Raw genomic sequence first — 112,895 nt, 5'->3', positions numbered from 1 at the left:
CTCGGGCTTCGACCTGACCGAGGCCGGGACGAAGAAGGGGCTCGCCGTCTACGTCGTCCGCGACCCCGACGACGTGCCCGGCGTGGCCTCGCTCGGCCCCGACCCGCTGGACGACGCGTTCACCGTCGAGGCGCTCGCCGGGATCGTCGGAGGGAAGCGCAACCAGATCAAGGGCCTGCTGCGCGACCAGAAGGTGATCGCCGGCATCGGCAACGCCTACTCCGACGAGGTCCTGCACGTGGCGAAGATGTCGCCGTTCAAGATGGCGTCGTCGCTCACCGGGGAGGACGTCGCCGTCCTGCACGAGGCGATCGTCACCACGCTGCGGGACGCGGTCGAGCGCTCGCGCGGCCTGGAGGCGCAGGACCTCAAGGGCGAGAAGAAGACCGGCCTGCGGGTGCACGGGAAGGCCGGCCAGAAATGCCCGGTCTGCGGCGACACGATCCGCGAGGTGTCGTTCGCCGACTCGGCGCTCCAGTACTGCCCCACCTGCCAGACGGGCGGCAAGCCGCTCGCCGACCGCCGCATGTCCCGCCTGCTCAAGTAGCCCGCCCGCCGGCCCGCCCCGGCATTCCGCGCGAAGGCCCCATGCCGGGAGAGAACGGCGGCGTATCGTGGCGCGAGACGATCACGCCTCTCGCCGTCCCAGGAGCCGCCCATGGGCTACCCGCCCCACCCCGCGCAGCCGGGCCCGGGTGGGCCGTACGCCCCTGGCCACCCGTCCCCTCCCGCCGCCCCCGCGCACCCCTACGCGCCCAGCGCGCCGCCGCCCGCGTACGGGTATCCGCCCGGCGGCCACCCCCAGCAGGGCGGATACCCCCACCAGGGCGGCTACCCGGCACCGCAGGCGCCGCCCGCGCATCCCGGGCCGCCGATGCCCCCGCAGCAGCCCGCCGACCTGTACGGCTCGCCCATCCTCGTCTACGACCAGCCGGCGCAGTTCTTCTCGACCGAGGCGAACTACACGATCTGGAGCCCGCAGGGGCAGCCCGCCGCCTACGTCCGCGAAGAGGGCGTGAGCGGCGCCAAGAAGGCGCTGCGCGTGATGAGCCAGGGCAACCAGAACAAGGCCGAGCGGAAGCTGTCGGTCTTCCGTGCGGACGGCATGCCGTACTTCGCCTTCTACAAGCCGTACGGGTTCATGGGGACGCCCATGATGCAGGTGCTCACGCCGCACGGCGGCCTCTTCGGGCACCTGCGCAAGCGGGCGATGCGCGGGTGGGAGATCCTCGACCCGCACGAGCGGCAGATCGGGTACTACGAGCTGCTCAGCGGCCGGATCACCGACTGGCAGCAGCGGGAGCTGGCCCGCATCCAGCGCGGTTTCGCGGGCATGGGCGAGTACCTGTCGCAGGTGTTCACGGGAGCGGACCGGTACGTCCTGCGCATGCACGTCCAGCTCCAGGAGCCGATGCGGACGCTCGTGCTGGCGTGCCCGCTCGCGTTCGACACGGCCGTCTCCCAGAACCGCAGCATCGGCGGCCTGTTCTAGAACGACCGGTTCGAGAACGGATCAGGGCCCGGCCGGACGGCCGGACCCTGATCGTTCGTGAACGAGACCGGAACGGGGATGGCTCGTTCGGCGGATGTGTGGTGTCAGCGCACCTTCGGCACGCTGCCGAAGAGCGGGCCGACCTCGGTCCAGCGGTGCAGCTGGCAGCCGTCGGCGCGGGTGAACTGGGTGTCGATCTCCTTCCCCTGCCAGGTGCCCTTGACCGTGGCGATCTCCGGACCGCCGTAGATCTTGGTGCACATCTGGTTCTCGGGGACGGGCTTGAAGGGTTCCTTGACCTTGGTGAGGGCCGCGCAGGCGTCGGCGGCCTTGGGATGGGTGCCACCCGGTGGGTCGCAGGTCAGCTTCCAGGTCTTGGCGGGTGCCTCCTTCGAGGCCTTGACCTCCACGGTGAGTGTGTCCGCCGGCGTGCCGGACGGCTGCACGGACGTCGTGCCCGAAGGCTTGTCGGCGGGGTTTCCGTTGGCCTGTTCGTCGCCGCAGGCGGCCAGAGACAGGAGCGTGGCCAGCCCGGGCGCCGCGAAAAGGAGCGTCCGATACCGCATGCGTGATTCGACGCAGGGGGGCTTCGCGCGGTTCCATGGGGGTGTGATGAATTTCGGGGAAGACGTGCCGGCCGTGGTCGCCGCCGACGTCCCGCAGGACGGTTACCTCGTGGACGTGCGTGAACAGGACGAATGGGACGCTGGTCACGCGCCCGAGGCGGTCCACATCCCCATGGGGCAGCTCGGCGATCGCGCCGGGGAGATCCCGCGCGACCGGGAGGTCTACGTGATCTGCCGCTCCGGCGCGCGGTCCGCGCAGGTCACGGTCGCGCTGAATCAGGCGGGCTGGCTGGCCAGGAACGTCGACGGGGGCATGAAGGGCTGGGCCGAGGCGGGCCGCCCGATGGAGGGCTCCGGGAACGGCCAGCCGTACGTCGCCTGATCCGCGGCGCCCGAGCCGGGTCGCGCGATTAAAGCCCTATGCACTCTTTTGGGCGGTTGTTGGGGGTTGTACGATCGGGGCCGACCGAAACCCGCGGGAGCTCGGGCCACAGCCGGGCTGAGAGGGCGGCCTTCCAGGCGTCGCCGACCGCATGAACCTGTCCGGGTAATGCCGGCGTAGGGAGTGTGTGCCGTGACGTCCGACGTCGAGAAGCGCTCCGATGGCGCGCGTCCGCAGAACGAGGTCCCCTACACCCTCGACGAACCCGCACCGAAGGTCCTCGGATTCTGGGACCAGAGTGCCTTCTGGGCCAACCTCGGCGTCAGCCTCCTGGCCTTCTCCGGCGCCTACACCGTCCTCGCGCCGGACGCCGGCGGCCGTCCCACCATCTCGATCATGGCGGGCATCGTCGCGATGGCCGCCGGCACGATCCTCGGCGGGCTGATGCTCGGCCTCGCCGCCGTCCCGGGCACCCGCACCGGCCAGCCCGCGATGGTGCTGCTGCGCGGCCTGTTCGGCGCGAAGCTGTCGTACGCGCCGACCGTCCTCAACATCGCCCAGCTGGTCGGCTGGGGGACGTTCGAGCTGATCGTCATCGCGGACGCGGCCCGCGAGCTGTGGGACGGGGTGCCCCGCTGGGGCTACGTCGTCGCCGCCGGCGCGATCACGACGGTGCTGACGGTGTGGCCGCTCGGCTCGGTGCGGCTGCTGCGCCGGTACGTGACGGTCGCCGTGGCGGTCGCGCTCGTCTACTTCTACGTCCAGCTCCTCCGCGAGCCGATCCCCGACCTGACGCAGGGGTCGTGGGGCGGCTTCTGGATCGGCGCGGACGCCGCGCTGGCGGTGTCGATCTCCTGGGTGCCGGTCGCCGCCGACTACACCCGGCACGCCAAGACCGAGCGCGGGGCGTTCGGCGCCGCGGCCGTCGGCTACTCCGTCACGCAGATCGTCGCCTATGTCCTGGGCCTGCTCGCGCTGGCCCTGGTCGCGGGCGACTCCAGCAAGGTGTTCGACCCGTTCCTGGGCGCCACGCTCGGGGTGGTGTTCTTCGCGGTGTTCGTGCTGCGCGAGGCGGACCAGTCGTTCGCCGACACCTACTCCACGGCCGTGTCGATCCAGAACCTGTTCCCGCGCGCGGACCGCCGGGTGCTGAGCGTCGGGCTCGGCGCCGGGATCACCGTCCTCGCGCTCGCCCTGGACATCGGCGACTACGCGGGCTTCCTGTCGCTGATCGGGTCGGTGTTCGTGCCGATGCTCGGCGTCCTCGCCGCCGACTTCTTCCTCGGCCGCCGGGCGCGGGGCGGCTGGGACGTCTCGCGCACGGCGCCGTCCCGCTGGGGCATGATCGCCGCTTGGGCGGCCGGGTTCGTCGTCTACCAGCTCATCAACCCCGGCACGGTCGAGCGCTGGGCCGGCCTCTGGCGGGACGTCCAGGAGGCGCTGCACTTCACGCCGCAGAGCTGGATGAGCGCTTCCCTGCTGTCGTTCCTGGTCGCCGGGCTCGCGGCCCTTCTCATCGGCAGGCTTACCAAACGGTAAGGTTTGCGTGTGTGGAGGGGCGCCGAAGAAACTTTCGGCGCAAGTTGCCCGGCGTCGGGCCGGAGTCCGGTGGCACGATGACAGACGTGTACGAGCACGTCCACGATCCCATCGCGCGCGCGGTCATCGAGAGCGCCGCCGACGCGATCGTAGCCGTGGACCGGCGGCACCGCGTCACGGTGTGGAACCCGGCCGCCGAGCGCATGTTCGGCTGGAGCGCCGCGGACATGGTCGGGCGCGTCCCGCCGATCGTCCCGGACGAGCTGAAGGCCGAGCACAACGCCGTCCAGGAACGGCTCCTCACCCGCCGGGCCGGCGACGGCGGGCAGATCTCGATCGCGACCCGCCGGTTCCACCGCGACGGGCGCCTCATCGACGTGCGCATCGACACCAGCCTGCTGAAAGACCCGGACGGGACGCTGCTCGGCTGGGTCGGGGTGTACCACCCGGTCGAGGACGACGAGATCGTCCAGCACCGCATGACCGAGCGGGCGCGGCTGGTCCGGCGGCTCAACGACATCGTCGCCGACCTCAACGCCGAGCTCGACCTCGGCATCGTGCTCGACCGGATCACCGCCGCGCTGATCGAGCTGACCGGGGCCGACGCGGGCGGGTTCGTCCGGATCGAGGGCGACCGGCTGCGGCTGGTCAGCATGTCCGGGCTGCCGGAGCGGATGCGCGGGCGGTCCGCCGAGCTGCGGCCGAGCCTCGTCGGGGAGCTGCTGCGGTCGGGCAAGACCGTCAAGCTGGCGACGGGCGAGCGGCGCCTCGGCGACCTGATCTGGTCGGAGCTGCCCGGCCTGCACACGATCGCGCTCGGGCTCTCCTACCTGCAGAACCGGCCCTACGGCGCGCTGTACGCGCTGTTCTCCGGGCGCAAGGTCGGGCACACCGAGCTGGAGCTGCTGGAACTGCTCGCCGGGCACGCCGGGGTCGCGGTCGGCAACGCCGTCGCCTACGCGGAGGTCGTCCGGCAGCGGGCGCACGAGCGCGCGGTGATCGACTCCAGCGCGGACGGCATCGCCGTGCTCGACCACGACCTCGTCGTCCGGCACTGGAACCCCGCCGCGCACACCCTGACCGGCATCCCGCCGGAGGAGGCGATCGGGCGCCCGCTGCCGTTCGACATGCCGGCCCTCGGCGAGATGCTGACGTTCCGGCTGGAGTCGGGCACCTGGCTGAACGTGCTGGCCGCCGAGATCGAGGAGACCGGCGAGCTGGTCGTCGACTTCCGTGACGTGTCCGAGGCCAAGGCGCTGGAGGAGGCGAAGGACCTGTTCCTCGCCACCACCAGCCACGAGCTGCGCACCCCGATCACGGTCGTGCAGGGGTTCGCGTCCACGCTGGTCAACCGGTGGGACGAGATGGCCGACGGCGACCGCCGCGCCGCCGTCGCCACCATCGCCGAGCGCGCCCAGTCCCTCGGGCGCCTGGTCGAGCATCTCCTGCTCGGCTCCCGCGCGGGCGCCGACGAGCTGGCCGTGACGATCGAGGCGTTCGACCTGACCCGGGTGCTGGAGGGCGTGGTGGCCGGGTTCCGGTCCCTGTCGCCGCTGCACCGGGTCGAGCTGGACGTCGAGCCGGGCCTGCCGCCCTGCCGGGGGGACGCGATGGCGACCGACATCGTCCTCGGGCAGCTGCTGGAGAACGCGTTCAAGTACTCCCCGGACGGCGGGACGGTCAGCGTCCGCGCCCGCCGCGAGGGCTCCCGCATCGTCGTCACCGTGACCGACGAGGGGATCGGCATCCCGGACGGCGACCACGAGCGGATCTTCGAGCGGTTCGTCCAGGGGGACGCGGGGGACCGCCGCCGGTTCGGCGGGATCGGGCTCGGGCTGTACATCGTCCGGCGGCTGACGGAGGCGCAGGGCGGCACGATCTCCGCCCATCCGGCCGGACGTGAGGCATCTCACACTGAATCCGGGCACGGCGCGATCAACGGGACGGGCGGCGCCGAGCCGCCCGAATTGGACCGCGCCACCCGGCTGCTCCCGGTCACGGAGCGGCGTGGACCCGCAGGTGGCGCGCGTGCGGGCGAGGGCACGTGCATGCGCCTCGTCCTGCGCGCCGCGGGGTGAGCGGCGGTTACTTACCGTAAGGACACTCCGTCCCGGGCGGCCCGGTGAGACCGGCGTGACCAGGGCTTTCGGCGGTCTCGGCGGATGGCAGGCTGGCCTGGTGCGGGAAAGTGCGGTGTCTTCGGGGTGTGACGGACGAAACGTGTGCGTGAGGAGTAAGTCCGCCGTTGGCTGGATAGATCCATGGATGGTTGCCGTTGGTGACGAAGGTCCGATCCGGGGGTGATCACCGTGACCGGATGGCCGGTGACTCGTTGTGCAGGTGGTGAGCCGAGGCGCCCGGGTTTCCGGACAGGGCCAACAGGGCATTTCGGTCGTATCGGGAGAGCGACGACGGGCCGCGTCCGAGTGAACGGAACCACGGGGAGGTGAGGGCATCGAGCGTCGTACTGCTGCCGCACGCGCCGTCCAGCGTCGCGGTCGCCCGTAAGCGCCTCAGCTCGGAGCTGGCCGACTCGGGGGTCTACGAGTCCATCGTCGACGACGCCAGCGTCATCGTCAGCGAGCTGATCAGCAATGCCCTCCGGCACGCCCGCCCGCTGCCGTCCGGCCAGGTCAGGGTCTGCTGGCTGCGCCGCGGTGACCTGCTCGAACTGGAGGTCAGCGACGGCGGCGCGATGACCGAGCCGCGCCGGGGTCCGGGCACCCTGTCCTCGCTCGGCGGGCGCGGTCTCGGCATTGTCGAGGCCCTGTCCGAAGGGTGGGGGGTGCGTCACGAGGACGGCTCCACCACGGTCTGGGCCGTGCTGCGGGCCCCGAGGTCGCCGGACGCGCACGGTGTGTCCGCCGCCCCCGCGGGCAGCCACTCCGCCATGCCCGATCTCTCCGCTTTCCCGGATCTCCTGGACGACCCGAACGACGACCTCGGCACCGATTCGAGGAATGAAGTAGCTCCAAGTAGGGCATATCCGGCATAGAGCGACCCTGCCTGGAAGGAACCCCGCCCGACCTTGTATGGTCCTCACCAACGCTCGCGGCGCTGTCGTGCCCCCGTCGACACCGCCCCGGCGTTGAGTGGTTCTTTCCGGTGTGCGATGCCCTGCGGCTCGCACACCGGGAAGAACGCAAAGCCCCCTTCGCCCCCGGTCAGGCCGGTGTGTCGCGGAGGATCGGGCACGACATGCAGCGCGGACCGCCCCTCCCGGTACCCAGCTCGCTGCCGCTGATCCTGATGACCTCGATACCGGACGCCTCCAGTTGGGCGTTCGTCTCGATGTTGCGTTCGTAGGCGACGCACAGGCGGGGAGCGACGGCGAGGGTGTTGTTGCCGTCGTCCCATTGCTCGCGCTCGGCGGTCACGGGGTCCAGGCCCGTGTCGATGACCTTCAGGCGGTCCAGGCCCATCGCCTCCGCCGCGGCGTCCAGGAAGGGACGCGGCTCGGTCACGCGCAGGTCGCCGTCCATCAGGGTGACCGTGTGGGCCGTCAGGGAGTGCGCCACCGGCGGGTACATGACGACCGTGTCCACGTCGACCATCGTGCAGACGGTGTCGAGGTGCATGGTGGCGCGCTCCTGCGCGATCGGCACCGCCAGGACGGTGTGGGCGAGACCGGCGCCGATCACCTGGCGGGCCAGCCGCTCCACGCCCGCCGGCGTCGTGCGCTCCCCGGTGCCCACGGCGATCACCCCCGGACAGAGGAGCAGGACGTCCCCGCCCTCCAGATGTTCGAGGGACGGCGTGTACACCGGCTCCACCCCCGCGAACCGCGGATGGTGCGCGTAGACGAGGCCGGTCAGGGCCGACTCGCGCCGGCGGGCCTCCATCGCGAGGCTCGTCACCGCCACGCGGTCGCCGATCCAGGTGCTGTTGTCGCGCGTGAACAGCAGGCCCGGCAGCGGGTCGATGATGAAGTCCTGCGTGTCCATCAGCCGGTAGACCAGGCCGTGCCCGGCCTTCAGCTCCTCGTGCGCGAGCCCGGCGATCAGCGTGTGCGCGAGGTCCTCCGGGTCGAGGCCGCGCAGGTGGTCCGCGACGACGCGGCGGAGCTGGTCGCCGAGGCGCAGGTCGACGACGGCGTCCGCGATCGCCTGCTCCCGGGCGGCCCCGTACTCCAGCGCGTCCTGCAGCAGCTCCGTCACGTACAGGACCTCGACGCCGCGCGACCGCAGCGCCTCGGCGAACGCGTCGTGCTCCTCCTGCGCGCGGCCCGCCCACGGGATCGCGTCGAACAGCAGCTTGTCGCTGTTGCGCGGAGTGAGCCGCTTCAGCTCCGCGCCCGGACGATGCAGCAGGACGGTCCGCAACCGTCCGACCTCGCTGGTGACCCGGTGCTCGTGCGTCTTCGCTGCCGTCACCTTCCGAAGTCTAGGCGGCGAGCGCCCGCACCCGCTGTGCCACCATGCCTAGGTGATCGGCAGATCCGCGGCCCTGCCGCTCCACCTCACGTCGGCCACGATGCTGCGCGTGTCCGCGGAGGGCGTCGCGACCGCGCTGGTCCTGACCGTCGAGGCGCGGACCGGGAACGCCGCCACCGCCGGCTACCTGCAGACCGCGATGACGCTGCCGTACGTCCTCAGCGGCCCGGTCATCGGCGACGCGCTGGACCGGGTGGGGCGGCCCCGCCGCGCCGCCGTCGCCCTCGCCGCCTGCTACGCCGTCGCGACCGCCGCCTTGCTGCTGACGGCGGGCCGGTCGCCGCTCGCCCTGGCGCTGCTGATCGCCGCCGTGATCGGCTGCACCGAGCCGATCGTCGTCGCGCTCACCAGCCTGCTGCCCCGGTTCGTCCCGGCCGGACGGCTCTCGCGCGCCTACGGCCTGGAGGCGTCCAGCTACAACCTCGCCGGGATCGCGGGTCCGGGGCTGGCCGCCGGGGTGGCCGCGCTGGCCGGAGGCGAGTACGCCGGCACCGCGGTCGTGGCCGTCGGCCTCCTCGGCCTCCTGACCCTCCCGCTGCTCCCGTTCCCGGGCCCCTCCGCGGGCGCGGCCGGCGCCCTCCCGGCCGAGGCCACCGCCGCCACGGGCGCCGCGGCCGTCGGCGCCAAGGCCGGGCCGCGCGCGGCGGGGACGCTCTCGGTGATCACGGGCGGGCTGGTGGTGCTGGCCGGGGGCCGGGTGCTGCGGGCGCTGACGGTGGCGACGACGCTCGCGTGGATGGGCTTCGGCGGGGTCGCGGTCACGGCGGTGCTGCTGGCCGAGCACATCGGCGGCCCGCCCAGCGCGGGCGGCCGGCTGCTGGTGGCGATGGCGGTCGGCTCGCTGATCGGGTCGCTCGCGTCCAGCCGCTGGCTCACCCCGAAGCACGCCGAACCGGTCATGATCGCCGGGCTCGTCGCGTTCGGCGCGTCCCTGGCCGCCCTCGCCGTGACGCCGTCCCTGCCCTGGGCGACCGCGGCGTTCGTCGCGGCGGGCGTCTCCGAGGGACCGGTGTTCGCGGCCACGCTCATGCTCCGCCAGCGCGAGTCCCCGCCCGACCGGCTCGGCCAGGTCAACACGACGGGCGGCAGCCTCAAGATCGGCGCGTCCGCCCTCGGCGCCGCCCTCACCGCCGCGTTCGCCGACGCGGTCGGCCCCATCGGCCTGGTGCTCGGCATAGCCGCCTTCCAGTTCGCAGGCGCCCTCGCCGGCCTGCTCCTCCTCCGCGTCCCCGCAGGCGAGAAGCCCGCCGAGGACCCGTAAAGCCGACGGACCCACGAGCGCCCGGCCGGACAGGAGGAGGTGACACGCCCACAACCGAGAGGCCACCCCATGCCGCCCCCAACCGCTCCTCGCCCGGCCACGCGAAGAGCCCCGCCGCCTCGCAAGCCTGACGGGGCTCGCGCATCGCGGTGGGCGAGGCCGGGCGGCGCTTGCCCGGTGTCCGCGCATCGCCCAGACCTACGGCGTAGCGCACGCCACTGCGGCGCGTGCCGTCCAGGAACTCACGGCGCGCGGTGCAGTGGTCGCGGTACCCGGACGCGGGACGTTCGTGGCGGACGCGGACGAAGGCAAGTAGCCCCGCACTACGGGCCCCAGACACACGAGAGGGCCCAGGCCGTAGCGCGGTCGGCCCGTGCTCGGCGTTGGCTCCGATCGACCGGCTCTACCTCGGCGCTCTGCTCGACCTTCTCGCGGGCCAGGGCGAGGGCGACCGGCTGTGGGAGGCGGCGTCCGACCTGATCGACCGCTTCCTGGGCACCCGCACCGTCATCGCCGGCACGGCCACCCGCCGGGCCCGCCGTTGACCACGACCCAGTCCAGCGCCCTGCTGCGCACCGCGATCGTCGACCGGGCGCTCCGGCACGGCCCGGAGGCGACCCCGTCCAGCTGCTGACCGGACGGAAAATCGGTCGACTTCCACCGGGGGCGACCGTAATGTCCGAGGCATGTTCCTCGCAGCCGGCACCCGGACGCTCGCAGGCCACGGCCTGCTGAGCGCGGTGCCGGCTGCCCTCTCGGCGGCGGCAGCGAACGCGGCCTTCGACGGCCTGCGAAGCTGACCCCTCTCCGTCCCACCCTCCGGAGAACCAGCGGAGGGGGGTGGTCCAGCGGTTCTCACCGGATCCACCAGTGAGGACAAGACCATGGCCAAGCAGCTGTACGAGCGCGACAAGCCCCACCTCAACATCGGCACGATGGGGCACGTCGACCACGGCAAGACGACGCTGACCGCCGCGATCACGAAGGTGCTCGCGGAGCGCGGGCTGGCGTCCGCGGTGCCGTTCGAGCGGATCGACCGCGCCCCGGAGGAGCGCGACCGAGGCATCACGATCAACGTCGCGCACGTCCAGTACGCGACCGCGACCCGGCACTACGCGCACGTCGACATGCCCGGCCATGCCGACTACGTGAAGAACATGATCTCCGGTGCCGCGCAGGTGGACGGGGCCGTCCTCGTGGTGTCCGCGCAGGACGGGGCGATGCCGCAGACGCGGGAGCACATCGTCCTCGCGCGGCAGGTCGGCGTCGGGCACGTCGTGGTGGCGCTGAACAAGGCCGACATGGTCGAGGACACCGAACTCCTCGACCTCGTCGAGCTGGAGGTGCGGGACCTGCTCTCGGAGTACGGGTTCCCCGGCGACGAGATCCCGATCGTCCGCGTGTCCGGGCTCCGGGCGCTGGAGGGCGACCCGTACTGGACGGCCCGCATCGTCGACCTGCTCGACGCGATCGACGCCTACGTGCCCGTTCCGGCGCGGGTGCTCGACCGGCCCTTCCTGATGCCGGTCGAGAGCGTCCTGACGATCACCGGGCGCGGCACCGTCGTGACCGGGGTCGTCGCGCAGGGCTCGATCCGGCTCGGGGAGGCCGTCGAGGTCGTCGGGCTCGGCGAGACCTTCGGCACCGTCGCGACCGGGCTGGAGACGTTCGGCCGCACGATGGACCACGCGGAGGCCGGCGACAACACCGCCATGCTGCTGCGCGGCGTCAAGCGGGACCAGGTCCGGCGCGGCCAGGTGATCAGCGCGCCGGGCGCGATCCGGCCGCACCTGCGGTTCCGGGCGCGGGTCCGGGTGCTGACCGCCGCCGAGGGCGGGCGGTCCAGGCCGTTCTTCCACGGGTACCGGCCGCAGTTCCACTTCCGCACCACGGACGTGGTCGGCGGCATCGACCTCGGCGACGGCGGCATGGCGCTGCCCGGCGACTCCGTCGAGATGGCGGTCGAGCTGGGCAAGCCGGTCGCGATGACCGAGGGGCTCGGCTTCGCCATCCGCGAGGGCGGCCGGACGGTCGGCGCCGGCACGGTCACGGCGCTGCTCGACTAGCGAGGAGGGCCCGGCGGGATCACCCGCCGGGCCCTTCCGCCGGTCCCGGGTAAATTCTTCCGGCCGCGGTGACCGAGCGGTCGCGAACGGCTGGCGGAAGCGATCTTGATGTGGTGGGATTCCGGCATCACCCCCGCAGATCCCCCATTTCTGGAGAACGTGTGCGATCTCCCCGCGCCCTGATTCCCCTGCTCTCGGTCTGTGCGGCCGCCGCGGTCGTGACCGCCGCCGCCACCGGCGCCAGCATCGAGGGCCTTCCGGGCGGCGGTGGAGGTCCCGCCCACGCCGACGGGGCCGCCCCCCGCCCCGCCGCCGTGACGATCACCGCGATGAGCTGGAACGTCTGCGGCGGGCCCGGCTGCCCGTCCGGCGCCGCGCCCGCCGGGGCCGCGAAGGACATCGTCCAGCGGATGCGGGCGACCGAGGTCGGCGGACGGAAGGTCAGGACGAACGCCGTCCTCCTCCAGGAGGTCTGCGAAGGGCAGCTCCGCACCGTCAAGAAGGCCGTGTCCGGCTGGAGCTGGGCGTTCGCCCCGTCGCCCGGCGGCGGGACGTGCGCGGACGGGCAGGGCGACGTGGGCCTCGCCATCGGCACCGACGCGGAGCTCACCGAGCACGGGCAGACCAAGCTCCCCGCGCCCGCCGGCCACTCCCGCATCGCGCTCTGCGGCGAGGTCCCGTCCTGGAAGACCCGCGTCTGCGTCACCCAGCTCGGCACGTCCGAGGACGCCCAGTGGCGCCGCAAGGAGGCCGGAACCCTGGCCACGCTCGCGGGCAAGGGCCGCGTCCTGATCGGCGGCGACTTCGCCGACGCCCCCGACAGCCCCGCCCTCGACCCCCTGTACGCCGCCTACGCCGAATGCGACCAGACCGGCTCTTCCCGGACGGGCGCCAAGACCCGGCAGAACTGGCAGGGCACCGCGGTCGAGAAGACCGACTACCTCTTCATCGGCAAGTCGGCCTCGGTCTCCTGCACCGTCCCCACCGCCGACACCAAGTCCTCCGACCACCGCCCCCTCTCAGCAGTAATCCGCTACCCCTGACGCACCCACCAGAAATTGGGCAGGCGGGGGCGCACTGACCCCAGCCATCGCCTCAGCCGTGAACGACCCCAAGTGTCGCGATCGCGTCCGAAGGCAGATTCGAGCGAAGCGAGAATCTGATCGCGCAGCGAGCCGCAAGGCGAGCCGGAGCGATGCCGGCGATCGCACGTTTGTGGGGGTCGCGGCGCCCCCGGGCGCCGCGACCCCACAAAAACGAAACTAAACAGCCCGGTCCCGGCCCTGCCAGTAGGGGGCGCGGAGGTCGCGCTTGAGGATCTTGCCGGTGGGGTTGCGGGGGATCTCGGTGCGGCGCTCGACCGAGGTGGGGCACGTCACCTTCTCGGCCGTGAACGACCGAGCTTGGAGGCTCGGTGATCACGCCTCGTCGCGCTCCCCGTCGCCGCTGGGTGTGATGCCGGGGGCGCATCACCCCGGTCCCGGCCGGAGGGCTCGGGATCGGGGTCGGGCATGGTGACAAATGCCCACGCCGTGCGCGCCCGCTGGCGGACGTTCACGGCGGCGATGTCGTCGGCCGGGCCAGCGAGCCCGCACGCGACGCACAGGAATCGGCCCCGGGTGGGGCGGTTCTTGCGGGAGACGTGCCCGCACCACGGGTTAGGGCACATCTGCGAGGTGTAGTGCGCGTCCACCTGCAGGTACGGCACTCCGGCCCGGCGGGCCTTGTACTCCAGGAAGGTGCCGAGCTGGTGGAACGGCCAGGACGACAGCGTGGCCCGCTGGTGCCGCTTGAGCCGGACCCGGTCGCGGATGCCGTCGAGTTGCTCGACGGCGATGCCGCGTCCGGTGCGTTGGGCATCGGCCACGATACTTTTGCTGATCTTGTGGTTCTCGCCGGTGGCGTGCCGGGCCTCCCGCTGTCTGCGTTTGGCCAGCCGCCGCGCGGCCGACCTGGATCCGGCCGCCTTCTTCTTCTGGAGTTCGGCCCGCCGGCGCGCCTGGGCCCGCCGGTACCGCTTCAGCGCCTGCCCCTGATGGTTGTTCCCATCACTAGTGGTGGCCAGGTTCTCGATGCCCCGGTCCACGCCGATCCAATCGGCCGGTTCGTACTGCTCGGTCTCTTTGATCTCGCAGGTGGCATAAAGGAACCATGTGCCGTCCCGGTGGACCAGATCCGATTCGCCCTTGCGGTGCTCGGCCAGGGTCTTCAGGTGGGACGGCTTGCCAGTGAAGCAGATGCCCTTCAACCGGCCCGCCGCGGTCCAGATCGATACCGTCCGGGCGTCGTACTGCCAACTGAGACAGCGATCGTCGAATGGGTGGGCGGCGTCCGGGCGGAACCCGATCGGCTTGGAGGTGGCCCTGCGCCGCCGCCTGGAGCGTTCCGGGCCGAGTAACCCGGCGTCGATCAGGGCGTGCAGCGTGGTGTAGGCGTCGGCGGTTTTCCGGATCACATGCAAGGCCGGCTGCGCCGACAAGCCCGACGCCTTCAGTTCGGCGTAGACGAGCTTTTGCAGCCCGGCGCGGGAGAAGACCTTCTGCTGGTACGCCTGGGCCGATACCCGATTCGCGGCCGCGTTGCAGATGTGCAGGGTCGCTGCCAGCGCAGTCGCCTGCACGGGCGACGGCAGCAACTTCACCTGTACGACCAACTTCACAATCCGTGACTATAGCATTACCCTGCATGAGGGCATCCGAACCTGGCGTGGCGGGAGCCCAGCCCCGATGCGCGGATGACGCGCCGGAATCGAGGTTCGCAATGGCGTCCCCGCCGCAGGCGCCGAGGCGTCGGACCACCACGTCCTGTCAGTGGTGGTCCGGTCCCGTGACGTAGGCGTTGGCTAGTGGACGCTGCGGTTCTGGTCCTTCCAGTAGGGCTCGCGGAGCTGGCGCTTAAGGATCTTGCCGGTGGGGTTGCGCGGGATAGTGTCGCGGCGTTCGACAGACGCCGGGCACTTGAAGTGGGCCAGCCGCTCGCGGCAGTAGTCGATGATCTCCTGGTCGGAGAGGTCGCCGGACACCACGACGATCGCCTTCGGGGTCTCGCCCCACTTGTCGTCGGGGACGCCGATGACGGCGCAGTCGGTGATGTCGGGGTGGCCCATCAGGACGTTCTCGACCTCGGCGGGGTAGATGTTCTCCCCACCGGAGATGATCATGTCCTTGACGCGGTCGTGGATGTAGAGGTAGCCGTCCTCGTCGAGGTAGCCGGCGTCGCCCGTCCGGAACCAGTTGTCCTCGGAGAGGGCGGTCGCGGTGGCGTCCGGCATGCCCCAGTAGCCCTTCATGTTCTGCGGCGTCCGGCAGAGGATCTCGCCGACCTGCCCCGGGGGCAGCTCCTCCTGCGTGGCCGGGTCGACGATCTTGAGGGTGGTGGTGGCGTTGGGGAGGCCGGCGCTGCGCAGCCGGTGCGCGTCCGGGCCGCCCGGGTCGTGGTCCTCGGGCGGCAGCATCGTGATCGCCCCGGTGACCTCCGTCAGCCCGTACACCTGCATGAACCGGGTCCCCGGCAGCATCGCCATGGAGCCGCGCAGGACGTCCTCGCTGATCGGGGACGCGCCGTACAGCATGAGCTTCAGGCTGGACAGGTCGCAGGCGGCCACCTCCGGGATCAGCTGCATGAACTGCAGCAGCACCGGAACCAGGAAGATGTGCGTCACGCCGTGCCGCTCGATGCCCTGCGCGATCAGGGTCGGGTCGGGTTCGCGGGCGATGACGCCCGTGAGGCCGTTGTAGACGGTGGAGACGGTGAGCACGTTGCCGGCCACGTGGTACATCGGCATCGCGACCATGAGCACGGACGACTCGTCGATGTCCCACACGTCGGTGGTCACCGCGAGCGCCGCCAGGAAGTTGTCGTGCGTGAGCATGACGCCCTTGGGCAGGCCCGTGGTGCCGGACGAGTAGAGCTGGACGAACACGTCCGCGGTGTCGGGCTCGTGCTCGGGCACGGTCTCGGGGGCCGTGTCGATCCAGGCGGCGTAGTCCTTGTGGGCGTCGGATCCGCCGATGACGACGGTGTGGGCGGTGTGCTCCAGCTTGCCGGCGATCGCGTCCAGGACTGGGACGAACTCGGGCCCGACGATGAAGACCTTCGCCTGCGCGTTGTTGACGATGTAGGCGACCTCGTCGGGCGCGAGCCGGTAGTTCACCGGGACCTGCACGGCGCCGATCCGGGCGGCGCCGAAGAGCTGCTCGGCGTATTCCAGGGAGTTCTTGTCCAGAATGGCGACCCGGTCGCCGGTGCCGACACCCGCGGCGGCCAGCGCGGCGGCGACCCGGTCGACGCGCCGGTCGAAGTCGCCGTAGGTGATCTCGGTGTCGCCCGCGATGTAGGCGACGCGATCGGGATGGGCGAGCGCGCGTTCGCGCAGCACTCCGTCAAGACCTGGCACGGTGGGCCCCTTTGCTGGATGACCGCCTGGTTGTTCCGGCATCATGCGGTGACCGGCGACACCGCGGCAAGGGGATCGGGCCGCTTACCTAGTGGCTTTTGGACATCTTGGACACGGCGGTCACGGCGAGTACCACCACGACGGCGATGAGTCCGATGAAGAAGAAGAACTTCAGCATCGAGAGGATCGCGCCGACGACGGTGAAAAGCAGCCAGACCGCGAGAATGACGCCCACGATGGTCAGAATCGTCTTACCCATGACTCCACCGTAAGCGTTCCTCGCGCGGCGGTCATCACCCTCGGGAACGACCTAGGCCCCACCGTGCGGCGGAGTCCATCCCGGAGGCGCACCAGGGGCGGAACCCTGACCCGGCCCCGGCTGGTACGGCGGCGCTGGAGGCTGTCCCGGGAAGGGCCGATGACCGGGGCCCGGCTGCGGGAAGGGCGCGCGGGCGGGCCCGGTGCCGCCGGCGACCATCGCGACCCGCAGCCCGGCGACGGCACCGGCCACCAGCGGCGCCAGCAGGTCCCACGCGTGGAAGCGCGGTTTCAGCACCGCGGTGATGTAGCCGCCGCTGAAGGAGGCGTTGTGGGTCGCCCCATAGAGAAAGACGCCGAGCCGGGTGCCGACGTAGAGCGCGACGAGCGCGGAGACGGCCGCGACGATCGGGGCGGCCGGGCCGCGGGGGCGGGTGAGGACGAGCCCGGCGGCCGTGAGGACCCCGACGACGACGCAGTGCAGCGCGTAGTAGGCGGTAGACGTTCGGAACTCCGCCAGGAACGGAGACTGGTAGATGCCGGCGAACGTCAGGATCACGCCGATGCCCGTGGCGACCGCGCCGCCCACGAGGACAAGGGCGATGGTTCCGGCGACGGGGGTCGCGGGACGCGTCTGAGACATCGGGCCATTAAACCGGTGATCGGGTGCTCACGCAGGTCAGCAGGTCAGAGCGGCCCACGGGGCATTCCTTACAGGGTGGTGACGGAATGGGCGGGGCGGGGGGCGGCGCCTTAGCGTGAAGGGGTGAACTCCGTGTCCCATGCCGGCCGCGTCCTGGTGGTCGACGACGACCCGACGGTGGCCGAGGTCGTCGCCCGGTACCTGGCCCGCGACGGGCACGAGGTCGTCTGCGTCGCCGACGGCCGGACCGCCCTGCGCAAGGCCGTCGACCAGCAGCCGGACCTCGTCGTCCTCGACCTGATGCTGCCGGGGATGGACGGCCTGGAGGTGTGCCGGCGGCTCCGCGAGACCTCGACCGTCCCGATCGTGATGCTCACCGCCCTCGGCACGGAGACCGACCGGCTCGTCGGGCTGGAGACCGGCGCCGACGACTACGTGACCAAGCCGTTCAGCCCGCGCGAGCTGGCGCTGCGGGTCCGGTCGGTGCTGCGCCGGGCGCGCGGGGCGCTCGTCCCGACCGGCCCGTCCGGGCCGCTGCACGACGGCGACCTCCTCGTGGACGTCAGCGCCCACGAGGCGCTGCTGCGCGGCGACCGGCTCGCGCTCACGTCCCGCGAGTTCGACCTGCTGGCGTTCCTGATGCGCCACCCGCGGCAGGCGTTCACCCGCGACGAGCTGCTCGAACGCGTGTGGGACTGGACGTTCGGCGACTCGTCCACGGTCACCGTCCACGTCCGCCGGCTCCGCGAGAAGATCGAGGACGACCCGACCACGCCGCGCCGCATCGTCACCGTCTGGGGCGTCGGCTACCGGTACGAGCCCGCGGAGCCCGGAGGCGACCGATGATCCCGTTCGAGGACCTCCTCTGGGTGATCTTCTACGCGGCGGTGGCCGCCCTCGTCGTCGCGGGGCTGGCGCTCGGCGTGCTGTACGCGCTGCGCGGACACTCGGTCGCCACGCAGCTGATCGTGGTCGGCGCCGCGACCGTGCTGGCGACCATCTCCGGCATCCTCGTGATCTCCTTCATGATGCTGCTGAACGATCACGACCGGTCGGTGGTGCTCGCCGTCGTGACGTCCGCCGGGCTGGTCGCGATGGCGGTGTCGGTGCTGCTCGGACGCCGCCTGGTCGCCGCGAACCGCGTGCTGGTCGAGGCCGTCCGCGCCGGCCGGTTCCGGCGGCCGGCCGCCCACCTCCCGGCCGAGCTGGCCGAGCTGTCCCGCGAGCTGGAGGCCGCCTACGACCGGCTGGCCGCCGCGCACGAACGCGAGCAGGCCCTCGAAGCGAGCCGCCGCGAGCTGGTCGCGTGGGTGAGCCACGACTTGCGCACCCCGCTGGCCGGGCTGCGCGCGATGGCCGAGGCCCTGGAGGACGAGGTCGTCGCCGACCAGCGGACCATCAACCGCTACCACGGCCGCATCCGCGTCGAGGTGGAGCGGCTGACCGAGATGGTGGACGACCTGTTCGAGCTGTCCCGCATCCACGCGGGGGCGCTGCGCCTGTCCCGCCGCCGCGTCGGCCTCGCCGACCTGGTCGCCGAGGCGGTCGCCGGCGCCGAGGCGCTGGCCCGCGCGAAGGGCGTCCGGCTGCACGGCGACGTCCGCGCGGGCCTGCCCGTCCAGGTCGACGCGGGCGAGCTGGGCCGCGCCCTGCGCAACCTCGTCGTCAACGCGATCCGGCACACCCCGAGCGACGGCGCGGTCGAGATCCTCGGCGAGGTCCGCGGCGGCGAGGCCCGGGTGACGGTGGCCGACGCCTGCGGCGGCATCCCGGAGGACGACCTGCCGCGCGTGTTCGACGTCGCCTTCCGCGGCGAGGCGGCCCGCACTCCCGGCGGCGGCGCCGGCCTCGGCCTCGCCATCGCCCGCGGCATCGTCGAGGCCCACGCGGGCGAGATCGGCGTCGCCAACGAGGGCCCCGGCTGCCGCTTCGAAGTCCGCCTCCCCCTGACCGTCTGAGGAACGGCGGAGCGAGGCGGCGCCGGATCAGTGGTCGAGGGCTTCGGAGATGGCTCGGTAGGTGGGGCAGGGCCAGCGGGACATGCAGGCGCGGCAGCGGCGGATGGGGCGGTCGGGGTCGCTGGTGATGCCGCCGGCCTCCTGCGGGCGGTGCAGGTCGATGAGGCGCAGGCCGAGGTCGGCGAACGCGATGACCTCCTCGCGGGCCCCGGAGAGGAAGGCGAGGTCCTCGCGCGACAGGCGCGTGCGGACCGGGACGAAGCCGTTCTTGTTCACCAGGCGCGAGAGGACCTGCGTGGACGTCCGCCACGTGCTGGACTTCGCCGAGCGCGCCCGGATCGTCTCCAGGCGTTCGCGGAGTTGGACATGCCGCTGTTGCACCCGCTCAGCCTCTCCTACTCCGGACGTCCGCGCGAGGCGAACCCGCGAGTTCGGCCGAACCGGGGATCACGGCATCACGGTGGGTAGTTCTCAAAGCGTACGGGGCTGGCAAGGCGGCGACACGCCCCGGAATCGCCCACGGGGCAGGGGACTTGGCGAACCGTCTGGCCCCGTGGCCGTGAGCGAGATAGTGTGCCGGACGTGGAGCTAAACGTTTCGACCGCATCTCAGGGAGGTCACGCCGTCGTCACGGCGACCGGTGAACTCGACCTGTACACCGCGCCCAAACTGCAGGCGGCCCTCGCGGCCCTGCTGCGCGAGGAGATCGACCGCATCGTGGTCGACATGAGCGGCGTCGAGTTCTGCGACTCGACCGGCATGAACGTGCTGCTCGCCGCCATGAAGCGGCTCAAGGAGCAGGGCGGCTCGCTGGAGCTCGCCGCGCCGCGCCCGGCCGTGAAGCGCATCCTGCAGGTCACCGGGCTCGACACCGTCTTCACCGTGACCGACGCCGCGCCCGTCCTGGACGCCGGCTGACCCGCGGCCGCCCCGGCGGGTGAACGCCGGGGTTCGCCGCGCGATCCCGCGGGGAAACGGCCCGGATCGTTCCGGGTGCCGTGCGGCATCGCGCGCCCGTCCCCGACTACGATCGCGGATATGCAGGACGTAGCGGTATGCATCCCGGCCAAGGACGAAGCCGACCGCATCGCGGCCACGGTCAAGGCCGCCCAGGAACTGCCCGGAGCCGACCTCGTCGTGGTGATCGACGACGGCTCGTCCGACGGCACCGGGCGGGTGGCGCGCGAGGCTGGCGCCCGGGTCGTGCGGCACAGCCGCAACCGCGGCAAGGGCGCCGCGATGGAGACCGGCGCCGAGGCCGTCCGGCTCCTGGACGAGGGCCGCGACCAGCCCCGCCACCTGCTGTTCCTGGACGCCGACCTCGCCGAGACCGCCGGCGGGGCGGCGCCGCTCGTCGAACCCGTCCGGGCCGGTGAGGCCGACATGACGATCGCGGTGTTCACCACGACGGTGAAGCTCGGCGGGCACGGGTTCGTCGTCCGGCTGTCCCGCGACGGGATCCGCCGCGCCACCGGCTGGGAGGCCACCGCCCCGCTGAACGGGCAGCGCTGCCTGACCCGGGCCGCGTTCGACGCCGCGCTCCCGCTCGCCGCCGGCTTCGGCGTGGAGACCGCGCTGACCGTCGACCTGCTGCGCAAGGGCTTCAGGGTGGCGGAGGTGGAGGTCCCGCTCGCGCACCGCGCCACCGGCACCGACTGGCGCTCCCAGCTGCACCGCGCCCGGCAGTTCCGGGACGTGGCCAGAGCGCTCGCCGTGCGCGAACCGGCGGTGGCCAGGAGGCTGGACCGCCTGCGCGGCAGCCGCCGGTGACCCGTCTCGGAACGGGCGGGCTGTGCGGGCTCGGAACCGGCGTCGCGTGCTTCGCCGTCACCGCCCTGCTCGGCCCGTCGGTGTTCCAGCCCGAGCTCGAGGGCCCCCGCCGCGAGCCGCCGTACGCGCTGGACGTCCACCCGTCCCCGTACCTGGTGATCGGCCTCGTCGTCGCGGGCATCGTGGCGAGCACGGTGGGGCTCGGCCTGTGCTTCGCCGCCGTCCGCCGGGGCTGGCGCGTGCGGCCGCTGCCGCTGGTGCTGGCCGGGATCGCGGCGGCGGTCGCGTTCATGGTCATGCCGCCGGTCGGGTCCACCGACCATCTGAACTACGCCTCGTACGGGCGGATGGCGGCGACCGGCCACGACCCCTACCGGACGAGCGCCGACGACCTGCCGAAGGACCCGGTCGCCGGGGCGCCCGAGGAGTGGCGGACGACGCCGTCGGTGTACGGGCCCATCGCCACGGGCGGGCAGGCGTTCGCCGCGTGGCTCGGCAGCGGCTCGGTGCGGCTGACCGTGTTCGTCCTGTCGGTGCTGAACACGGTCGCGTTCGCGGCGACCTCGCTGATCCTCTACCGGACGTCCAGGAGCGAGGAGCGGCGGCTCCGCACGGCGCTGCTGTGGACGTGCAACCCGCTCGTGCTGTTCCACCTGATCGCGGGCGCGCACAACGACGTCCTCGCCATCGCGCCGATGGTGGCCGCGCTCGCCGTCGCCGGCGGCCGGACGAGCTGGGCGCGCGGTCTCGCGGCCGGCGCGCTGGCCGGCATCGGCACGGCGATCAAGCTGCCCGCCGCGCTCGTCGCGGGCGGCCCCGCCTGGGCGCTGCTCCGCGAGACCTGGACCGAGCGCCGGTGGCGCCCGATCGGGGCGCTGGTCGCGCTCGTGGCGGGCGGCGTGGCCGTCACGGCGCTGTCGTACGTGCTCGCCGGACCGCACGCCCTCGACCAGGTCCGCGAGGCGAGCAACATGGTGTCGTTCGCGACGCCCTGGCATTTGGTGGACGAGTCGCTCGGCCGCGGCTCGCAGCGCGACGTCATCAAGCTAGGCGCGATGCTCCTCGGCCTGGCGCTGTTCCTGCTGCTGTTCCGCGCCCTGCCGAAGGACGACCTGTCGCCGGACGCGGGGGCGACGGCGCAGGACGCCGAGAACCGCCGCGTCGCCGTCGCGATCGTCCTCGCGTGGCTCCTCGCCGCCCCCTACGCGCTGCCCTGGTACGACGGGTTCGGCTGGGCGCTGCTGGCGCTGCTGCCGTGGACGCGGATCGACTGGATCCTGCTCGCGCACACCGCCGCGCTCAGCCTCGCCTACCTGCCCGCCCGCGCGCCCGCCCGGATCCGGCTGCCGGACGACCTGGAGTGGCTGTTCACCGTCGTTCGGCCGACCGTCGTTCCGTGGACGCTGCTGGCGATCCTGACGGCCCTGGTGGCGGCGTGTCTGCGTTCCTCAGGTCGATCTCCAGCGACCGGAGCCCGGCCGCGAGCATCAGCGGGGTCGCCAGGCTGAACGACACCGACAGGATCACCACGCCGGAGTCGTTCACCAGCGTGCCGATGACCCCGACGGTGAGCGCGCAGATCAGCGCCGGGCGCATCGTCAGGCTGTGCTCGTAGGCGCCCTGCAGCAGCGACACCCGCCACCGCGTCGGCCGCGCCAGGACGAAGAACAGGAACACCACCGCGGCGGCGAGCGCCAGCGTGTACGGCCAGTACCCGAGGCTGTTCAGCATCGCGTCGAACTTGCGGGTGACGACGCCCCAGGCGTCCCCGTCCATGAGGTCCTGCCAGAACCGGCCGAGGTGCGTCGGGTTGTCGCTGCGCGCGTTCAGGTAGGAGATGAACAGCACCAGGACCGCGCCGGCCACGAAGAAGACGCCGAGCCGGGGCGCCGAGACGCGCTTGCCGGCGACCATCAGGCCGAGCATCGCGAACGCGGGGACCATGGCCAGCACGCCGCCGAAGTCGCTGCCGAACGCCGGGAGCCCGTCCACCGCGACGGCGAACGCGCCGATCACGGCGACGATCCCGACCGCGACGGCCTTGCGCTCCTTGCGCAGCGGGTACTCCGTCAGCCACGCCGCCGTCAGGATCGAGGCGACGGCGAACAGCGAGAACGCCTGGTTGCCGAAGCCGTAGAACCGTCCGGCGACGAGGGCGGTGTAGCCCATCAGCGTGTTGAGCTGGAGGGACGAGCCCGTCATCACGTCCAGCGCGAGGACCAGCGCCGTCACCCCGGTGATCACCAGCCCGGGGACGACCGCGGAACGGCGCCACGGGCCCGCGAGCGCCACGCCGGTCAGCAGCCCGGCGAAGCCGAGGACGGTGCAGATCAGCACGGGCGTCGGCGCCTCGGCCCGCCACCACGGCAGCAGCCCGGCGAGGAACGACGCGCCCGGCGCCGCCCCGCCCAGCAGCGCTATCACCCGGGTACCGCCCAGTATCCGCGCCCGCGAGCGGCGGTCGCCGCCGAGGCGGCGCAGCGCGATCACCGCGACCCCGTACAGGACGAGCTGCGTCGCGAACAGCACCCAGTAGAACGACGTCTGGACGGTCCGGATCGCCTGCGCCGCGACGTCCTCGTCCATGAGCGCGTCGACCCGCTCGTGCGTGGACGCCTCCGACGGCTGCGACCGCCACGCCGACCCGACGGCCTGCTTCGGCTGCTTCACCCCGAGCAGCTTCAGCGTCGTCGCGGTGAGGTCGGTCAGCGTGACCAGGCCGTCCTGGCGGGTGGCGCCAGAGGTCATGTAGCCGGGCTCGAAGCCGGGCCCCGTGGCGATCGCGACGCGCAGGTGCGGGTCCACGCCGATGTCGGACAGGCCCGCGACGAGGACGTTCGTGCCTTCGGGGAGCCCGGTCACGACCTGGGCGACGCGGCGGTCCGCGGCGGCCGCCGCGGCGGCGCGCTTGCGGTCCGACAGCGGGACCTGGTCGCCCTTGGGGTCGACGCCGGCGTTGATGTAGGCGCGGAACAGGTCGTCGACGTCGACGGCGGCGAGCGGGCACCGCGCCCAGTCGGCCGCGGTGACCTTGCCCGGGGACTCGACGTAGCGGTCCACGCGCCCGCCGCCGTTGCCGGCGCCGAACACCGCGCCGGGCCCGACCGCCGTCGTGCAGCCGCCCGCCTCGTGCACCTCGTCGCCGAGCAGCCCGATCTGGGCGTGGTAGTTCGTGCCCGCGTTGTCGCTCTTGATCGCCGGCCAGCCGGCGGCGATGGCGCCGCCCGGCGGCGGGGCGCCGGTGGGGGAGTCCTGGCCCGGCAGGATCGGCGCGGACGGCAGCGCGCAGTCGCCGTGCGGCAGCCGGGACCGCTGCCCGGCCGACAGCGTCAGCCAGCCGTCCGTCGGGCACGTGTTCACCCGCGTCGTGCGGACGCTGAGGCCCGCACCCGCCCCCTGCGCCGTCAGGCCCCACAGCGCCGGGGTGTTCTCCCGGGTGACGTCGCTCCACATCAGCCCCGGCACCCCGATGATCACCACGCGCCCGGTGGGCGCGGAGCCGGCCTCCGCGTGGGCCGCGGCAGGCCAGATCGCGCCGGTCAGGACGGTGACGAGGGTCGCGAGGAACATTGCGATCTTCGTTCCCCGGGGTGTCATGGCGTTCAGGTTACAAGAGCCCCACCATCGGGTAGGGGTCATATCCTGCGTGCTGTGGACGGTCTCATGGCGCGCGATGCCGGCGAAACCCGCGGCGAGGCCGCCCCCGCCGCCCCCCGGCGGGGCCCGCTCGATCTGATCATTGTCCTGGCCGGCGTCGTGGTGGCCGTGGCCGCCGTCACGCCGATCGTGGTGCGCTGGCTCGGCAATCCGCCCGACCAGCGGCTCGTCGACCTGGAGGTCTACCGGGAGGGCGGCCGGGCGGTCCTGCGCGGCGCGCCGCTGTACGACTTCCTGACGCAGCCCCCGCAGCTGCTGCCGTTCACCTACCCGCCGATCGCAGCCGTCCTCGCCGTCCCGTTCACCCTGCTGCCCTGGCGTGCCGCGCAGTGGGCGTGGACGGGGCTGATCTACGTGGCCCTCGCGATCGTCGTCTGGTACGCCTTCCGCGACCTCATCCGCCGGACGGGACGCTGGGCGCCGCTCACCGCCGGCGTGCTCTTCGCGGCGATGGCGTGGCTCGACCCCGTCCGCGACCAGGTCCGGTTCGGGCAGGTCGGGCTGTTCCTGCTCGCCATGTGCCTGGCCGACTGCTGCGCCCGCACGGCCCGCTGGCCGCGCGGGGCGCTGGTCGGGCTGGCGCTGGCGATCAAGCTGGTGCCGGGCGTCTTCCTCGTCTACTTCCTGATCACCGGCCGGCGGGAGGCGCTGGCCAACGCGGTGCTCACGGCGGCCGCGGCCACGCTCGCCGGGTTCGCACTGCTGCCGTCCGACTCGTCCGGCTTCTGGTTCGGCGCGCTGTTGCAGGGCGGTGACCGGACGGGCGCGGTCGACGGCACCACCAACCAGGCGATCCACGGGATCGTCGCCCGGATCCTGGACGAGGGGCCGGCCCGGACGTTCGTGTGGCTGTCGTTCGCCCTGGTCGTCGCCTGCTTCGGGTTCGCGTGGGCCCGCCGCGCGACCCTCGCCGCCGATGCCGCGACCGGGACGGACTCCGCCAGCCTGCTGCTCGCCGGGGTCGCGATCGTCGGGCTGCTGTCCGTTGTCCTGTCCCCTGTGGGGTGGATTCACCACCTTGTCTGGATGATCGCGGTGGTCGGCGCTCTGGCCGGTGATGGGCGGGACACGCGAAGATGTCTGTTCGCGTGCGGGCTCTGGCTCCTCTTCCTGTTCCCGATCCCTTGGTGGGCGCGCGCGCTGATCGGCCCGGACCACTCCATGGTCTCGGTCTTCGCGGGCTCGGTCCTGCGCGACACGTTCGGCATCGCCGCGCTCGTGTCCATCCTGGCGCTCGGCACCTGGCTCGTGAAACGGCTCGATCCGGTCACCAAGCCCGAGGATCCTTCGCAACAGCAGGTCGGGATGGGTACGCTCAGCTCGTGATGCTTGTCGCGGTGGCCGTCGCGGGCCTGGTCGCCGGGGTCGCGGGGCTGTCCATCGCAGTTGTCGCGCACAACCGGGTCAACCAGGTCGTCGACGAGTGCGGGGAAATGCTGAGGCGCCAGCTCCAGGTGGCGAGCGGGTCGGTCGACGAGCGCGCGCTGCGCGATCTCGCCATCGTCCACTACGACGCCCTCAAGGAGATGTCGGGACACCGCTCGTTCTCGCTCGCCCTGATCAACGCGGTCGGGGACGGGGTCATCGTCAGCTCCATCAACGGGCGGACCGAGACGCGCACCTACGCCAAGGCCGTCCAGGCGGGGCACGCCGTCGAGACCCTCTCCCCCGAGGAGAACCAGGTCCTGCGCGCGGCCCGGCTCGGAAAGGGCCCGGTCGTCTCGATGGACGACCCGCTGCCCGACTTCGGCAACGGCGACCGCACCCCCACGGCCCGCGCCTGACCCGCGGCCGAGTACTGGGCTTTACGGACCGGGAAGTAAACTCGGCCATCTCGCGAAACACACCACCCGGGGGACTCCGTGACCGCAGACGGCAGGACAGCGCGCTACGCCTACCTGGGTCCGCGGGGCACCTTTACCGAGGCCGCGCTCCACACCCTCCCGGGCGCCGCGGACGCCGAGCACGTCCCGTGCGCGACCGTTCCGGCCGTCCTCGAAGCCCTCCGCAACGGGGAGGCCGACACCGCGGTCGTCGCGCTGGAGAACTCCGTCGAGGGCTCGGTCCCGACGACCCTCGACGAGCTCGCCACCGGCGAGCCCCTGCAGATCGTCGGCGAGATCCACCTGCCGGTCTCGTTCGCGCTGCTCGTCCGTCCGGGCACCGCGCTGGACGACATCAAGACCGTCGCGTCCCACCCGATCGCGCAGCCGCAGTGCCGCCGCTGGCTGCTGGAGAACGTCCCGGACGCCGAGTGGCGCGCCGCGACGTCCAACGCCGAGGCCGCCCAGCACGTCGCCGACGGCCACTACGACGCCGCCCTCGCCGGCGCGTTCGCGGCCCCCCGCTACGGGCTGTCGATCCTCGCCGAGGACATCCACGACGTCGCCGACGCGGTCACCCGGTTCGTCGTCCTGCACCGCCCCTGCACCCCGCCGCGGCCCACCGGCATGGACAAGACGACCGTCGTCGCGTTCATCGGCGAGGACCACCCGGGCGCGCTGCTGGAGATCCTCACCGAGTTCTCCGTCCGCGGCATCAACCTGACGCTGATCCAGTCCCGCCCCACCGGCGCGGGCCTCGGCTCGTACCTGTTCTGGATGGACTTCGAGGGCCACGTCGCCGACGCCCGCGTCGGGGAGGCCCTGATGGGCCTGCGCCGCGTCTGCTCCGACGTCCGCTTCGTCGGCTCCTACGCCCGCGCCGACCAGGTCCGCCCGGAGATCCGCCGCGGCACCCACGACACCGACTTCACCGAGGCCGCCGCCTGGGTCGACGCCATCCGCACCGGCCACGCCTGAGCCGCCGGAAACAGCCGCCGGAAATCAGACGGCACGGACGCTTGTTGCACGGAGCACGTCCCGAGAAAGGTGTTCCCGTGCGCGTTGAGATCTGGTCCGACGTCGTGTGCCCCTGGTGCTACCTCGGCAAGCGCCACTTCGAGCGGGCGCTGGAGGGTTTCGAGCACCGCGACCGGGTCGAGGTGATCCACCGGTCCTTCCAGCTCGACCCGTCGTTCCCGCACGGCGAGACCGTGGACGTGGCCGACATGCTGGCGGACAAGTACGGCATGACCCGCGACCGCGCGGTCGAGATGAACCGGCAGATGGAGGAGCGCGCCGCGGCGGCCGGCCTGGAGTACAACCTGGAGGGCGGCCGCGCGGGCAACACCGCCGACGCACACCGGCTGATCCACCTCGCGGGCGAGCGCGGCGTGCAGGACGCGGTCGTGGAGGCCCTCTTCAAGGCCCACTTCACCGACCGGCGCTCGGTGTTCGACCACGACTCGCTGGTGGAGATCGTGACCGAGGCGGGCCTGGACGCCGCGGAGGCGCGCGAGGTGCTGACGTCCGGGAAGTTCGCCGAGGAGGTGGACGCCGAGTACCGCGCTGCGCGCGATATCGGAGCGACGGGTGTGCCCTTCTTCGTCGTCGACCGCCGCTACGGCGTCTCGGGCGCCCAGCCCACCGAGACCTTCACGCAGGTCCTGGACCAGGCCTGGGCGGAAGCGAACCCGACCCCGATCATGGTCGGCGACCAGGCCGAAACCTGCACCGACGACACCTGCGCGGTCCCCCCGCCCAACCGGTAAGCCCCTGGGTTACGCTGCGCCGATGGACTTCGATCTCTACGAGCGGGAGTTGTGGGCCGGGCGGGCGCCCGCGTATGAGCGGGGGTTCGCGCACGTCACGCGGTACATGGTCGAGCCGCTGCTGGACGCGGCCGGGGTGGCGGGCGGCACGCGGTTCCTCGACGTGGGGACGGGCCCGGGGTTCGTGTCGCGGGAGGCGGTCCGGCGCGGCGCCGAGGTGTCGGCGCTGGACGCCGAGCCGGGCATGGCGGAGACGGCGGCCAGGAACGTGCCCGGGCTGGACGTGCGGGTCGCCGTCCTGCCGGAGGTGCCGTTCGGCGACGGGACGTTCGACGCGGTCGCCGGCAACTTCGTGATCAACCATGTGGGGGATCCCGGTGCGGCGCTCGGTGCGCTGCGGCGGGTCCTGCGCGAGGGCGGGCGGCTGGCGCTGACCTGCTGGGTGATGCCGGGCAGGGGCGCGCTCGCGATCGTCCGGGAGGCGATCGAGGCGGCCGGGGTGCCGTGGCCGGACGACATTCCGGAGCCGCCGTTCCTGCGGTACGGGGAGCCGGCGGCGTTCCGGCGGCTGGTCACCGAGGCGGGGTTCGCCGAGGTCGCCGTCGAGGAGGTGACCTGGGAGCACGTCGTCGACCCCGAGGAGTGGTGGGAGACGGGCGCGCTGTCCCGGGTCGGCACCAACGGCGTCATCGTCGGGCGGCAGGACGCGGCGACCGTCGCCCGCATCAAGACCGAGTACGACCGGATCGTCTCCGCCTACGCGGTGCGGGACGGCGAGGTCGCGCTGCCCGCGCACGCGCTGCTGGCCAGCGGGGTCCGCTGAGACAGCGGATATACGCGCGCGGACGAGGTTCCGGCCCGGTAGCCTCGGGTCTGTGATTGACCTGCGAGCTCTTCGAGAGGATCCCGAGCGGCTGCGCGCCTCGCAGCGCGCCCGCGGTGAGGATGACGCCGTCGTCGGCAAGCTGATCGACCTGGACGGGAGGCGCCGTTCGGCGCTGACGTCGTTCGAGCGGCTGCGCGCGGAGCAGAAGAGTTTCGGCAAGTCCGTGTCCAAGGCGCAGGGCGACGAGCGGCAGGCGCTGCTGACCCGCGCGAAGGAGCTCGCGCAGCAGGTGAAGGAGCGCGAGGCGGAGGCCGACCGGCTCGGCGAGGAGCTGGACGCGCTGCTGAAGAGCGTCCCCAACCTGATCGAGGACGGCGCCCCGCCCGGCGGCGAGCAGGACTTCGTCGTCCTGGAGCACGTCGGCGAGCCGACCACGTTCGACTTCGAGCCCAAAGACCACCTGGAGCTGGGCGAGAGCCTCGGCGCGATCGACATGGAGCGCGGCGCGAAGGTGTCGGGCGCGCGGTTCTACTACCTGACGGGCGTGGGCGCGCGGCTCCAGTACGCGCTGCTGAACCTCGCCATGGAGCAGGCCGTCGCGAGCGGGTTCGTGCCGATGTACCCGCCGGTGCTGGTGAAGCCGGAGGCGATGGAGGGCACCGGGTTCCTCGGCGCGCACGCGGCGGAGGTGTACCACCTGCCGCAGGACGAGCTGTACCTGGTGGGCACGTCGGAGGTCCCGCTCGCCGCGTACCACATGAACGAGATCATCGACGAGCTGCCGCGGCGGTACGTCGCCTGGTCGTCGTGCTTCCGCCGGGAGGCCGGCTCCTACGGCAAGGACACGCGCGGCATCATCCGCGTCCACCAGTTCGACAAGGTGGAGATGTTCTCCTACTGCGACCCGGCCGACGCGCACGCCGAGCACCTGCGGCTGCTGGAGTGGGAGAAGGAGATGCTCGCCAAGGTCGAGATCCCGTACCGGGTGATCGACGTGGCGGCCGGCGACCTCGGCTCCAGCGCGGCCCGCAAGTACGACTGCGAGGCGTGGGTGCCGACGCAGAACACCTACCGCGAGGTCACCTCGACGTCCAACTGCACCGAGTTCCAGGCGCGCCGCCTGGCGGTCCGGCACCGCGACGCGGACGGCCGGAACCAGCCGGTCGCGACGCTGAACGGGACGCTCGCGACGACCCGGTGGATGGTCGCGATCCTGGAGAACCACCAGCGGGCCGACGGGTCGGTGCGGGTGCCGGAGGCGCTGCGCAAGTTCCTCGGGCAGGACGTGCTGGAGCCGGTCAAGCGCTGACCCGCGGGCGGGCGGTCCGCGCGGTGTCGCCTAGGGTGTGTCCCATCTGCCCAGGAAGGTGACATGACCAAGTCCGCACCGCGCGTGATCGCCACCGACCTCGACGGGACGATCGTCCGCTCCGACGGGACGATCTCCGCACGGACCGTCTCCGCCCTCTCCCGCGTCGAGCGCGCCGGCTCGATGCTGGTCATGGTCACCGGCCGGCCGCCGCGCTGGATGACCGACATCGCCGCGGCCGTCGGCCATCGCGGTGTCGCGATCTGCGCGAACGGGGCCGTCCTGTACGACCTGCACACCGAGGCCGTCCTGCGGGCCGACGAGATCCCGCCGGACGTGCTGGCGGAGACGATCGGGCGGCTGCGCGGCATCTCGCCGGAGCTGCGGTTCTCGGTGGAGTACCCGGACGAGTTCGTGTACGAGGCGCGCTACGAGATGGGGCGCTGGGACGCCCGGAAGTTCGGCGGCCGGCCCGTCGACGACGGGGAGCTGGTGAGCCGCGCCGGCACCAAGCTGCTCGCGTTCCACCCGGACGCCGACCCGGACACGCTGTCGGAGAAGGCGACCCAGGCGGTCGGCGACCTCGTGACCGTCACGCACTCGTCGGGGCGCGGGCTGCTGGAGATGAGCGCGATGGGCGTCACCAAGGCCAGCGCCCTCGCGGCCCTGTGCACCGAGCAGGGCATCGCGGCGTCGGACGTCACCGCGTTCGGCGACATGGTCAACGACCTGCCGATGCTGAGCTGGGCGGGCACCTCCTACGCCGTCGCGAACGCGCATCCGCTCGTGCTGGCGGCGGTGACGCACCGGACGTCCCGCAACGACGACGACGGCGTGGCCGAGGTCCTGGAACGCCTCTTCCCATGACGACGGCCGCACCCCCGTTCGCGGGGTGCGGCCGGGGGACGTGTCACAGGTAGGGGCCGGACGACCGAGGGCCGGGCTTCTGCTGCTCCTCCTCGCCGCCGGGCATCATCCCGGCGGGCAGGGCGCGGCGCATCTGCTCCAGCTGCGCGCGGGCCGCCATCTGCTGGGCGAACAGCGTCGTCTGGATGCCGTGGAAGAGGCCTTCCAGCCAGCCGACGAGCTGCGCCTGCGCGATCCGCAGCTCCGACTCGCTCGGCACCGTGCCCTCGGTGAACGGCAGCGACAGCCGTTCCAGCTCCTCGACCAGCTCGGGCGCGAGGCCGTCCTCCAGCTCCTTGATGGACGACTTGTGGATCTCCCGCAGCCGGGCCCGGCTCGCCTCGTCCAGCGGGGCGGCCTTGACCTCCTCCAGGAGCTGGCGGATCATCCCGCCGATCCGCATGACCTTCGCCGGCTGCTCGACCATGTCGGTCACCGACTTGCCCTCGGACTCGCCCTCACCGCCGCCCTCGACGGCGATGCCGTTCGGGCCGAGCACGAGCACCTGCGGTTCCTGTCCAGACTTGTTCTTCGAAGGCTCGCTCATAATCCCCCCATACTCACACGGTCAGCAGGATCTTGCCGACGTGACCGCTCTCTTCGAGCAGCCGGTGCGCGCGGGCCGCGTCCGCGATCGGGATCCGCCGGTCGACGACCGGGCGGATCGTCCCGGACTCCAGCAGCGGCCACACGTGCTCCCGGACGCCCGCGACGATCTCCGCCTTCTCCTCCGGCGGACGGGCCCGCAGCGTCGTCGCGTGCACCAGCGCCCGCTTGCGCAGCAGCTTGCCGAGGTCAAGCTCGCCCTTCGCGCCGCCTTGGAGGCCGATCACCATGAGCCGCCCGCCGGTGGCGAGCGCCTCCACGTTCCGCTCCAGGTACTTGGCGCCGACCAGATCGAGGATGACGTCGTAGGGGCCGCTCTCGACGAAGTCCTCCTCGCGGTAGTTGACGGCGACGTCGGCGCCGAGCTCCCGGCACCTCTCCGCCTTCTCCGCGCTGCCCACCGTCGTCACCACCCGGGCGCCGCGGGCCTTCGCGAGCTGGATGGCGAACGTCCCGATGCCGCTGCCGCCGCCGTGCGCGAGGAACGTCTCGCCCTCGCGGAGGCCGCCGAGCATGATCACGTTCGAGAACACCGTGCACGCGACCTCCGGAAGCCCGGCCGCGTCGACGACGTCCACGCCGCGCGGCACCGGGAGGACCTGGCCGGCGGGCACCGTGACCCGTTCGGCGTAGCCGCCGCCGCTGAGCAGCGCGCACACCTCGTCGCCGACGGCCAGGCCGGTCACGTCCGCGCCCAACTCGGCGATACGGCCGGACACCTCCAGGCCCGGATACGGGGGAGCGCCCGGCGGCGGCGGATAGAAGCCCATCCGCTGCATGACGTCCGCGCGGTTGACGGCGCTCGCCGCCACCTCGATCAGTACCTCGCCCGGCTTCGGCGCCGGGTCCGGTACCGGCGTCCATGCGAGGACGTCCGCGTCTCCCGGCTCCCGGATCACGATGGCATGCATACCGATCACGCTACCGGGCGCGTCCAAGGCGCCCGGAACCTCGAACTTCTTCGCGGCAATGGCGATCTACTCGTGGGATGCGTGGTATTGGCGCACAGGTATCCTGCGTGGGGGCCAATTTGCCCACCTGCTCCGTGTAATCAACAGAGGCGTGCCCTAGGGGGAAGAACGGTGGCGAGGAACGAGCACGACGGGCGGTCCCTGGAGGAGCGGCTGGCCTCACTGGACGCGATGAGCGGAGAGACGACCGGGCCGTCCCCCGTCCCCGAGGCGGAGAAGGCCTCGGAGGAGAACACCGGCGAGCAGGAGAACGCCCCGCCCCCCGCCGAGCCGCCGGCCGAGCAGGCCGAGCAGACCGATCCGAACAGCAGCCCCTGGCTCGCCGCGCCCCCCACGTTCCAGGGTCAGCCGGGTGATGACGCGTTCGGGCCCCCGATGCCTCCGCCGTACGACGGCGGCCCGATGCCGCAGCCGTTCGACGGCGGGATGCTCCCGCCGCCGTACGCGGGCATGGGCGGCTACCAGGGCTACGGGCAGGGCCAGCCGGGCGAGCAGGGGCAGCAGCCGTCGCCGTACGAGGTCAACGGCAACGCGACCCCGCCCCTCGACCAGCTTCCGCCGTACCCGTCCGAGCAGGCCCCGCCGCAGGACGCCGCCGGCCAGCCCTACCAGCCGCCCGTCGACCCCGCCACGGGCCAGCCGTTTCCCCAGGACACGGACGCCTCGGGCCAGCCGTACGTGCCGATCGACCCGAACACGGGCCGTCCCATGCCACCGGACCCGAACGCGCAGCCCTTCCCGCCCGCCGACCCGGCGGCGGCCGGCCGGCGGTTCACGCCCATGGAGCAGCAGCCGTTCCCGTCCGTGGACCCCGTGACGGGTCAGCCGTGGCAGCCCGACCCCAACGCCGGCGCCCAGCCGTACCCGCCCGCCGACCCCTCGACGGGCCAGATGTACCAGCAGGACCCCGGCGCGGTCCCTCAGCCGTACCCGCCGATGGACCCGAACATGGGCCGCCCGTACCCGCCCCCGCCGCCCCCCGGCGCCCAGCCCTACCCACCGGTCGACCCCAACACGGGCCAGCCGTACCCGCCGGTCGACCCCAACACCGGCCAGCCCTATCCGCCGGTCGATCCGAACACCGGCCAGCCGTACCCGCCCGTCGATCCCAACACGGGCCAGCCGTACCCGCCCGTTGACCCGAACACCGGCCAGCCGTACCCGCCGGTCGACCCGAACACCGGCCAGCCCTATCCGCCCGTCGATCCCAACACCGGCCAGCCGTACCCGCCGGTGGATCCGAACACGGGCCAGCCGTACCCGCCCGTTGACCCCAACACCGGGCAGCCGTACCCGCAGCCGGGCTACGGGTACCCCGGCGGGTCTCCGCAGGACCAGTCGCAGTACCCGCACACGCTCAACCAGATGATGCAGCCGGACCAGTCCGTCCAGCAGCACCAGTCCGGACCGCAGAGCACCGAGAACCTCAGCTCCGAGAACCTGCTCGGCGAGCGCAAGATCGCGCCGTCCTCCGGCTGGCGGCGCGCGGTCTACAAGGCGACCGCCGGCAACATCCACCCCGGCGAGTCGCAGAACGACCTGCGCCGCAAGGACCTCGTCGCGCGGGCGCGCACCCCCGTGACGGGCGGGCACCACCGGGTGGCGGTGATGTCGCTGAAGGGCGGCGTCGGCAAGACGACCACGACGACCGGCCTCGGCTCGATGCTGGGGTCGCTGCGCGGCGACCGGGTCATCGCGGTGGACGCCAACCCCGACCGCGGGACCCTGTCGGACAAGGTCCGGCTGGAGACCGCCGCGACCGTCCGCGACCTGCTGAACAACCGCGAGCAGATCCACCGGTACGCCGACGTCCGCGCGTTCACCTCGCAGAACGAGGCGCGCCTGGAGATCCTCGCGTCCGACCGCGACCCGGCGGTCAGCGAGGCGTTCAGCGCCGACGACTACGCCGCCGTCGCCGTCGTCCTGGAGCAGTACTACTCGGTCTGCATCACCGACTGCGGCACCGGCCTGCTGCACTCGGCGATGGCGGGCGTGCTGAGCCTGGCCGACCAGCTCGTCCTGGTCAGCTCCCCGTCGGTGGACGGTGCCCGCTCCGCGAGCGCGACCCTCGACTGGCTGGAGGCGCACGACCACGGCCACCTCGTCCGCAACGGCGTCGTCGTGCTGTCGATGGTCCGCAACCGCACCCGCAGCCAGGTCGACCTGGACAAGCTCCAGTCCCACTTCGAGAGCCGCTGCCGCGCCGTCGTCCGCATCCCCTACGACGACCACCTGGAAGAGGGCGCCGAGGTCGAGCTGGAGCAGCTCGCCCCCGGGACCCGCGAGGCCTACCTGACCCTCGCCGCCGTGGTCGGCGACGGCTTCGCCTACCAGCGCCCGCAGACCTGACCGTCCCGCCACGACCGGTACCGGTCTCCGGTTCTGCGTCCTTTTCCCACGTCCGCGTGCCGGATGGGTGGAAAAGTGGTCGGCCGCAGACGCTGCGTGGTCGAGGGGTGGCGGATTGGACGATCAGGAGTTGAAGGCGGCCCAGTCGAGGGTCGCGACGTTCACGGATCCGGCGGTCCGCGACCGCGTGTCCCTCGACCGGGAGCCGGACGGCGCCGAGATGGAGTACGCCGAGGGCCTCAAGGCCGTCGAGGTGCGCCGCCGCCTGCGCGCCCGGTTCGAGGAGGCGCCCGACCTGACCCGGATCATCCTCGTCCGGGACGGCCGGCGGGTCGCGGTCGCCCCCCGCGAGAAGGTGCTCGCCGCGCCCGCGACCGCCGGGACGCCCGCCGCCGGCCTCGGCGAGTCCGACCGGGCGGGGCTTCCGGGACGCTCCACCCGGTACCGGCTCCTGGTCTACGGCTGCACGCGGCCCGGATGCGGGGAGCGCGCCCACCGGTCCTTCCACGACGAGCGCTTCCCGCCGGAGTGCGCGAGCGGCCACGGCCCGATGGCGTTCACCGGGGCGGTCCGGTGAAGCTCGACGCGGTTCTCAAGGCGCCGTCGGACTCCGGGTTCGGCCGGCGGTTCGTCCTGATCGGCTACTTCCCGGTGTACGCGGCGGCGCTCTGGCTGCTGACGCTGGTGTGGGCGGGCGCGTGGGGGCCGCTGGAGTTCGGCGCGGCGTGGCGGACGGCGGCCGGGCTGGGCCTCGGCGAGGTGGTCCTGCTGGTCCTCGCCCTGACGATCGTGGCCGTCGTCCTCCAGCCGTTCCAGCTCGCGATGATGAGGATGCTCGAAGGCACGGGACCGTGGCTTCCCTTCTCGTCGCTGCTGCTGCGAGGCCAGAAGAGGCGGCGGAACCGCCTTCGCGAGGACGCGGCGCCGTCCGGCCCGGCGCCGGCGCAGGAGGAGATCCAGCGGGCCGGGGAGAAGGGCCACGAGCTGCGCCGCCGCTTCCCGGCACCGGACCACCTCCTGCGGCCGACCGCGCTCGGCAACGCGCTCACCGCCATGGAGGACGGCGCCGGACGCCACTACGGCGTCGACGCGGTCGTGGCGTGGCCGCGGCTGTACCCGCTGCTCGGGGAGCGGGTCCGCGAGCTGGTCGACGACCGCCGCGACGGCCTCGACCTCGCCGCCCGGATGGCGGTGACCCTGGCGGTCACGGCGGTCGCGACGGGCGTCCTGCTACTGGGCTCGGGCTGGTGGTGGCCGCTGGCGCTCGTCCCGGCGGCGCTGGCCTGGCTGTCCTACCGGGGCGCCGTGCACGCCGCCCTCGCCTACGCCGAGACCGTCTCGGTGGCGTTCGACCTGCACCGTGCGGAACTGTTCGGCGCGTTGCGCGTGAAACTCCCGAAGGACCTGAAGGAGGAGCGCGCCCTGAACGAGGACTGGTGCGACCACTGGCGGCAGGGCGTCCCGCTCGACGAGGCCATGGAGTTCGCCGGCAACCCGAACGAGAGCTACATCGTCCACAAGGAACAGAAGTGACCGATCCGGATCCCGCGTCCACAGTCCTGCCGTACTCGATGATCGTCGGCCAGGAGGAGCTGCGCTCGGCCCTGGAGATCGCCTACGTCGCGGACGCCGTCGGCGGCGTGCTGGCGACCGGGCAGCGCGGCACCGCCAAGACCACCACGGTCCGCGCGTTCACGCTGATGCTGACCGGCGAGCTCCCGGTCACGCTGCCGATCGGCGCCACCGACGACCGGGTGCTCGGCGGCTGGAAGATCGACAAGCTGATGAAGGGGGACCCGGAGCCGCAGGACGGGCTGCTTCTGGAGGCGTCCAGGTCCGAGGCCGGCATCCTCTACATCGACGAGGTCAACCTGCTCGACGACTACCTGGTGAACATCATCCTGGACGTCGTCTCCACGGGCGTGCTCAACGTCGAGCGCGACAACCTCGCGGCGAAGGCCGTTCCCGCGCGGTTCACGCTGGTCGGCACGATGAACCCGGACGAGGGCAGCCTGCGCCCCCAGCTGCTCGACCGGTTCGGGCTGGTCGCCGAGGTGCGGCCGGAGAACGACGCGGACCGCCGCGCCGAGATCATGGACGCGGTGCTGACCTTCCAGGACGACCCGGATTCCGCGCGAGTGGCGGAGGCGAGGCAGCGTGACCTGGAGACGCGGGCCGCGCTGGACGCGGCGAAGCGGCGGGTCGGGAAGGTCCGCTTCGCCGCTGGGGTGCTCGCGGGCTGCGCGCGGGTCGCGAAGGAGTTCGGGCTCGCCGGGCACCGCGGCGAGCTGGTGCTGGCCCGCGCGGCGCGCGCCCGCGCGGCCCTCGACGGCGCGCCGGAGGTCACCGCCGGGCATGTCGCGGAGGTCGCCCGGCCCGCGCTGGTGCACCGCAGGTCGAGCGACCATTCCGGGCGGCTGCCGGACTGGGGCCCGGAGGAGGCCGGCCGGGTCGTGGCACGGCTCCGGGGGGCGTGAGGGTGGCCGCGCTCGACCGGGTGCGCACGCTGCTGAGCTGTCTGGCGGCGGACCCCCGGCTGGGCGGTGTGCTGTTCTACGACCTCGACCCCTTCCTGCTGGCCCCGCTCGCGCGGCTGCTCACCGGAGTCCTGCCGGGGTCCCCGGCGACGGTGGTGCTCGGCCCGGGGTCCGCGGACGAGGGCCTGTGGGTCCGGATGCGGCCGGACGGGGACGCGCTGCGCCTCGCGCCGGGGCCGCTCGCAGCCGCCGACGGCGCGGTGGTGCTCGTTCCCGACCTCGGGCAGGCCGACCCGGCGGTGGCGCGGATCGCGGTGACGCTGGCCGGGGCCGACGCCGCCGCGGTGGAGATGCGCGGGTACAGCCGCCGGTGGCGGCCCCGGACGTGGTGGCTCGCCGCCGCGTCCCGCGCCGAGGTCGCGACCGTGTCGCCGCACCTGCTGGACCGGTTCCCTATCCGGGTGGAGGCGGGACGGCTGCTCGCGGAGTGGACGCGGGCGGCGGACGCGGTGCGCCGGACGACCCGGGCGGACGAGGAGTCGGCGCTGTTGCACGCGGTCCCGCCGCTGGAGGCCGCCCCGGACGGTCCGCCGCTCGCGGAGGACGCGCTGCGGCGGGTCCCCGTCCTGCTGCCGCCCGGCCCCGGCAGGCGGCGCGACCTGGCGCTCGCCCGGATCGCGCGGACGGTCGCGGGCTTCGCGGGAGCGGCGCGGACCGGAGCGGCGCACGTCGACGAGGCGGCGGCGCTGCTCGGCATCGCCGTGCCGGGCGGCGGGTCCGGCACCCCTCCGGTCCCGGAGCCGCCGCCGGACGGGCCGGGACCCCTCGCGCCCCGCCGCCCGGAACGGGAACCGACGGGGGCGCGGGCCCGCTCGGAGACGGTCGCGCCCGGGGCCGGCCGGCGGGTGGCGACGCGGACCGGGGAGCCCGTCACGCTGCCGGACGCCGCGGCGGCCGGCCCGTGGCCGTATCCGGAGGACGATCCCGGCGCCCTGCCCCGGCTCGGCGCGCTCCGGCCGCCGCCCGGCCGCCGTACCCGGGCGGGCCGGCTGCGCGGCCGTCCGGTCGGCGTGCGCCCGGCGTCCGGGCCCCGCGACCTCGCGATCGTCGCGACCGTGGTGGAGGCGGCGAAGTTCCAGGCGGTCCGGCGGGCGCACCGGCCGGACGCGCCGCCGGGGCTGCTGATCAGCCCGGCCGACCTGCGGCGCCCGCGGCGCGCCGCCGAGCCGGGGGCGGCGCTCGTCCTCGTCCTCGACCACTCCTGCTGGCGGCACTTCGACCGCGGGCCCGGCCTCGCCGCGTTCCTGCGCGCGGCCCACCGCGACGACGCCGCCGTCACCGTGATCGAGTTCGGCCACCGGGACACGCCCGGGGAACTGGCCGCCGTCCGCTACCGGGCGCGGACGCTGCTGGACCCGCGGCTGCCCGTGTCGCTGCGGCGGCGCCCCGGCCGCGCCACCCCGCTCGCGCACGGGCTGGACCTCGCGGTCGCCGAGCTGCGCCGGCTGCTGCGCCGCGGCCCGGTGCCGGTGTCGCTGGTGGTGGCGACGGACGGCCGGGGCAACGTCCCGCTGGACGGCAGCCTGCTCGGCGAGGTCCGCGGCCCCGTCGGGGATCGCGGCGTGCGGGACGCGCTGCGGGCGGCGGCGCCGGTGCGGTCGCTGCCCGGTGTCCGCACCGCCGTCCTCGCCCCGGACGAAGGCCGCTACGGCAGCCTGCCGTTCGAGCTCGCGGACGCCCTGGGCGGGTCGGTGATCATCGCTCCGCCGCGGGACGGGGGCACGTGACGATGCGGGAGTTCCTGGGCGCCGACGGCGGCCGCCCGCCCGAGCCGAGCCCCCGTCCGGACGCGTCCGGCGCCGCGGACGTGCCCGCCGCGAACGTGCTGGGCGAGCGGACCGGGGCGTTCGGCGCCCGGCGGGTGCCGCTCGACCACGAACTCTCGCCCGACGTCGCGCTGCTGTGCGTCAAGGCGAACGCCTACGGCCCGCGCAGCTTCGAGTTGCACTTCCACCACGGGGGCGAGGTGCGGAGCGCCAACGGCCGCGACGCGCTGGACAAGCAGCAGGCCCACCCGGAGCTCGCGCTGAGCAGGCTGAAGGCCGACGTCCCCGACGAGGAGTGGAAGCGGCTCTTCCACTGGATCGGGGAATGGTCGGGCTACCAGTTCGCCCTGAACTGCTGGCTGCGCGACCTGTTGATGAACGCCGGGGCGCAGCTCATCGTGTTTGATGTGACGGGTTACGAGATCCCGTGGGAGCTGTTCCGGTACGAGCCGCCGCCCGGCGCGGCGGGGCCGGACGGCTGGCTCGGCGCGCTCGTCCCCGTCAGCCGCTGGACGAGCCTGCCGCACGACACGCAGGAGTGGCATCTCGGCGCGGCGCCGCGGGAGATGAACGGCGGCCTCCTGATGATGGAGGACGCGGCGATGCGCACGGACGTCGACGTGTACGCCGACTTCGAGGTCGCCGGCCGGGAGCAGGCGATCAAGGACCTGGTCCGGCGGCTGGAGGTGGAGGAGGAGCTGCTCGCCTTCTCCCTGCTCATGATCCGCTGCCACGGGGAGTGGGCGCCGGGCGAGCGCCTCACTTTGAACGGCGTCGTGCTGGAGGAGCTCATCGAGAGGCGGCTGCCCGTGCTGCGGCGCAACGGGGCGGTCGTCCTGCTCAACGCGTGCATCTCCGGCCGTCCGATCACCGACGACCGGGAGCATCTGCGGGCGCCCACCCGCGGCTTCGCGCAGAAGTTCCTCCGGGAGGGCGCGAGCGCCGTCATCGCGACGCTCGGAGATGTCGACCTCGACCACTCGCACGAGTTCGCGGTGGAGTTCGTCGCGGACGCGGCGGCGAGGGACCAGAACCTGGCCCGCTACCTCCGCGATTACCGGGCGGACGTCGCGCGGCGCATGCGGCCGGAGCCCGGCCGGCCGGACACCCGTACTCCGGACGACTACAGGATGTTCTTCTGGAGCTTCATGTACGTCTACTACGGGCATCCGGACACCACCCTCCGGCTGATTCGGGCGGCTTCGCCATGACGGACGCCCCCGCGGTCAGGCTCCGGCCCGTGGTGAGCTGGCCCGCGCGCGTCGAGCCGGGCGGCAGCTACCGCGTGAGCGTCGACCTGGAGACCGAGGGGCCGCCGGACGAGTGGCCGTACCCCGAGGAGGAGTACGCCGTCGGGTGCATGCTCGACGGCGGCACGGGGTTCGCGGTGGAATCGGCCGGCGACACCACCCTCGTGGTGCACCGCTTCGGCGGCACGTACGGTCCGGTGACGTTCGTCGCGCACGCGCTGGACGCGCAGGGCGACGAGCTGTGCCTCACCCTCGTCACCCAGGGCGGGGTCCCCTTCCGCACCATCCCGCTGAACGTCGACCGCTCCGTCCTCATGGACACCGGGGGCGGGTCCGGGGCCGCCGAGCCCGCGCCTCCCTACTCGCTCGTCCCGTACCCGCCGGAGCCCGAGGAGATCGCGGACCCGTGGAGCCTGCCGCTGAGCAGGGTGCTCGCGGCGGCCAGCCGGTCCATCCCCTTCACCGGACGCGAGGACGAGCTGCTCAGGCTCCGGTCGTGGCGCGACGGGGACGCGGGAACCGTGCTGCTGCTGCACGGGCCGGGCGGGCAGGGCAAGACGAGGCTGGCCGCCGAGTTCGCCCGGCGGTCACGGCAGGACGGCTGGCAGGTGCTCGCGGCCCGGCACGGCGAGCGGTCCGCGCCGGGCGGCGCTCCGCACGCCGCGCCGCCCGGCGAGCCCGATGCCGCGGGCCTGCTGCTCGTCGTGGACTACGCGGAGACGTGGCCGATCGAGGACCTGCTGGACATGCTCGGCGAGAGCGCGTCGGGCAGGTGGGGGACGGTGCGCGTCCTCCTCATCGCCCGTCCCGCGGGCGCCTGGTGGGTGGCGCTGGCGAGCCGGCTCGGGCACGGCGGCGTCGAGACCGCCACGATGGAGCTGGAGTCCCTGCTGGGGGACGGGCGGATGCGGCGCGAGGGGTTCCTGACGGCGGTCGCCTGGTTCGCGGACCTCTTCGGCCGTCCGGACGTCGCGGTGGGCGCCTTCACGCATCCGCTCGCCGACGATCCGGCGTTCGAGCAGGTCCTCGCCGTCCAGATGGCCGCCCTGAGCGCCGTGCTGAATCCCCGCGTGTCCTGGGGAGGGCGGAATCGCCGCTCCGCGGTCCCGGCCACGCTGCTGCGGGCGGAGGAGCGCGACTACTGGGAACGGGAGCTGGCCGACGGCACCATCGGCACCACGGCGAACGTGATGGAGCGGGTCATGTGCGTCGCCTCGCTGATCGGCCCGGTGCCGGAGGACGAGGCCGAGCGCCTGCTCCGGGAGCTGGGGGTTCGCGAGCCCAGTACCGCCCTGCGGGACCACCGGCACTGCTACCCGCCCGCCCGGCCGCACACCGTCCTGCAGCCCGTCTCCCCCGACCGCCTCGCCGAGGACTACCTCGCCCTCATGATCCAGGACGACGTTTGGATGACCGGCGCGCTGCGCACGCTGCTGCACGGCCGCTGGGGCGCCGCCGCGGTCGGCGTGCTGGTGGAGACCGCGCGGCGCTGGCCGTTGATGGCCCGCGTCCTCAACGTCCACCTGCGGGAGAGGCCCGACCCGGCGGTCGAGGCGGGCGGCGCGGTGCTGCTCCGGCTCGCCGAGGCGCCGGACACCGACCCGGCCGTCCTCGCGGCGATCGAGGAGCGGCTGCCGCGCGAGCGCCGCATCGACCTCGACATCGCGGGCGCCGTGCTCGCCGAGCGGCTGTTCGCGGACCGGCTCGCCGCGGCGGCCGGCGACGCGGCGCGGCAGGCGGCCCTGTACGAGCGGCTCAGCGAGCGGCGCGCCAACGTCGGCATGTACGAGGAGGCGCAGCGGGCGTCGGCGTCGGCGGTGGCGCTGCGCCGGACGCTGTCGGCCGAGCGCGGCGACGCCGGCACGGCGGACGCGCTGGCGGAGTCGCTGACCATCTCCTCCGGCCATCTCGGGCGGATGGGCCGGCACGAGGAGGGCCTGCGGCAGCTCGTCGAGAGCGTCGAGGTGCTGCGCGGGCGCGCCGCCGACCATCCGGAGGCGTTCGGGGCCCAGCTCGCGTCCGGGCTGAACGCGCAGGCGCTCGCGCTGGCGGAGCTCGGCCGACGCCAGGAGAGCCTGGCCGCCGTCGAGGAGGCGGTGGCGCTCTACCGGGAGCGTCCGGGCGCCTACCGCGCCGAGCTCGCGTCCGCGCTGAACAACCTGTCCGCGCGGCTCGCCGCGCTCGGCCGGCTGGAGGAGGGCCTCGCCGCGGTGGCGGAGGCGGTGGCGATCCACCGGGAGTTGGACGCCGAGGAGCCGGACGCGCACCTGCCGGCGTTGGCCGCCGGGCTGCACAACCTGTCGCTCCGGCAGGCGGAGCTGGGCCTGGCTGAGCAGGCCGCCGAGTCCGCCATGGAGGCCGTGCGGATGCAGCGGCGGCTGACCGCGACCGTGCCCGGCGCGTACGAGGCCAGCCTCGCGGGGGCGCTGGACAACCTGTCCACGCGGCTCGGCGAGCTCGGCCGGTGGGACGAGGCGGCGGCCGCCATCGAGGAGGCCGTCGCCTCCTACCGGACGCTGGCGGAGCAGCGCCCCGAGACCTACCGGGCCGACCTCGCCGCGGCCCTGAACAACTACTCGGTCGAGCTGGGCGAGCTGGGTCGTTCGCGCGAGTCGCTGGCTGCGGTACAGGAGGCGGTGGCCGCCTACCGGTTGCTGGCCGATCAGCGTCCGGACGCCTACCGCCCCGACCTCGCGGCGGCGCTGAACAACCTGTCCGTGCGGCTGGCCGAGCTGGGCGACCACGAGGGCGGACTGGACGTGATCAGGGAGGCCGTCGGGATCCGCCGCCGGCTCGCGGCGGACGACCCGGCGGCGTTCGCGGCGGACCTCGCGATGTCGCTCGCGAACCTGGGAGACCGGCTCAACCAGCTGGGCCGGTTCAGCGAGTCGGTGCGGGTCGTCGAGGAGGCCGTGGCGATCTACCGGGGACTGGCGGAGGACCGTCCGGACGCGTTCCTGTCCGCGCTCGCGGGCAGCCTGGGCAAGTCCGCGATCACGCGCGGGCTGACGGGCGAGATGCCGGGGGCGATCGCCGTCTCCGCCGAGGCCGTCTCGATCTACCGGTGGCTCTGCCGGAAACAGCCGACCGCCTTCCTGGCGCTGCTCGCGCGGAGCCTGCACAACCACTCGACGTTCCTGGGCAACCAGAGCCGGTTCGAGGAGGGCTTGGTGGCCGCGCACGAGGCGGCGAGCATCTACCGGAGTCTGGTCCAGGGCCGTCCCGGCGTGTTCAGCGGTCCCCTGGCCCGGAGCCTTCTCAACCTCGCCAGGCATCAAGCCGTCACCGGGAGGCGAACCGAAGCGGCGGTGAGCGCACGCGACGCCGTGCTCGGTTTCCGTGAGCTGGTCTCCGGGGGGCTGGAGAACCACGAGGAGAACCTCGCGCAGGGCCTGCACTTCCTCGGGGCCTTGCTTTCCGGGAGCGACGAGGGGCTCGCAGCCGTCCAAGAGGCTGTGCAGATCTATAGCGGGCTCAGCGGACGCCGCCTGTCCGCCCCCGCCGGTCCGGCGGCGGCGCTGGAGGATCTCGCCCGCCGCCTCGGCGACCGCGGCCGGCTGGACGAGGCGGCCGAGCGCGCTCGTGCGGCGGTGGCCCTGTACCGCGGGCTCGAAGAAGGGCCGCCGCGCGAGTACGCGGTGCCGCTGGCGAGTTGCCTGGTGGACCTCGCCCGTTTCCTGGAGCTGAGCGGCCGGGCGCCGGAGGCGAGGGAGGCCGCGACCGAGGCCGCCGGGCTCGCACGCGTCCACCGGACCGGGCCGATGGCGGACCTGCGCGCCGCCGCGGAGGAGATGCTGGACCGGCTGGACGGCGCGTACGGTGGAAGCGCCGAGGAGGGCGGGAGCTGATCATGGACGCACTGGCCGCGACGCTGGGCAGGGCCCTGCTCGACGCCATGACCATGGACGTCTGGCACCAGGTGCTCCGCGTCTTCGCCGAGTCCCTGGCCGAGGACGATCCCGAGGCCGCCGCGGCGCTGAAGGCCGACCTGCGTGCGACGCAGAGGCGGCTGAGGGAAGACCCCGACTATGGCGCGCCGCACGTCGAGACCGAGTACCTGGAGGCCGTGACCGCCCGGGTGCGCGGGCTGCTCGGCGAGAAGCCCGAGCTGGAACCGGTGCTGACACGCATCCTCGACCGGGGGATCTTCTCCGAGTCGCCGACCGGGAACCCGATGCGGGGCGAGAGCAGCGGGATCACCATCGGCTTCGCCGATGTCGCCGGGCAGGTCGTCACCGGCGGGATGACGCAGAACATCAACCGCGACCAGGTCCGCGACGCCTGACTCGGCCGCCCGGCCGGTCAGAAGATGAGGAAGAGCACGAGGATCACCACGGCCGCGATGAGGCACACGGCCACGGCGACGCCTCCCCCTCCGCTCGACTTCGCCGGTGTCCCGCCCACCGTGTATCCGTGCCGCAGATGTTCCCCGGTGTCGTCCGCGAGCGGATCGACCGGCAGGGGGGTCGCCTCCGGCTCCTGGACCGGGCTCTCCGCGGCCGGACGTCCCGCGCCGTGCTCAATGCCGTGCTCAACGCCGTGCTCTGTGGCGGGCCCGCCCGGGGCGGCGGTGCCGGGAACGTCCTGGAACACCGGTGTCCCGTCCGCCGCGGTGACGTCCGGAGAGGCCGGCGTCCACGGCACCTGCTGCCCGGCGGTCCGCATCCACACCGGGAGCCCGGCCACCCTCGGCACCGGACCGGCGAGGTCCAGCGGGCTGAGGGACGGGATGAGCTCGGGGTCGGTCGTGAGGTCCCGCAGCAGCTGCGCGGTCTCCGCGCGGACCCACGGGTCGCCGCTGCCGCGCAGCAGGCGGAGCGCCTCGGACCGTTCCGGCTCGGCGAAGTCGGTGTTCCGCAGGATCAGGTACTCGCCGTCGGTCTCGTGCAGGCGGTCCCACAGCCCCGGGTCGGCGGCGACCGCGCGGATCCCGAGCCGGATGACCCGGGCGGAGAACCGGTCGGCGGCCGGGCCGAAGTAGCCGCGCTCTCCCCGGTCCGGCGGCTGGTAGTGCGGCACGCCGCACTCCGGCATCCGGAACCCCTTCAGCGCCGGGACGTACATGCCGTCGTAGTCGACGAGCCGGATCCGGTCGCCCGCGACGACGATGATGTTGCCGTGCTGGAGGTCGCCGTGCGCGATCCCCGCCCGCTCCAGCGACCCGATCACGTTCGTGAACTCCAACGCCATCCGCCGCAGCGCCGCGGCGTCCCCGAGCCTGTCCTCCAGCCAGGGGATCAGCCGGGTCCCGTTGACCCAGGTCATCTTCAGCACCGGCACCCACCGGTTCTCCGGCAGGTGGAACAGCCCCTCCGGGTCGTAGCCGAACCCGACCTTCCAGTAGTCGCCGACGTCCGCGAGCCGCGCCTCGATCGCCCGGTACCGGTCGGACAGCTCCGCCGTCGGGCGCAGGAAGCACTTGACCGCCCAGCTCTTGCGGCCGTCCGCAGAGACGACCCGGAAGACGCTGGCGAACCCGCCGCCGTCCATCGGCCGCAGCGGGCCGCCGTGCGGGCGCTCCACCCGTCCCGCCCGCAGCTCCGGGTCGCGCAGGTACCGCTCCGGCTTCTGGAACGACGCGATGTACGACGTCGCGCTGAAGAATGAGTCGCCGTTCATCGGTCTACTTCAGGACCAGCCGGATCACGCTGACGTCGTCGTCGCGCATGGCGCCCGCCGTGCGCCGCTCCGCCACCCACCGCGCGAACTCGCCCGCGTCGGCGTCCCCCGCGTCGACCGCCTCGTCGAGTTCCCGCCACGGGTCGCCGTGGCGGGCGTGCCGCTGGAGCGCCCACTCGGCGAGCGCGTCGGAGGCCAGGAAGAACCGGTCGCCGGACCTCCACGACCCTTGGTGCAGCCGGATGTTCCGCCGCACGGTCGCCCAGTCGGTGTCGGCGCTCGCGACCGTCGGGGGAGCCGAGTCGAAGCCGTCGGCGTCGTCCAGCGGGAACGCACGGGCGGCGCGGCCGTCGCGGCTCACGTGGAAGACGCACGTGTCGCCCAGCGCCGCCGCGGTCCACACTCCGTCGCCGCAGACGCAGACGACGAGGACGGTGGCCGCCGAACCGGCCCGCAGCTTCCGCTTCTCCCACCACGGCAGGCGGCGCCCCTCCCGCTCGTCCCGCACGTAGCCGCGCAGCCGCGGCGCCCACGCCGCGCACTGCCGCCGCAGCACCTCGGCGAACTCGGCGGGATCGGTGGTGGCGCGCAGCGGGGCGCGCGTCCCGAACGCCCGGACGAGGTCGCGCGCCCACGGCCCCGGCCGGTAGCTGTCGGACACCCCGTCGGCGAGGGCGAGCCGCACGACCGGGCCCGCCGCGGACACCGGCTCCGGCGGCCAGCACGCGTCCTCGATGCCCTCCGCGTCCCGGGCGCCCTTCGCGACGCCGAGGACGGACACCCGTCCCTCGACGGCGGTGACCGTGCCGGTCACGCCGCGCCGTTCCGGTGGTAGACGGGCCGCGTCCCGACGTCCAGGAAATGGATGATGGACGCGATGTCGGCGTTGTAGACGAACCCGCGGCTGCCCTGGCTGACCTCCAGGCCGAGCTCGGCGTCGGCGTACAGCCGCATCCGCTCCGGCAGCCTGCTCGACATCCCGAACAGGCGGCGCCCGCTCTTCGGGAGGCCGCCGTCGGCGGCGGGGAACCGCACCGGGTCGAGCTCCTTCGACGAGATGTGCAGGTTGAACAGCAGCGCGCCGCCGTCGTGGGTGGTGAGGGAGCGGATCCGCTCGCCCGCCCGGGCCGGGTCCCCGTCCGTCGCCTCCCCGTCGGTCATGTTGAGGACGATCGGCGGGTAGCTGCGCGGATTCTCGTCCACCCACGCCTTCAGCAGGTCGTGGGTCTGCTCCAGCGCCCGCGTCATCGGCGTCAGGCCCTCCGCCGCCGCGTCCACCCAGATGGGCACCTCCTCGTCGTACTCGTAGAAGCCGCCCCCGTTGCCCGGCCTGCGGATCCGCCGGTTCTCCACCCGCAGCGGATGGTGGGCCAGCTCGCTGGAGGTGACGAGCCGGCCGCCGCCGAGCGCGCCGCCGAGCGCGGGCCCGACCGTCCGCCCGTAGGAGATCACCCCGATGTGGAAGAAGTCGTAGATGTCGCCCTGCCGGACGCAGCGGTTGATCAGCTCGCCGAGCAGATGGTTGAGCGAGTCCGCGACGACCTGCTGCTTCGCCTCGGAGCCCCCGCCGATCCGCGCCTTCATCGAGGCGGACTGATCGAGCAGGAACACCATGCAGGTCGGTGTCGCCCGGTTGATCTCGGCTTCGTACATGTCGCTCCCGATTCGATGTCACAGTTCCAGCCGGACGTCGAGTTCCGGCGGCGGCGCGGCGATCCCCTGCCCGGTGCGCAGGTCGACCGCGTGCAGGTGGCCGCCGGCGGTTCCGGCGTAGACCAGGCCGTCGCCGGCGGCGGGCGCGCACCGGTTGATCCAGCCGCCCGCGTCGAACCGCCAGCCGACGCTCCCGGTGGCCCGCGCGACGCGGTACAGGCGCCCGTCCCGGCTGCCGAGGTACACCGAGTCGCCCCGCACGGTCGCCCCGCCCGTCACCGGCCCGCCGGTGGGCAGCCGCCACAGCACCCGGCCCGACGCCGCCTTGATCGCGTACAGGCAGCGGTCGCGGCTGCCCGCGTACACGACGCCGCCGGACACGGCGGGGCGGCCCACCGGCGGGCCCCCGGTGCCGAGCGACCAGCGGACCCGTCCCGTCCCGGCGTCCAGGGCGAGCACCTCGCCGGCCGCCGTGCCGATGTGGACGGTCCCGTCCGCCGCGGCGGGATCGCAGCCGCCGGTGTCGCCCACCGCCCACACGCGCGCCTTGCCGGTGGCCCGGTCCACCGCGAGCACGCCCCCGGACGTGCCCGCGTACGCCCGCCCCCCGGCCAGCGCGGGGGACGAGTCGACGATGTCGTGCGCGGCGGCCCGATGCCGGACCCGCAGATCGTGCTCCAGGACGACGAGGTCGCCGTCCCCGGTGCCGACGCAGAGCGAGTCGCCGTCCACGGCCGGGGTGGAGCCGAGCATGTCGCCGACGCGGCGGCTGCGCAGGAGGGTGCCGTCCGCGGGATCGAGGGCGCGCAGCACCCCGTCGCGCCCGCCGAGGTAGACGACGTCCCCGTGCGGGGCGGGCCCCGACTCGATCATGTCGTCGGTCTCGTACCGCCAGCGGAGCCGCCCGGTCGCCGCGTCGAGCGCGTAGAGGACCCCGTCGAGGCTCGTGACCAGGACCAGGCCCCGCATGAGGACGGGCGACGCGTCGATCATGCCGCCGGTCATGAAGATCCAGGACCGGCGGCCGGGCACCGCCTCACCGTCGTCGGACACGGTGAGGGCGGGACCGATCGCCGGACGGTAGACGACCGGCGGCTCGGGGGAGTCCGCGCCGCCCGGCCGGGACGGCCGCGGATCCGGGTCGCGCGACGCCGGGCCCGGACCGGGCCCGAGGGCGGGCAGGGACGCCGCCGGGCGACCGGGCGCGGACGCCCGTGCCGGTTGCGCGGTGTGCGCCGGCTCCGCGGGCGGCGAGGCCGGCGCGGCGCCGGCGTGCGGTCCCGGAGGCGCGGGCCGTCCCGTCCGATCGGAGCCGGCCCGCCGGGACCGGAGCCGGGACCGCCCCCGGGACCGCCCCGCCCTGGCCGCGACGCGCGCCGCGTCCGGCCGGTAGAACGGCGGGCGGAGGCACCGGTTGATCAGCTTGCGGGACCGGGCGGGCAGCCGCGCCTCGACGGGCGACACGTCGCGCAGCACCCGCGCCGCGGTGGCCAGCATGTCGAGGTCTCCGTAAGGGCGGTCGCCCGTCGACGCGTACAGCAGCACGAGGCCGAGCGAGTAGACGTCGTCCCAGGGACGCCCGCGCCCCCCGTCGGACACGACCTCCGGCGACATGTACGCGGGGTCGCCGCGCAGCGTGTGCCCGGCCGGAAGGTTCCCGAACCGTGCGGCCCCACGTGCCAGCAGCGGCAGCAGCCCGTGCTCGGTGAGCGCCACGCGGCCCTCCTCGGTCAGCAGGACGGCGCCCGGCTCCAGGGCGCCGTGCGGCAGGGAGTGCCGGTGCAGCACCGCCAGCCCGGCCGCCATCTGGTGCGCGAGCCGGAGCACCTGCCGCTCCGGCATCGGCCCGCCGTCGGGGATCAGCCGGTCCAGCCGGGTCCCGCGGACGTCCTCGGTGGTCAGCCACCAGCCCTCGCCGTCCACCCCGCCGGCGAAGGTCGTGGCGACGGACAGGCTCCGGACGGCGCACAGCCGCTCCACCGTCCGCAGGAACGGCTCCTCCGACGGCCAGCCTCGCGTCCAGTGCCGGTGCAGCCGGGTGAACACGACCTCGTCGCCGGTCGCCATCTCCACGGCGCGGAAGCGCTCCCCGAGCGTCCCGGACCCCAGCGGCTCCAGCAGGTCGAACCGGTAGTCCTCATCCGGGCGGCCCGCGCTCATGCCGTCCGCCCGGCGCCGAGCGACCGCATCTCGATCGCGGTGATGTGGCGCTCCCAGTCGCCGGTGAAGAGGGCGGCGCCGTCCGTCACGGGCGAGGAGTCGAGCCAGCCGGCGGCGGTGAACCGTCCCCGCTCCAGGCCCGACCGCGCGTCCACCGCGTACAGGGTGTGGTCGCGGCTGCCGAAGTACACCGCGCCGCCGTGCACGAGGGGCGACGAGCGGACCGCGCCGCCCGTGCCGAACGTCCAGATGCCGAGCCCGTCCGCGACGTCGATCGCGTAGAGGTGCTGATCGTCGGAGCCGACGTAGACGACGTCCCCGGACACCGCCGGGGCGGAGTGCACCGCCTTCTCCGTCTGGAACGTCCAGCGGCGGCGGCCCCGGACGGTGTCGGCGGCGTGCACCGCTCCGTCGAGCGTCCCGCACAGCACCAGGCCGCCGGACGCGGCGGGCGGAGAGCTGATCGCGGCTTCGGCGTCGTACCGCCAGACCTCCTCGCCGCTGTCGGCGCGCAGGGCGTAGACGTGATGGTCCCAGGAAGCGACGTACACCAGCCCTCCGAGGACGGCGGGCGGCCCCTCCACGGCGTCCTCGGCCCGGAACCGCCACCGCTCGGCGCCGGAGGCCAGGTCCAGGGCGCGCACGGCGCCGTTGTGGTCGCCGACGACCAGGACGCCCCCTTCCACGGCGACCGCGGGAGCGGACCCGGCCGCCGGCGCGAGCACGACCCGCCACCGGACGCTGCCGTCGCGCGTGTTCAGGGCCCACACGTCCCCGGACGCGGTCGAGAAGTACACGCTCGCCTGATGGACCGCGGGCGTCCGGTCGACACGGCCGTGGGGACCGGACCGCCACAGCTCGCGCCCGTCCGCCGGGTCGAGCGCCCGGACCAGCCCGTCCTGGCCGCCCGCGAGCACCGCGCCGCCCGCCGCGAGCACCGGCGAGGCGTAGTAGCCGTTGCCGCCGAGCCGGACCCGCCACCGCGGCTCCACCGCGCCCGCCGGCGGCGACGGCACCCGGTGCGGCACCGTCACGTCCGGCAGCTGCAGCGCCTGCGGCCGGGCCTCGGTGGCCTGTTCGGCGTACTCGCCCAGCACCTTGCCCGCCCGGCTCGGCAGCGCGGTCAGCGCGCCGCGGCGCCGCTCGGTGTCGCCCGCCTCGCCGGCGGGCGTGTGCGGGCCGTCCTCCGTCGCGGCCGCGATGATCCCCTCCGCGGTGATCCGCTCGCTCGCCCGCTGGTGCGTGCAGTGCGCGACCAGGCCGGCCAGCTCGGCGGGCAGCCCGGTGAAGACGGCCCGCCCGGCCGCGTCCCGGGCGATCATGTCGTTGGCCCCGAGCTGCGGATGGCGACCGGTGGCGGTGAACGCGATCGTCACCCCGAGCGAGTAGATGTCGGTGGCGTGCGTGAGGGCCGCCCCGCCGATCGCCTGCTCCGGCGACATGTAGCCGGGCGTCCCCTTGCGGCCGCTGGTGAACGCCGGCGACCTGCCCAGCTCCTTCGCGATGCCGAAGTCGATGAGCTTCGGCCCGGACGCGTCCATGATGATGTTGCTCGGCTTGATGTCCCGGTGGACGATCGACAGGTCGCGCAGGGCCAGCAGCGTCGTCGCCAGCCGCACCGCCATCCAGCGCACCGTGCGGACGGGCAGCGCCCCCTCCCGCGCGACGAGCTCCTGCAGCGTCGGCGCCTTCAGGTAGTCGATCGCCAGCCAGGGCGGATCGTCGGTCACGTCGCACGCCTGGACGGCCGCGGTGTGCTCGGGGCCGACCCGCATGCACGACTGGATCTCCTGGTGGAGCCGGTGGCGGGCCTCGTCGTTCCGCAGCCGCGGATTGGTCAGGATCTTCACGGCGGCCGGCGTCCCGCTGCTGACGTGCCGGCCCAGGAAGACCTTCCCCATGCCCCCGGCGCCGAGCACCTTGAGCAGCCGGAACTTGCCGAGTTGGACGGGGTCGCCCGGGTCGAGTTCGCGCACGGCGCCCCTATGCGGGCTCTGCGGGAGAGACGGCGAAGATCATGGGGCCCCCGTTCCGAATCGCTGCGACCTGGCAGGACGCCCGAGCATCGCACCGCGGCCCCACGCGCTTAGCGTCATACGGCACAGATGGCCACATCGGGTCACGGAACGTGATCAAGTGCAACCGGATCGTGGTCACGCGCGTCCCGGGCCGCACACGCGCAACCCCGTCCGCGATGAACCCCGTCCGCGATGAGTCCTGTCCGCGACAAATCCGGTCCGCGCTAACGTTGCGGTCCGTGGACGGTGTGTACGTGGGGAAGGCGGGGCCGGACGCGGCCGGCGACCGCGGATGGCTGCTCGGTCACTTCAAGCCGTCCGGCGACCTCCGGCACAGCGAGGAGGTCGAGATCAAGTGGGGCGTGCATCCTCAAGGTGAGCGCCGCGCCGAATGGACGAACGGCGAGAAGCGCACCGCCCTCCTGGTCCTCATCAGCGGTCGCTTCCGCCTGGAGTTCCCCGAACGCGACGTCGTCCTCAAGGAACAGGGCGACTACGTCGTATGGGGACGCGGCGTCGACCACTCCTGGGAGGCCGAGGAGGAGTCGATCGTGATGACCGTCCGCTGGCCGTCGATCCCCGGATACCGCGCCCCCTAGGAATCGCCCGCGGCATGAAGTCGGGATATGCGGTCGAAGGCAGCAGGGCGCGCCCGCTATCGTTGGCGGTGGTCACCAGGAGAGTTCGCATAGTGGACTAGTGCAGGCGCCTTGAAAGCGCCCAGGGCTGGGGACAGTCCTCGTGGGTTCGAATCCCACACTCTCCGCCATATAGCGCCCGTCTGGGATGGAAGGCATCCGTTACCCTCTTCGGCATGTCGCAGACACCGCAGGATCCGGCAGGTACGACGCACCAGTTCCAGAACTTCGCCAATCAGGCGCAGCCGGAGAAGTCCGGCCCCAACATCGGCATGATCGTCGGCATCGTCGCCGTGGTCGCCGTCGTCGCGATCCTCGCGGTCGCGCTCATGATGATGTGACGCTCAGCGTCCCGAGTCGGAGAAGTGCTGGTAGTCCTTGGCGCCGCTCCACTCGCCGCCCCACCCCCAGCCGATCGAGGCGAACGCCTTGACGACCTTGTCGTCGGCGTGGATCACGCCCGGGTCGTCGTTCTTTCGGTTCTTGTACTTGGCGCAGTCCTTGTGGGCGGTGCGCCCGTCCGCGTAGACGTAGGGGTTCTCGCACGGGTTGATGTCCACCGCGAGGCCGTACGCGTGCTGGGAGAACGAGCTCGACCCGGTCGCCTGGCGGCAGTTGAACGCCGAGGTGTTGTCGGCCTCGATGGAGTCGAAGTCGCTGCCCTTGTACTTGTCGACCGGCTCCATGCGCTTGATCGGGTAGCGCATCGTGTAGAGCTTCTTGAACACCTTGACGAGGTCGTCGGCCGCCCTGGCGTTGACGACGAGGCGCCCGCCGGTGTGCGGCCTGTCGTCCATCCCCCAGTAGGTCATCTCGATCATGCGGAGGCCGGACGGCGCCACCGGGCAGCCCTTGCGCCAGGAGTGCTTCAGGTCCCCGGCGGTCACCTTCTTGACGGTGGCCTGGAAGCCCTGCTTCGTCGGGGACGGGGAGGGCGGGGCCGCGGAGGTGGCGGACGCGGTCGGCGGCGTCGCGGGCGGTGCCGTGTCGTCGCCGCCGTCGTCGGAGCCGCGGCCACATCCGGCCGCGACGATGGGCACGGCCAGCAGCGCGGTCAGGAAGGTCGCGGTTCGAACGGGGCCTCTACCTGGCATCTTTGCAGCATACGCAGTCGGCGGAGGGGCGAGGATTTCGCTACCGTGCGTTTGAAGGCGCGCCCGCCGGAAAGGGGCCGGGACGGACGGGCCGTGATCCACAACCTGCCGCCGGGCATGGCGTCCGGCGGCGTCCGGTCCCAAGGGAGCCGGGATGGCGGAACCTCAGGAGAGGGACCTCCCAAGCCTCGAAGACGAGATCTTCGCGGTGGCGCACAGCGTGGAGGTCGAGCCGGCGGCGCACGCGCAGCCGCGGCTGCGGACGGACAAGGCGCAGGACCTCGCCGAGCGGGCGCGGGCGTACCTCGGCAGGGACGTCAAGGCGCTCGCGGCGGGCTTCGGCATGTTCGTGTTCGTCGACGCCGTGATGATGTACGCGCCGCTGATGATGAGCCGTCGGCCGAGCCTGCTGCCGCAGTTCATCACGCTGCTGGTGCTGGCCTTCGGGCTGGGCGGCCTGCTCGTGTGGAAGGTCGGCGGGCGGTGGCGGACGTTCGGCATCGGCATGATGCTCGCCTGGACGTTCCTGACCCTGGTGTCCGTCGGCTTCCTGACCGGGGTGACCGTGCCGCTCTAGGAGGTGGCCGCTTTAGGGGCCGCTCTAAGAGGGGCCGAGCCGCTTGAGCACGACGCTGAACGCACGCCCGATGGCCTCAAGGTCCTCGGGTTCGATGACGTCGATGAAGAACGTCCGGACGGTCTCGACGTGGTCGCGGGCGGCGCGTTCGAGCGCGGCGAAGCCCTCGTCGGTCAGCTGGGCGAAGACGCCGCGCTTGTCGTTGGGGCAGCTGTCCCGCTTGACCAGGCCCTTGTTCTCCAGGCGGGAGCAGGTGTGCGACAGGCGGCTGCGCGACTGGCTGGCGTTCTCGGCGAGCTCGGCCATCCGCAGCCGGCGGCGGGGCGCCTCCGACAGCCGGACGAGGATCTCGTACTCCGAGACCGACAGCCCGTGCTTGGCCTTCAGGTCGCGGTCCATGATCTCGGTGAGCCGGACGCTGCCGTCCACGTACGCCCGCCAGTCGCGCTGCTGGGCGGCATCGAGCCAGCGAGGTTCGCTCATGTCGGAAGTATAGAACACATGTTGAACTTTCAACTAAGCCAGGCTATTTTTACGGTATCAGGACGCCGCGCACCCGTCCGCGGAAATAGTTGAAGCATCAACTACGTTGCCCGGGGGCAGACCCTACGAGGGAGGACCCCAATGCCCGCCGTGATCGCCGACCCGCTGACCCTGCCCCGCCTCCCGCTGCTGCCCGAGGGCGGCACCGGCTGGCGCCGCGTGGCGAGGGTCGTGACCGCCAAACGCCATCTCGAAGGCGAGGGTTTCGAGGTCAGGCGCCCGTTCCCGGGCATCGACCTGTCCCTGGCCGACCCGTTCCTGCTCCTCGACCACATGGGCGCCGTCGAGTACGCGCCGGGCGAGGCGAAGGGCACCCCGTGGCATCCGCACCGCGGGTTCGAGACCGTCACCTACATCATCGACGGGGCGTTCCAGCACCAGGACACCACCGGCGGCGGCGGCCTCATCGCCGACGGCGCCACCCAGTGGATGACGGCCGCGTCCGGCATCCAGCACATCGAGCAGCCGCCGCCCGAACTCGTCGCCAAGGGCGGCCTGTTCCACGGCATCCAGCTCTGGGTGAACCTGCCGCGCGCCCAGAAGTGGGTCCCGCCGCGCTACCAGGACATCGAGGCCCGCGACGTCAAGCTGCTGGCCTCCGACGACGGGTCGTCCCTGATCCGCGTCATCGCGGGGTCCCTCGCCGGATACGACGGCCCCGGCGTGACCTACACGCCGATCAACTACCTGCACGCGACCGTGGCGCCCGGCGCGCGTCTGGCGCTGCCGTGGCCGCGCGACTTCAACGCGCTGGTCTACGTCCTCTCCGGGCGCGGGACGGCCGGCGTCGAGGAGGCGGGCCTTGACGAAGGGCAGCTGGCCGTCTTCGCCGGTTCGCACCACAAGGGCGACGGTGACGGCATCGTCGTCCGCGCCGCCGACGGCCAGCCGCTCGCCGGCGCGAACGGGTGGGAGATCCTCGTCCTCGGCGGCCTCCCGATCCGGGAGCCGATCGCCCGGTACGGCCCGTTCGTGATGAACACGCGCGACGAGATCGTCCAGGCCTTCGAGGACTTCCAGGCCGGACGCATGGGCACGGTCCCCGCCGACAAGGTGCCCCACCGGTCGTCGGAGGACGAGCCGCTCGCCTGAGCGGCTCCGCGCTCCCGGTCGCGGTGGTGGTGCCCGCGACCGGGTCCCGCTTCCCGGGTTCGCGTGACGGGGGAGAAGGCATGCGCTAGTGTGTTCGAATAGTCGAACAGAGATTCGATGACGATGTTCGGACGCGCTCGCCCGGGAGGCGGCATGGTGGCGACGGCCATGAGGGGAGCCGAGGCTCCCGCGCGCTGCGGGCGTCGCCGGGAGCCCGCGACACGCCGCAGTGTTTTCTACGCAAATCTACGGCCGCAGCTATATCGCCTCATAGAGTCCGAGAGCGTGGACCCCGTGCGCAATCCCTATGCCCCTGGCGCCGGGCAGCGCCCTCCCGAGCTGGCCGGCCGCGACCGCGAGCTCCGGCAGTTCGAGGTGGTGCTCGAACGCGTGGCCCGGGGCCGTCCCGAGCGCAGCATGATCGTCACCGGGCTGCGCGGGGTGGGCAAGACCGTGCTGCTCAACGCGTTCCGGTCGATGGCCATCCAGCGGCTGTGGGGGACGGGCAAGATCGAGGCCCGGCCCGACCAGTCGATCCGGCGGCCGGTCGCCTCGGCGCTGCACCGCGCCGTCCGGGAGCTGGCGCCGCGGCACCGCGCGCCCGACCGCATCGAGGAGTTCCTCGGCGTGCTCAAGGCGTTCGCGCAGGCCGAGCCGGAGCCGTCCGGCAAGGGCAAGGCGCGGGTGCACCGCTGGCAGCCCGGCATCGACGTGCCCGCCACGCGGGGCCGCGCCGACTCCGGCGACCTGGAGATCGACCTCACCGAGCTGTTCGTGGACGCCGCGTCCGTCGCCACCGACGTCGGCGTCGGCATCGCCCTGTTCGTGGACGAGATGCAGGACATACCCGCCGACGACGTGTCCGCCCTGTGCGCCGCGTGCCACGAGCTGTCGCAGGTCGGCGGCCCGCTGATCGTGGTGGGGGCGGGGCTGCCGCACCTGCCGGCCGTCCTGTCCGCCAGCAAGTCCTACTCCGAGCGGCTCTTCCGGTACGCCCGCATCGACCGGCTCGACCGCGAGTCGGCCGACGTCGCGCTGCTCGCCCCGGCCGAGCGCGAGGACGTCACCTTCACCAAGGACGCCCTCGACGCGCTGTACGGCGCGGCCGACGGGTACCCGTACTTCGTCCAGGCGTACGCCAAGGTCGTCTGGGACGTCGCGCCCGACACCCCGATCACCGCCGACGACATCAAGGTCGCCGCGCCCGAGGCGGAGAGCGAGCTCGCCGTCGGCTTCTTCGGCAGCCGGTACGAGCGCGCCACCCCCGCCGAGCGCGACTACATGCGCGCCATGGCCATGCTCGGCGACGACCCGGTGCCCACCGCGTCCGTCGCGGACGAGCTGGGCCGCAAACCGTCCAGCCTGTCGCCCGCCCGCGACGGGCTCATCAAGAAGGGCCTCATCTACAGCGCCGAGCGCGGCCTGGTGGCGTTCACCGTCCCGCACTTCGGCAAGTTCCTCCGCTCCCAGCCCGCCTGACCTACCGTCCTACCGCCCTATCGAGTCTCTCTAGCGGAAATGCTAGAGAGCGGTAGAAAGTCGCATCGACCCCGGTCGTCCGGTGAATATCCGGCTCTCTAGCGACCGCCCTAGAAAGCCGTAGATTCCGCTCGCCTGCCGTCTGCCTATCTCTAAGTCTTTCTAGACTATTTCCTAGAGAGCGCTAGAAAATTCCAGAGAGTCGAGCTCGTGCCCTAGGTGTCGCTGGACGAGGAGGGGTAGGACCCGGTCGTGTGCCCCATGAGCGGGCACGGATGTCGGGGGGGAACCATGACAGACCGATTCCGCGGCCAGGACCTGAACCGCGAGTTCACCAGCGAAGACGAGAACACCGTCTGGGACGAGCACGACGAACCGCCGATGCAGGACGAGCAGGGCGGCCAAGCCGAGCGACCGGAGACCGACTTCCTGCCCGAGGACGAGGAGTTCGGCGGCGACTGGCAATGAGGGATGTCTAACCGGCTATTGGACGTGTCCAAGAAACCGCTAGACGGCCGCAGAGACCTCGGGCCGCGCGACCCCCGACCGGACGACCCGGTCGCGCCCGGCGGTCGACACCGCGAACACGATCTCCGCGTCCCGCTCGTCCACCCGGGCCGGGAAGACCACGAACCGCCAGCAGCCCTCCCGCCACACCTCCAGCGGCACGGCGCTCGCGATCACGTTCTCGTGCTCGGCCCACGCGGGGCTCGCGTGGAGCGTCGCGTACGTCTCCCTCATCGGGCTCCGGCGCCGCTCGCACGGGACGGCCGCGCGCTGCCCGAGCCCGGCCAGCTCCGCCAGCTCGGGGGACAGCGCCGCGAACAGGGCCAGTTCCACCGCGAACACCAGCCCGACCTGCACCTCGACGTTCCGGAGCACGTCCACGCCGGCCAGCGGCGCGCCGAGCGACGCGATCGCCGCGCACGTGAACAGCACGGCCCGCAGCACGCTGCGGCGGTCGACCCTCTTGCCGCTCAGCGCGCCGAAGCAGCCGCACCCGGCGTCCGGCCGCCCCACCCGCAGCTCCCCGACGACCCAGGTCGCCGCGGCGAAGGCCACCGTCGTCGCGAGCCGGACCGACAGGTGCGACGTCGCCAGCAGCGCCAGCCCGAGCAGCCCCTCGCCGACACCGAGCCCGACCGTCATCCCCCGGCTGCGCCGCAGCGCCGTCAGCCGGGCGGCCCCGGCGGGCACCGGCACGCCGTGCACGTGGTCCGGCGCGTCCGCGGCCCGCTCCCGGACCGTCAGCTTCGCCAGGCACGCGGCGATCAGCACCGCCGCCAGCAGCAGCACCTGCGTGTTCTGGAACGCCGTCACCATGGCGCCTCAACTCCCCCGTGGCACGTGCGGCCGGACGGCCGCGTTGAAACAGCCGGCCTCCAGCTCGCCGCCGAGCCCGGCGAACGCGGCCGGCGTCAGCTCGACGATCCGGCCGCGCGGCGACGCGGCGCACTCCACGCACCGGTCGCAGAACCGCGCCGCCGCGCACCCGCACTCGATCACCGGCAGGGTCGCGGACCGCCCGCCGCACTCGTTGCGGACGGTCACCTCCCCGCCGAGCGACAGGTACGGGAACGGCACGCAGCCGGACGGGGCGTCCGCGCATCCCCCGGCGTCCCCCTCGGAGTCGACCGCCGGGTAGGACGCCCCGTCCCGCACCTCCCCCTCCGTGGTGCCGAACCACGTCGCCGTCCCGTGCAGGACGTCCGGCACGGGCCTCCCCGCCTCGGGCGCGGCGAGGTCGTCCACCCGGTACCCCGGCTGCGACGTGCCCGGCCGCACCGCCAGCGGCCCGCCCGGCGACCGGACGCAGATCACGTCGATCAGGTATCCGGGCTCCAGCCGCGGATGCCGGACGAGCACCCGCTCGCGGGCGTGCGGGGGGATCACCACATGGGCGCGCCCCCGGTGGGGGCCCATGTCCACCTCCACGGTGTCCCGCCCGCACGCCAGGATCGTGCCCCCGACCCGCCCGATGCCGACCCACACCTTCTCGGCGACGGACGAGCTCCGGCGGACGACCACCGGACGGCCCGGCCGCAGCGCGGCGAGGCCCCCGCGCCCGCCGTGCCAGACCGCCGTGCTCTCGCTCATCGCGAGCCGCACCTCCGCCCCGTCCGCGTGCAGCACCAGCAGGTGCGGGCTCGCGTCCAGGACGATCCCGCTCAGCCCCCGCTCCGGCCGCCCCGCGTCCGGACGCGGGGCCGCGCCGAACACCGCCTCGCGGCGGCGGTGACGCTGGGAAGGCGACATCGCGACTCTCCGGAATCGATCATCGTCACGCTGGGCGACCGGTGTTAGGACAGTGAGTCAAGAGTCGCCGGGTCATGACTGGGCTGTCGACGGATTTGTCGCCATAAGTCAGCCCGCGGAGGACGTCTGATCTACCTCGGTTGAAGATTATGCACTGGTTGACCCGGAAATATCTTTTCTGTAGACCCGGAATTACGATCGCCCTGCGATCGTCGTGAATACCGGGAGTCGCGCACGGCCGGGAGCGCGCGCTCCACAACCCCTGGTCCGGTGGTGGTGGTGAACGGGACGCGGCACGAGGAGTTCCGTACGTACGTCGCGGAGCGCGGACCCGTGCTGCTGCGCGCCGCGACCCAGCTGACGAGCGACCGCGCCGAAGCCGAAGACCTCCTCCAGGCGGCCCTCGCCAAGACCTACCTGGCCTGGGACCGCATCGAGGACCGCTCCGCCGTGGACGGCTACGTCCGCCGGGCCATGGTCAACACCCAGATCTCCTGGTGGCGCCGCCGCAAGCTGGACGTCTACCCGACCGACCAGCTCCCCGACCGCCCCGTCGAGGACCACACCGCCCGCAGCGAGACCCGCGACGCCCTGACCCGCGCCCTCCGCCGCCTCCCCGAACGCCAGCGCCTGGCCGTGATGCTCCGCTACTACGAAGACATGTCCGAACGAGAGATCGCCGAAGTCCTGGGCGTCAGCGTAGGCACCGTCAAATCCACAGTCTCAAGAGCCATGGCCCGCCTAAGAGAGCTGTACTAACCGTGTCTGCCCCCGGGGCGAGCCCCCGGGAACCCCCGTTACGAGCCGGTCGATTCTCACGCCACGGTGCTGCTGGGCTGTGACCGTGCGGGTCGGCGACGTGTCGCTGCGGTCGCCCGGCTCGGCGGGCATGCGCGCACCGCTCGCTCCACGCGCCTGCCCGTGCCTCCGGCTGAGCCTCAGACCCAAGAGCGCTCTTGGTGGTGCACAGTGCTGGGGCCCACTTTGTGGGGGTTCTTAGTGGGGTGGAGGGGGTCGTCAGGGTGGGGCGGCGCTGCGAGAATCCGGCTTAGGCGGCTGTTTTGGTTGGAGGCGTGTCGTGTACAGCACCATGCAGGATTTTCCGCTGACCATTACGACGATCATGAAGTTCGGGGCCGAGGTCTTCGGGGCGGCCGAGGTCGCGACGTGGACGGGGGACGGGGCGCGGCGGCGGACGTACGCCGAGGTCGGGGAGCGTGCGGCCCGGCTGGCGGGGGCGCTGCGCGGGCTCGGGGTGGACGGTGACCAGCGGGTCGCCACGTTCATGTGGAACAACGCCGAGCATCTGGAGGCGTATCTCGCGGTCCCGTCGATGGGTGCCGTGCTGCACACGCTGAACCTGCGGCTGTTCCCCGATCAGCTGGTCTACATCGCGAATCACGCCGAGGACCGGGTGGTCCTCGTGGACGGGTCGCTCATCCCGCTGCTGGCGCCGGTGCTGCCGCAGTTCAAGACGGTCCAGCACGTGGTCGTGGTCGGCGGGGGCGACACCGGGCCGCTGGAGGAGGCCGGCAAGGAGCTGCACGACTACGAGGAGCTGCTCGCCGCGGCGCCCGCGGAGTTCGCGTGGCCGGACGTCGACGAGCAGTGGGCCGCGGCGATGTGCTACACGAGCGGGACGACCGGGAACCCGAAGGGCGTCGTGTACTCGCACCGGTCGGCGTACCTGCACTCGATGGCGACGTGCACGGGGAACGCGATCGGGCTGAGCGCGTCCGACGTCGTGATGCCGGTGGTGCCGATGTTCCACGCGAACGCGTGGGGCCTGCCGTACGCGGCGCTGATGGCGGGGGCGTCGCTGGTCATGCCCGACCGGTTCCTGCAGGCGGACCCGCTCGTCCGGATGATCGAGGCGGAGCGTCCGACGGTGGCGGGCGCGGTGCCGACGATCTGGTCGGACGTGCTGCGCCACACGAGGGAGCACGAGTCGGACCTGAGCTCGCTGCGGCTGGTGCCGTGCGGCGGGTCGGCGGTGCCCGAGTCGCTGATGCGGGGGTTCGACGAGATCGGCGTCCGGATCGTGCAGGCGTGGGGGATGACGGAGACGTCGCCGGTCGCCACGGTCGCGCATCCGCCGGTGAAGGCTGCGGACGAGGACGTCTGGCGGGTGCGGCTCAGCCAGGGCCGCGTCCTCGCGGGGCTGGAGATGCGGGTCGTCGGGGACGGCGACGTCGTGCTGCCGAACGACGGGGAGTCGGTCGGGGAGGTGGAGATCCGCGGGCCGTGGATCACCGGCGCCTACCACCTGGACGAGGATCCCGCGAAGTTCCACGACGGCTGGCTGCGCACGGGCGATGTGGGGACGCTGTCGCCGGACGGCCACCTGCTCCTCACCGACCGGGCGAAGGACGTGATCAAGTCCGGCGGGGAGTGGATCTCGTCGGTGGAGCTGGAGAACCATCTGATGGCGCACCCGGACGTGGTCGAGGCGGCCGTGGTCGGGGTTCCGGACGACCGATGGCAGGAGCGGCCGCTCGCGTCCGTCGTCGTCCGGGAGGGGGCGCAGGTCACGGCGGAGCAGCTCAAGGAATTTCTCGCTGGGCGGATCGCGAAATGGCAGCTCCCGGAGCGCTGGGCGTTCATCGCGGAGGTGCCGAAGACGAGTGTCGGCAAGTTCGACAAGAAGGTGCTGCGCCGCAGGTACGCGGAGGGTGAGCTGGAGGTCCGGCGGGCCGACTGATCCCGGCGCGGCCCTGACCGGATTCTGACGCGCAGTCATTCCGCACGTGGTCACGCAGAGATGCCGACTCTCTCCAAGGTGTTACCTTAAAGGGGATTTCGGCGGATGAGTGGTGCGGATGGGGTTCGTGGGTGTATCCAAGGTGGGCTGAATGTCCGGATGGCCCTCAGTGGGGCCGGCCCCGCACGCCGCTGCCGGGAGCGTGAATGCCCAGGTTGTCGACCTCTGCGCACTCAGCCGACCGCACGCTGGTCAAAGGGCTGAGTGACGGCGACGAGGCTGCGCTGGCCGCACTCTATGACGAGTACGGTGAGCGCCTTTACGATTACGCGCTGTCGATGTCGGGAGACGGGAAAACCGCCGCCGACATCGTGCATGACACGTTCATCGACGCGTGCCGCCGCGCCCCCCGGATGCGCGACCACCTGTACCTGAGTTCCTGGCTTTACGGTGCGGCGCGGCGGCGGTGCGTCCGGCGGGGCCGCGCGAAGGTGCTGTTCTGGGATCGGGACGCCGAGTTCTCCGAGATCCCGTTTCTGGACCGTGCCGAACCGGACGGCCCGGTGCCGGAGTGGCCGCCGGCGGAGGAGCTGCACGAGCTGCTTCGCGGGTCCCTGGCCCGGCTCGCGCCCGTCGACCAGGAGGTCGTGCTCCTGGCGTTCCGGCACGGGCTGCGTCCCGCCCGTCTCGGCGCGACGCTCGGCCTGTCGTCGCGGCGGGCCGCGATGCGGGTGCGCCGGGGCCGGGCGGAGCTGGAGGCCGCGCTCCAGCGAGAGCTCGATCGTGCCGGGCGGGCGTGCGCCGAGGGCCGTCCGGAGGAGGAGGTCCCGGCCACGGCGATCCCGGTCCTCGCCGCCCGCGGGGCGGTGGTGCGGGAGGAGGAGCCGCCCGTCCCGGCGAAGGCGGCGGGCAGGGGGCGCAGGCGCGGGTTCCGGCGGCGCGGGGAGGACTCCCCCGCCGACCCGTCCGCCGACCTGCACGCCGCCGGGTGCGCCGCCTGCCGGCGCCGGGCCCGGGTGACCGCCGCCGCGCTGCTGCGCCGGGCGCCCGCGCCGATCCTGCCGGCGGCGCTGCGGCACCGCGTCATGCACACCGCGACGGACCCCGAGCTGGCCGGCTACCGCGCCGACATCGCGGCGCGCGGCGGGACGCTCACCCCGTCCGGCCTGCCGAGCCAGCCGGACGTGCCGTCGCCGTTCACCCGCCGGTGGATGTTCACCGGGGGAGGGATGGCGGGCGCGCTGGCCGCCGCCCTGGTGGCGGTGTTCGTGATGGGGCCCGGCATCAGCGGGAACACGCTGTCGTGGCCGCCGTTCCGCACGCATCCGCAGCCGTCGATCACGCAGGAGAAGCCGCACGACGGCCCGTCCCGCGGCAAGGACGGGCCGGAGGGCTCGGGCGGCGCCGCGCAGGGGCGCCCCGGCCAGGTGCCGCCGAACCCGCAGACCGATGGGGAGCCGGGGCAGTCGCGGGGGCCGTCGCCGTCCCCGACGCAGCCGACGCGGCCGCCCGAGAAGCGCGGGGTCCTCGTGGTGAACCCGGCGAAGGTGGAGCTGTACGGGACGAAGACGGCGAAGGTCGACCTGGCGGCGGAGCAGGGGCCGGTGACGTGGACGGCGATGACGTCGTCCAACCAGCTGATCCTGTCCGAGATGCAGGGCGGGATGCCGGAGGACGGCACGACGCGGCTGACGCTCACCCTGCGGACGGCGCTGATCGGCCTGCCCGGCCAGGGGACGATCACGTTCACCGACTCCGAGGGCGCGTCGCACGAGGTGAAGGTGGTCTGGGGCGCGACGATCCTGTGACGGTTCAGCCGTCCGCGGCGGGCCGCTCCCCCAGGTGATCCCTGATCGTTTCGAGGTGCTCGCCGAGCGAGGCCTGGACGCGGGACTCCATGGCCCGCGCGATGAACGGCTCGACGACCATCTTCACGAGGGGCCGCATCCGGCGCACCACGGCGGCGATCTCGCGGGTCTCGTCGCCGTCCGGGACGGGCTGCTCCTTCAGCCGGTCGAACACGTGCTCCTCGACGAGGCCGACGAACCGGCCGGCGATCACGTCGCAGTCGTCGCGGATCTGCCCGGCGATGTCGAGGACGGCGCCGAGCGGGATGCCCGCGGCGACGAGCTCCGCGCCGACGTGCAGCAGCCGCGGGCTCGGCACCCGGAACGCCTCGCCCTCCGGTTCGATCAGGCCGAGCTCGACGGTGCGCTCGAGCATCCGGGCGACCTCGTCCTCGTCCAGCCCGGCGCCGAACTTCCCGACGAGCTCCTCGTAGGTGGCGGTGCCGGGGATCTCGTCCGACCACGGGTCGGTGAGGACCTTCTCCAGCCCGAGGACCTCGCCGACGTCCTTGCCGGTCTCCCACGCGGACAGCAGGTCCTTGATGATCGCGAAGGTGTAGCCGCGGCCGAGCAGCTTGCCGATCAGCCGGAGCCGCGCCAGGTGGGAGTCGTCGTAGAGGCCGACCCGGCCGGCGAGGCGGGGCGGCGGCAGCAGCCCGCGGTCCTGGTACGCGCGGATGTTGCGCACCGTGCTGCCGGCCAGCCGCGCCAGCTCGTCGATTCGGTACTCGGTCATGACAGGCGCGATCTTACTCCCGCGCCATTGTGACATTGATCGATGGCACATAGGGTCGGCGCATGACGGACGACGCGGACGACATCGAGGAGACCCTCCTCGGCGGGCCCCTGCGCTACACGCGCAAGGAGGTCGAGAACCTCTCGGGCGTCCCGGACGAGTACGCGCGCCGCATCTGGCAGGCGTTGGGGTTCCCGGCGCCCCCCGACGACGAGGTCGCCTTCACCGACGGCGACGTGGCCGCGCTCCGCGAGATCCGGGACCTGCTCGGCCACGCGATGGTGGACGAGGAGATGGTCCTGCAGCTCGCCCGCGCCGTCGGGCAGACGATGGGGCGGCTGGCGAGCTGGCTCGGCGACGTCTGGTTGCGGCGGCTCGGGGAGCAGCCGTCCGGCGAGCCCATCACGCCCGAGGTGGTCACCGCCGCGCTCGCCGCGACCGAGGAGCTGCGGCCGGCGTTCGAGCGGCTGCTGCTGCACGGCTGGCGCCGCCAGCTCACCGCCGCCGGGATGCGCGCCGCGGCGACGACGGCGTCCGCGCGGTCCGACCCCGCGGCGGGCATCGCGCAGCTCGCCGTCGGGTTCGCCGACGTGGTGTCGTTCACCCGGCTGAGCCGCCGCCTGGACGGGGACGCGCTGGCCGCGTTCGTCGAGCGCTTCGAGTCGTCCGCCGCGGAGATCGTCGCCGACCACGGCGGCCGGGTGGTGAAGACGCTCGGGGACGAGGTGCTGTTCGTCGCGTCCGACCCGTCCGCCGCCGCCGAGATCGGGCTGCGCATCGCCGAGCGGTTCGGTGAGCCCGACAGCCCGAAGGTGCGGGTGGGGCTCGCGTACGGCGAGGTCATCCAGCGGCTGGGCGACGTCTTCGGGACCCCGGTCAACCTGGCCGCCCGCCTGACCTCCACCGCCTACCCGGGAACGGTCCTGGCCGACGCCGGCCTGGTCTCGGCCCTGCCGTCCGGCGGGTATGACGTCTCCGGGCTGCGCCCTCGTCCTCTGCAGGGTCTGGGCCGGGTCAAGCCGTACCTTCTGCGGCACAACGGTGGATGAGGTCGCATGTACGAACTGGTGGTTCGCGGCGGAACCGTCCTGGACGGGACGGGGGCCGCCGCGCGGCGCGCCGACGTGGCCGTCGCCGGAGGACGCATCGCCGCCGTGGACGTCCTGGACGGCGTCCGGGCGGCCACGGAGATCGACGCGACCGGCCGGCACGTCATGCCGGGCTTCATCGACGCCCACGTGCACGGCGAGGCGGCCGTGTTCGACCCGGACGTGCAGCTCGCCGCCCTCCGCCAGGGCGTCACCACCTTCGTCCTGGGGCAGGACGGCATCTCCTACGCCCCGGCAGGCACCGCCACGCTCCGGTACGTCAGCCGCTACTTCGCGCCGGTGAACGGCACCCATCCGGGACTGGACGGCGGCCCGGTCTCGGTCGCAGAGCTTCTCGCCGGCTACGACCGGGCGGTCCCGCTGAACACCGTCTATCTCATGCCGCACGGGACGATCCGGCACGGCGTCCTCGGCACGGCGCGGCGCGCCCCGGAGCCCGGCGAGCTGGCCGCCATGCGGGATCAGGTCGAGCGCGGCCTGGCGGACGGCGCGGCCGGGCTGTCCACGGGCCTTGAGTACGTGCCCGGCTCGTACGCCGACGCCGCCGAGATCGGGGCGCTGTGCGCGCCGGTCGGCGCGGCCGGGCTGCCCTACGTCACGCACATGCGCGGGTACGAGTCGGCGGCCGTGACGGCGATGGCCGAGGTCCTGGAGATCGCCCGGACCGGACGCGTCGCCCCGCACGTCTCGCACTACCACGGGCCGCGGGACGAGCTGATCGCGCTCGTGGACGGCGCCCGCGCCGAGGGCATCGACCTGACCTTCGACAGCTACCCCTACCTGCGGGGATGCAGCACGCTGACGCTCGTCACGCTCCCGGACCGGCTCCCGATCGCCGACCTGGACGCCACGCTCGACGCGCTCGCCGACCCGTCCGTCCGGGAGTGGCTGCACCGCGACTGGTTCGCCCACCGTGCCGAGGTGTGGCCGCGCATCGTGCTGTCGCACGTCCCGTCCGGCGAGTACCGGTGGGCCGAGGGGATGAGCCTGCCGGACGCGGCGCAGCGGGCGGGGTCGAGCCCCGGCGAGTTCTGCTGCGACCTGCTCGTCGCGACGCGGCTGGAGGCGGGCTGCGTGTTCGGGCAGCCGAACACCAACAGCGACGAATCGATGCGGGCGCTGCTGCGGCATCCCGTCCACATGGCCGGGTCCGACGCCGTCTACCAGGGCGGGCACCCGCATCCGCGGGGGTGGGGCGCGTTCGCCCGGCTGCTCGCCCGGCACGTCCGCGACCTCGGCGACTGGACGTGGGAGGAGGCCGCCGTGCACCTGGCCGGACGGGCCGCCGACCGGTTCCGCCTCGCGGACCGCGGCCGGGTCGAGGCGGGCCGCGCCGCCGACCTCGTCGTCGTGGATCCCGCCGCCGTCACCGATCGCGCCACCTACGAGGCCCCGAGAACGCCCGCGGAGGGCATCGACCACGTGATCGTCAACGGCGTCCCCGTCCTCGCCGGAGGTGCTCTGACGGCGAACGCCGTCCCGCCGGGGCGAGCGCTGAAGCCGGATGGTCGGGCATCATGAGTGGCATGAACCCGCCGAACGGCGACTGGATCACGGTCGTGACGTACGAGAACCTTCCGCGCTGCCCGCGGCCGGTGGCCGCGCTGCTGGGTTGACTGCGCGACCGCGGCATCGACTGGATGCCGTTCCAGGACGATGACATCCTGATCGACCTCGTTTGCGGGCCGGGCGACGACGGCCACTGGCGCGGCTGGTTCGGCGTCCGGGTGCGGGCGGACGCCCTGCGGCGGCTCGGGCTGCATCCCGACCAGCCGCTGTCGCGCCGGATCGGCCCGTCCCCGCCCGGCTGGTGGCACGCCGCCGCGGAGCGCGCCTTCCGGGAAGGGCGCCGTTAGGCGGCGCCCACCGTCATGGGCCCGCCGTCAAGGGACGCCGTCAGGCGGCGGACGCGGCGGCCGCGTCGAGGTGCTCGGTCATGCGCCGCAGGGTCCCGCGGAGGTCGGCCAGCTCGGCCGGGCCGAGGCCGGTCGAGCCGAGCATCCGCCGCGGCACGTCCAGCGCCCGCGACCGCAGGGCCGCGCCCTCGGCGGTGAGGTGCACCGACACCGAGCGCTCGTCCTCCCGGTTCCGGCGGCGTTCCACGAGCCCGGCGGCCTCCAGCCGCTTGAGCAGCGGCGACAGGGTGCCGGAGTCGAGGCGGAGGCGCTCGCCCAGCCGCTTGACGGTGAGCCCGTCGGTCTCCCAGAGGACGAGCATCGCCAGGTACTGCGGATAGGTGAGGCCCAGGTCGCGCAGGACCGCGCGGTAGAGCGCGTCGAACGCCCGTGACGTCGCGTGCAGGGCGAAGCAGACCTGCATGTCCAGCTTCAGGTGATCGTCGAGCGTCCCGGTCATGCCCCCAGTCTACGTTTGCGCCGATCGAGTTGCCCGCAACCGAAACCGGGCCGGACGGAGCGCGGCCGATCTTGGACAAGGATCTACAGAGCCGCCCGGCGGCTCGTTAGGCTCTCACCATGGTCGCCGGCATCGACGATTCGGTTCCGCATTCCGCCCGCATCTGGAACCACTGGATCGGCGGCAAGGACAACTATCCGATCGACCGGGAGATGGGCGACCGGATCGCGGAGAGCTACCCGCAGATCAAGAAGCAGGCGGTCGCCGACCGCGCGTTCATCGGCCGCGCCGTCCGGTACCTCGCGCAGGACGAAGGCGTCCGGGACTTCCTCGACATCGGCACCGGCCTGCCCACCGTCGACAACACGCACGAGGTCGCGCAGCGCGTCGCGCCCGAGTCGCGGATCATGTACGTCGACAACGACCCCCTGGTGCTGACGCACGCCCGCGCCCTGCTGACGAGCACCAAGGCGGGCCGCTGCGAGTACCTCGACGCCGACGTGCACGACACGGACGCCATCCTCGCCGCGGCCCGCCGGATGCTGGACTTCACCCGGCCGGTCGCGATCATGCTGGTCGGCATCCTCCACCACGTCGGGGACACCGAGGAGTCCCACCGCATCGTCCGGCGGCTGGCGGACGCGCTGCCGAGCGGCGGCTTCCTGGTGATCAACCACGCCACCTACGCCGTCTTCGGCGAGGCCTCCGAGAACGCCGCCCGGCAGTACAACGACGCCGGCGGCAGGCCCCCGGTCACCCTGCGGTCCCCCGAGGAGATCCTCCGCTACTTCGACGGCCTGGACCTCGTCGAACCGGGCCTCGTGAGCTGCGCCCACTGGCGCCCCGACCCCATGGACATCGCCACCTGGGGCGCCCCGGACGAGGTCGACGAGTTCGCCGGCATCGCCCGCAAACCCTGAGCTCCGGCACGTCCCGGGCCGGCCGCGGGCCTATTCGGCGGGACGGGCCTTCGGCGCCGCGCGGACGTGGGCGCGTTCCCCCTGCCGCCCGACGAGGCTGAGGAACTCCACCGGGCCGGCGCTCGTGGCCCCGAACCAGTGCGGGATGCGCGTGTCGAACTCCGCGGCCTCCCCGGGTTCGAGCAGGAGGTCGTGCTCGCCGAGGACCAGGCGCAGCGTGCCGTTGAGGACGTAGGCCCAGTCGTAGCCCTCATGGGTGCGCAGGTCGGGCACGGCGTCGTCGTCCCCGGCCGGGAGGACGAACTTGTAGGCCTGGATGCCGCCCGGCCTCCGGGTCAGCGGCAGGATGACCGATCCGTCGCGGTAGGAGATCGGACGCAGGTTGATGCGCGGGTCACCGGTGGGCGGCGGGTCGACTAGCTCGTCGAGGGTGACCCCGTAGGCGCGGGCGAGCGGCAGGAGCTGCTCCAGCGTGGGGCGCCGCAGGCCGGCTTCGAGCCGGGAGAGCGTGCTGGCGGAGATGCCCGTCTCGCCGGCGAGGTCGGCCAGGGTGATGTCGCGGCGCCGCCGTAGCTGCTTCAGCCTCGGCCCGAAGGCGTCGAGCGTCCGGTCCTCTGCATTGCCCATGCCGCCAGTTTGCCATTCGGCAACAGGCTTTGCCGCTTCGCCCTCGCGCCGGTCACCATCGCTGGACCTGCTGAGACGAACGGGGAGGACGAACGATGGAGCACGAGTTCGACAAGGACTACTGGGAGCGGCACTGGCAGGACGAAAGCGGCCCCGCGTCCATGGCCGGGCACTCGCCGAACCCCTACCTGGTCCGTGAGGCCGGTGATCTGGTGCCGGGCACGGCGCTCGACGCCGGGTGCGGTGCCGGTGCCGAGGCGATCTGGCTCGCCTCCCGAGGGTGGCGGGTGACCGCGGCCGACATCTCGTCCGCGGCCCTCGCCCGCGCCGCCGAGCGCGCGGCGGCGAGCGGGGCGGCGAGCGGGGCGTCCGAGCGGCTGCGGTGGGTCGAGGCGGACCTGGGCGTCTGGACCCCGGACACCCGCTTCGACCTGGTCACGACCCACTACGCCCACCCGGCGATGCCGCAGCTCGACTTCTACGCCCGCATCGCCGGATGGGTGGCCCCCGGCGGCACGCTGCTGATCGTCGGCCACCTCCACCGCCACGGCCACGACGAGGGGTCCGGGCACTTTCCGCCCGCCGAAGCGTCGGCCACCGCCGCGGCCATCACGGCACGGCTGGACCGGACCGCCTGGGACGTCGTCACCGCCGAGGAGACCGATCGGACGCTGACCGGCCACGGGGGCGGGGAGACCGTCCTCCACGACGTCGTCGTGCGCGCCGTCCGCCGCCCCTAGCACTGAAGGAGCTTCCATGAAGTCACCCCCGCCCGCGCACGGCGCCGACCCGACCATCCGGGACCCGCGCCGGCGCCGCACGATCCTGATCGCGGTCTGCGTCGCCCTCATGGCCGTCATCGCCTCGGTGACCGGCCTGAACGTCGCCCAGCCGCAGCTGGCCGTCGAGTTCGACGCCGCGCAGGACACCGTCCTGTGGATGATCAACATCTACACGCTCGGCCTCGCCGCGCTACTGCTCCCGCTCGGCGCGGTCGGCGACCGGTGGGGCCGCAAGCCGGTGCTCCTCGCCGGCCTCGCGGTGTTCGGGGTGGCGAGCGCCGCCGCGGGCCTGGCCCCGTCCACGGAGGTCATGCTCGCCGCGCGCCTCCTCGCCGGGGCGGGCGCGGCGATGATCATGCCGGTCACCCTCGCCGTCATCACCTCGACCTTCCCCGACGAGGAGCGCTCCAGGGCGATCGGCGTCTGGACGGGCGTCGCCGGCGGTGGCGGCATCCTGGGCATGTACCTGTCGGCCCTCCTGGTCGACCTGGCGAACTGGCGGTGGCTGTTCGTCCTGCCGGTCGCGCTCGTCCTGGCCGCCGCCGCCCTGACGCTCCGGTCGGTGCCGAACTCGCGCGAGCCGGCGGAGCACGGGTTCGACGCCATCGGCTCGCTGACCTCGGCCGTGGCCGTGCTCGGGCTCATCTTCGTCCTCCACGAAGGCCCCGAGCGGGGCTGGACCGCGCCCGGGACGCTGCTGAGCCTCCTCGCCGGAGCCGCCGCCGCGATCGGCTTCGTTGCGTGGGAACTGCGCCGGGAGGCGCCCCTCCTCGACGTCCGGCTGTTCCGCCGCCGCGACCTGGCCGGCGGCTCGGTGTCGCTCCTGGGCGTGTTCGGCGTGCAGGCCGGCATCTTCGTCGTGCTCTTCCCGTACTTCCAGGCCGTGCTGGGCTGGTCCGGGCTGCGCTCCACGCTGGCGCTGATGCCGACGGCGCTGCTGATGATGGCCGCCTCCGGCCTCGCGCCGCGGGTGGCGGCGCGCATCGGCGGCCGGTGGACGATGGCGTCCGGCATCCTCCTCGGCGGTGCCGGCCTGGCCCTGATGGCCGCGTTCGTCTCCGTCGAGGGCGGCTACCTTTCGGTGCTGCCCGGCATGCTGGCCATGGGGCTCGGCATGGGCCTGTCGATGACCCCGTCCACCGAGGCCATCACCACGGCGCTGCCGCGCGAGCGGCAGGGCGTCGCGTCCGCGCTGAACGACGTGACCAGGGAGTTCGGCACCGCGCTCGGCGTGGCCCTGCTCGGCGCGGTCCTGTCGGCCGGTTACCGCGACGCCATCGACTCCCGGCTCCACGGGGTACCCGAAGGGGCCGCCGACCCGGCCCGCAGCGGTGTCGCCAACGCCCTGGAGGCCGCCGAGAACGCCGGGCCCGAGGCCGACACGCTCGTCCGCGCCGCCCAGCAGTCCTTCGTGGACGGGTGGCAGGAGGCGATGTGGGCGGGCTTCACCGTCATGGCGGTCCTGTTCGTCTACGTTCTCGTCCGCGGGCCCGAGCGCCGTCCTGCCGAGCCGGTCACCGCGCCGGAGGCCGCCGAGACCAGAACCCGCACGCCGTAGCGTGCGTCGTCCCTGTGCGGCTACAGGTCCACGGAAATGTGCGGGGACAGCGCCCGGAGGAAGTCCGGGGCGTCGAAGATCTCGCCCGCGGAGGCGACCCCGGCGGCGCGGGTCCGCCCGGTGAGGATGCGGTCGACCGCTTCCACGACGAGCGGGGCGGTGACGGCGTAGATGTCCTGGCCGCTCGCCACGGCGCGCCGTTCACGGCCCCCCGAGCGCAGGACGACGTCGACGAGGAAGGTCTGCGCGGACCGCCCCCGCTCGTCGACCGCGGCCGGCCCCGGCGTGTCCGGGGCCGACAGGTCCCTGGCCGCCTCGATCGCCATGTAGGTGCACACCTCGGGGATGGCCAGGTGGCCGGGAACGGTGACGACGTCGGCCATCGAGAACTCCCCGATGACCGCCCGCCTGCCCATCGGGGCGGGGAAGGGCCACTCCAGGGTGGGCGGGCTGTCGTCGCGGTACTCCAGATGCCCGTTCACGTAGCGGACGCGCCCGCCGTCGCGCCGCTCGCGGGACACCTCGCCCGCCGCGCGCGTCCCGTCCGTCGGGTTCCAGCCGCTCAGCCCGTACGCGATGTGCGCCTCGTCGGCCGCCGTCCAGTCGCCCATCGCCGCGGTGGCCAGCAGGTCGCCGAGCCCGCCGAAGAAGGCCATCGCGGGGACGATCACGGCGCCGGCGTCCCGGGCGCGGCCCGCGAAGTGCGCGAACGTGTCGGCGTTGGCCTCGATCTCCGCCGCCACGTCCACGTACGGGATCCCGGCCCGCAGGGCCGCCTCGATCACCGGGGCGGCCGTCGTGGCGAAGGGCCCGGCGCAGTTGACCACCGCCGCCGCACCGGCCAGCGCGCGGTCGAGCGAGCCCGGGTCGTCCACCGAGGCCTGGCGAGCCTCCAGCCCGGGATGGGACGCCGCCAGAGCCCGCAGCTTCCCGGCGTCGCGGCCGGACAGGACGGGGACGTATCCGCGCTCCCGCAACTCCGCAACCACGAACCGCCCGGTGTGGCCGTACGCGCCGAACACCGCCACCCTCTGTTCCGATCCCATGGGCACCCCCCCCGCTCGAACGAACCGATGCGGCGATCATGCCGGGGCCCGGTCGCACCGGCGAGTGTCTGGAACGCCATGACTCATACAATTCCGGACATGACTTCAGTCGCCTTGGCCGTCACCGACGGGATGCTGCACTTCGAGCTGTCCCTGGCGTACGAGGTCTTCGCCTCCGCCCCGGACGGCGTGACGGTCCCCTGGTACGACGTCGCCGTCTGCGGGCCGGTCGCCCTGCGCGTGGGCCTGTTCCGGCTCGAACCGGACTTCGGGCTCGACCACCTCCGGCACGCCGGGACGGTGATCGTCCCGGCCTGGGGCGACGCCGACGAGGAGCCGCCGGCCGAACTGGTCGACGCGGTCCGCGCGGCCCACGAGGCGGGCGCCCGCGTCGTCTCCCTCTGCACGGGCGCGTTCGTGCTGGCCGCGGCCGGCCTGCTGGACGGGAGACGCGCGACCACCCACTGGGCGCACACCGAGGCCCTGGCCGTCCGCCATCCCCGTGTGGAGGTCGACCCGGACGTCCTCTACGTGGACAACGGAAGCGTGCTCACCTCCGCCGGCAAGGCCGCCGCCCTGGACCTCTGCCTGCACCTCGTCCGCCTCGACCACGGCTCGTCGGTCGCCAACGCCGTCGCCCGCCGCCTGGTCGTCCCGCCGCACCGGGCCGGCGGCCAGGCCCAGTTCGTCCCCGCCCCGGTGCCCGCGCAGGACGACCACCCGCTCGCCGCCCTGCTCCCCTGGGTGATCGAGCGGCTGGACCAGCCGCTGACAGTGGAGGACCTCGCCCGCCAGGCGCGGATGAGCTCCCGCCATCTGGGACGCCACTTCAAGGCGGTGACCGGAACCACCCCGCTGCGATGGCTGCTGACCCAGCGGATCCGCCACGCCCAAGAACTGCTGGAGAAGACCGACGACGGCATCGACGCCATCGCGGCGTCCACCGGCATGGGCACCGCCACGACACTGCGCCGCCACTTCAACCGCACGCTCGGCGTGCCTCCCGACACTTACCGCCGCACTTTCCGCACCCGATCCGGCGTGCGGGAGCCCGCCGGACCCGCTTTGCCATAATGCTTGCATTTGGCAAAAGTCTGCGCGCGGATCGTTGAATTCGGTCAGCTCACAGCGACGAACACGTCTTGTAAATCTCGTTCTGACCAGCATAAAGTCAAGACATGGGACGGGTGTTCTCCACCGACCAGGTCCCGCCGCAGGAGCGACTCGCCTATTGGCACGAGGTCATCTGCAGAACCTTCATCCAGCTCGATGACGAACAGGCCGGCGGCGGAGCCTTCCGTGGCCAGGTGCGCGACCGTGACATCGGACCCCTCCAGGCGACCCGCATCCTCACCGACCCGATGACCGCCGAACGCGGGAGCCGGCACCCGCGGTCCCTGGAAGAGCCCCTATGCCTGCTCGCCGTGCAGCTGCACGGCAGGACCATCGCGCAACAGGACGGCCGCCAGGCCATTCTGCTGCCCGGCGACCTGACCCTGTTCGACGGCACCCGCCCCTACCGGGTGGACTTCCAGGGGCGCCATTTCGATCACCTGGTGCTGCGGTTCCCGCGCACGGCCCTCGAAGAACGGGGCATCGACACGGGCGCGGTCACCGTCCGGCGGATCGCGTTGGACTCCGCGCTCGGCCGGCTGGTCACGCCCTTCCTGCTCAACGTCGTGCAGGCCGCGGACACCGTCGATCCGGAGACCGGGGAACGGCTCGCCGGAATGTCGCTGGACCTCATCGCGACCGCCCTCGCCTCCGTTTCCGGCGTCGAGCGGCCGCCCGCCTCACCGGGGGAGGAACTGCTGCGCCGCGTCCGGCTCTACATCGGCCTGCATCTGTCCGACCCGCAGCTCGCGCCGCCGAAGGTCGCCGCGGCCCACAACATCTCGCTGCGCCAGCTGCACCGGCTGTTCGCGCGCGCGGGCACCACCTTCGGCCGGTGGGTGCGGGAGGAGCGGCTGAACCGGTGCCGCGAGGAGCTCGGCGACCCGCGGCTCGCCGGGCTGCCCATCGCCGAGATCGGCGCGCGGTGGGGCTTCCCGGACGCGTCCTCCCTCAGCCGCTCGTTCCGCGCCCGATACGGCGTCAGCCCCCGCGAACACCGCCGCGCGGCGGCCGTCGACCTTTCGTCCACCTAGGTCATCCCGCGTACTCGAACCACACCGTCGAGCCCGCCGGGCCGGGGATGACGCCCCAGCGGGCGGCGAGGGCGTCGACGACCATCAGCCCGCGCCCGTGTTCGGCGGACGGGTCGTCCATCACATGCGGCGCGCTGCGCCCATCGCCGTCATCGGTCACCTCGACCCGGACGCGGTCGCCGTTCACGCCGATGGCGACGGTGACCTGGCCGCCGTCCCCGCTGGACGAGTGGCACACGGCGTTGGCGACCAGCTCGCTGACGCACAACTCCACCGTGTCGGCCGCCGCGCTCGTTCCGAGGACCTCGCGCACGAACGCGCGTGCACGCCCCGCCGAGCGGCTGACACCGGGGAAGGTGGCCACCCCGGACAGCTCGCGGCAGATCGCGGCCGTCTCACGGCGGCCGGGCGTCGCGGCGTCCCGAACGCTCCGGTGCTCTTTCGGGCCGATCTCGTGGGCCGTCTCCACGGCCCCGCATGACGGAAGCTCGATGAAGAGGGCGGCGTGCTCGTTGGCTGGCATATCGATCACTCGCAGGGACGGTGTTCGCGCTGGGACGGTGTTCGCGTAGGGACGGGTGTTCGCTCGCTGGTTCGCGGCGGAGCCGTGCGTCCAACGCTACGGAGCGGGCGCGACTTGGGAAGCCCTTTGCGCGGTGCGTCAACAGGCCTGGCACGGAGTGCCAATCCGGGCGGCCCGAGCGTGCTTGGCTAGGCTGGTCCCCGGTTCGCGTCCGGAGGGCGGTGGCGTGATGCGGGACGTCGACGTTGCCCGCTGGCGGCTGCGCAGCCAGCACCTGGTTCGGCCCCATGCCGGGTCGGCCGGTGAGGTGGTGGGGTCGCTGCTGGCCGTCCAGGCGGAGAATCCCGGTCAGGCGGCGTGGGCGGTGGCCGCGCGCACGCGGAACCCCGACCAGGCCGATCTGGCGACCCTCCTCGACGACGGCTCCGTCGTGCGTACGCACGTGCTGCGCCCGACGTGGCACTACGTGCAAGCCGAGGACGTCGGCTGGCTGCTCGATCTGACCGGCCCGCGCGTACGCCGCCTCACCGGCCGGCAGCTGCGCAATGCGCACGGCCTCGACGAAAGCTCCATCGACCAGGCGGTCGCCGCCGTCCTGGGGGCCTTGGAGAGCCGGGGGCACCTCACCCGCGCGCAACTGGCCGAGGAACTGAGCGAGCGCGGTGTCCTGGGCGGCGGGCAGATGCTGATGATCCTGCTGGCCCACGCCGAGCTGGACGGGCTGATCTGCAGCGGACGAGTCGCCGACGGCGAACACACCTACGCGCTCATGGCCGAGCGCGTGCCGGCACCGCGGCGGCTCTCCCGGACCGAGGCCCTGGCCGAACTCGCGCTGCGCTACTACACCGGGCACGGCCCGGCGACCGAACGGGACCTGGCCTACTGGGCGACGCTCACCCTCACCGACGTGCGCGCCGGCCTGCACGAGGTGCGTGATCGGTTGGACTCGTTCGAGCACGACGGGCGCACGTTCTGGCACGCCCCCGGAGAACCTCCCGGCGAGCCGCAGGACCCGGCGGGCCATCTCCTGCAGATCCTCGACGAGACCTACCGCGGCTACCAGGACTCCCGCTGGGTGCTGGACGCCGCCGGCGACGTCCCGCGCACCAGGGAGGCCGCGACCGGGATGGCCCTGGTCGACGCGCAGCTCGCCGCCTCCATGCGGCGCACCATCGGCCGCGACCGCGTGCGGTTCGACCTGCGGCCCTACCGGGCCCTGACGCGTCCACAGCTCGAAGCCCTCGACCAGGCCGCCGGACGGTACGGCGAATACCTGCGGCTCAAGACCGAAGTCACCCTTCCGTAACCGCGACGCGGCACATCACGACCGACCCGGTGATGAGTTCTCGCGCCCGCACCCGTCACACATACGACGGACACGACAAGTGGGAAGGATGACGTGATGGGTGCGGACAGGCAGTTGGAGGAGCTGGGCGTGAGCGGTCTGGCCGACGTCGACGAGCCGGCGTTCACCGGGCTGGCGGAGCGGCACCGGCGAGAGCTGCACGTGCACTGCTACCGGATGCTCGGGTCGTTCGAGGACGCCGAGGACGCCGTCCAGGAGACGTTCCTGCGCGCCTGGCGGCGGCGGGAGACCTTCGAGGGGCGGTCGACGTTCCGCGCCTGGCTGTACCGGATCGCCACCAACGCCTGCCTGGACCTGCTCGCCAAGCGCCGTCCCGAGCCCGCGACCGGCGGCGAGGTGCTGTGGCTCCAGCCCTACCCGGACCGGCTGCTCGACGAGCTTCCCGCGGGCGACGCGGACGAGCCGGAGGCGGTCGCCGTCGCGCGGGAGACGATCGAGCTCGCGTACCTGGTAGCGGTCCAGCACCTCGCGCCGCGCCCGCGGGCCGTGCTGATCCTGCGGGACGTGCTCGGCTGGCCGGCCAAGGACGTCGCGGAGCTCCTCGGCGACTCCGTCAACTCCGTGAACAGCGCGCTGCAGCGGGCCCGCGCCGGGATGCGCGAGCACCTGCCCCCCGAGCGGCAGGACTGGACCGGCGGCGAGGAGGACGCCGGGACGCGCGAGGTGGTCCGCCGCTACACCGACGCCAGCGTGGCAACCGACATCGACGCGCTCGCGGCGCTGCTCCGCGACGACGTCCGGTGCTCGATGCCGCCCACCCCGGGCCTGTACATCGGCCGCGACGCCGTGGTGAACGACTGGGTCGAGAGCGGCTTCGGGGACATGACGGGCCTGCGCGCCGTCCCCACCTCCGTGAACCGGCAGCCCGCCGTCGCCTTCTACGAGAAGCGGGAGAGCGGGGGCCCGTACCTGCCGCTGACGATCGACGTCCTGCGCGTCACCGGCGGGGCGATCACCGAGATCACCACGTTCCACGACGACCAGTTCCCGCGGCTCGGGCTGCCGGAGGAGCTGCCGGCGGACGGCACGGAGTAGTCCCGTGCGGACGCTCGCGCTGCGAGGTGGCGCGCGTGTCGCGGTCGTCGCGGCCGAATGGTCGGACGCGTTCGGCGTCGTCGCCCGCGGGCGGGTGCAGCTGGAGCTGCGCGACGGCGAACCCGGACCGGTCCTCGGCCGCGGCGCCGGGTTCTGGCTGCGCGGCACCGGCGTCCGCGCCCTGCAGAACCCCGGCCGCTGCACGGCGACGGTGCACATCGTCACCCCCGGAACCCTCACACGCCGGTCACCACACCCCCCGTGGAGGACGATATGAACGGCACGGACGCTTCGTTCACCTACCCCCGCCGACTCCGCGGGCTGGTCGGCACCGGCCTGGCGGGCGCGCTCGCGGCGACGGCGGCCACCACCCTCGCCGCCGCGCTCGCCCAGGCCGCAGGCGTCGACTTCGAGGTCCCCGACGGCGAAGAGCCGATCCCGTTGTCCGGGATCGCCGTGGTGACCGGGTTCTTCTCGCTCGTCGGCATCGTCATCGCCGCCGCGCTCCTTCGCTGGAGCGCGCGCCCCGCCGCACGGTTCGTGTGGACGGCGGTGTCGCTGACCGCGATCTCGTTGGTCCCGCCCTTCCTTTCCGGGGCGAACGCCGCCACCATCACCGCCCTCCTCGCGCTGCACCTCGTCGCCGCGGCGGTGATGATCCCCACCCTGACGCGAAGCCTCCGCACCCGGACCGCGGCTTGATCCGGCCACCGGAGGGTGCGGACAGCGCCCGTTCAGCGTGGTTCCCTACGACTATCCCGGCAGTCGGGCGGGGTGGATCGAAGCCTGGGAGCGTCGCGTGGACACGATCGAAGCTCGGATGCCGGAAGCCTCGGCGGACGCCGTTCAGCGGACCGCCAGGATCGCCGGCGTCTGGTTCGTCCTCACCTTCGCCTTCTCGATCCCGGCGGTGTTCCTGTACGACCCGGTGATCAACGACGCGAACTACATCCTGGGAGCGGGCGCGGACACCCAGGTGCGGTTCGGAGCCTTCCTTGAGGTTCTGACCGCCGTCGCGAACATCGCCACCGCGGTCGTGCTGTTCCCGGTCCTGAAGCGGCAGAGCGAGAGCATCGCCCTCGGCTACGTCACCCTGCGCGTCGTCGAGTCGACTCTCATCCTGGTGGGCGTCGTCAGCGTCCTCGCCGTCGTGGCGCTGCGGCAGGACGTGGCGGGCGGCGGGGCCGATGCCGCGCTGATCGGCCAGTCACTGGTGGCGGTGAAGGACCAGACGTTCCTGCTCGGTCCCGCCTTCTGCGCGGGCTTCGGCAACGGCCTGTTGCTGGGCTTCCTGATGTACCGGTCGGGCCTGGTGCCACGTCCGATGGCACTCATCGGGCTCATCGGAGGCCCGATCGCCTGCGCCACCGCGACCGCCGTCCTGTTCGGCGCCTACGAGCAGCAGTCCCCCGTGAATTTCCTGTTCACGGCACCGGAAATCGTCTGGGAAGCGTCCCTGGGCATCTGGCTCATCACCAAGGGCTTCCGTTCAACCGCGTTCGATGGACAGGGACCGTAAGGACCGACCAGGCGCTCCCTAGACTCGTTCTCGTGCTCAGACTCGGATTCCCGGTGATCGGCGTGACCGACATGCCCCGCGCCGTGGCCTTCTGGACGTCCGCGCTGGATCTGGTCGCCGTGCCGGAGTGGGAGAGCCCGAACTGGAGGACGCTGCATCACGCGGACGGATCCGGCCGGGCATTGGGCCTGATGCGCAGCGAGTCGCCGATCGAACCTCATCCCCGTCTACACCTCGACCTGTTCGTGGACACCACGGACGAGCAGACGTCCGAGGTCGCACGCCTGATCGACCTCGGAGCCACCAGGGCCGACTGGGACCTGTACCCGCCGGATCCGGACTTCGTCGTCCTCGCCGACCCCGACGGAAACGTCTTCTGCGTCGTGGATCTGAGCCGGGCACCGTCCGGCTCAGGCTGACGAACCCGCAAAATCTCGCCGGAGATTCCGGAAGCGGTGTCGAATCGGGGCGTCGGCGTTCGTAGCGAGGGTGAGACACCGACCAGGGTGCTCGACGAGCCCCGACCCTACGAACGATCAGGACAGGACGATGACCGACTCGACGGCGACCAGCGGAACCAGGCCCTTCCGATTCGGGGTCGTTGCCCCGCTCACAACCGACCTGCCGACGTGGCGAGACCGGGTGCGCCGCATCGCCGGCAGCGGCTACTCCACGCTCCTGATGCCCGACGTCCCCCGTTGGCAGCCGGCGCCGGCCCCCACGCTGGCCCTCGCGGCCTCCATCACCGACCTGCGGGTGGGCACATGGGTGTACGCCTCGCCCCTGCGTCCGGCCTGGAGCACCGCATGGGAGGCGCACTCGCTGTCGGTGCTCACCGACGGCCGCTTCGAGCTGGGCATCGGCACCGGCAGGCCCGGCATCGAAGAGGAACTCCGCGAACGGGGACTGCCCGCCGCGCCACCGAGCGAGCGGCTGTCCCAGGTGCGTGACACCGTGACGGAGCTGCGAAACCTCGACGGTCCCGACGTGCACACGCCGGTGGTGATGGCCGTGCGCGGGCCTAAGGCGCTGGCGGTGGCGGCCGACATCGCGGACACGGTCGCCATCGCGCTGATGCCGGGAGACGAGCGGGACGAGATCACCCGGGTGGTCCGCGACTTCCGCCCCACGCGAGACCTCGAACTCGCCCAGCACGTGGCGGTGATCGGCGACTCCGTCTCACCGTTCATGGCGTCCCCCGACACCGACCCCGCCGCGCTTCACGCGGCGGACTCGCTGGCGGTGCTCCCGGAAGACCCCGCGGCGGCCGCCGAGGAGATCCAGCGCCGACGCGAAGAGCTCGGCTTCTCCTACTTCGTCTTCGGAGCCAACGCCGCCGAAACCCTCGCCCCCGTCGTAGCCCGACTGGCAGGACACTAGGCAGCCGCCGCGCGGAACCGGCCCGCCGTTCGGAACCTGGGGCGGAAGCCCCACCGGTCATGCTCGTGGACGCGGCACGGACCTTGATCGGCTCAGGTGGCGTGGCGCCAGGGAACCCCGGGCAGCTCTTGCTCTCGGCCGTCCGCGCCCCTGAGCCGAACCTGCCGCTCCTCGGTGGCGTGGCCGATGTCGGAGAACTGAAGGCCCGCGTCCGCGAAGACTTTGGAGAGCCGCGGTACATCGTCGGCCGCGACGGTGAAGACCAGTTGGAAGTCCACCGAGTCGCCCAGGATGACCGAGGTCAGATCGCCATCGGTGAGCCGTGCGACCTCGGCGACGATGCCGGCGACGGGGAGCGCGCTCTCCTCGACCACGAAGCCGACACCGCTGGCGCCCGCCAGCGACTGGACGCCGGCCTTCAGGCCGTCGGAGGTGTCCTGGCAGCTCGACGATGCCCACGGCCGACGCGGACAGGATGATCCTCTCCGCGCTGCCGATATCGCCTCCGACGTTCGGCGCGCCCACCTGCCGGCAGGCGTCGCGGATCCCTTCCATGAGGGACGTGAAGTCGTCATCCGGGAGTGACCGCGGATAGCGGACGACCGTGAGGAGCGCGATCGGGAGCGCGCCCATGGCGGCGATATCGCTGAGATTGGCCATCGCCAGGTAGTAGCCGATGTCGTAATTCGACAGGTAGCCGAGTTCGTAGAGCTGGAATTTCGGCCCGCGGACGTAGTCGGATCCCACGACGATTTCCATGGGTCCGTCGATCCCGAATACCGCGCAGTCGTCCTGGGCGTCGGCGCCCGCGACGAGCGCGGCCTGAACCCCGTTGTGGATCAGGAAGTGAGCGTCGATGTGGCGAGCCTGGCCCGGGTGCTGGTCGACGAAGACGCATTCAGCTCATACCGGGCACAGGAAGGCGCGGATGCCGTGATGGGCTTCTCCTGGGAGGAGTTCCAGCGCTACCGTCATCGCGGCGCGGTCTTCGCCACACCGATCAGAAATGGTCGTTCCAAGTTCGTCGGCTGCGTCAGCTTCGATGTCTCGTACGGCCACGATGCGCTCAACGTGCAGCGCATCTGGCATATCCTCAATTCATTGACCATCGTGGTCGGGGAGGACGGGTTCGAGAATGTCTGAGGTGGGCGGGATCACCCGCGAGACCTGTGCTTGCTACGACGCCAATGCGCACTCCTATGGCGAAGCCTCCGAGGATTACGGCAGGTTTCCAGGATTGCGTGCGGAGGTCGTCGAGTTCGCGCGGCTCGCTCCTCGCCCGCTGCCCGTCCTGGACCTTGGATGCGGCGGTGGCCGGGACGCCCGGCTGCTGGCGTCGCTCGGTCGCACGGTGATCGCGGGTGACTACGCGCCCGCCATGCTCGAATGGGCCCGTGGCCGGACCCGGGAGGAGGGACGCACGCTCGGTTTCCTGCGGCTGGACGCCCTGACGCTCCCGCTCCGGGACGCGGCGGTGGCCGGGGTGTGGGCTTCGGGGAGCCTGCTCCACATCCCTTCGGCCGGGATGGAACGTGCGCTGGCGGAGGTGCATCGCGTTCTGGCCCCGGCGGGCATCGCGGCGATCAGCATGCGGATCGGGGACGGTGAGGGCTGGAAGAACGGCGGGTCGCTGGACGGGCGGCGCTGGTTCACGTTCGTCGATCCGGGAGCGTTCACGGGCTGCCTGGAGGCGGCCGGTTTCGCCGACGTCCGGATTCGCTTCGCCGGCCGTGCGGGCTGGTTCGTCGCGATCGGCAGGCGATAGCCGACGTCATTGCCAGGCGTCCGGGTCGGAGTTGGGAGCGGCCCGGCGAATGCCCCCGCGGGGGTCATCGACATCGCCCTGGTGCCGGGGGATCAGATGGATGTGCAGATGATCGATGCTTCGCCCGGCCGCCTTGCCGTCGTTGATACCGATCGTGTACGCCTCGGGGAAGTACTTCTCGTTGATGAGAGCCCGTGCCCTGCGCATCAAGGTGTAGGCGCTGAGGACCTCGTGATCCTTCAGGTCGAAGAACGAGACGACATGCCTTCTGGGAACTATCTCAATATGCCCGGGGTTGGCGGGGTAATTATCAAAGCGCGCATAGAATAACTCGTTCTCGCAGAGGATCCTGTTGAGGGACGGGTCGTCCGCTTGGCAGAAGATGCAGTCGGTTGAGAGGGATCGGGACTCGGAGTCGCCCTCCTCATGTCGACGGCGCCCCAGGAGTAGATCGATCAGGAGTCGAAGTCCCCGACCGGGTCCTTCTGGCGACGTATGCCCGATGAGCATTTTACCTGAATTCTCCTTATTGCCCTGGATGTAGGGGGCATGCGGAAACCGGTGATCAATGGTGTGGCGAGGTGCGCACGATTGTGACTTCGCAGATGGTAGCGGCTGACATGGCCGTGCGAAGGTGAATGGTCACAGGCGTCAGCGGGGCCACGGTAGATCCTGACGGTCGATTGCGTCGCAAATGCCGTATCCGCCCACTAGAACACGTTACGACTCTTGAGTTTCGAAATGCAAGGGTTCTTGCTCTGCGGAATTCCGTCTCGTCGGCCGGGAGAGCCTGGGGAGCGCACTGCTGCGGGGCGGGGCGGGGGTCGTTACCGTCGGGGCGGACGGTGTGGCTCGGGCGAGGGGTGTGGCGAACGGTGAGCGAGCGCGAGGAGCTGATCGAGGCATTGGTCGAGGAGATGCCGTGGTACATCTCGACGCTGGTTCGCTTCCAGGTCGCGGTCGCCCACCAGATCGGCATCCCGGTGACCGATCTCCATGCCCTGGCCGCCCTGCTGGAGACCGGGCCGGTGGGGGCCGGTCGCCTCGCCGAGCTGATGGGGATGACGTCCGGGGCCGTCACCCGCATGGTCGACCGGCTCGAACGCGGCGGATTCGTGCGCCGCGGGCCGGATCCTGAAGATCGGCGGCGCGTGGTGGTGAGCGTCGTCCCGGAGCGGGTGGCCGAGATCGCGCGCTTCTACGAGCCCATGGGCGTCGAGTGGCGGGGCCACGTCGACCAGATCTCCGACGACAACCTGCGTTTCCTGCTGGGGTTCCTGCGGCGCGAGCGCGAGCAGACCCAGGCCGAGACCGCCCGGCTCCGCACCGCTGGACGGCCGCACGGCACCCGGCGCCGCAAGTCTCAGTAGGCCGTGGGGGTGGCTTCAGGGGCCGTCCTGGGGCCAACCCGAGTATTTGCTTCAAGCACTATCTGCTTGAAGCAAATTAATTTAGAGTCGCCGCACCGAGATCTTGACGTCCGGCATGAAAGGTGTGGATGACCATGAAGAACGCGCGTCTCACTCAGGCGGCCCTGGGGGTGGCCTCGCTCGTCCTCGTCCTGGTCGGCTGCGGTTCGGGGAGCGGGGACGAGACGAGCCCGGCCGCCTCGGCCTCTTCGCCGTCCCCGGGCGGGACGGGCACCGCGGCGGACGAGGCCGAGGTCCGCGGCCTGCTGGACAAGATCAACCATGCGTGGGCGCGGGGCGACGCCGCGGCCTACGCCTCGTTCCACACGCCCGACGCCGACCTCATCGATTTCCGCGGCACCCATGCCCGGGGCCGGCAGGAGATCATCGGCCTGCTCCAGCCGGCCTTCGACGGCGTCCTCGAGAACACCCGGGTCCAGGCGCGCATCATCGGGTTCCGTTTCCTGTCGCCCCAGGTGGCGATCTTCCACACCGAGGGAAAGATCGTTCCCACCGGCGCGGACTCGATCCAGACCTTCGTGGCCACCAAGGGCGACCGAGGCTGGTTGATCGCGGCGTTCCAGAACACCCGCTCCGAGACCTCCTGACAGGTCAGCCGCGGGTGGAGCCGGGCGCGCCCGAGAGGAGGGCGAGGCGGAGCTTCGTCTCGTCCTCGCTGCCCGGTTCGGCCGTCAGCATGACGACCTTCCGGTCCGCTTCGCCATCGGTCAGGACGTCGCAGTCGACCGTGATCGGGCCGACCGAGGGATGGTCGACGATCTTGCGGTCCTCCTGGTGCGCGCCGACCACCGCGGAGGCCCACAGCCCGGCGAAGCGTTCGCTGCCCGCGGTGAGGTCCCGGATCAGGGCGGTCAGCCGGTCGCTGTGCGGGAAGCGTCCGGTGGCGCGGCGGAGGTCGGACACGATGGCGGAGTCGACGGCGTCCTGGGCGAGCGACGTCACGGGCCAGTGCGACAGGTGAGGGCCCCCACCATCGGTCGGGAAGGTGTCGCGGGCGAAGTTGCGGAGCCTCGGCGGCTTGGCCGACGGATCGCCCAGCAGCGCGGCCCAGACCCGGTTCCACCAGATCAGCTGCCAGTCCGCCGCGAAGACGGCGGCGGCCGCGGTGTCGCCCAGCCGGTCGAGGAGGCGGTGCAGGCCGGGAGGGATGTGGTCGGAGATCTCCCCGCCCGACGGGGGAACGAGGCCGGCGAGCCGGTAGAGATGGTCCCGCTCGGGGTCGGTGAGCCGCAGCGCGCGGGCGAGTGCGGCGGCCACCTGCGCCGAGGGTGTGGTGGATCGGCCCTGCTCCAGCCGGACCACGTAGTCGACGGAGATCCCCGCCAGCTCGGCGAGGTCCTCCCGGCGCAGCCCCTTCGCCCGGCGGCCACGCCTGGTGGGCAGCCCCGCCGCCTCCGGAGCGATGCGCTCGCGCCACGCACGCAGCGTCGCGCCCAACGTCGTCCCATCAGTGGCCATACGGTCGATTCTCGCTCGTCACCAGCGATGTTGGGTGGTACCGGTTTTCCTACGGCCGGCCCATCTCTGGCCGAGGCCTCGCCGGTTGGCGAACGTGGGGCGCATGAGCATTTCCTTCTCTCACGACCATGTCGGCCTCAGCGTGACCGCTGAGGATCTCGACGCCACCGTCCAGTGGTACGCGACCAAGCTCGGCTTCACCGTCGACCGGCGATTCGACATTCACGGCACGACGTTCGTCTTCATGGTCCGCGGTGACGTCAAGATCGAGCTGATGGCGGGCGCGTCGAGCCGCCAGGCCCCGACCGGGAACGTGCTGACGAGCATGGACCCCTCGCGCCTGCACCATTTCTGCCTGGCCGTCGAAGATCTCGACGCCGCCGTCTCCGAGCTGGCTGGAAGAGGGGTGGACCTCATCGGCGGGCCCATGGACGTGGCGGACATCGGTCAGCGCATCGTGTTCATCACCGACAACCTCGGCACCATCATCGAGCTCGCCGAGCCCGGCACCTGGCCCGCGGGTCGGCGGACCTGATCGCCACCGTGAATCGAAGCTCAGGCGGGAGTGTCCCGATTCTGCTTCAGCTCTTCCAGGGACCAGGTGCCGCGGCCTCCGGTGACCTGGAGGAGTGCATGGGAACGGAGTCGGATCTCCGTGTCGCCGTCCGGGAGAGCGAGTGTCCGGGTAGGGGTCAGAGTGGCGTCGAGGTGCAGGAGGCCGAAGGTGTCTCCGCCACGGAACAGTGCGCGTCCCGGCGGGCCCAGGTAGCGCACCACCGCGGGCCGGTGGCCCGCTATGGAGTGCTCGAACGGACGGACGTGGCCGGCGGGCGGCACGGTCACGGCGTCCCGCTCTCCGGCTCGGGCAGGGGCGCCCGCGTCGGCCTGTTCCAGGGGCGTCACGTCGATCCGCCAGTCCGCCCCGGCGGTTCTCACCTGGAGTACCGCCTGCGCCGGGACGGCGAACGTGCTCCGGGTCGGTGAGGGCTCGCCCCCAGGCGGCCGGCTGAGCATGAGGGTTGACGCGACCGGATCGCAGCCGGGCAGCGGGTCCAGGTTCGGCCCGTACAGGCGGACCTGGTGGGGTTGTCCATCCGGGCATGTCACGACGGCGATTCCAGCCGGTCCCTGGTAGGCGAGCACTTCTGGTCCGCGGCCCGTGGTGGAGCCGGTGAACTCGCGTGCGCGCTCCGGTCCGCTGATCGTGACTCTCCACCGCCCCTCGGACTCGACGTACAGGAACCTCTTCGTGAGCGCCTTGTCGGACAGCAGTCGGTCGTGCAGGACGGTCGTGGCGGGCGGGGCTCCGGGGCCGCACACCGCGACCGGGGTCCCCCCGCCGAACTCGGTGCGTCGAAGCCAGGCCCGCAGCGTCCCGTCGCCCTCGTTCACGATCTCGGCCAGCACCGGCTGGGGGAGCCGTCCCTTGATCTTGACGCGCTTCCCGCCGACGCCGCGGTGCGTGCGGACCGTGCCGTAATGGGCGTGATCGACCGGCGTGAACTGCGGCGGGAGCGCCTCGCTTTCCCCCAGCCAGCGGTCGAGGTCGGTGGCCACTCTGCGCGGCTCTTTCACCCGAAGGCACAATTCGCGGACCAGGCGCCCCCGCTGAGGCATGCTCGTCTGCGGGATTCGGTCTTTGAGAGCCAGTACGACCCAGAACCAATTTCCACACCGCAGCCGGCGCGCGGGAAGAGTGATGTCGTCCCGCATCCGCAGGACGAGGTTGAGTTCTTCCCGGAACGGCGTCAATTGGGCCACGTCCTCCTCGACCTGGCACATCAACGGCTCGCCGTAATGGATCGCCGTGAGCGCGGTGCGCGGGATCCGGAGCACCTTCCAGAGCAGTAGCCCGTCCCAGATGACGATCTCATCGTCGGTCACCCACATCCGGGGCCGCACCAGCACGAGCCTGAGCGTCTGGATCGCGACGCCCACGAGGACGACCGCGAAGATCGGTGCCCACGAGGCCGCGGCCACCTCGGTCAGGGTGGTCTCCTCGTTGAACTCGACCCAGATCAGACCGAACGAGAGCAGCATCACCACCAGTAAGAGCAGGACGCCCACCCCGGCCAGGGTCCACCCCTTGGACCTGGCCACCTTCACCTTGATCGTGGAATAGCCGGGCCGCGCTGACCAGCCCCAGCGGGCTCGGTCGGAGAGGCTGCGCAGCACGGAGCCCTTACGTTCCCTCGCCACCCGTCTGCGCGAAGCTGGAGAACTCCGTGCCCGGTGAACGCCCCGCAGCGCCAAGGCGTTCACCAAGAGCCCGACGCCTCCGGTGTAGGCGGCAAAGATCGCGGCGCCGAACGACGGCAACCACTCCGGCCGCCCGCCCTCCATGTGGACGAAGTCTCGTGAACCGACATCGCGAGCGGGAACCTTCTGGAAAGCGTGAACGGAATGGCCGGAGTCCCCCCTCAACTCGACTCTCTCGTGGGTCGGGTCGGAGAGGTTGCCTGTCGTGAAGACGCCGTACCAGGAACATCCGCCTCGACCGCACACCTCCGATTGCGCGATGAACGTTCCCGGAACCCCTTCGCCTCTCGCGGCGCGCCCCGCGGCCGAGGCCTCCCCGACCATGGCGCCCAACACGAAGGGCCAGATCATCAGCATCCCGGCGCCAATCAGGACCTGGCAGATGGCGAAATGCCCGCGGTCCTTGGCGCCGTACTTCGTCGAGGCCCAGTCGACCTCGCGTCTCCTGCCCATCCCGCCCGCCCCGTCCAGACCGCCGCCGAACCCGAACCGGACGGCACCTGCGCGAACTCAAGGATCACATGCCAGGACCGGAGGGTCGAGTGCGTGAACGATGCCGCCGATCAAGTACCCCGACCATCGTCACCACAGGTGATCAGCACGACACTCGGTCACGTCCACTGGAGTGGTGTAAGAGTTGATCTTCGCGTGATCCTGTTTCTGCAGGTTATGCGGTGAGTTCTCGCTGGTCGATTTCGGGGTCGGGTGTGGTGCCCTCGACTACTCGAAGGCGGGCTTTGGCCAGGAACTCCAGGCCCATGTAGCGGCGGGCCTCGGTCCATTCGTCGGTCTGCTCCATCAGGACGGCGCCGACGAGGCGGACGATCGCGTCCCGGTCGGGGAAGATCCCGACCACGTCGGTGCGCCGGCGGATCTCCTTGTTGAGACGTTCCTGGGGATTGTTGGACCAGATCTGCCGCCAGAGCTGGCGTGGGAAGCCGGTGAAGGCCAGCAGGTCCTCGCGGGCGGCGTCCAGGTGCTCGGCCGCCTCAGGATGCTTGGCCTCCAGCGATGCGACGACGCGGGTGTGCTGGGCGTGGACCTCTTGGGCGGCGGGCTGGTCGAAGATGGTGCGAACCAGCGTCGCCACCCACGGCTGCGCACTCTTGGGCACCTTGGTGAGCAGGTTGCGCAGGTAGTGCGTCCGGCACCGCTGCCAGGCCGCCCCGGGCAGCGTCGCCCCGATCGCCTCGACCAGCCCGGCGTGGGCGTCGGAGATCACCAGCTGCACCCCGGTCAGGCCGCGGGCGACCAGCCCGCGCAGGAATGCCAGCCACCCGGCGCCGTCCTCGGCCGAGGTGACCTCGATGCCGAGGATCTCGCGGTGCCCGTCGGCGTTGACGCCGGTGGCCACCAGCACGTGCACGTTGACGATCCGCCCGCCCTCACGCACCTTCTGGGTCAGGGCATCGACCCACACGAACGCATACGGACCGCCCTCCAAAGGCCGGTTGCGGAACGCGGCGACCTGGGCGTCCAGCACCTTGGACATCTCCGAGACCTGGCTCTTGGAGATGCCCTTGATCCCCATCTGCTCGACCAGCTTGTCCACCCGGCGGGTGCTGACGCCCAGCAGATAGGAGGTGGCCACCACGCTGACCAGGGCCTGCTCCGCCCGGCGGCGCCGCTCCAGCAGCCACTCGGGGAAATAGGACCCCGACCGCAGCTTGGGGATGGCCAGCTCGACCGTGCCGGCGCGGGTGTCCCAGTCCCGGGACCGGTAGCCGTTGCGGCGGTTGACCCGCTCGTCCGAGCGGGTCCCGTAGTCGGCGCCGCAGACCGCGTCGGCCTCCGCGCTCATGAGCGCCTCGGCCATCGTCTTGACCATCGACCGCAACACATCGGGCTCACACGCCCCGATCTGCTCGGCCAACCAGCCCGCAGGGTCCACACTGTTGTCCACGGCCATCGCGTTCCTCTCCTTCTGATCTTGGTCGATTCGAAGGATCACGCGATGGCCGTCTCACGTCACGACGCCACGCCCTCTGACCAGGTCAAACTCATACACCACCTCCGTGGACGCAACCCGACACTCGGTCGCCGTCCACGGCCGACACCCGGACCTCGACCTATAGCGCGTCCCAATTGTTCTTGATCGATCTACAGGATCGGCTTGCCTCCCGCGAGAGCAGGGCAGGCGAATGCCGTGACCCAGAGATCTCCACACCCTGCGGACGCCGGTAGCCGACCACCGCGGCGCGGCGCGGACGAGCACGAGGACGCCGGAATAGATACGTCCTCGCCGCAAGCCGGGCGGCACCGGATGTTCAAGCCGGAGCGTCGTCCCTCCAAGGCCCGCCGGCTGGTGCGGTTCGCCGAGGCGTCGACGTCCGGCCTACGGGACCGACGCTGGGCGCGGGCGGCGGCACTCGTCGTCATCGCGGGTCTCCTCGGTTCCGGTCTGTGGATGCTGAGATGGTCGGGCGGCGGCTCGACCGCCACGCCGGACACCTTCTGGTACGCGCGGGACGCCCTGCGGTACGCGGGCCACTCGCCGGCCGAGGCGGACCGCACCGCCGCGGAGATCACGTGCGGAGCCATGAAACGAGACCGGGCGCGCTGGCGCCTGACCTACACAGAATGCCTGCGGTACCGCACGCGGCTACCTGCAAAGGCGCCGGTCCGCTTCCAGCGCATCTTCACCTCGCGGCCGGGCTACCCGCTGCTCGCGGTCCCGTTCGTCCGTGTGATGGGCACGACCGGTTTCGCCGCGGCGACGGCCGCGCTGGGGGTGGCGTGCGGCATCGCGGTCGTCCTGCTGGCGCTGGCCATCGGGTTGCGTCCCGTCCAGGCGCTGATCGCGGAGACGCTGTTCTACCTGCTCCCGACAGGTTTGTGGGGCAGCCGCCTGCTGGCCGAGGCGCCCATGATGCTCTGCCTGCTGGTCGCTCTGATCGGAACGGTCCTGCTGCTGCGCGGACGCAACGCAAAGACGGCGGTCGGGCTGCTGGCATGCGGGCTTGCCCTATTGTGCGCCGTCAAGCCGGCCAACGGCGTTGCCCTGGCCGCCGCGCTGGCCATGGGCGCCGTGCTTTTGCTCCCCTTCGTGTCGTCGCGCCGGACGTCCCTGGCGGTCACCGGTATCGCGACGCTCGTCCTGGCGGGCAATCTCTGGATCAGTTCCGCCCTTCACCTACCCGGAGTTCACGAGACTCTCCAGGACACTTTCACCCGCCATTTCCGCCTTCCCGATGTGACCGATCCGTGGCAGCGCCTCGCCGACGCGTCACAGTCCCTGTGGACGGACGCGATAGCTCAGCGAATGCTGGAAGCCCCGCTCATCCCGGCGGCCTTCCTGTTCGCGGCGGTCGGCCTGTTCGCCCGCCTCCGCTGGGACGCGGCGTGGCCACTGGCCCTCGCGGGTCTGACCGGGGCGTTGGTGGCCTCCATGCACCCGCTCGTCTACGAGCTCGATCGGCTGTCGGTGGTGACGTGGATCCCAGTCGCCTTCGGCCTGGCCGCCCTGACAACCCACCACCCCCGCAAGGGCGCTGCTCCACACGATCTCTGCTCCACTCAGGAACAACGGCCGCCAATAGGCAGTACCTCACACACAATCTGGTAGCTGACACATCGTGTGGAGGATCGCCCAGGTGGGCGCGCCCAACAGGCCATCCGCGCCACTCTGGCCACCCGCCGCGCCGCCACCGCGTATACCCGCCGAGCCCGGCACGCCGAGTCACCGGCGTCGGCGGAAGGCATCGGCGGCGGACGGGTCGACGATCGTCAGCTGGGTGTGGATGTGGTCGGTGGTGGCAGGGGCGAGGCCGCTGAGGAGGGTGTGGGCCCGGTGCCAGTGCTCGTGCGCCGCCGCGTGACCGCCTGCGAGGTGATGGCACGCGCCGAGGTGGGCAAGGGTGCTGGCCTCGCCGTACAGGTCGCCCAACTCCCGGAACAGGTCGAGGGCCTCGCGGTAGCGGGGAATCGCCCCGGCGGGGTCGCCCATGCTGAGGTGGGTGTCGGCGAGGCATGACAGCGTATGGGTCTCTTCGGAACGGTTGCCGACCTTCTGATGCAGGACGAGTGCCCGCTCGCACAGGTCGAGAGCCTGGCCGTGGTTTCCCAGGCGGCCGTGATGCCAACCGACGTTGGTGAGCGCGGAAGCCTGGCCGACCTGGTCGCCCAGCCGCTCGAACAGATCGTGGGCGCGACGGGCGGCGTCGAGCGCGTCGGACTCCCGGCCCTGGATGGTGAAGACGATGTCCCGGTGGTGATGCGTCCACGCCCGGCCGGCGGGGTCGTCGCGTGACCGTTCCACGGCGGCATCGAGGTGGTGGTGGGCGTCGTCGAAGTGCCCGAGGTCGGCCAGCGTCCAGGCCAGGTTGCGGTGCGCGCGGGCCTGTTCCGCGGGGTCGCCCGACCGGCGGGCCGCGGCCAGCGCGGCCCGCCCGGTCTCGGCCTGGTCGTGCCAGCGGCCCTGCCGGTGCAGGAAGACGAACAACGCCCGCGCCAAATGGCAGACGTGCCGGTCGAGCATGAGTTCGGCGGCGAGCTTCAGGGCGGCGAGGAGCGCGGCGCGCTCGGCCGTGGACCAGGCCAGCGCCTGGTCGGGTGCGGCGAATCCGGTGATGGACACACCCGGGCCGGGCGCGCCGGGCGGCACGGTCTCGATGTGCCCGTGGAGGTGCAGCGCGGCGGCGTACGCGGTGTGCACGTAGTGGTCGACGACGCGGTGCCGCGCGGCCTCCCGGTCGGCGTCGACGGCCTCGCAGAGTTCGGCCGCGTAGGCGCGCAGCAGGTCGTGGCAGGAGTAGCGGCCCGGGGCGTGCTCGGTCAGCAGGTTGGCACGGGTCAGGTCGGCCAGCGGAACCCGCACCCGCGAGGCCGGGACGCCCGCGAGGCTGGCGGCGGCGCCGATCGTGCTCTCGGGCCCGGGATGCAGCCCGGCCACCAGCCGGAACAGCCGCGCCGCCGCCTCGTCGAGCGTGTCGTACGACCATGAGAAGATCGCCCGTACATCGGCGGCGGGCTCCAGTGCGCCGAGGGTGTCCCGGAGCTCGCCGGCCATCGCACCGAGCGGATGCTCGGGATGGATCGCGGCGCGCGCGGCGACGATCGCCAGCGCCAGCGGCAGCCCGGCGCAGCAGCGGACGATCTCTTCGGCGGCGACGGGCTCGGCGCCGAGTCGATCGCGGCCGATCCTGGCCGCCAGCAAGCGCTTCGCCTCCTCCGGCGGCAGCAGGCCGAGGGTGAGCGGATGCGCGCCGTACGTCAGCACCAGCCCCGCGAGATGGTCCCGGCTGGTGACCACCACCAGGCAGCCGGGCGTTCCGGGCAGCAGCGGGGCGACCTGGTCGGCGTCGCGGGCGTTGTCCAGCAGCACCAGCATGCGCCGTCCGGCCAGCAGGCTGCGGTAGAGTCCGGCCCGCGCGGCCTCGCCGTCCGGGATCCGGTGCGGCGGCACCTGCAACGCGCCGAGGAGCTCCAGGACGGCCGCCTCCGGTCGCACGGCCTCGGCCGACGGGTCGTATCCGCGCAGGTTGACGTAGAGCTGACCGTCCGGAAAACGATCGGCGACCCCGTGTGCCCAGCGCACGGCGAGCGTGGTCTTCCCGACTCCGGCCGTGCCGGCGATCACCGTGATCAGCGGCGACCGGAACCTTGTCTCGCCCGGCGGGCCGAGCAGCGCGTCCAGCGCCGCCAGTTCGGCCTCCCGCCCGATGAAGCCGTCGACGGCGGCGGGCAGCTGCCTGGGCACCGCGCCGGCGCCGGGCCCGTCAGCGGTGGCAACGCCTCCGGCGAGCATTTCGGCGTGGAGCAGCCGCAGCTCGGGGCTGGGATCGGCACCGAGTTCCTCGGCAAGCCGACGCCGAATCGTCTCGTACCGCTCCAGCGCCTCGGCGGGGCGGCCCGCCGACTCCAGGACCCGCAGCAGCCGCACCCAGAGGGACTCCCGCAGCGGATGCCGCTCGGCGAGCTCGGTCAGCTCGGCCGGGTCGGAAGGCGATCGGTTCACGAGATCCAGGTCGACCCGCCGCTCCAGCGCGGCCAGGTACCGCTCCTGCAGCCCCGGGGTCACGGACTGCTCCAGCCAGTCCGACCGGATCCCCTCGAAGGGCGTGCCGCGCCACAGCGCCAGCGCGGCGGCCAGCCGGGACCGCTCGCGCGCCGGGTCCGGCACCGCCCCGGCCTCATCGAGCAGGCGGCCGAAGCGCAGCGCGTCCACCTGATCCGGCTCGGCCGCCAGCAGGTAGCCGCCCGCCCTGGCGGCGATCAGCTGCCCTGCGGCGGGTCCCAGAGCGCGGCGCAGCCGCTTGACGTTCGTACGGACGTTGACCCGCGGGTCGCCGTTCGTGTCCGTGCCCCACATCGCGGTCGCCAGCCGGTCCGTCGGGACGGTACGGCCTGCCGACATCGCCAGCACCGCCAGCAACGCGCGCAGCCGCCCGCGCGGCAGCTCGACCGCCAGCCCGTCCACCGAAACGCGCAGCGGCCCGAGCACCTCGACGACCAGCACGTGCTCGCCCCTCCCCGCTCGGCGACCTGTTTCACCCGACTGACACAACTCTGCCACCGCTGTCCGCCAAGCTGACGATCACTACGCGGTCGGGGCCACCAGAGCCACCTTTTCGACCTGACAGGAGACACATATGAGCAGGGTCGTCTGCGACCAGACCATCACGGCCGACGGCTACTCGGCCGGGGCCGGCCAGACCGAGAAGCGACCGTTCGGCGACGACGGCGGCGACGGCTGGGGCAACAGGCTGCACGCCTGGATGTTCGACGACCCCGAGGAGAACCGGGCCGAGGTCGAGAAGATCAACGCCGCCGGAGCGGTCATCATGGGCCGGAACATGTTCGGCCCGGTGCGCGGCGACTGGGACCGGCCGTGGAAGGGCTGGTGGGGTGACAATCCGCCGTTCCACGCCCCTGTCTTCGTACTCACCCACCACCCGCGCGACCCGCAGCCGATGGACGGCGGCACCACGTATCACTTCGTCACCGACGGGATCGAGTCGGCACTGACCCAGGCGCGCGAGGCGGCCGGGGACGGCGATGTCTCGATCCATGGCGGCGCGGCCACCATCAACCAGTATCTCGCCGCCGGGCTGGTCGACGAGCTGCGGCTGCACATCGTGCCGTTCACGCTCGGGGCCGGCGCTCGGCTGTTCGACGGTGTCCCGCCCCTGAACCTCGAACAGGTGGAGTCGCGGCCGGCGAGCTCGGTCACGCACGTGACCTATCGCGTGCTGTCCTGACCCGAGGGGCGCGTGCCGCCCACGGACGGGTCAGATCCAGCCTTCTTCCCAGGCGTGGTGTGCGGCGGCGTGCCGGGAGTTCGCGCCTAGTTTCGCCATGGCGGACGACAGGTAGTTGCGGACGGTTCCGGGAGCGAGGTGCACCTCGGCGGCGATCTCGTTGACCGAGGCCCCCGTCCGGGACGCGCGCAGGACCTCCAGTTCCCGGGCGGTGAGCGGGCAGTCGTCCTCGGTGAGCGCGGACGCGGCGATGTCGGGGTCGACGTAGCGGCGGCCCGCGGCGACGTCCCGGACGATCTCGGCGAGCCGCGTCGACGGCGTGGTCTTCGGCACGAACCCGCTCACCCCGGCGGCCAGCGCGCGGCGCAGCACCCCGGGCCGGGCGTGCCGGGTGACCAGGATGATCCGGGTGGGCAGCTCGGCGCGGATCTGCTCGGCGGCGTGCAGCCCGTCCGCGGGCGGCATCTCCAGGTCGAGGACCGCGATGTCGGGACGGTGCTCGCGCGCCAGCCGGACGGCCTCGGTGCCGGTGGACGCCTGCGCCGCCACGGTCAGGTCGTCCTCCAGGTCCAGCAGCGCGGCCAGAGCGCCGCGGAGCAGGTCCTCGTCGTCGGCGATCAGCAGCTTGATCATCGGGCGCCCGCCTCCGCGGGGAGTGGCAGGGAGCCGGTCAGCTCGAACCACTCGTCGTCGTGTTCCCAGGTCAATGTCCCTCCGGCCTGCTCCAGCCGCTCGGTGAGGGCGCGCAGGCCGGTGCCCGTCCCCGAGCCGGGGGCGTCCACGGCACCGTCGTTGCGCACGCGGAGCCGGGCCGAGCCGTCCGCGACCCGGTAGTCGATGGTGGCGCGGCCGGCCTGGCCGTGCCGCAGGATGTTGGTGGTCGCCTCCCGCATCACCAGGCCGAGCAGGTGCCGGAGGGCGTCGGGAAGCGCGTCGGTTCCCTCGTCCGACTCCACGCGGGTGTCGATGCCGGCGGCGGTCAGCACCTTGGCGGCATTGGCCAGCTCCTCCTCCAGCGTCGTGCGCCGGTACCCCTGGACCACCGCCCGCGTGTCGCGCAGCGCACCGACCGCCAGCTCGTGCACCTCGGTCATCTCCGCCGCCGCCCGCTGGGAATCGGTCCCGGCCAGCCGTGCGGCCAGCTCGCTCTTGAGCGCGATGACCTGCAGATGGTGGCCCTGGATGTCGTGCAGGTCGGCGGCGAAGCGCAGCCGCTCGTCCTTGACCGCCAGCTCGGCGGCCATCCCCCGGGCCCGGTTCAGCCGGTCGGCGATGTCCCACGCCCACAGCGTCCCGAGCATCGTCCACGCGGTGAAGGCGACCATCCCGGCGGGGAACGCCGTCGCGAACCGCAAGCCGTCGCCGGTGAGCCCGCCCGCGGTCCCGCCGATCACCGCGGCGGCCACGATCGCGGCGGCGATGAGGACGCGGCGCCGCTCCGGCGGCAGGAACATCGCGGTCAGCGACACCATCACCGCGGGCGCGAGCGACCACAGCCGCTGGCCGGGCAGCGTCAGCGGGATCACCCCGAGCACCGCCGCCGCCGCGCCTCCGGCGGCCAGCCACGCCACCGGCGACCGGACCGCCGTGCCGGCGGGCGGCAGCCGCCGGCCGAGCAGCACCACCAACGCCGCGCACAGGACCAGGAGCGCCGCCGCGGCCAGGGCGCGGCCCCAGACGGCCACCTCGGGGTGCATGATCCAGTCCTCGGCGAACAGCACCACGAACAGCGCGAACGTTCCGGCGAGGGACCACTGGACGTGCCGCCGGAAGCGCTCCAGGCTCCGCTCCCGCCCAGGGTCGCCGGGAGGCGCATGACGAATGTCATCCGATCCCATGACGACTCCCCGTCCTCCCGTGCGGTTCCGGCACTGCCGGCGGCCACCGGCGGCCAGCACCATGGAAGCCGAACATACCCCACCCCCGTACTGAAGGGACATGGTCATGACAGCGAGGATCGGTCGCCCTCGAACGACCGACTGGCGGCACTTCCTGCGCCACTACCTGGAGATGATCGCCGCGATGCTCGTCGGGATGGCGGTCTTCGGCCTCGCCGTCCAGGGCGTCCTGGCCCTGACGGCACTGGACGCGCCCGCCGCCGAGGAGTGGGCCTCCCTGGAGATGGCCGCCGAGATGTCCGCCGGCATGGTCATCTGGATGCGCTACCGCGGCCACGGCTGGGCGGCCTCCCTGGAGATGACGGGCGCCATGTTCGCACCGCTGGCCGCGCTGTTCCCGCTGCTGTGGCTCGGCGTGCTCCCGGCCGGGTCCCTGATGCTTCTGGAGCACCTCGTCATGCTGCCGGCGATGTTCGCGGTGATGCTCCGCCGCCGCGCCGAGTACGGAGGCGCGGCCCATGTCTGAGACCATCGCAGCGGCCTCCCGGCCCGCCGCTGCACGCCGTCTCTGGCCCGCGGCCCTCGCCGTCGCGATGAGCGCCGCAAGCTGGGGCGGAAGCGAGACCGGCGAGGGCGTCGCGTCCCTGGCCTCGGCACTGCTGCTCCTGCCGCTCCTGTACCTGCTGGTCGAGACGTTCCAGTGGCGCCGGGCGACATGGGGAGTGCTCGCCGCCCTGATCGTCGCCTTCACCGCCCTCAAGGCCGTGGACGTCGTCGAACCGGCCGCGGTCGTGGCCGGTGTGGCGCTGGCCGCCCTCGTCCGGGGCGCGGTCAAGGGGCGGCTGTCCCGGTCGGGTGTACTGCAGGCCCAGGCAATGGCCATGATCGGGTTCGGTGCCGTCGCGCTGACCGGGCTCGTCGTCGCTCCCGACACGGGCCGCTACATCGTGGCGGCCGGCTGGTTCGCGCACGGTATCTGGGACCTCGTCCACCTGAAGCTCGACAAGGTCGTCCTCCGCTCCTACGCCCAATGGTGCGCCGTGGTCGACGTCATCATCGCCGCTCAGCTCGCCTTCGCTCTGTGACCTCGCGGGTCGACACCGTCCTGCGCGCCGGAGGCGGGCGACGACAATGCCATCATGCTCATACAAACCGGCCGCAGCTCGCACCCAAGAGGTTCAGATGCTCTACCAGAGCCCTGCTGACTTCTGCGTCGAGTACGCCAAAGCGCACAGCCGCACAAGAAGCGATCTATTCGGCGCCGTTTCCACACTCGAAGAGGTGACCGTCGTCAGCGAGACCCCGGATACGGCGCGAGTCGAGGCGCTCTGGTTCACGTATGGCCACGAACCGGAGTCCGGGTATTACGACGTTCTTGAGCGCACCGCCTTCGTCCTGGTCAAGCGGTACGACGGTTGGCGCCTGCACTCCGAAGAAGATGTCGGCTACGAGTGACAACTGGTACGGCGCCGCTCCGGCAGTGCACCGGCCCCCGGCCCAGGCAGGCTCGCCGATGTCGAAGCGCACCAAGATCGTCTCGCCCGAACCGCGGGGCCATGCCCAGGTTTCCTGTGCCGCCCTCACCTGGGCTCTCTTCCGTCGGCTGAGGCGGACGGAAAGAACAAGACTGTTGTCCGTCGTCTTTTGCGTGCACGGTTGTCGGCGTCCCCCACTTGCCGACAGGAGTTCCCACGTGTCCGAAACCGTGCCGCTGCACCTGGCGGGCAATAACGCGCCGGTCCCCGAAGAGGTGACCCTGGAGCCGTCCGACGTCGTCGGCGAGATCCCGGCCGAGCTGAGCGGGCAGTTCTTCCGCAACGGGCCCAACCCGCGTACCGGCTGGTCACCGCACTCCTTCGCGGGTGACGGCATGATCCACACCATCGCGCTCGACGGCGGCAGGGCGCGCTGGTACCGCAACCGGTACGTGCGCACGCCGCTGTACGAGCACCCCGGCGAGTCGCGGTTCGCCCTCGCCCTCGACCAGGAGACGGGCCGGATCGACTACCGCGTCACCACCGCCAACACCCACCTGATCACGCACGCGGGCCGACTGTTCGCCCTGGAGGAGGGCGGTTTCCCGTACGAGGTGACGCCCGACCTCGCCACGATCGGGGCGCACACCTTCGACGGGGCCCTTCGGACCCCGATGACCGCGCACCCGAAGACCTGCCCGATCACGGGAGAACTGCTGTTCTTCGGCTACCGGTTGCGCCCGCCGTACCTGACCTACTATCGCGCCTCGGCCGGCGGCGAACTGGTGCAGACGCGGGTCGTGGACGTGCCGCGGGCGACGATGATGCACGACTTCGCCATCACCCGCGATCACGTGGTCTTCATGGACCTGCCGGTCGTCTTCGACGCCGCCCGGGCTGCGGCGGGCGGGCCGCCGTGGCGCTGGGACGACGCGCACCGCGCCCGCTTCGGCGTCCTGGCGCGTACGGCCGGCGACGACGCGCCCGTACGCTGGTTCGACGTCGCCCCCTGCTACGTGTGGCACACCATGAACGCCTTCGAGGACCCCGAAGGCGACACGATCACCGTCACCGGCACCCGCGTCCCCACGCTGTGGCGCAGCGGCGCCGACGACCTGGAGGGCGGGCTCCCGGTCGTGTACCGCTGGACGCTGGATCTGAGGGCGGGCGTGGTCACCGAGGAACCGCTCGACGACGCGCCCAGCGAATACCCCCGGGTGGCCGACTCGATGCTCGGGCTCCCGCACCGCTACGGCTACACGACGAGCTTCTGCCTGGACGCCGAGCCCGATCGGTCGGAGATCTACGCCTACGACCTCACCAGCGGCGGCGTACGGGCGACGCACCGCCTGCCCGCGGGCCACACCTGCGGCGAGGCCGTCTTCGTGCCCCGGGCGGGGACCGGCGAGAACGAGGGCTATCTGATGACGTTCGCCCACGACCGCGGCGCCGGTACGAGTTACCTGGCCATTCTGGACGCCGCCGACCTCGCCGCGCCCCCGATCGCCGAGGTGCACGTCCCGGTGCGCATTCCCGCGGGCTTCCACGGCAACTGGATCCCAGTCTGAGCAGGGCCGCCCCGACGTCTCCGGCGCGCTGCATTACCAGTCTGACCGAACGGCCGGCAGCACGACATTGCGACTCGCCGCTATCCGGCGGGTCGGGGGTTGCCGGATGGCTGGTGGTGGGTGGTCAGTGCGTGGAACGGCGGCGGACTGGACGGCGGCGCGCAGGGCGGCGCGGGTCAGTTGCCGCCGTTGGATCCGGTGTAACTGCTCTTCCGCCACTTGGCGTTTTTCAGGTCCATCTTTCTTGGACCACTTTTCTGATCAGCTCGCGTGACATCTCCTCGGTGAGTGCCCGTGAACGAAGGGCGCCTGCCGCGCATGCAGGAGAGCGACACGATCAGCGAGGCGGGCGCCCAGCCTGTTAGGTCCTGAGACGGCCGCCATCGGCCAGGCGGAGGAATATCTCAGAACCGCAGTACAGGCATGACCTGCCTGGATATTCCGATCACGCCGTGGCCAGTATTTGCCCTCGACAGGGCCGAAGGGCTTCGTTTTTCTGGATGGAAAAGGGGGGCCGATGTCGAATATCTCGCCGGATAAGATCACGAGCCGTGCGGAGTTCTCTGCCGAGCTGACGCGGGCGCGCGAACTCGCGGGGCTCACCGTCCGGGACTTGGCGCACCGGACGGGCATTCCGCACAGCACGCTCGGCGGGTACTTCAGCGGCCGGCACGTACCGCCGGTGGGCAGGCCCGAGCTGCTGGAGAGCGTCCTGCGGTGTTGCGGGATCGGCGCGGCCGACGTCGAGGGGTGGCGGCGTGCGCTGGTCCGCGTGCGGCACGCACCTGGGCGGGCGCCCGCCGGGGGCCCGGTGCCCTACCGCGGACTGGAGGCGTTCCAGGTCGAGGACGCGGAATGGTTCTTCGGCCGGGACGGGGCGACGGCCGAGCTGCTGAACGCGGTCCTGAAGCTGGCCGAGGAGGGCGGCGGGATGCTCCCGCTCGTCGGAGCGTCCGGATCCGGGAAGTCCTCGCTGCTGCGGGCCGGACTGGTCCCGGCGCTGGAAGCGCGGGGGACGCCGGCGAAGGTGTGCACCCCGGGCGAGCCGGCGCCGGGGGACGGGCGGGTCCTGGTCGTCGACCAGTTCGAGGAGGTGTTCGCGCTCGGCGAGGGCGGACGCGTCGTGGACGAGCTGTGCGCGGCGGGCGGCGTCGCGGTGCTGGGCCTGCGCGCCGACTTCTACGCCGCGGCGCTCGCCGACCCCCGGCTCGCCGACGCGCTGCGCGGGCAGCAGGTGATCCTGCGGCCGATGCTCGCGGAGGAGATCCGCGAGGCGGTCCTCGGGCCGGCGGCCAAGGCCGGGCTGGAGGTCGACGACGGGCTCGTCGACCTGCTGCTGCGCGACCTCGGCGAGGGGGACCTGCCGCTGCTGTCGCACACGCTGGCGGCCATGTGGGAGAGGGGCGGGCGGCGGCGGCTGACGCTGCGGGACTACCGGGAGAGCGGCGGCGTCCACGGTTCCGTGGCGGCGACGGCCGAGGAGGTGTACCTCAGCCTGGACGAAACGGGCCGCGAGATGACCCGGCGGCTGTTCCTCAGCATGGTCCACCTGAGCGAGGGCACCGAGACGTCCCGGCGGCGGGTGGCCGCGGAACTCTACGAGGAGTTCGGCGACGTCGGGGAACTGCTCCAGCGGTTCATCCGGGAACGGCTGATCACCGCCCAGATGGACACCGTCCAGATCAGCCACGAGGCGCTCCCGCGCGCGTGGCCGAGGCTGCGCGGCTGGATCGACGCCGACCGCGCCGGGCTCATGTTCGAGCAGGAGCTGTCCCAGGCCGCCGAGCTCTGGGACCGGCAGGGACGCGCGCCGGCGGCGCTGCTGCACGGGGCCAGGCTGGCGGCCGCGCGGGAACGGGCGAACCGGGCGCCGGTCGTCCGGGACTACGTGGCCGCGAGCCTGCGCTGGAACCGGCGCAGGATCCGCCGGCTCTACCAGGTCATCACCGCGCTGGTCGCGCTGACGGTGCTGGCGGCGGCGCTGACCCTCTACGCGTTCCAGCAGCGCAACGCCGCCGAGGGGGCGCGGGCGCTGGCGCTGTCCCGGCTCGCCGCGGGCCAGGCCGACCGGCTGCGCGGCGCCGACACGGCGCTGGCCGCGCAGCTGGCGCTGGCCGCGTTCCGGCTGGCGCCGACGGCGGAGGCGCGCAGCGCGCTGCTCAACACCTCCGCATCGCCTCTCGCGACGCGGCTCGACAGCGGAACGCGGGAGCTGCACGCGGTGGCCTTCAGCCCTGACGGGCGCACCCTCGCCGGGATCGGCGCCGACCAGCGGGTCAGGCTGTGGGACACCGCGTCCGCGACGAAGGCGCCCGTCGAACGCGGAGCGCCCGCGGCGACGCTCACCTCCACCGAGCTGAGCCTTTCGTCGGTGGCCTTCAGCCCGGACGGGCGCCTGCTCGCGGCGGGCGGGGCCGGGCCGTCCGTGGCGCTGTGGGACACCGGAGACCCGGCGAACCCGCGGTCACTGCCGCCGTTGCGCGGGCCGGTCGACGGCATGCACGCGGTCGCCTTCAGCCCGGACGGGCACCGGCTCGCCGCCGCCAGCTCCAAGCGGGACGTCTGGGCGTGGGATCTGCGCCGACCGGGAGAGCCGCGGCGCTACCCGGGCCTACGCGGCGCCGCCCAGGCGGTGGCGTTCAGCCCGGACGGGCGGACCCTCGCCGCGGGCGGCGCAGGCAAGGCCGTCCGGCTGTGGGACGCCGCCGGCCGGCCGGGACCTCTGCTGGAAGGCGCGGAAAGCGACATCACCACGCTGTCCTTCGACGGCGACGGGCGGACGCTGGCCGTCGGAGGCCGCGACCGGGCCGTCCGGCTGTGGGACCTGCGCGACCCCGGACGCCCGAAGGCGCTCGGCGGACCGCTCACCGGCCCGACCAGCTACGTGTACGGGACCGCGTTCGGCCCGGACGGGCGCACGCTCGCCGTGGCCTGCGCCGACGACAAGGTCCGGGTGTGGGACACGGCGACGCGGCGGATCACCGCGGTGCTCCCCCATCCGGAGCCGGTGACGTCGGTGGCCTTCCGCGCCGACGGGACGCTCGCGTCGGCGTCCACCGACGGGACCGCCCGGCTGTGGCGGCTGCCGGGCCCGGTCCTCCGCCAGCCGGAAGGGCACGTCTACTCGCTGGCGTACCGGCCCGACGGCCGCGTCCTCGCCGGCGGCGGAGAGGACGGCCGGATCCGGCTGTGGGACCCGGTGACGCGCACGCCGCTCACCGAGCCGGTCGTCTCGTCCGCCGCCTTCGTGATCTCGGTGGCGTTCGCCCCGGACGGGCGGACGCTCGCGGCGGGCGGCGGGGACCGCTCCGTCTGGCTCTGGGACCTGGCCGACCCGGCGCGGCCGGTCCGGCTCGGCCGCCCGCTGACCGGCGCCGCTGATTGGATCGAGTCCGTGCTGTTCAGCCCGGACGGCCGGACGCTCGCCGCGGCCGGAGACGACCGGATCGTCCGGCTCTGGGATGTCACCGACCGGCGCCACCCGCGCCAGACCGGCCGCCTCACGGACGCGACCGGCGGGCTGTTCATGCTGGCCTACAGCCCCGACGGCACGCTGCTCGCCGGGGCGAGCACCGACCGTGCCGTGCACCTGTGGAGCACGGGCGACCGGCCCCGCCTGCTGCAGACCTTGCCCGTTCCGGAGGGGTCGGTCTACTCGGTGGCGTTCAGCCCGGATTCGCGCACGCTCGCCGTCGGCAGCACGGGGAAGACCGTGCGGCTGTGGGACGCGTCCCGGCCGGGACGCGCCGTCCCGTACGGGCCCGCGTTCACGGGGCCGAACGGGTACGTCTACTCCGTCGCCTTCGACCGCTCCGGCCGCCGGCTCCTCGCCGCCGGGACGGACCGCACCGTCCGGCTGTGGGACGTCGCCGACCGGCGGAACCCACGCCCGCTCGCGACCCTCACCGGTCCGGACGACGCGATCCTCCCGGCGGTGTTCGCGCCGGACGGCACCGGGGTGGCCGCCGGCGGTCTCGACCGAACGGTCCGGCTCTGGGACATCGACCTCGCACGCGTCGCCGCACGAGTGTGCGCGATGGTGGGCCGGGACATCAGCGAGACGGAATGGCGGCTGTACATCCCGGGCGCGCGGTACCAGCCGCCCTGCTAGCCAAGCCCCATTCAGCGACGGGCTGTCGGAGCAGGTCGTGCCACGGGCCGGCCGCCGGTTTTCCGGCGACCTCGGCCGGGTATGGCGCTGTGCCGCGCGGGGTTCGGCCGGCCCGCATGCGGCGGGGGCGGAGGCCGCCGGCCCCCGCGGGTCGCGCCGCGGCCGGCGCGAAAAGTCAAGGTGCCCGAAGGCCCTCCACCCGACCGGCGCCGGCGCCGGGACGAGGGCAAAGTCCAGGTCGCCGAGGTACCTGAGTGTTGACATGACCCACGTCACAGTTCACAATCGGTGAAACAAAGCGAGCGATCACTTTTCCTGACTCGAGAGAGAGGATCGGCTCCATGGCGGCGTCCGAGACCGGCCCCAGAAAGATGCGGCTGATCGCGAGTGCGAGCAGCATCGGCACCGTGATCGAGTTGTACGACTTCGTGATCTTCGCGTCCGTCGCGGCGCTCGTCTTCCCGAAGATCTTCTTCCCCGCGCTGGGCTCGGCAGCCGGCACGGTCGCCTCGTTCGCGACGCTCGGCGTGGCCTTCGTGGCCCGCCCTGTCGGCTCCATCCTCTTCGGTCACTTCGGCGACCGGCTCGGACGCAAGCGGACGCTCGTGTCCACGTTGCTGCTCATGGGCATCGCGACCGTCCTCGTCGGCGCGATGCCGACAGCGGACCAGATCGGCGTGGCCGCGCCGCTCCTCGTCGTCGCCATGCGGATCCTGCAGGGCATCGCGGTCGGCGGCGAGTGGACGGGGGCGACGCTGATGGCGGCGGAATACGCGCCGAAGCCGCGGCGCGGATTCTGGTCGATGTTCGCCTCACTGGGCGGCGCCATCGGGTCGGCTCTCGCCCTCGCGACCCTCCTGGTCACGCGCATGACCATGAGCGACGCGGCGTTCCTGTCCTACGGCTGGCGGATCCCGTTCCTCGCCAGCGTCCTCCTGCTCCTGGTGGGCCTCTATATCCGGGGCTCGATCGAGGAGACGCCGGTGTTCAAAGAAGAGATCGCGCGCCGCGGCGCCGCGTCGGCACCGCTCCTGGAGGCCATCAAGCACCAGCCGCGCGAGGTCCTGTTCGGCTCGGGCGTCCTTCTGACGGTGTTCGCCTTCATCTACATGGTGCTCGGCTACATGATCAGCTACGGGACGGCGGAGCTCGGGCTCAGCGAGACCACCGTCCTCGCGATCACCATCCTCGCCAGCGTCGTCATCGCGCCGGCCATCGTGCTCGGCGGCGCCCTGTCCGACCGCATCGGACGGCGGACCGTGATCATCGGCGGGAACGCCGTCGCGGTCTTCTGGGCGCTGGCGCTGTTCCCCGTCCTCGGCTCGGCGTCCGCCGCGACCTTCGCCGTCGGAGCGTGCGTCACGATGATCATCGCCGGGGTCACGTACGGGCCGGTGGGCGCCTTCATGCCCGAGCTGTTCCACACCCGCTACCGCTACAGCGCGACCGGATTCTCCTACAACATCGCCGGCGTGCTCGGCGGGGCGGTCCCCGGGGTCGTGGCGGCCGCGACGATCGACACCTACGGCTCCCTCGCCTTTGGAGCGTTCCTGGCGGTGCTCTGCCTGATCGGCCTGGGCTGCACCGTCGCGCTGGGCGAAACGAAGGACGCGGAGATGGGGTCAGGCGACGGATACGGCCACCGGAGCCACCGACGTCACCGCCGGCTCGTCAAGGACGAGAACGCCCTGCCCGCGCACCGCCTGCGCTAGGACCCGCCGGGCTCGCGCCCGCACCACTCCCTTCGCGATCGACGGCCACGACCCGGCCGGCACTTTGGAGGCGATATGTCCGCCGAGAAGCACTTTCCGACCTACGCAGAGCTGCTCGCTCGCACTGATGCCCCAGCAGGATCGGCCTGGGGTCTCTTCGGCCCCGACGACGAGCTCGGCACCCTGAACCACCTCACCCCCGAGCGGGTGCGCGAGGCGGTCGGCGTCGTCCGCACCGGCGAGGTCGTCAACCTGAACCTGCCTTTGGAGACGTTCGACCCGCCGGTGAGCCCCTTCCGCAAGAGCCTTCAGCACAACATCTATGCGAACAACCCGTCCCATCGGGACGAGTACCTCGACAGCTTCTATCCGCAGGCGAGCACCCAGCTGGACGGGTTCCGCCATATCGGCCACCCCGAGTTCGGCTTCTACAACGGGGCCGACCCCGACCGCTTCCAGCCGCGCGACCCTTTCCTCGGGATCAACCGCTTCGTCGAGCACGGCATCGTCGGTCGCGGGGTACTGGTCGACGTGGACCGCTTCCGCCGGGCGCAGGGGCGACCCATCGACCACGCCGCGGCCGAGGCGATCCCGATCACCGATGTCGCGGACGCGGCGGCGGAGCAGGGCGTCGAGTTCCGTCCCGGCGACCTGCTTCTCGTCCGGACGGGCTGGGTGCACCACCACCTTTACGAGCTGACACCCGAGCAGCGCCACGCAGCCAAGAACCCGCTGCGGGCGTCGGGCCTGCTCGCGAGCCACGACACCGTCGCCTGGCTCTGGGACCACCGGTTCTCGTTGCTCGCTGCCGACAACTTCGGGGTGGAGGAGTTCCCCGCACCGGCGGACTCCCCTTTCCTCACGGAGGCCGAACGCCGCGGCGACGTGCCGCGCACCGTGTACTCGGGCGTCATGCACGGCGTCCTCATCGGCCTGCTGGGATTCGTGCTCGGCGAGCTCTGGGACCTGGACGGTCTCGCGGAGCGTTGCGCCCGTGACGGGAAGTGGGACTGCCTGGTCGTGTCCAGCCCGCTCAACCTGACCGGAGGGTCGGGCTCTCCCGCGAACGCCGTCGCGATCCGATGAGCACGGGGGCTCACGGCGAGCCCCATCAGGGCCGAGGCGTCCTGTGACAAGGAATCATCCATCCGCCCGCCTCCGTGGAACGGCACCCGCCGGCAGCCGCCGCCGGGTGCGCCATGGGGCGGAGCCGATGGTGGCGACCTAGAGGTGTCTCCATGACGATCGATGCACCCGGCCGCCCCCAAAGCGGCTCCCACCAACATGACGATCCGATGCGGGAGTCCGTGTCGAGTGCCGCCCGGCCGTACTCGGTGGCGGTCGCCCTGACGGGCAACGACACCTCCGCCTTCCTGAGGGTCGTCGCAACCCTGCACCGCCGAGGCGTCCCCGTGACCGAAGCAGCACTGACCCGGCCGACGTCAGACCGCCGCACGTTCGCCGCGACATTCGTAGCCACAGAACGCCAGGCGCAGGTCGCCGCCGCCTCCTTGCGCAGGCTGGTCGACGTCGTCGACGTAGACGTCTACGAACCGACGGAGACCCCGGACGACCCCGGATCGCACGGCTCGTGCTGCGTGCTCCACGCTCATCCAATCACGAGCCATGGACTCCCTCCGCACATCGACGCTCAGTGATCCGCAACGCGGTCTGATCGGGTGCATGGCCTCCGCGAGTGTTTCGCAAGTACGGGGCGTTAGTAGCCGGACATATCGAGGCCGCCGGTTCTCGCGGACTCGAGCATCGCCACCCATTGCCCAACTTCGAGTACCACGGCACCCCCTGAGGGGTGGCGGGAGTCACGGATCAGAACAGACCGGCCCGAAAAAGCAACCTCGACACACTCTTCCTGTCTGCTGGCGCTGCTCTTAATCCATACGAGCGTGGAGGACGGTTTCGGTAGCGCGACCATCCGACAGCCCTCAATTCCTTGGGATGACTTCCTCAGTCAGAGTGTAGGCTGATCTGCCGTCCTGAGCCTATGCCGCATGACGCAGTATCTCCCCGTCCGCGCTCAACCTGACATCTCGTCCGCGATCTGCTCGATGAGCGTGAGTGACTCCTCCGAAGGAAGGGCCTCGGCCCGCAGTTGCTCGAAGGCGGCCCGATAGGCGGCTATGCGCGGGTCCTCACCGGTGATCGTCTCGCTCGTTCCGGAGCCTTCCAGGTAGAGGATGTCCCCGAGGTCTCCATCGAACTCCAGGAGTGTGAAAGGCCCCTTCATGCCCGGGTGCGCCCCTGCCCCGAAGGGGATCACCGCGATCTCGACATGCCCGTCACGCCCCTCCTCCACCAGCCTTCGCAACTGCGTCGGCATGATCTCCCGGTCGACCTTGATCCCGACGTGGCGCCGGATGACCGCCTCGTCGAGAAGGAACGACTGCCGCGGCGGCCGGGTGCGGTGGTTGAGCTCATCCTGGCGCCGCAGCCGGAATTTGACCACCATTTCTGAATTAACGCCCTCGAAGACCTCGCTGGAATACATTCGCGCATAATCTTCGGTTTGCAGCAGTCCTGGTATCGCTGAGTCCTGGACCTGTCGAATGAATGAGGCTCCGGCTTCGTAGCCGATATATGCGAGGTAGTTGTCGGATATCTCATGCCGATACGCCTGCCACCAGGCGGACCGCCGCGCATCCCGGGCGAGATTCTGCAGCCGCTCCACCTCCGAGTCTTCCACCACGCCATACTGCGCGAGCAGAACCTGCAAATCCGTCTTACTCAGCGGACTCCGCCCTCCCTCAATTCTTATGAGCTTCGCCGACGACCATTCGAGTTCGCGGGCGACCTGCTCCTGGGTGAGTCCCTTTTTCTTGCGGTGGCGCACGAGTTCGTTACGGAGAAGAAGGCTCTGGACGACGGGGCTTACTTCATTGTTCATAGTGAGACCTCGCGTTATCGGTAGCTCGGAGCAGCGGTTTCGGCGGCGGTCACGTGTGTGGCGTGCGTCGGCGCCGGGCGGTCGACTCGTACCGCTCACGCGTGCCTGCACAGTGTGCGGAAACTCCTACTTAGTGTGATCTATGGTATACGGCTTGGTGTTACCCGACATGGTGTCACATGGCATACTGACATCCGACGCGGAGCCTGCGGGACCGGGGGTGGGGTTTCACCGGACCCCCGGGCATCCATGGCCGCACCAACGATTGAGCGAGCGAAACACATGACTGACTTCAGTCCTGCTGTCCAGAGTCCACTCCTGCGACGCGCGCTTGCGCGGCTTCGCCGGCGCTGGGGACTCACGCAGGGCGGCTGGACCACCTTCCGGGCGCGCGGGCCGGGCATGGGCCCGCCACGCCGGACCGGCGTGAGGCCGCTCGGGAACGTTCGACTCACGAGGTGAACCGCCCGGTACCAACGGGCCTTCACGCAGATCCCGCATATCCGGTCACTGACCGGGCGAGGTGGCAGCAGACCAGGATCCCGGCAGCACTCGCGGCGCACCCGCCCCGTGGAAGGAAGACACCGATGCCAAGCGTCACAACGCGGGTCGCCCATTGCCTGCGGGACACCGCTGACCCCCTCCGGCTCGCCGATCGTCGGGCGGGCATGGAGGGCACGAGTTCGTAGCACCATCAGGCCCATCCCCGACCTCGATCCCGACACTCGACACCCCGAGCCATGTGACCAGCCCGTCCCCTCTCGAGGGCACATGGAGCCGCCGCAGGTGGTGCGAGGAGGAAACTCGAATGGAACCTTCGGACCACGACAAGCTCCGCAGGGACCTCTTCCGCCACGCGCGGGCGATGATGCGCCGGCTCGGCTCACAGGAGGCGGAGGACGCCGTCCAAGAGACGTTCTACCGTGGACTCAAAGAGGTGGGGGAGTTGACCGGCTGCGACCATGAGCCACGCTGCACTCGCCCCTTCGACTGCACGACGGTGTTTCCTCAATGGGCGTCCGGGACGCTTAAGAACGTGGTGCGAGAGGCATTCCGGCAGCACGAAAGGCAACGGAGGCTGCAAGCGAGACTGGAAGTCAGGGAGAGTATGGACGCCCAATGCGAGATGTCCGATGAGGAAGTACGCCAGGTACTTGAGGAGATACTGGTCTCGAGAAACGGGCGAGGCCAACGGCAATACGAGGCTTTCTGCCTTCGGCAACTGGACGGTCTCGACCGGACGGCGGTCGCCAAGAAGATGGGCATCTCTCCGAAGACGGTCGACAACCTCTTCGCGCGGGCGAAGAAGAAGCTGCTCGACGCCCTTAAGCACTACCGCGATCTGGGTGACTGGCCGGGAAAGGACCAGTGATCTCCCGTCAGGGCAGGCCGCCGGCCCGCCGGCCATCCTGGATGTCGCCGCGCGGGTTCTCCGGTCGGCTGCCGTGGACCGCCCACCCGCTCGGCAGGTGGGAGGCTCCGGAGACGAAGCCCGGCGCGGACTCTTCGCGGCGGCGGAACCGTCCCGGTGGCTGACCGCCCGGAGCGGAGCGGGACTTCGCGCCCTGGCCGGCCAGGGCTCCGATCAGGTCATGGGCCAGATCGAGGTCGCCCTCGATGGCGGCGGGATCGGCCGGGTCCGGGTGCTCCCGGACGATCCAGGCGAGGGCCGCCTGGGCGATCTCCGCCGCTCGCACGTCCGCGACCCCCTGGGCGCAGGCGAACTCTTCCAGTCGCGGACGCACCGACCAGTCGAGGAACTCCACCAACTCGCCGGTCTCCCGGAAGAACGTCACCGTACCCGCCGGGCCCGCGGCAGCCTGGGTCAGAGTTCGGGAAGAGGCGAATCTCGTCCTGAACTCCGGCGTTCCCATGAGGCGTTCGAGTTCGTCGCGGTGACGTCGGCGGAGTACGGCCGAAGCCAGGAGATCGCGGGTGGCGTCCGCCTCGTCCAAGGCGTCCGCCCCGGTGACCTCTTCCGGCTCCCGGGATTCCCTGCCCCGCTCCGGCATCGAAGACCCCACCCTCTCAAACTGACCGGTCGGTAGGGATGGTACGACAAATGAGTAACTCACGGCCATCCCTTGACGAGTCTTCATATGCGTTCGGCCCTCGGCGAAACATGAAAGCATCTGACGAAATCAGCGCAAATGGATGAATATCCACCGGTCGACGTGGCGGGAGGCTCTCCTCCCGCCTTCGCATTAGACAGCGGACCAGAGGCGGCAGCTGTGCCGCCGGTCACAGTTCTATGGAGACCCTGTCGAGTAGCGCCTCATTTGTCGTCACAGAAGCGTCATCTCGGCGGCTCCGCATCGGTCGACATGCCGGCGGGCGCCCTGTCGCGGGTTCGGCGGCGTGCGGGCGCCTGTCGAAGTGCCACGGATCGTAGTACATCCAGGTGAACCCGGAAAGCGCATCCTTCACCGATCAGGGCATGTGAACCGTCGGCCTCGCAGGTCGTCGCGCGGCCTCATCCGGCCAGACCGATGCCCGGCCCAGGCGCTCACCGCCACCCCGGGTGTGACACAGGACACAGCCACCTCCATAGGGATCTCGGGCCGCGCCCGTCATTAGAAGGCATACGTGCAACCGAGCCACCAGGCCGGAGCGCGGCCCTCCGTCCATAGACGGCATCGATCAAAGGAGCCCGATGCGTTGGGAAGGAAGACACGGTCCAAGAAGGAACGCCGGCGGCGCGACGCTCGCCTCGGCAACCAGGACAAGGCCCTCCAGAGCCTGTCACGGGAACTGAGGCCCAGGGGCGGCCGGAAGCGGGACGGCTCCAGGCGCCGGTTCGTCGGTCGGCCGGTGAACATCATCCTTACTCCATCAAACGGCGGCACGCCGGAAGAAGGGACTTCGAGCAGATGAGCGGGATCGAGAAGGCGGACGGAGGCCGGGAGGGTCGTGCGCATGCGACCCGGCGTCCGGCCCCGCGGTGGGGCAAGAGCAGTTACTGCGCCTCCGACTCGTACTGCGTCGAGGTGGCCAGGCTCTCGCCGGGGCGGGCCGGTGTGCGTGACGCCAAGAACCCGGCAGAGGCGCCGTTCCTCACGTTCGGCTCGATCGCGTGGGGCGAGTTTCTCGCTCGGGTGAAGGAGAACCGCTACGACGTGAGGTGAGCACGCCTGCGCGCTCATAGAGACCTCCTGCCCCTCGTCGTCCTCTTGGCGAGGGGCAGGAGGTCGTTCGTCCTCGGGCGGTGCACGACCGACCTGGTAGGTGACTTCCTACCTGCCCGGGGCGTCGGTGGGAGGGTCAGGGGGAGGGGGTGCGTTCTGCTACGAGGGAGGATCGGCGTAGTTTGCCGGCTTCGTCGCGTGGGATGCGGGCGACCAGCTCGTAGGTCTTCGGGAGCTTGTACGCCGCCAGCTGGCCTCGCATGAAGTCGCTCAGTGCCTCGACGGTGAGGGACGAGCCGTCGACGAGCTGCACCACGGCGTGGACGGTCTGGCCCCACTCGGGGTGCGGCAGGCCGATGACGGCGGCGTCCGAGACCTCGGGGTGCTCCAGCACCGCCCCCTCCACCTCGGCGGGGAAGATGTTCGCGCCGCCGGAGATGATGAGGTCGACCCTCCGGTCTGCGATGTAGAGGTAGCCGTCGTCGTCGACGTATCCGAAGTCGCCCACGGTGATGAAGCCGTCGGCGGTGGAGGGGGCCGGTTCGCTGCCGCGGTACTCGTAGGTCGGGCCCCGGTGGTGGGGGCGCATGTAGATCATGCCCACCTCTCCGGTCGGCACCTCGCGCTGGTCGTCATCGAGGATGCGCAGGTCACACCCGAGAGGTCTGCCTACGCTGCCCTCCCGCCGGAGCCATTCGTCGCCCCTGATCGCGCTGGCTCCGATGGCCTCGGTGGCGCCG

Annotated in this window: 107 protein-coding genes, 1 tRNA gene, 2 pseudogenes and 1 riboswitch (2 of these 111 only partly in view); of the genes and pseudogenes, 73 read left to right on the top strand and 37 right to left on the bottom strand. The window is 72.2% G+C overall.

Annotation, left to right across the window (positions count from 1 at the left end; genetic code table 11):
• Positions 1-547 carry the 3' portion of an Fpg/Nei family DNA glycosylase gene (locus BM339_RS29310; protein ID WP_024934700.1) on the top strand. 317 nt of this gene lie to the left of the window's left edge, so 547 of the gene's 864 nt are visible here — the last part of the coding sequence; the start codon falls outside the window, past its left edge; its stop codon occupies positions 545-547.
• 111 nt (positions 548-658) lie between these two features.
• Positions 659-1,492 carry a hypothetical protein gene (locus tag BM339_RS52355; RefSeq protein ID WP_024934701.1) on the top strand — a complete coding sequence of 278 codons (834 nt, stop codon included), beginning with the start codon at positions 659-661 and terminating at the stop codon, positions 1,490-1,492.
• Between the two features lie 104 nt (positions 1,493-1,596).
• On the opposite strand, the gene BM339_RS29300 is transcribed toward BM339_RS52355, so the two are convergent.
• Positions 1,597-2,058, bottom strand: a complete 462-nt coding sequence (locus BM339_RS29300; protein WP_021595912.1) for an SSI family serine proteinase inhibitor — start codon at positions 2,056-2,058, stop codon at positions 1,597-1,599.
• 46 nt (positions 2,059-2,104) lie between these two features.
• On the opposite strand from BM339_RS29300, the gene BM339_RS29295 reads away from it, so the two are divergent.
• The 4 genes from BM339_RS29295 to BM339_RS29280 all read left to right on the top strand — a co-directional run bounded on the left by BM339_RS29295 (position 2,105) and on the right by BM339_RS29280 (position 6,974).
• Entirely contained in the window at positions 2,105-2,440 is a 336-nt protein-coding gene (locus BM339_RS29295) for a rhodanese-like domain-containing protein (protein WP_075022970.1), read from the top strand.
• A gap of 83 nt (positions 2,441-2,523) precedes the next feature.
• A riboswitch (TPP riboswitch) is annotated at positions 2,524-2,640 on the top strand.
• Positions 2,633-3,979: a purine-cytosine permease family protein gene (locus tag BM339_RS29290; protein ID WP_033330727.1), complete on the top strand. Its 1,347-nt coding sequence runs from the start codon at positions 2,633-2,635 to the stop codon at positions 3,977-3,979. Its footprint overlaps the riboswitch before it by 8 nt.
• Positions 3,980-4,056: 77 nt before the next feature.
• Positions 4,057-6,057, top strand: a complete 2,001-nt coding sequence (locus BM339_RS29285; RefSeq protein WP_083598046.1) for a sensor histidine kinase — start codon at positions 4,057-4,059, stop codon at positions 6,055-6,057.
• Positions 6,058-6,425: 368 nt separating this feature from the next.
• Positions 6,426-6,974 (top strand): ATP-binding protein, encoded by a 549-nt coding sequence (locus BM339_RS29280; protein WP_021595916.1) that lies wholly within the window; start codon positions 6,426-6,428, stop codon positions 6,972-6,974.
• Positions 6,975-7,143: 169 nt separating this feature from the next.
• Here BM339_RS29280 and BM339_RS29275 read toward each other — a convergent pair whose 3' ends face one another.
• Positions 7,144-8,352 carry an arginine deiminase gene (locus tag BM339_RS29275; RefSeq protein ID WP_075022916.1) on the bottom strand — a complete coding sequence of 403 codons (1,209 nt, stop codon included), beginning with the start codon at positions 8,350-8,352 and terminating at the stop codon, positions 7,144-7,146.
• 52 nt (positions 8,353-8,404) lie between these two features.
• Here BM339_RS29275 and BM339_RS29270 point away from each other — a divergent pair, with 52 nt between their 5' ends.
• From BM339_RS29270 to BM339_RS29255, 5 genes are all read left to right on the top strand, one after another.
• Positions 8,405-9,673 carry an MFS transporter gene (locus BM339_RS29270; protein WP_075022915.1) on the top strand — a complete coding sequence of 423 codons (1,269 nt, stop codon included), beginning with the start codon at positions 8,405-8,407 and terminating at the stop codon, positions 9,671-9,673.
• Between the two features lie 127 nt (positions 9,674-9,800).
• A complete protein-coding gene (locus tag BM339_RS52710; RefSeq protein ID WP_081842411.1) occupies positions 9,801-9,989 on the top strand; it encodes a GntR family transcriptional regulator in 189 nt (62 codons plus the stop codon).
• A gap of 67 nt (positions 9,990-10,056) precedes the next feature.
• A complete protein-coding gene (locus tag BM339_RS50150; RefSeq protein WP_021598960.1) occupies positions 10,057-10,218 on the top strand; it encodes a hypothetical protein in 162 nt (53 codons plus the stop codon).
• Between the two features lie 339 nt (positions 10,219-10,557).
• Positions 10,558-11,739 (top strand): elongation factor Tu, encoded by a 1,182-nt coding sequence (gene tuf, locus BM339_RS29260; protein WP_075022914.1) that lies wholly within the window; start codon positions 10,558-10,560, stop codon positions 11,737-11,739.
• Positions 11,740-11,900: 161 nt separating this feature from the next.
• Positions 11,901-12,782 carry an endonuclease/exonuclease/phosphatase family protein gene (locus BM339_RS29255; RefSeq protein WP_075022913.1) on the top strand — a complete coding sequence of 294 codons (882 nt, stop codon included), beginning with the start codon at positions 11,901-11,903 and terminating at the stop codon, positions 12,780-12,782.
• Between the two features lie 332 nt (positions 12,783-13,114).
• On the opposite strand, the gene BM339_RS29250 is transcribed toward BM339_RS29255, so the two are convergent.
• The 4 genes from BM339_RS29250 to BM339_RS29240 all read right to left on the bottom strand — a co-directional run bounded on the left by BM339_RS29250 (position 13,115) and on the right by BM339_RS29240 (position 17,036).
• Entirely contained in the window at positions 13,115-14,398 is a 1,284-nt protein-coding gene (locus BM339_RS29250; protein ID WP_075022912.1) for an RNA-guided endonuclease InsQ/TnpB family protein, read from the bottom strand.
• Positions 14,399-14,581: 183 nt separating this feature from the next.
• Positions 14,582-16,135 (bottom strand): long-chain-fatty-acid--CoA ligase, encoded by a 1,554-nt coding sequence (locus BM339_RS29245; protein ID WP_083598044.1) that lies wholly within the window; start codon positions 16,133-16,135, stop codon positions 14,582-14,584.
• Positions 16,136-16,223: 88 nt separating this feature from the next.
• Positions 16,224-16,394 carry a hypothetical protein gene (locus tag BM339_RS50145; RefSeq protein WP_021598954.1) on the bottom strand — a complete coding sequence of 57 codons (171 nt, stop codon included), beginning with the start codon at positions 16,392-16,394 and terminating at the stop codon, positions 16,224-16,226.
• A 51-nt stretch (positions 16,395-16,445) separates the two neighbouring features.
• On the bottom strand, positions 16,446-17,036 hold the full coding sequence (locus tag BM339_RS29240; protein WP_021598953.1) for a hypothetical protein: 591 nt from the start codon (positions 17,034-17,036) through the stop codon (positions 16,446-16,448).
• Positions 17,037-17,159: 123 nt separating this feature from the next.
• Here BM339_RS29240 and BM339_RS29235 point away from each other — a divergent pair, with 123 nt between their 5' ends.
• A complete protein-coding gene (locus tag BM339_RS29235) occupies positions 17,160-17,882 on the top strand; it encodes a response regulator (RefSeq protein WP_021598952.1) in 723 nt (240 codons plus the stop codon).
• Positions 17,879-18,994, top strand: a complete 1,116-nt coding sequence (locus tag BM339_RS29230) for a sensor histidine kinase (RefSeq protein ID WP_024934709.1) — start codon at positions 17,879-17,881, stop codon at positions 18,992-18,994. The genes BM339_RS29235 and BM339_RS29230 overlap by 4 nt, the downstream gene beginning before the upstream one ends.
• 27 nt (positions 18,995-19,021) lie before the next feature.
• Here BM339_RS29230 and BM339_RS29225 read toward each other — a convergent pair whose 3' ends face one another.
• Positions 19,022-19,375, bottom strand: a complete 354-nt coding sequence (locus tag BM339_RS29225) for a hypothetical protein (protein ID WP_021596906.1) — start codon at positions 19,373-19,375, stop codon at positions 19,022-19,024.
• 201 nt (positions 19,376-19,576) lie between these two features.
• Here BM339_RS29225 and BM339_RS29220 point away from each other — a divergent pair, with 201 nt between their 5' ends.
• The 3 genes and pseudogenes from BM339_RS29220 to mptB form a co-directional block, all read left to right on the top strand.
• A complete protein-coding gene (locus BM339_RS29220; RefSeq protein WP_024934710.1) occupies positions 19,577-19,912 on the top strand; it encodes an STAS domain-containing protein in 336 nt (111 codons plus the stop codon).
• Between the two features lie 120 nt (positions 19,913-20,032).
• Positions 20,033-20,764, top strand: coding sequence for a glycosyltransferase family 2 protein (locus BM339_RS29215; RefSeq protein ID WP_021596904.1), 732 nt, complete (start codon positions 20,033-20,035; stop codon positions 20,762-20,764).
• Positions 20,761-21,705: pseudogene (gene mptB / locus BM339_RS52525) on the top strand (polyprenol phosphomannose-dependent alpha 1,6 mannosyltransferase MptB); the annotation flags it as partial. The gene BM339_RS29215 and the pseudogene mptB, both read left to right, overlap by 4 nt.
• A 427-nt stretch (positions 21,706-22,132) precedes the next feature.
• On the opposite strand, the gene BM339_RS51780 reads toward mptB, so the two are convergent.
• The gene (locus BM339_RS51780; RefSeq protein ID WP_033330728.1) at positions 22,133-24,361 is read right to left on the bottom strand and encodes a hypothetical protein; all 2,229 of its coding nucleotides are present in this window, start codon (positions 24,359-24,361) and stop codon (positions 22,133-22,135) included.
• Between the two features lie 54 nt (positions 24,362-24,415).
• Here BM339_RS51780 and BM339_RS29205 point away from each other — a divergent pair, with 54 nt between their 5' ends.
• The 7 genes from BM339_RS29205 (at position 24,416) to BM339_RS29175 (ending at position 31,015) form a co-directional block, all read left to right on the top strand.
• The gene (locus BM339_RS29205; protein ID WP_244938817.1) at positions 24,416-25,747 is read left to right on the top strand and encodes a glycosyltransferase 87 family protein; all 1,332 of its coding nucleotides are present in this window, start codon (positions 24,416-24,418) and stop codon (positions 25,745-25,747) included.
• Positions 25,747-26,205, top strand: coding sequence for a DUF4446 family protein (locus tag BM339_RS29200; RefSeq protein ID WP_024934714.1), 459 nt, complete (start codon positions 25,747-25,749; stop codon positions 26,203-26,205). Before BM339_RS29205 ends, BM339_RS29200 begins: the two co-directional genes overlap by 1 nt.
• Before the next feature lie 78 nt (positions 26,206-26,283).
• On the top strand, positions 26,284-27,222 hold the full coding sequence (gene pheA / locus BM339_RS29195; RefSeq protein ID WP_021596898.1) for a prephenate dehydratase: 939 nt from the start codon (positions 26,284-26,286) through the stop codon (positions 27,220-27,222).
• A 77-nt stretch (positions 27,223-27,299) separates the two neighbouring features.
• A complete protein-coding gene (locus tag BM339_RS29190) occupies positions 27,300-28,013 on the top strand; it encodes a DsbA family oxidoreductase (RefSeq protein WP_075022911.1) in 714 nt (237 codons plus the stop codon).
• A gap of 22 nt (positions 28,014-28,035) precedes the next feature.
• Complete coding sequence (locus BM339_RS29185; RefSeq protein ID WP_024934716.1) at positions 28,036-28,836, top strand: class I SAM-dependent methyltransferase; 801 nt, start codon at positions 28,036-28,038, stop codon at positions 28,834-28,836.
• Between the two features lie 52 nt (positions 28,837-28,888).
• Entirely contained in the window at positions 28,889-30,148 is a 1,260-nt protein-coding gene (serS, locus tag BM339_RS29180) for a serine--tRNA ligase (protein WP_075022910.1), read from the top strand.
• A 63-nt stretch (positions 30,149-30,211) separates the two neighbouring features.
• Entirely contained in the window at positions 30,212-31,015 is an 804-nt protein-coding gene (locus BM339_RS29175; RefSeq protein WP_021596895.1) for a Cof-type HAD-IIB family hydrolase, read from the top strand.
• A gap of 43 nt (positions 31,016-31,058) precedes the next feature.
• Here the strand turns inward: BM339_RS29175 and BM339_RS29170 are convergent, their stop codons facing one another.
• Positions 31,059-31,601: a bacterial proteasome activator family protein gene (locus BM339_RS29170; RefSeq protein ID WP_024934717.1), complete on the bottom strand. Its 543-nt coding sequence runs from the start codon at positions 31,599-31,601 to the stop codon at positions 31,059-31,061.
• Positions 31,602-31,614: 13 nt separating this feature from the next.
• Positions 31,615-32,571 (bottom strand): NAD(P)H-quinone oxidoreductase, encoded by a 957-nt coding sequence (locus BM339_RS29165; protein WP_075022909.1) that lies wholly within the window; start codon positions 32,569-32,571, stop codon positions 31,615-31,617.
• A gap of 171 nt (positions 32,572-32,742) precedes the next feature.
• Between BM339_RS29165 and BM339_RS51775 the strand changes: the two genes are divergently transcribed.
• The 8 genes from BM339_RS51775 (at position 32,743) to BM339_RS29125 (ending at position 44,818) form a co-directional block, all read left to right on the top strand.
• Positions 32,743-34,980, top strand: coding sequence for a nucleotide-binding protein (locus BM339_RS51775; protein ID WP_256255496.1), 2,238 nt, complete (start codon positions 32,743-32,745; stop codon positions 34,978-34,980).
• A 115-nt stretch (positions 34,981-35,095) separates the two neighbouring features.
• A complete protein-coding gene (locus tag BM339_RS29155; protein WP_143118644.1) occupies positions 35,096-35,557 on the top strand; it encodes a hypothetical protein in 462 nt (153 codons plus the stop codon).
• Positions 35,554-36,513 (top strand): hypothetical protein, encoded by a 960-nt coding sequence (locus BM339_RS29150; RefSeq protein WP_075022908.1) that lies wholly within the window; start codon positions 35,554-35,556, stop codon positions 36,511-36,513. Before BM339_RS29155 ends, BM339_RS29150 begins: the two co-directional genes overlap by 4 nt.
• On the top strand, positions 36,510-37,457 hold the full coding sequence (locus BM339_RS29145; protein WP_218163788.1) for an AAA family ATPase: 948 nt from the start codon (positions 36,510-36,512) through the stop codon (positions 37,455-37,457). The genes BM339_RS29150 and BM339_RS29145 overlap by 4 nt, the downstream gene beginning before the upstream one ends.
• A 2-nt stretch (positions 37,458-37,459) precedes the next feature.
• Positions 37,460-39,244: a magnesium chelatase gene (locus tag BM339_RS29140; RefSeq protein ID WP_177287807.1), complete on the top strand. Its 1,785-nt coding sequence runs from the start codon at positions 37,460-37,462 to the stop codon at positions 39,242-39,244.
• Between the two features lie 2 nt (positions 39,245-39,246).
• The gene (locus BM339_RS50140) at positions 39,247-40,494 is read left to right on the top strand and encodes a CHAT domain-containing protein (RefSeq protein WP_075022907.1); all 1,248 of its coding nucleotides are present in this window, start codon (positions 39,247-39,249) and stop codon (positions 40,492-40,494) included.
• A complete protein-coding gene (locus BM339_RS29130; RefSeq protein ID WP_075022906.1) occupies positions 40,491-44,381 on the top strand; it encodes a tetratricopeptide repeat protein in 3,891 nt (1,296 codons plus the stop codon). Before BM339_RS50140 ends, BM339_RS29130 begins: the two co-directional genes overlap by 4 nt.
• Positions 44,382-44,383: 2 nt before the next feature.
• Positions 44,384-44,818 (top strand): hypothetical protein, encoded by a 435-nt coding sequence (locus tag BM339_RS29125; protein ID WP_075022905.1) that lies wholly within the window; start codon positions 44,384-44,386, stop codon positions 44,816-44,818.
• A gap of 17 nt (positions 44,819-44,835) precedes the next feature.
• On the opposite strand, the gene BM339_RS29120 is transcribed toward BM339_RS29125, so the two are convergent.
• The 5 genes from BM339_RS29120 to BM339_RS29100 are packed head-to-tail and all read right to left on the bottom strand — an operon-like array spanning position 44,836 to position 51,941.
• A complete protein-coding gene (locus BM339_RS29120; protein WP_075022904.1) occupies positions 44,836-46,152 on the bottom strand; it encodes a protein kinase family protein in 1,317 nt (438 codons plus the stop codon).
• A gap of 4 nt (positions 46,153-46,156) precedes the next feature.
• The gene (locus tag BM339_RS29115) at positions 46,157-46,966 is read right to left on the bottom strand and encodes a protein phosphatase 2C domain-containing protein (protein ID WP_075022903.1); all 810 of its coding nucleotides are present in this window, start codon (positions 46,964-46,966) and stop codon (positions 46,157-46,159) included.
• Complete coding sequence (locus BM339_RS29110) at positions 46,963-47,805, bottom strand: vWA domain-containing protein (RefSeq protein WP_021598241.1); 843 nt, start codon at positions 47,803-47,805, stop codon at positions 46,963-46,965. Before BM339_RS29110 ends, BM339_RS29115 begins: the two co-directional genes overlap by 4 nt.
• 18 nt (positions 47,806-47,823) lie before the next feature.
• Positions 47,824-49,965 carry an outer membrane protein assembly factor BamB family protein gene (locus BM339_RS29105; RefSeq protein ID WP_075022902.1) on the bottom strand — a complete coding sequence of 714 codons (2,142 nt, stop codon included), beginning with the start codon at positions 49,963-49,965 and terminating at the stop codon, positions 47,824-47,826.
• Positions 49,962-51,941, bottom strand: coding sequence for an outer membrane protein assembly factor BamB family protein (locus BM339_RS29100; protein WP_075022901.1), 1,980 nt, complete (start codon positions 51,939-51,941; stop codon positions 49,962-49,964). Before BM339_RS29100 ends, BM339_RS29105 begins: the two co-directional genes overlap by 4 nt.
• Positions 51,942-52,222: 281 nt before the next feature.
• On the opposite strand from BM339_RS29100, the gene BM339_RS29095 reads away from it, so the two are divergent.
• The 3 genes from BM339_RS29095 (at position 52,223) to BM339_RS50135 (ending at position 52,962) form a co-directional block, all read left to right on the top strand.
• Positions 52,223-52,582, top strand: coding sequence for a cupin domain-containing protein (locus tag BM339_RS29095; protein ID WP_177287805.1), 360 nt, complete (start codon positions 52,223-52,225; stop codon positions 52,580-52,582).
• Between the two features lie 78 nt (positions 52,583-52,660).
• A tRNA-Ser gene (locus BM339_RS29090) sits at positions 52,661-52,752 on the top strand.
• A gap of 45 nt (positions 52,753-52,797) precedes the next feature.
• Positions 52,798-52,962 carry a hypothetical protein gene (locus BM339_RS50135; RefSeq protein ID WP_177287804.1) on the top strand — a complete coding sequence of 55 codons (165 nt, stop codon included), beginning with the start codon at positions 52,798-52,800 and terminating at the stop codon, positions 52,960-52,962.
• Positions 52,963-52,965: 3 nt separating this feature from the next.
• Here BM339_RS50135 and BM339_RS29085 read toward each other — a convergent pair whose 3' ends face one another.
• Positions 52,966-53,715 carry a M15 family metallopeptidase gene (locus tag BM339_RS29085; RefSeq protein WP_024934793.1) on the bottom strand — a complete coding sequence of 250 codons (750 nt, stop codon included), beginning with the start codon at positions 53,713-53,715 and terminating at the stop codon, positions 52,966-52,968.
• 154 nt (positions 53,716-53,869) lie between these two features.
• On the opposite strand from BM339_RS29085, the gene BM339_RS29080 reads away from it, so the two are divergent.
• A complete protein-coding gene (locus BM339_RS29080) occupies positions 53,870-54,292 on the top strand; it encodes an MFS transporter (protein WP_021598364.1) in 423 nt (140 codons plus the stop codon).
• A 24-nt stretch (positions 54,293-54,316) separates the two neighbouring features.
• On the opposite strand, the gene BM339_RS29075 is transcribed toward BM339_RS29080, so the two are convergent.
• Positions 54,317-54,775: a MarR family winged helix-turn-helix transcriptional regulator gene (locus BM339_RS29075; protein ID WP_075022900.1), complete on the bottom strand. Its 459-nt coding sequence runs from the start codon at positions 54,773-54,775 to the stop codon at positions 54,317-54,319.
• Positions 54,776-54,916: 141 nt separating this feature from the next.
• On the opposite strand from BM339_RS29075, the gene BM339_RS29070 reads away from it, so the two are divergent.
• From BM339_RS29070 to BM339_RS50130, 3 genes are all read left to right on the top strand, one after another.
• Complete coding sequence (locus BM339_RS29070; RefSeq protein ID WP_021598362.1) at positions 54,917-55,927, top strand: pirin family protein; 1,011 nt, start codon at positions 54,917-54,919, stop codon at positions 55,925-55,927.
• Positions 55,928-56,221: 294 nt separating this feature from the next.
• Positions 56,222-57,406: an ATP-binding protein gene (locus BM339_RS29065; protein ID WP_021598361.1), complete on the top strand. Its 1,185-nt coding sequence runs from the start codon at positions 56,222-56,224 to the stop codon at positions 57,404-57,406.
• A gap of 291 nt (positions 57,407-57,697) precedes the next feature.
• Positions 57,698-57,874: a hypothetical protein gene (locus BM339_RS50130; protein WP_021598360.1), complete on the top strand. Its 177-nt coding sequence runs from the start codon at positions 57,698-57,700 to the stop codon at positions 57,872-57,874.
• A gap of 39 nt (positions 57,875-57,913) precedes the next feature.
• On the opposite strand, the gene BM339_RS29060 is transcribed toward BM339_RS50130, so the two are convergent.
• Both BM339_RS29060 and BM339_RS29055 read right to left on the bottom strand, forming a co-directional pair.
• Positions 57,914-58,729, bottom strand: a complete 816-nt coding sequence (locus BM339_RS29060; RefSeq protein ID WP_021598359.1) for a MauE/DoxX family redox-associated membrane protein — start codon at positions 58,727-58,729, stop codon at positions 57,914-57,916.
• Between the two features lie 6 nt (positions 58,730-58,735).
• Positions 58,736-59,662 (bottom strand): hypothetical protein, encoded by a 927-nt coding sequence (locus BM339_RS29055; RefSeq protein ID WP_024934791.1) that lies wholly within the window; start codon positions 59,660-59,662, stop codon positions 58,736-58,738.
• 270 nt (positions 59,663-59,932) lie between these two features.
• On the opposite strand from BM339_RS29055, the gene BM339_RS29050 reads away from it, so the two are divergent.
• The 3 genes from BM339_RS29050 to BM339_RS29040 all read left to right on the top strand — a co-directional run bounded on the left by BM339_RS29050 (position 59,933) and on the right by BM339_RS29040 (position 64,171).
• Positions 59,933-60,421 carry a SigE family RNA polymerase sigma factor gene (locus tag BM339_RS29050; RefSeq protein WP_024934790.1) on the top strand — a complete coding sequence of 163 codons (489 nt, stop codon included), beginning with the start codon at positions 59,933-59,935 and terminating at the stop codon, positions 60,419-60,421.
• Positions 60,422-60,740: 319 nt separating this feature from the next.
• Positions 60,741-62,363 (top strand): long-chain fatty acid--CoA ligase, encoded by a 1,623-nt coding sequence (locus tag BM339_RS29045; RefSeq protein ID WP_075022899.1) that lies wholly within the window; start codon positions 60,741-60,743, stop codon positions 62,361-62,363.
• A gap of 206 nt (positions 62,364-62,569) precedes the next feature.
• Positions 62,570-64,171: an RNA polymerase sigma factor gene (locus tag BM339_RS29040; protein ID WP_024934789.1), complete on the top strand. Its 1,602-nt coding sequence runs from the start codon at positions 62,570-62,572 to the stop codon at positions 64,169-64,171.
• Positions 64,172-64,175: 4 nt separating this feature from the next.
• Here BM339_RS29040 and BM339_RS29035 read toward each other — a convergent pair whose 3' ends face one another.
• Complete coding sequence (locus tag BM339_RS29035) at positions 64,176-64,946, bottom strand: MerR family transcriptional regulator (protein ID WP_075022898.1); 771 nt, start codon at positions 64,944-64,946, stop codon at positions 64,176-64,178.
• A gap of 62 nt (positions 64,947-65,008) precedes the next feature.
• Here BM339_RS29035 and BM339_RS29030 point away from each other — a divergent pair, with 62 nt between their 5' ends.
• The 3 genes from BM339_RS29030 (at position 65,009) to BM339_RS29020 (ending at position 67,911) form a co-directional block, all read left to right on the top strand.
• Positions 65,009-65,995: an adenylate/guanylate cyclase domain-containing protein gene (locus BM339_RS29030; RefSeq protein WP_021593558.1), complete on the top strand. Its 987-nt coding sequence runs from the start codon at positions 65,009-65,011 to the stop codon at positions 65,993-65,995.
• Between the two features lie 6 nt (positions 65,996-66,001).
• On the top strand, positions 66,002-67,576 hold the full coding sequence (locus BM339_RS29025; RefSeq protein WP_075022897.1) for an N-acyl-D-amino-acid deacylase family protein: 1,575 nt from the start codon (positions 66,002-66,004) through the stop codon (positions 67,574-67,576).
• Between the two features lie 119 nt (positions 67,577-67,695).
• Positions 67,696-67,911 carry a hypothetical protein gene (locus tag BM339_RS29020; RefSeq protein WP_021593555.1) on the top strand — a complete coding sequence of 72 codons (216 nt, stop codon included), beginning with the start codon at positions 67,696-67,698 and terminating at the stop codon, positions 67,909-67,911.
• 40 nt (positions 67,912-67,951) lie between these two features.
• Here the strand turns inward: BM339_RS29020 and BM339_RS29015 are convergent, their stop codons facing one another.
• On the bottom strand, positions 67,952-68,410 hold the full coding sequence (locus BM339_RS29015; RefSeq protein ID WP_075022896.1) for a MarR family winged helix-turn-helix transcriptional regulator: 459 nt from the start codon (positions 68,408-68,410) through the stop codon (positions 67,952-67,954).
• A 119-nt stretch (positions 68,411-68,529) separates the two neighbouring features.
• Here BM339_RS29015 and BM339_RS29010 point away from each other — a divergent pair, with 119 nt between their 5' ends.
• On the top strand, positions 68,530-69,330 hold the full coding sequence (locus BM339_RS29010; RefSeq protein ID WP_075022895.1) for an SAM-dependent methyltransferase: 801 nt from the start codon (positions 68,530-68,532) through the stop codon (positions 69,328-69,330).
• Positions 69,331-69,360: 30 nt separating this feature from the next.
• Here BM339_RS29010 and BM339_RS29005 read toward each other — a convergent pair whose 3' ends face one another.
• Positions 69,361-69,957, bottom strand: coding sequence for a helix-turn-helix domain-containing protein (locus tag BM339_RS29005; RefSeq protein ID WP_021593552.1), 597 nt, complete (start codon positions 69,955-69,957; stop codon positions 69,361-69,363).
• Between the two features lie 95 nt (positions 69,958-70,052).
• Here BM339_RS29005 and BM339_RS29000 point away from each other — a divergent pair, with 95 nt between their 5' ends.
• Positions 70,053-70,697 carry a class I SAM-dependent methyltransferase gene (locus BM339_RS29000; protein WP_075022894.1) on the top strand — a complete coding sequence of 215 codons (645 nt, stop codon included), beginning with the start codon at positions 70,053-70,055 and terminating at the stop codon, positions 70,695-70,697.
• Positions 70,698-70,713: 16 nt separating this feature from the next.
• Positions 70,714-72,297 (top strand): MFS transporter, encoded by a 1,584-nt coding sequence (locus BM339_RS28995; protein WP_075022893.1) that lies wholly within the window; start codon positions 70,714-70,716, stop codon positions 72,295-72,297.
• Positions 72,298-72,317: 20 nt separating this feature from the next.
• Here BM339_RS28995 and BM339_RS28990 read toward each other — a convergent pair whose 3' ends face one another.
• Positions 72,318-73,343, bottom strand: coding sequence for a saccharopine dehydrogenase family protein (locus BM339_RS28990; protein WP_075022964.1), 1,026 nt, complete (start codon positions 73,341-73,343; stop codon positions 72,318-72,320).
• A 99-nt stretch (positions 73,344-73,442) separates the two neighbouring features.
• Between BM339_RS28990 and BM339_RS28985 the strand changes: the two genes are divergently transcribed.
• Positions 73,443-74,417 (top strand): helix-turn-helix domain-containing protein, encoded by a 975-nt coding sequence (locus BM339_RS28985; protein ID WP_075022892.1) that lies wholly within the window; start codon positions 73,443-73,445, stop codon positions 74,415-74,417.
• A gap of 104 nt (positions 74,418-74,521) precedes the next feature.
• Positions 74,522-75,490 (top strand): AraC-like ligand-binding domain-containing protein, encoded by a 969-nt coding sequence (locus tag BM339_RS28980; protein WP_021593547.1) that lies wholly within the window; start codon positions 74,522-74,524, stop codon positions 75,488-75,490.
• A 1-nt stretch (position 75,491) separates the two neighbouring features.
• Here BM339_RS28980 and BM339_RS28975 read toward each other — a convergent pair whose 3' ends face one another.
• Positions 75,492-76,013: an ATP-binding protein gene (locus BM339_RS28975; RefSeq protein ID WP_083598036.1), complete on the bottom strand. Its 522-nt coding sequence runs from the start codon at positions 76,011-76,013 to the stop codon at positions 75,492-75,494.
• Positions 76,014-76,242: 229 nt separating this feature from the next.
• Here BM339_RS28975 and BM339_RS28970 point away from each other — a divergent pair, with 229 nt between their 5' ends.
• From BM339_RS28970 to BM339_RS28940, 7 genes are all read left to right on the top strand, one after another.
• On the top strand, positions 76,243-77,319 hold the full coding sequence (locus tag BM339_RS28970) for a winged helix DNA-binding domain-containing protein (RefSeq protein ID WP_075022891.1): 1,077 nt from the start codon (positions 76,243-76,245) through the stop codon (positions 77,317-77,319).
• Positions 77,320-77,415: 96 nt separating this feature from the next.
• Positions 77,416-78,414, top strand: coding sequence for an RNA polymerase subunit sigma-70 (locus tag BM339_RS28965; RefSeq protein ID WP_075022890.1), 999 nt, complete (start codon positions 77,416-77,418; stop codon positions 78,412-78,414).
• Positions 78,415-78,418: 4 nt separating this feature from the next.
• Positions 78,419-78,691, top strand: coding sequence for a hypothetical protein (locus tag BM339_RS50125; protein WP_075022889.1), 273 nt, complete (start codon positions 78,419-78,421; stop codon positions 78,689-78,691).
• A complete protein-coding gene (locus tag BM339_RS50120; protein ID WP_075022888.1) occupies positions 78,688-79,116 on the top strand; it encodes a DUF6069 family protein in 429 nt (142 codons plus the stop codon). The genes BM339_RS50125 and BM339_RS50120 overlap by 4 nt, the downstream gene beginning before the upstream one ends.
• A gap of 97 nt (positions 79,117-79,213) precedes the next feature.
• The gene (locus BM339_RS28950) at positions 79,214-79,933 is read left to right on the top strand and encodes a DUF4386 domain-containing protein (protein WP_218163787.1); all 720 of its coding nucleotides are present in this window, start codon (positions 79,214-79,216) and stop codon (positions 79,931-79,933) included.
• 32 nt (positions 79,934-79,965) lie between these two features.
• Entirely contained in the window at positions 79,966-80,352 is a 387-nt protein-coding gene (locus tag BM339_RS28945; RefSeq protein WP_021593540.1) for a VOC family protein, read from the top strand.
• 130 nt (positions 80,353-80,482) lie between these two features.
• Positions 80,483-81,313 carry an LLM class flavin-dependent oxidoreductase gene (locus BM339_RS28940; RefSeq protein ID WP_075022886.1) on the top strand — a complete coding sequence of 277 codons (831 nt, stop codon included), beginning with the start codon at positions 80,483-80,485 and terminating at the stop codon, positions 81,311-81,313.
• Positions 81,314-81,405: 92 nt separating this feature from the next.
• Here the strand turns inward: BM339_RS28940 and BM339_RS52520 are convergent, their stop codons facing one another.
• Positions 81,406-81,888 carry an AIR synthase-related protein gene (locus BM339_RS52520; RefSeq protein WP_337959933.1) on the bottom strand — a complete coding sequence of 161 codons (483 nt, stop codon included), beginning with the start codon at positions 81,886-81,888 and terminating at the stop codon, positions 81,406-81,408.
• Positions 81,821-82,072, bottom strand: a pseudogene (locus BM339_RS52705) (AIR synthase related protein); the annotation flags it as partial. The gene BM339_RS52520 and the pseudogene BM339_RS52705, both read right to left, overlap by 68 nt.
• Before the next feature lie 87 nt (positions 82,073-82,159).
• Between BM339_RS52705 and BM339_RS28930 the strand changes: the two are divergent.
• Both BM339_RS28930 and BM339_RS28925 read left to right on the top strand, forming a co-directional pair.
• The gene (locus tag BM339_RS28930; protein WP_143118641.1) at positions 82,160-82,456 is read left to right on the top strand and encodes a hypothetical protein; all 297 of its coding nucleotides are present in this window, start codon (positions 82,160-82,162) and stop codon (positions 82,454-82,456) included.
• A complete protein-coding gene (locus BM339_RS28925; RefSeq protein ID WP_083598034.1) occupies positions 82,449-83,078 on the top strand; it encodes a class I SAM-dependent methyltransferase in 630 nt (209 codons plus the stop codon). Before BM339_RS28930 ends, BM339_RS28925 begins: the two co-directional genes overlap by 8 nt.
• A 6-nt stretch (positions 83,079-83,084) precedes the next feature.
• Here BM339_RS28925 and BM339_RS28920 read toward each other — a convergent pair whose 3' ends face one another.
• Complete coding sequence (locus BM339_RS28920; RefSeq protein ID WP_083598032.1) at positions 83,085-83,588, bottom strand: HIT family protein; 504 nt, start codon at positions 83,586-83,588, stop codon at positions 83,085-83,087.
• Between the two features lie 365 nt (positions 83,589-83,953).
• On the opposite strand from BM339_RS28920, the gene BM339_RS47975 reads away from it, so the two are divergent.
• Both BM339_RS47975 and BM339_RS28910 read left to right on the top strand, forming a co-directional pair.
• Positions 83,954-84,448, top strand: a complete 495-nt coding sequence (locus tag BM339_RS47975; RefSeq protein WP_021593533.1) for a MarR family winged helix-turn-helix transcriptional regulator — start codon at positions 83,954-83,956, stop codon at positions 84,446-84,448.
• Positions 84,449-84,582: 134 nt separating this feature from the next.
• Positions 84,583-85,095 carry an SgcJ/EcaC family oxidoreductase gene (locus tag BM339_RS28910; RefSeq protein ID WP_177287803.1) on the top strand — a complete coding sequence of 171 codons (513 nt, stop codon included), beginning with the start codon at positions 84,583-84,585 and terminating at the stop codon, positions 85,093-85,095.
• Between the two features lie 4 nt (positions 85,096-85,099).
• Here the strand turns inward: BM339_RS28910 and BM339_RS28905 are convergent, their stop codons facing one another.
• A complete protein-coding gene (locus BM339_RS28905) occupies positions 85,100-85,966 on the bottom strand; it encodes a helix-turn-helix domain-containing protein (RefSeq protein ID WP_075022882.1) in 867 nt (288 codons plus the stop codon).
• A 103-nt stretch (positions 85,967-86,069) separates the two neighbouring features.
• On the opposite strand from BM339_RS28905, the gene BM339_RS28900 reads away from it, so the two are divergent.
• Positions 86,070-86,501 carry a VOC family protein gene (locus BM339_RS28900; protein ID WP_177287802.1) on the top strand — a complete coding sequence of 144 codons (432 nt, stop codon included), beginning with the start codon at positions 86,070-86,072 and terminating at the stop codon, positions 86,499-86,501.
• 20 nt (positions 86,502-86,521) lie between these two features.
• Here BM339_RS28900 and BM339_RS28895 read toward each other — a convergent pair whose 3' ends face one another.
• Both BM339_RS28895 and BM339_RS28890 read right to left on the bottom strand, forming a co-directional pair.
• Positions 86,522-88,165 carry a hypothetical protein gene (locus BM339_RS28895; RefSeq protein WP_143118640.1) on the bottom strand — a complete coding sequence of 548 codons (1,644 nt, stop codon included), beginning with the start codon at positions 88,163-88,165 and terminating at the stop codon, positions 86,522-86,524.
• Positions 88,166-88,892: 727 nt separating this feature from the next.
• Entirely contained in the window at positions 88,893-90,134 is a 1,242-nt protein-coding gene (locus BM339_RS28890) for an IS256 family transposase (protein ID WP_075022879.1), read from the bottom strand.
• 354 nt (positions 90,135-90,488) lie between these two features.
• On the opposite strand from BM339_RS28890, the gene BM339_RS28885 reads away from it, so the two are divergent.
• Entirely contained in the window at positions 90,489-91,790 is a 1,302-nt protein-coding gene (locus BM339_RS28885; RefSeq protein WP_143118639.1) for a hypothetical protein, read from the top strand.
• Positions 91,791-91,904: 114 nt separating this feature from the next.
• Here BM339_RS28885 and BM339_RS28880 read toward each other — a convergent pair whose 3' ends face one another.
• Complete coding sequence (locus tag BM339_RS28880; protein WP_075022877.1) at positions 91,905-94,682, bottom strand: AfsR/SARP family transcriptional regulator; 2,778 nt, start codon at positions 94,680-94,682, stop codon at positions 91,905-91,907.
• A 133-nt stretch (positions 94,683-94,815) separates the two neighbouring features.
• Between BM339_RS28880 and BM339_RS28875 the strand changes: the two genes are divergently transcribed.
• Positions 94,816-95,424: a dihydrofolate reductase family protein gene (locus tag BM339_RS28875; RefSeq protein WP_021593526.1), complete on the top strand. Its 609-nt coding sequence runs from the start codon at positions 94,816-94,818 to the stop codon at positions 95,422-95,424.
• Between the two features lie 30 nt (positions 95,425-95,454).
• Here BM339_RS28875 and BM339_RS28870 read toward each other — a convergent pair whose 3' ends face one another.
• On the bottom strand, positions 95,455-96,057 hold the full coding sequence (locus BM339_RS28870; RefSeq protein WP_075022876.1) for a response regulator transcription factor: 603 nt from the start codon (positions 96,055-96,057) through the stop codon (positions 95,455-95,457).
• Positions 96,054-97,262, bottom strand: coding sequence for a sensor histidine kinase (locus BM339_RS28865; protein WP_083598026.1), 1,209 nt, complete (start codon positions 97,260-97,262; stop codon positions 96,054-96,056). The genes BM339_RS28870 and BM339_RS28865 overlap by 4 nt, the downstream gene beginning before the upstream one ends.
• A gap of 106 nt (positions 97,263-97,368) precedes the next feature.
• On the opposite strand from BM339_RS28865, the gene BM339_RS28860 reads away from it, so the two are divergent.
• The 8 genes from BM339_RS28860 (at position 97,369) to BM339_RS28825 (ending at position 107,786) form a co-directional block, all read left to right on the top strand.
• Positions 97,369-97,788 (top strand): hypothetical protein, encoded by a 420-nt coding sequence (locus BM339_RS28860; RefSeq protein WP_075022960.1) that lies wholly within the window; start codon positions 97,369-97,371, stop codon positions 97,786-97,788.
• Entirely contained in the window at positions 97,781-98,347 is a 567-nt protein-coding gene (locus tag BM339_RS28855) for a hypothetical protein (RefSeq protein WP_075022875.1), read from the top strand. The genes BM339_RS28860 and BM339_RS28855 overlap by 8 nt, the downstream gene beginning before the upstream one ends.
• 97 nt (positions 98,348-98,444) lie before the next feature.
• Positions 98,445-98,717 (top strand): hypothetical protein, encoded by a 273-nt coding sequence (locus tag BM339_RS28850; protein ID WP_021593521.1) that lies wholly within the window; start codon positions 98,445-98,447, stop codon positions 98,715-98,717.
• Positions 98,718-98,955: 238 nt separating this feature from the next.
• The gene (locus tag BM339_RS28845) at positions 98,956-100,305 is read left to right on the top strand and encodes a carotenoid oxygenase family protein (protein WP_075022874.1); all 1,350 of its coding nucleotides are present in this window, start codon (positions 98,956-98,958) and stop codon (positions 100,303-100,305) included.
• Positions 100,306-100,822: 517 nt separating this feature from the next.
• Positions 100,823-104,416: an nSTAND1 domain-containing NTPase gene (locus tag BM339_RS28840; protein WP_075022873.1), complete on the top strand. Its 3,594-nt coding sequence runs from the start codon at positions 100,823-100,825 to the stop codon at positions 104,414-104,416.
• Between the two features lie 341 nt (positions 104,417-104,757).
• On the top strand, positions 104,758-106,128 hold the full coding sequence (locus BM339_RS28835; protein WP_075022872.1) for an MFS transporter: 1,371 nt from the start codon (positions 104,758-104,760) through the stop codon (positions 106,126-106,128).
• Between the two features lie 75 nt (positions 106,129-106,203).
• A complete protein-coding gene (locus BM339_RS28830; RefSeq protein WP_075022871.1) occupies positions 106,204-107,214 on the top strand; it encodes a cyclase family protein in 1,011 nt (336 codons plus the stop codon).
• A 152-nt stretch (positions 107,215-107,366) separates the two neighbouring features.
• The gene (locus BM339_RS28825) at positions 107,367-107,786 is read left to right on the top strand and encodes a hypothetical protein (RefSeq protein ID WP_143118638.1); all 420 of its coding nucleotides are present in this window, start codon (positions 107,367-107,369) and stop codon (positions 107,784-107,786) included.
• A gap of 59 nt (positions 107,787-107,845) precedes the next feature.
• On the opposite strand, the gene BM339_RS52700 is transcribed toward BM339_RS28825, so the two are convergent.
• Together BM339_RS52700 and BM339_RS28815 are read right to left on the bottom strand one after the other, a co-directional pair.
• Positions 107,846-108,061 (bottom strand): DUF397 domain-containing protein, encoded by a 216-nt coding sequence (locus BM339_RS52700; protein ID WP_075022869.1) that lies wholly within the window; start codon positions 108,059-108,061, stop codon positions 107,846-107,848.
• A 102-nt stretch (positions 108,062-108,163) separates the two neighbouring features.
• Positions 108,164-109,030: a helix-turn-helix domain-containing protein gene (locus tag BM339_RS28815; protein ID WP_075022868.1), complete on the bottom strand. Its 867-nt coding sequence runs from the start codon at positions 109,028-109,030 to the stop codon at positions 108,164-108,166.
• A gap of 808 nt (positions 109,031-109,838) precedes the next feature.
• On the opposite strand from BM339_RS28815, the gene BM339_RS28810 reads away from it, so the two are divergent.
• Positions 109,839-110,402 (top strand): RNA polymerase sigma factor, encoded by a 564-nt coding sequence (locus tag BM339_RS28810; protein WP_021591814.1) that lies wholly within the window; start codon positions 109,839-109,841, stop codon positions 110,400-110,402.
• A 7-nt stretch (positions 110,403-110,409) separates the two neighbouring features.
• Here the strand turns inward: BM339_RS28810 and BM339_RS28805 are convergent, their stop codons facing one another.
• A complete protein-coding gene (locus tag BM339_RS28805) occupies positions 110,410-110,826 on the bottom strand; it encodes a hypothetical protein (RefSeq protein WP_143118637.1) in 417 nt (138 codons plus the stop codon).
• A gap of 1,074 nt (positions 110,827-111,900) precedes the next feature.
• Between BM339_RS28805 and BM339_RS28800 the strand changes: the two genes are divergently transcribed.
• Complete coding sequence (locus BM339_RS28800; protein ID WP_021591812.1) at positions 111,901-112,155, top strand: DUF397 domain-containing protein; 255 nt, start codon at positions 111,901-111,903, stop codon at positions 112,153-112,155.
• 136 nt (positions 112,156-112,291) lie between these two features.
• Here BM339_RS28800 and BM339_RS28795 read toward each other — a convergent pair whose 3' ends face one another.
• On the bottom strand, positions 112,292-112,895 hold the end of the coding sequence (locus tag BM339_RS28795; protein WP_075022867.1) for an AMP-binding protein. It continues 917 nt past the right edge of the window; the window shows 604 of its 1,521 coding nt (coding positions 918-1,521); the start codon falls outside the window, past its right edge — the gene reads right to left on this strand; the stop codon is at positions 112,292-112,294.

Source organism: Actinomadura madurae, from assembly GCF_900115095.1.
Taxonomy (GTDB): domain Bacteria; phylum Actinomycetota; class Actinomycetes; order Streptosporangiales; family Streptosporangiaceae; genus Spirillospora; species Spirillospora madurae.
This window is presented reverse-complemented; position numbering and strand designations above follow the sequence as displayed.

Excerpts from the sequence above, each read along its gene's own strand:
- BM339_RS29080 (WP_021598364.1), top strand. The coding sequence starts at position 53,870 with ATGGCGGAACCTCAGGAGAGGGACCTCCCAAGCCTCGAAGACGAGATC.
- BM339_RS29240 (WP_021598953.1), bottom strand. The coding sequence starts at position 17,036 with ATGTCTCAGACGCGTCCCGCGACCCCCGTCGCCGGAACCATCGCCCTT.
- BM339_RS29060 (WP_021598359.1), bottom strand. The coding sequence starts at position 58,729 with ATGGTGACGGCGTTCCAGAACACGCAGGTGCTGCTGCTGGCGGCGGTG.
- BM339_RS29025 (WP_075022897.1), top strand. The coding sequence starts at position 66,002 with ATGTACGAACTGGTGGTTCGCGGCGGAACCGTCCTGGACGGGACGGGG.
- BM339_RS29035 (WP_075022898.1), bottom strand. The coding sequence starts at position 64,946 with ATGACCGAGTACCGAATCGACGAGCTGGCGCGGCTGGCCGGCAGCACG.
- BM339_RS29055 (WP_024934791.1), bottom strand. The coding sequence starts at position 59,662 with ATGTCGCCTTCCCAGCGTCACCGCCGCCGCGAGGCGGTGTTCGGCGCG.
- BM339_RS29010 (WP_075022895.1), top strand. The coding sequence starts at position 68,530 with ATGGTCGCCGGCATCGACGATTCGGTTCCGCATTCCGCCCGCATCTGG.
- BM339_RS28885 (WP_143118639.1), top strand. The coding sequence starts at position 90,489 with ATGTTCAAGCCGGAGCGTCGTCCCTCCAAGGCCCGCCGGCTGGTGCGG.
- BM339_RS29070 (WP_021598362.1), top strand. The coding sequence starts at position 54,917 with ATGCCCGCCGTGATCGCCGACCCGCTGACCCTGCCCCGCCTCCCGCTG.
- BM339_RS29105 (WP_075022902.1), bottom strand. The coding sequence starts at position 49,965 with ATGAGCGCGGGCCGCCCGGATGAGGACTACCGGTTCGACCTGCTGGAG.
- tuf (WP_075022914.1), top strand. The coding sequence starts at position 10,558 with ATGGCCAAGCAGCTGTACGAGCGCGACAAGCCCCACCTCAACATCGGC.
- BM339_RS28890 (WP_075022879.1), bottom strand. The coding sequence starts at position 90,134 with ATGGCCGTGGACAACAGTGTGGACCCTGCGGGCTGGTTGGCCGAGCAG.
- BM339_RS29295 (WP_075022970.1), top strand. The coding sequence starts at position 2,105 with ATGAATTTCGGGGAAGACGTGCCGGCCGTGGTCGCCGCCGACGTCCCG.
- BM339_RS28850 (WP_021593521.1), top strand. The coding sequence starts at position 98,445 with ATGCTCTACCAGAGCCCTGCTGACTTCTGCGTCGAGTACGCCAAAGCG.
- BM339_RS28860 (WP_075022960.1), top strand. The coding sequence starts at position 97,369 with ATGACAGCGAGGATCGGTCGCCCTCGAACGACCGACTGGCGGCACTTC.
- BM339_RS28870 (WP_075022876.1), bottom strand. The coding sequence starts at position 96,057 with ATGATCAAGCTGCTGATCGCCGACGACGAGGACCTGCTCCGCGGCGCT.
- BM339_RS28900 (WP_177287802.1), top strand. The coding sequence starts at position 86,070 with ATGAGCATTTCCTTCTCTCACGACCATGTCGGCCTCAGCGTGACCGCT.
- BM339_RS29110 (WP_021598241.1), bottom strand. The coding sequence starts at position 47,805 with ATGTACGAAGCCGAGATCAACCGGGCGACACCGACCTGCATGGTGTTC.
- BM339_RS50135 (WP_177287804.1), top strand. The coding sequence starts at position 52,798 with ATGTCGCAGACACCGCAGGATCCGGCAGGTACGACGCACCAGTTCCAG.
- BM339_RS28965 (WP_075022890.1), top strand. The coding sequence starts at position 77,416 with ATGGGTGCGGACAGGCAGTTGGAGGAGCTGGGCGTGAGCGGTCTGGCC.
- BM339_RS28990 (WP_075022964.1), bottom strand. The coding sequence starts at position 73,343 with ATGGGATCGGAACAGAGGGTGGCGGTGTTCGGCGCGTACGGCCACACC.
- BM339_RS28910 (WP_177287803.1), top strand. The coding sequence starts at position 84,583 with ATGAAGAACGCGCGTCTCACTCAGGCGGCCCTGGGGGTGGCCTCGCTC.
- BM339_RS29000 (WP_075022894.1), top strand. The coding sequence starts at position 70,053 with ATGGAGCACGAGTTCGACAAGGACTACTGGGAGCGGCACTGGCAGGAC.
- BM339_RS29030 (WP_021593558.1), top strand. The coding sequence starts at position 65,009 with ATGACGGACGACGCGGACGACATCGAGGAGACCCTCCTCGGCGGGCCC.
- BM339_RS29230 (WP_024934709.1), top strand. The coding sequence starts at position 17,879 with ATGATCCCGTTCGAGGACCTCCTCTGGGTGATCTTCTACGCGGCGGTG.
- BM339_RS28865 (WP_083598026.1), bottom strand. The coding sequence starts at position 97,262 with ATGGGATCGGATGACATTCGTCATGCGCCTCCCGGCGACCCTGGGCGG.
- BM339_RS29165 (WP_075022909.1), bottom strand. The coding sequence starts at position 32,571 with ATGCATGCCATCGTGATCCGGGAGCCGGGAGACGCGGACGTCCTCGCA.
- BM339_RS29215 (WP_021596904.1), top strand. The coding sequence starts at position 20,033 with ATGCAGGACGTAGCGGTATGCATCCCGGCCAAGGACGAAGCCGACCGC.
- BM339_RS50130 (WP_021598360.1), top strand. The coding sequence starts at position 57,698 with ATGACAGACCGATTCCGCGGCCAGGACCTGAACCGCGAGTTCACCAGC.
- BM339_RS28995 (WP_075022893.1), top strand. The coding sequence starts at position 70,714 with ATGAAGTCACCCCCGCCCGCGCACGGCGCCGACCCGACCATCCGGGAC.
- BM339_RS29020 (WP_021593555.1), top strand. The coding sequence starts at position 67,696 with ATGCCGTTCCAGGACGATGACATCCTGATCGACCTCGTTTGCGGGCCG.
- BM339_RS50140 (WP_075022907.1), top strand. The coding sequence starts at position 39,247 with ATGCGGGAGTTCCTGGGCGCCGACGGCGGCCGCCCGCCCGAGCCGAGC.
- BM339_RS28985 (WP_075022892.1), top strand. The coding sequence starts at position 73,443 with ATGACTTCAGTCGCCTTGGCCGTCACCGACGGGATGCTGCACTTCGAG.
- BM339_RS28925 (WP_083598034.1), top strand. The coding sequence starts at position 82,449 with ATGTCTGAGGTGGGCGGGATCACCCGCGAGACCTGTGCTTGCTACGAC.
- BM339_RS29125 (WP_075022905.1), top strand. The coding sequence starts at position 44,384 with ATGGACGCACTGGCCGCGACGCTGGGCAGGGCCCTGCTCGACGCCATG.
- BM339_RS28815 (WP_075022868.1), bottom strand. The coding sequence starts at position 109,030 with ATGAACAATGAAGTAAGCCCCGTCGTCCAGAGCCTTCTTCTCCGTAAC.
- BM339_RS52520 (WP_337959933.1), bottom strand. The coding sequence starts at position 81,888 with ATGACGACTTCACGTCCCTCATGGAAGGGATCCGCGACGCCTGCCGGC.
- BM339_RS28980 (WP_021593547.1), top strand. The coding sequence starts at position 74,522 with ATGGGACGGGTGTTCTCCACCGACCAGGTCCCGCCGCAGGAGCGACTC.
- BM339_RS29200 (WP_024934714.1), top strand. The coding sequence starts at position 25,747 with ATGCTTGTCGCGGTGGCCGTCGCGGGCCTGGTCGCCGGGGTCGCGGGG.
- BM339_RS29040 (WP_024934789.1), top strand. The coding sequence starts at position 62,570 with ATGCCCAGGTTGTCGACCTCTGCGCACTCAGCCGACCGCACGCTGGTC.
- BM339_RS29085 (WP_024934793.1), bottom strand. The coding sequence starts at position 53,715 with ATGCCAGGTAGAGGCCCCGTTCGAACCGCGACCTTCCTGACCGCGCTG.
- BM339_RS29300 (WP_021595912.1), bottom strand. The coding sequence starts at position 2,058 with ATGCGGTATCGGACGCTCCTTTTCGCGGCGCCCGGGCTGGCCACGCTC.
- BM339_RS29015 (WP_075022896.1), bottom strand. The coding sequence starts at position 68,410 with ATGACCGGGACGCTCGACGATCACCTGAAGCTGGACATGCAGGTCTGC.
- BM339_RS29185 (WP_024934716.1), top strand. The coding sequence starts at position 28,036 with ATGGACTTCGATCTCTACGAGCGGGAGTTGTGGGCCGGGCGGGCGCCC.
- BM339_RS29075 (WP_075022900.1), bottom strand. The coding sequence starts at position 54,775 with ATGAGCGAACCTCGCTGGCTCGATGCCGCCCAGCAGCGCGACTGGCGG.
- BM339_RS50145 (WP_021598954.1), bottom strand. The coding sequence starts at position 16,394 with ATGGGTAAGACGATTCTGACCATCGTGGGCGTCATTCTCGCGGTCTGG.
- BM339_RS29130 (WP_075022906.1), top strand. The coding sequence starts at position 40,491 with ATGACGGACGCCCCCGCGGTCAGGCTCCGGCCCGTGGTGAGCTGGCCC.
- BM339_RS29005 (WP_021593552.1), bottom strand. The coding sequence starts at position 69,957 with ATGGGCAATGCAGAGGACCGGACGCTCGACGCCTTCGGGCCGAGGCTG.
- BM339_RS52355 (WP_024934701.1), top strand. The coding sequence starts at position 659 with ATGGGCTACCCGCCCCACCCCGCGCAGCCGGGCCCGGGTGGGCCGTAC.
- BM339_RS28830 (WP_075022871.1), top strand. The coding sequence starts at position 106,204 with ATGTCCGCCGAGAAGCACTTTCCGACCTACGCAGAGCTGCTCGCTCGC.
- BM339_RS28855 (WP_075022875.1), top strand. The coding sequence starts at position 97,781 with ATGTCTGAGACCATCGCAGCGGCCTCCCGGCCCGCCGCTGCACGCCGT.
- BM339_RS50120 (WP_075022888.1), top strand. The coding sequence starts at position 78,688 with ATGAACGGCACGGACGCTTCGTTCACCTACCCCCGCCGACTCCGCGGG.
- BM339_RS28975 (WP_083598036.1), bottom strand. The coding sequence starts at position 76,013 with ATGCCAGCCAACGAGCACGCCGCCCTCTTCATCGAGCTTCCGTCATGC.
- BM339_RS52700 (WP_075022869.1), bottom strand. The coding sequence starts at position 108,061 with ATGGTCGCGCTACCGAAACCGTCCTCCACGCTCGTATGGATTAAGAGC.
- BM339_RS28800 (WP_021591812.1), top strand. The coding sequence starts at position 111,901 with ATGAGCGGGATCGAGAAGGCGGACGGAGGCCGGGAGGGTCGTGCGCAT.
- BM339_RS28810 (WP_021591814.1), top strand. The coding sequence starts at position 109,839 with ATGGAACCTTCGGACCACGACAAGCTCCGCAGGGACCTCTTCCGCCAC.
- BM339_RS28875 (WP_021593526.1), top strand. The coding sequence starts at position 94,816 with ATGAGCAGGGTCGTCTGCGACCAGACCATCACGGCCGACGGCTACTCG.
- BM339_RS28920 (WP_083598032.1), bottom strand. The coding sequence starts at position 83,588 with ATGCTCATCGGGCATACGTCGCCAGAAGGACCCGGTCGGGGACTTCGA.
- BM339_RS29120 (WP_075022904.1), bottom strand. The coding sequence starts at position 46,152 with ATGAACGGCGACTCATTCTTCAGCGCGACGTCGTACATCGCGTCGTTC.
- BM339_RS51780 (WP_033330728.1), bottom strand. The coding sequence starts at position 24,361 with ATGACACCCCGGGGAACGAAGATCGCAATGTTCCTCGCGACCCTCGTC.
- BM339_RS28835 (WP_075022872.1), top strand. The coding sequence starts at position 104,758 with ATGGCGGCGTCCGAGACCGGCCCCAGAAAGATGCGGCTGATCGCGAGT.
- BM339_RS28905 (WP_075022882.1), bottom strand. The coding sequence starts at position 85,966 with ATGGCCACTGATGGGACGACGTTGGGCGCGACGCTGCGTGCGTGGCGC.
- BM339_RS28840 (WP_075022873.1), top strand. The coding sequence starts at position 100,823 with ATGTCGAATATCTCGCCGGATAAGATCACGAGCCGTGCGGAGTTCTCT.
- BM339_RS28940 (WP_075022886.1), top strand. The coding sequence starts at position 80,483 with ATGACCGACTCGACGGCGACCAGCGGAACCAGGCCCTTCCGATTCGGG.
- BM339_RS28825 (WP_143118638.1), top strand. The coding sequence starts at position 107,367 with ATGACGATCGATGCACCCGGCCGCCCCCAAAGCGGCTCCCACCAACAT.
- BM339_RS29175 (WP_021596895.1), top strand. The coding sequence starts at position 30,212 with ATGACCAAGTCCGCACCGCGCGTGATCGCCACCGACCTCGACGGGACG.
- BM339_RS29285 (WP_083598046.1), top strand. The coding sequence starts at position 4,057 with ATGACAGACGTGTACGAGCACGTCCACGATCCCATCGCGCGCGCGGTC.
- BM339_RS29170 (WP_024934717.1), bottom strand. The coding sequence starts at position 31,601 with ATGAGCGAGCCTTCGAAGAACAAGTCTGGACAGGAACCGCAGGTGCTC.
- BM339_RS28970 (WP_075022891.1), top strand. The coding sequence starts at position 76,243 with ATGCGGGACGTCGACGTTGCCCGCTGGCGGCTGCGCAGCCAGCACCTG.